Below are 94,048 nucleotides of genomic sequence, written 5' to 3' on the forward strand. Positions count from 1 at the left end.
AAAGGATGAAATTCTGCTCTCAGTAGATATTAAAGCACGAAAAATCATGGTCAAACTTCCTGAAGGACTACTTGACGTGTATCTGGAGGAAGATTCTGATACTCCAGAAAACTAACACTTAGGGCTCAGCGCTCTCTCTGATTACCTTTGTGTTCTTTGTGGTTAAAAACTGCTCACGAAAAAATGCGAATTGACATCATCACTTGTCTGCCTGACCTTTTTGAAGGCCCCCTGACCCAGAGCATTGTAAAGCGCTCAATGGATAAAGGTCTCGTAGAGCTTGAAATTCACAATCTTCGAGATTACTCGACCAATAAGCACCAAAATGTAGATGATTACGCTTTTGGTGGTGGTGCTGGCATGGTATTGATGATTGAACCAATAGATAAATGCATCACAGGACTTAAAGAAAAAAGAGATTACGACGAGGTGATCTACCTCACTCCGGATGGAGAAACCTACAATCAATCCATCGCCAATCAACTCTCATTGAAAGAAAACTTCATCTTTCTCTGTGGTCATTACAAAGGAGTTGACCAACGGGTGAGAGATCATTTAGTGACCAAAGAAATCAGCATAGGTGATTACGTGCTTTCCGGTGGGGAGCTGGCTGCCATGGTGCTTGCAGACTCACTGATACGCTTGGTTCCCGGTGTTTTGAATGACGAAACCTCCGCCCTCTCCGATTCCTTTCAGGATAACCTCCTGGCTCCCCCAGTTTACACCCGTCCTGCAGAATACAAAGGATGGAAAATTCCTGAAATACTTACTTCAGGCCATGAGGCGAAAATAGAAGCCTGGCGTAATGAACAAGCACTGAAAAGGACAGAAGAACGCAGACCAGACCTGTTAGGTTAACTCCACTATAAATACTAAATACCCCCACCGGGGTATTTTTTTTGTCCTAAACTAAGAGGAATTTTAACTCTTAGAAGAATATTGAGCAAATATCTCGGAACCAGACAGTTGCTGGGTATTTTTAGTTAAATCAATTACTAACCTAAATTCTAATATTATGAAAACCTTGAAATTATTAATTGCTCTAGCAATATTGACGGGATGTAACGGAGATGGATATGATTTATCACATCATTATGAACCTCATGTTACTATCAGACATTCTGAAGATAATGCCGAAAAACACTATTACAGTGTAATGCTTGTAGTAAAAAAGGATTGTATGGTATACGCTAAAAAAACCGAAAATGACGGAAAAACAACTATGAAATACTATTTTACAGAAGCTACAGGCAAACTGCAAATTGCGTCTAAAACTTACAATCTAGAAGCCGGTTATGAACTTAGGCTTTATGAGTATCCTGTAAGCCTTGATTCCAAAAAAGATGTAGAAAATGTAGTATTTATTGCCGAGGTAGCTGATCCTCCAGTAGAACATTCTCATGAGCATCCAAAATTTTTACATAACGGAACTATTCATACACCAGGAGATGGTAGTTAAAGCGTGAAGAGTACACTTAGCTACATCTTATTCTTTTTTTCTGTCGGATTGCTGAATGTGAGTGGTCAGGACTTTTCAGGGAAATATTTGAGAGCAAAAGAGCTGATCGATAGCCTGCGATATGACCAGGCTATCGGTCTTCTACATGAACTTTTAAAGGATGCAAAGAGTGTGAATAATGACACTATGATTATCAAAATTCAGATAAAATTAGGCTCAGCACACTTAGGTATAGATAAAAATGAAATCGGCATAGAATATTACCAAAACGCATTAGAGATGGCAAAAACATTGAATGATTTAAAGGAGGTGGCAAATGCGAACTATGGTTTAGGTGCTGCATACCAAAGAATGGAGTTATATGATTCTTCTGAAATCAGATACAGAAAAGCTATCTCCTATTTTTTGAAATCCAAAGATGAAATTACTCTAAGCCATCTTTACAGCAACCTTAGTCTACTCCATTACAAAGAGAATGAACTAGATTCAATGAGGTATTATTCAAATAAAGCTTTAACCATTCAATTAAAAATCAAAGACAGGTATGGTGCTGGAGCTAGCTACTCAAACCTGGGGCTTATAGCAAAGGACCAGGGTAGATTCAAGGATGCAATCAAGTTTTATAAAGCAAGTTTGAATGAATATGACGAGGCTGAATATATCTACGGTTACTCAGAAGCACTCAGAAGGTTAGGAGTTACCTATTATTTAATGAATGAATCAGACAGTTCATCATACTACTTTTTTGTCTACGATTCTATAGGACATGATGTGTTTCACCAAGACTACCAAGACAAAATCCTAGAACTAGAAACCAAATTTAAAACCGCCGAAATCGAACGGGATAACGCCCTCAAACAGGCTGAAATCGAAGAAAATCGCCGACAACTTATGATTCTATATGCGTTCTCTTTTCTGCTTATCATTGCTTCAGTAGCTACATACATGTTCTTTAATCAAAGAAGAAAGCGTCTCAAAGCAGCCTCAGACAAGCAAATACAGGACCTACTACAAAACCAGGAAATGAAAGCCACTTATGCGTTGCTCGAAGGTCAGGATAGAGAGCGGAAAAGAATTGCTGCAGATCTCCATGATAACCTGGGAAGCATTCTGGTTACGCTCAATATGTATGCCGACACTTTGCAAAGCAAAAAACCGGAAGAAGTCCCTGCTCTTGCCAGCAAGATTGCGGAGGTAGCTCACCTGGCTAATGAAGAAACAAGGAAAATATCCCACAGTCTAGATTCCGGAGTGTTGAAACATTTCGGACTTGAAGCAGCAATCAAACAGCTTACAGAAGCTGTTTCATCGGCCAGAAAAATCACCTTCGACCTTTCGATACAAACAGAGAAAATTTCATCTGAGGCAGGGCTTGAGATCTATCGAATCATCCAGGAACTGGTAAACAACACATTGAAGCACTCCCAGTGTACCAAAGTCCATCTTGAACTTACACAAGTTGACCAATCGCTTAACATCATTTATGAGGATAATGGCGTTGGTTTTAATAAACAGGAAGTTTCTTCCGGAATGGGATTACGGAATATTGAAAATCGTGTGCAAAAACTGGATGGAGAACTGACCATCGATTCTGCCCCAGGAAAAGGGAGTGCATTCATCATTGAAATTTCGCACATATGAGTAAGGTTAGAATCATTATCGCCGATGATCATCAGATTGTCCTTGACGGACTAAAACTTGTTTTGAGTTCTAGGGATGACTTTGAAGTAGTCGCTCAAGCAGGAAATGGGGTTGAGGTGTTGAATCTGCTTGAGAAAAATATCGTGGATATTGTTGTGCTTGATATTAATATGCCTGAGATGGATGGCATTAAGTGTGCTAAGAAAATAAAATCGCTTTACCCACAGGTTAAGGTGATCATTCTGACCATGTATGCGCAAAAATCCTTTGTGGAGGAGATTGTGAAAATCGGCATTGATGGATGCTTGCTAAAAAATAATACAGGCAAAGAATTATCTGACGCTATTGCCCGCGTTCACAGCGGAAAATCATATTACGATCAAATTCAGAATTTTAGTAAAGACGATTCCGAAGAAAAAGAATATCCCTTAAGCGAACGTGAAATTGAAATCATCAGAAAATTGGGTGATGGCCTTACCAGTTCACAAATTGCTGATACACTTTTCATCTCTGAACACACCGTAAAAACACATAGAAAGAACATTTTAAAGAAGTTAGATTTGCATAGCAGCTCGGAGCTTATTCAGTATGCACTAAACAATGGAATTATTTAATTCAATCTCTTTTTTTCCGATAGTTATTTCTATATTTGCACTCCTTTTTCAAAACACTCAGCAAAGAGTATAGAAATGAGCACAGAATTATTGAACGTAGTAGCGGAAGAGTACAAAGACATTAAAGCGAAGTATCCTTCATTCAGCCCTGGTGATACAGTAAACGTACACTATAAAATTAAAGAAGGTAACAAAGAGCGTGTGCAGCAGTTTCAAGGTACTGTGATGCAGATCAGGAACCAGAATTCTAACGGTGAGACATTCACAGTAAGAAAAGTTTCTGGCGATATCGCTGTAGAAAGAATCTTCCCTATCCTTACTCCAAACATCGAAAAAATCGAAGTGCTGAGAAAAGGAAAAGTAAGAAGAGCAAAACTTTACTACCTAAGAGGACGAAAAGGAAAAGCAGCTCGAATCAAAGAGAAGCTTAGAAAATAAAAAAGCTTTAACAAGAAATCGAATCCCCTGCCACACGGTTGGGGATTTTTTTTGAAAGTCTCTTCCATATCCCCTTGCGAAGCGACGTAGGAGCTAGACTTGGGGATCTCAAAACAAAAACTTCACTCAAAGATTCCCATGATTCGGATTCCCTTCTATCATCCTCTCAAGGGAATACGGCATTTCTTTCATGGCTGTTGATGTTCGATAATCATAGACGTTTTTGTACTTAACCACAACTTAGAAAGTAGTGAGATACTCCCTGTGGTAAAACCCAATAGTCAAAATCACCCTTTTCTTTGCGGTTAACCTCTTATTCTCCGTGGTTACCCCCTTTCTGCAACAACCTTTGTGCACTTTGTGTCTCCTCCGTGCTCTCTGCGGTTACTCTCCTTTTCTTTGTGGTTCAAAAAAAACTCTGTGTACTCTGTGGTTACTCTCATTTTTCTCTGCGGTTAAGTCACGCTGTTTTCTCTGCCGTTAAATCAAACTAAATTCGCTTTATGAAGCTAAACTTCACAAAATATCAAGGGACAGGCAATGATTTCATACTGGTTGACGACAGAGAACAGTCTTTTCCACAAGACATATCCATAATCAAAAATCTATGCGATAGACGATTTGGTATTGGGGCAGATGGATTAATCCTCATTCAGGATCATCCAGAACTGGATTATCGCATGATCTACTTCAATTCCGACGGCTCCCAAAGTCTGTGTGGCAATGGATCAAGATGCGGCTTTGCTTTCGCACAATCCCTCAACATCACTCGAGAACATGCTACTTTCGAAACCACAGATGGCATTCATAAAATAAAGAGTGAAAATGGAATAATACACTTTCAGCTTTTTGATGTTTCAGAAGTGAATCAACTCAACGATCAGGAATGGTTTGTCAACACAGGCTCGCCGCATCACATCGTTCTAAACGAAGACGTAGCAGCATTAGACATTGTCTCAAATGGAAGGCAAATCCGGAATCTACCTGAATATTCCGGCCAAAATGGCACGAATGTCAACTTCGCACAACTTTTGCAGAATGGTGTGAAATTGAGAACCTATGAAAGAGGTGTCGAAGATGAAACACTAAGCTGTGGGACTGGTGCAACTGCTGTAGGTATTGTTGCTGGAAAATTGGGGTACAAAAGCCCGGTTTCCATTCAAACCAAGGGCGGTGAACTTAGCGTTTCTTTTAAATATGAAAACGAAAAATTCATAGAAATTTGGCTTGCAGGTCCCGCTGAAAAAGTGTTTGAAGGAAGTGTGACAATCTGACCTCTCTTAAGGTAAACAATTATAACTTTAAGGCCTTTAAAAGGCTAATTTTGGAAACAGATGACTTACTGAAAGTCTACAAATAATAATTTTCAATGCTACACTCGATTACGAAGGGATTCGCCAAAATATTTGGGACGAAAACGGAAAAAGACTTAAAGGAACTAACCCCTTATGTTGGTCTTATTAATACAGAATTTGAAAAGCTTCGAAACATTTCAGATGATGAGCTTAGAGGGAAAACTGCCGAACTGAAAGGCATCATTAACGACCGCCTGAAAGATATTGACAACCAAATCGCAGAGCTTCATTCAAAGGTGGACGAGGATAAATCACTTGATGTTCATCAAAAGGAGGAAATATTCGCTCAGATTGACAAACTAGAAAGCGATCGAGATGAAGAGCTGGAAAAAGTGCTAATGGAGATTCTTCCATTGGGCTTTGCTGTAGTAAAAGAAACAGCCAGACGATTTGCGGAAAATGAAAAAATCGTGGTAACCGCCACTCAGCATGATAAAGAGATTGCGGCTAAAAAAGATAATGTAGAGATCAGCGGAGAGACTGCTACCTGGAAAAATAGGTGGAACGCTGCTGGAAATGAGGTAGTATGGAACATGGTTCACTACGATGTTCAGCTAATCGGTGGAGTTGTTTTGCACCAAGGTAAAATTGCAGAGATGCAAACGGGTGAAGGTAAAACTCTGGTTGCTACGCTACCGGCATACCTCAATGCCCTTGCTGAAAGAGGCGTTCACATCGTAACCGTAAACGACTACCTGGCCCGACGGGATGCTGAGTGGAATGCCCCAATTTTTGAGTTTCACGGCTTAAAAATCGACTGCATCGACAATCACCAGCCAAACTCCCCTGAAAGAAGAAATGCCTACCTGGCAGACATCACTTATGGTACCAACAATGAGTTTGGTTTTGACTACCTGCGTGATAATATGTCCAGAAGCCCGGAAGAATTAGTTCAAAAGAAGCACCATTATGCGATGGTGGATGAGGTCGATTCTGTTTTGATTGATGATGCTCGTACACCATTGATTATCTCCGGCCCTATTCCAAAAGGTGACGAGCACGAGTTTTATGATTTGAAACCAAGAATTCAACGACTGGTAGATGCTCAGCGAAAAATGGTGGGTGATTACCTGAATGAGGCTAAGAGACTGATCAAAGAAGGTAAAGAAGGAGAAGCCGGACTTCCACTCTTTCGTGCATTCAGAGGATTGCCTAAAAACAAGCCACTCATCAAATTCATGAGTGAAACGGGTATTAAGCAAATCCTTCAAAAGACGGAAAATATCTACCTGGCAGACAATCAAAAGCGCATGCCAGAAGCAGATGAGCCGCTTTACTTCACGATAGATGAAAAAATCAACAGCATTGACCTAACTGAAAAAGGAATTGACCTGATCACAGGTGAAGGAGAAGATGCTAACTTCTTCATTCTGCCAGATATTGGAGACGAAATCGCCAAGTTGGAAAAAGATGAAGAAACATCCGAGACAGAAAAGCTTCAAAAGAAAGAAGAGATCATCCGCGACTATAATATCAAAGGTCAACGCATTCACTCTGTAAACCAGCTGCTTAAAGCATACTGCATGTATGAAAAGGATACGGAGTATGTGGTAATGGATAGCAAAGTGAAAATCGTAGATGAGCAGACTGGTCGTATCATGGAAGGCCGTCGCTATTCTGATGGACTTCACCAGGCTATTGAGGCAAAAGAAAATGTAAAGGTCGAAGATGCAACGCAAACCTACGCGACCATTACTTTGCAGAACTACTTCCGAATGTATCACAAGCTTGCCGGTATGACTGGTACAGCTGAAACAGAGGCTGGCGAATTTTGGGATATCTACAAACTAGATGTAGTAGTGATTCCTACGAACCGACCAATTGCGAGAGCAGACGAAAACGATAAGGTGTACAAAACCATACGTGAAAAATTCAACGCTGTAGCAGAAGAAGTAGTGGAACTAACACAGGCAGGAAGGCCAGTTCTTGTTGGTACCACTTCCGTGGAAATTTCTGAACTTTTGAGTAGAATGCTCAAGATGAGAAACATCAACCACCAGGTCTTGAATGCGAAACAACACGCCAAAGAGGCAGATGTGGTAGCAGAAGCTGGTAAGCCAGGAGCTGTAACGATCGCAACCAACATGGCTGGTAGAGGAACGGACATTAAGCTCTCTGCGGAGGTGAAAGAAGCAGGAGGTCTTGCCATTATCGGAACGGAAAGACACGAATCCCGACGGGTAGACAGGCAGCTAAGAGGACGATCTGGTCGTCAGGGAGATCCGGGATCATCCCAATTCTATGTTTCACTCGAGGATAACCTGATGCGACTTTTCATGTCGGATCGAGTTGCTAAAATTATGGACCGTCTCGGACTTCAGGAAGGGGAAGTGATCCAACACTCAATGATTACCAAATCGATCGAACGAGCGCAGCGTAAAGTAGAAGAAAACAACTTTGCGATCAGAAAGAACCTCCTCGAGTATGATGATGTGATGAACAGTCAGCGAGAGGTGATCTACAAGCGAAGAAGAAACGCATTATATGGAGAACGCCTTGAGCTTGATATCTTGAATATGTTGCTTGAGACGTGTGAGGACATAATTTTCAATGCAAAAGGAACGAATGATCTTGATAGTCTCAAGCTAAATGCCATTTCCATTCTTGGGCTTGATTTCCACATCACTCAGGAAGAGCTTGAAAAAGGAGATGAGAACACGCTTGTTGAAAAACTCTATGATGAAGCACTAAAAAGCTATCAACAGAAAAACCAAATCATCAAGGACAAAGCACTTCCAATTTTAAAGCAACTAAATCTGACCAGAGGAGCAACTTTGGAGAACGTTTTAGTACCATTTACTGATGGTAAAAAACAGATTGGAACATCGGTTAATCTAAAGGCTGCTGTAGAAAGTGAAGGTCAGGAAGTAATCCTTGAAATGGAAAAAATGATTGCCTTGGCCACTATCGACCTGCTCTGGAAGGAGCACCTTCGCGAGATGGATGACCTACGGCAAAGTGTAAGAAATGCACAGTATGAGCAGAAAGATCCATTATTGATCTATAAGTTTGAAGGCTTTGAGATGTTTAAGCGGTTTGTGGGTAAGGTGAATGAAGAAACCATTTCATTCTTGATGAAAGCTGAAATTCCTGTAGAGCAGGCCGACGATGTGCAAGCTGCTAAAGCCCAGCGAACTGCAAGAAATTACAAAGAGCAGAAAGAAGAAAGCAGATCAGCTCTGGCTGGTCCGGAAGGTGGAAACCGACCCCCGGTTCAGTCGCATAGCCAGCCGGTGCAATCGCAGAAAGTGGCTGGAAGAAATGAACGTGTAAATGTGCAATATGCAGATGGCTCAGTGAAAAAAGATGTTAAATTCAAAACAGTGGAAGACGATATCAAGAACAATAAATGCGTACTGATAGACTAATCATATTATTACTCATTCTGGCTGCTTGTAAGGCTTCCAAACCTACTTCAACAAGTAAGTACTCGGAGGATTTAAGCATTCATCGCCCCGATATGGAAGTAGCGGTAGATAGTTCCGGTACTACTCAGAAAGCAAAAACTGAGGCCTACACCCCTCTTACAGGACACATCAAACAAGAGCTGGACAGTATCGGCAGGGTGGCTTATTTAGAAAATAAAGAAGGAAAATATGTAGATGGTTTTGTATTGCTGGTATACTCAGGGAATAGCAGAGAAGAAGCCAACCAGGCACGCTCAAAGATGTACGAATTTTTTCCTGAGCTGGAACCAAAAGTTTCGTATCACCAACCAACCTTCCGCGTAAAGGCCGGTCGATTTACAAACCGATTAAAAGCGAATCGAATTCATCGGGAGGTTAAAGAAGAATTTCCGCGAGCACTATTAATCCCGGAAAGATTCCTACAAACATATGAGTGATCTCATCCAAAAAATAAAGTCACTCTCAGATGCCTATTTTGAAGAAATCCTTGAAATAAGAAGGCACATTCACAGCAATCCTGAATTGTCTTTTCAGGAGCACAACACTGCAAGTTTTATAGAAGAAAAGCTCAAAAGTTTTGGCCTCAAAGACGCACATCGAATTGCTGAAACAGGTGTAACCTTTTGCCTTGAAGGAAAAAAGCCTGGAAAGACCATCGCATTACGAGCAGACATTGATGCCCTTCCAATTACAGAAGCAAATGATGTTCCTTACAAATCAAAAAATGAAGGAGTGATGCACGCATGCGGACATGACGTTCACACCTCAAACCTGCTGGGGGTTGCGAAAATTCTTTCCCAGCTGACAGATAAGTTTGAAGGAACCATTAAGTTCATCTTTCAGCCCGCAGAAGAAAAATCTCCTGGAGGTGCTTCAATCCTTATCAAAGAAGGAATACTTGAGAACCCAACCCCGGAAACCATTTTGGGACAGCATGTAATGCCACTCATACCTGAAGGAAAAGTTGGTTTTCGCTCCGGAAAATACATGGCTAGCGCTGATGAAGTCTATTTGACTGTCAAGGGCAAAGGCGGTCATGCTGCCATGCCAGAGACTTTTGTAGACCCGATCGCGATTGCCAGTCAGATTATCGTATCTCTTCAGCAAATCGTTAGTAGAATCGCAAATCCGAAAATTCCATCCGTGCTTTCGTTCGGTAAAATAGCCGGAGGAAACGTCAACAATGTAATTCCCGACGAGGTGAAAATTGATGGGACTTTCCGCACATTTGATGAGGACTGGAGAAAGGTAGCTCTTCAGAAAATCAAAGATATCTCCACCTCAATTGCCAGCTCAATGGGAGGATCTTGTGAGGTTCATATCGCCTCCGGTTATCCTTTTCTAGTAAACGATGAAGCCTACACCAAAAGAAACGTAGAAGCAGCAAAAGCCTACATGGGAGAAGAAAATGTCGTAGAACTTGATCTCTGGATGGCGGCAGAAGATTTTGCGTTCTATACCCATCAAGTGCCCGGCTGCTTTTACCGACTAGGCACCAGAAATGAAGCAAAAGGCATCACTTCCGGTGTTCACACCCCTACTTTCAATATTGACGAAAACGCCCTGAAAACAGGAATGGGATTGATGGCTTACCTGGCCATTAATGAGCTAAATAATTAATTAGAGTGCGATCTCTGTTTGGAATCTGAAGATTAAATATTCTGTGGTCTGACCAGGGAATGTTTGATAGCTAATGTCACTCTGAAATTTCAAATCATGGCCTGAAATATACCGTGAAACTCCCAGTGTGAATTCTCTTTGATCAGCAAATACTGTCTGATTGCTATCTGCATCAATATCGGTAAATCTGCCTGCGATTTCCCAGTTTGAAGGAAATAAATAACCAGCCTGGAAGACGAAACCTCCTCCGGTACCGAACAACCCTTCCTCATTATCTGCTGAACGAAGTGCGAATTCTGACATGGCTGATATACCATTATACTTAAACATCATGTCAGCTATAAATGATGTTAGGTCCTCTGATATGTAGTCACCTTCTGCATTCTCTACAAAGCCGCCAAGATTGCCTCTGGATCTCACAGCGTTTGTGTTCAAGTCACCCGTTAGGCCAATTGAGAGTTTTGGGGTTGCCTCTCTTTGAATATCAGAACCCACATAATCACCTTTTCCTTTGAATCCACCCATTGGTAAAAACTCTAGTCGACCAGTGATTTGATACCCGTAATCCGGGTTTCTGGCAATTACATTTCTCCCTTGCCCAAGTGAAACAGCTAAAATTTGTCTGAATTTATCATCGCCGCTTTTATGTCGTAACTGGACTCCAACATCACGGTCCAAATTATATCTTGAGTTAACCAAACTACGATCAACAAATTGGAGGTTTTGAGATGAAATTACTCGCTCTCTGTTTCCGGGGAGTTTGGTTTGACCCCACCACACATGCCAGTTCTTAGCAAAATTCCATTTAACAACAGCGTCTAAAACAATATTGGCAGTATTCCCGGACTCAGCATTGTGGCCACTGCGTTGATCTCTGTTCGAAACAGCTAGCTCAAGCTTATATACAACACTGGGATCGATTGCCCACCCATCAAACTTTAGCCGGGATCTTCTCACCATCATTGCATCCTCATATACATCGGTATTCAGATTCAATCGGCCATCGTACAGCGTTTGAAATCTAAAACCGAATTTGAGAGAGAAAGTAGAATCCTCTGCTATGAATCTAAGTCGTTTGCCCCATGAACTGGATACGGTATCCTGTGCATTACTTGCCTGAATCAGAATCAACAAAAGCAATGAGAAAAATGACTGTTTCGAAAAATTCATAATTTTTTAATGATTAATTCAATTAAGCCGCAATAATAGTGACTATTTGTTACCTCAATATTTTCTTAATGTTAAACACATAACATTACGATAACCTACAATATGCGGTAAAAGTGAGATTTACCCCTTGTTGGAGGGGTATAAATCAACACTCAGATTACACAATTTCTTAACATACACGAAACATTTCTCCAATAACTTTGCGGTTACTAAAAATGTAAATCATGCAGTACGGACTATTAGAGTTTTTAAACTTAATCGGAGCACTAGGATTCTTCATCTATGGGATGAAAGTAATGAGTGAAGGCATACAAAAAGTAGCCGGAGCGAAAATGCGGAACATCCTAAGCTCGATGACATCCAATCGATTCAAAGGCGTTTTCACCGGTTTTACGATTACAAGTCTTGTTCAGTCTTCATCGGCAACAACCGTGTTGGTGGTGAGCTTTGTTAATGCAGGATTATTATCATTAACAGAATCTATTGGTGTAATCATGGGGGCCAATATCGGTACTACCATAACTGCATGGTTAATCTCAATTGTAGGGTTTAAAGTAAAAATTGCTTCCTATGCACTACCTATTATAGCGATAGGCTTTCCATTGATGTTCTTTAACCGGGAACGTCTTAAGTTTTGGGGTGAAGTCCTTGTAGGATTTGCATTGCTATTTATGGGGCTTGCATTACTCAAGGATTCAGTCCCTGACCTGAAAGCAAATCCGGAAATACTCGAATTCTTGAGCAGGTACACGGACCTGGGATATTTATCTATACTACTCTTTGTACTTATTGGAACTGGACTAACAGTTGTCGTACAATCATCAAGTGCAGCTATGGCACTGACATTGGTTATGGCTAATAATGGATGGATTCCATTTGAGCTCGCAGCTGCGATGGTACTAGGAGAAAACATTGGTACTACCATCACTGCTAACCTGGCCGCATTGGTTGGTAATGTCCATGCTAAAAGAGCGGCACTTTCCCATTTAATCTTTAACCTATTTGGGGTGTTGTGGATTCTAATCTTAATAAGGCCAGCGTTAAGCCTTGTTGACTGGTATCTTGTATCTAGTGGCTCTGAATCACCGTTTGTGACTGCAACAAGCATTCCTATTGCGCTTTCCATTTTCCACTCAACTTTCAATATTTTAAATACCCTCTTTCTAATCTGGTTTGTAAACTTTATTGCTAATACAGTGATAAAAGCCATCAAATCAACTGGTGAAGATGAATTCTCACTGGAATACATTAGCACGGGAATGATGAACACAGCAGAGCTTTCCATTGAAGAAGCAAGGAAAGAGACCGTTCGGCTAGGAGAAATGACACAGAAGATGTCTAAGCAATTTCAAAATTTGATTGTAGAGGATAAGCCTAAAAAGCAAAAGAAATTACTCAAAAAAATCAGGGACTATGAGATAATGACTGACCGAATGGAGCAGGAGATTACAGAATATCTCATGAAAGTAACTTCGTCTGGAACGTTGAGTGATACCAGCTCAATTAAAGTAACCAGCCTTTTAAGTGCTGTCAATGATCTGGAGCGTATCGGTGACATCTTCTTCCAAATGTCACGTGATGTGGAGCGTATCCTGAAAAGCGAGAAAAAATTTAAAGGTAAGCAGGTAACTAGTCTGCAGGAAATGATGGATTTAATTGATCAGGCGCTCACAATCATGGTTGAACATTTGGACTCAACAAGTAAAACAAGCTCGTTAGAGCCTGCCATGATCGTTGAAAATAAAATTGACAGTCTTAGAAATGCTTTGAGAAAAGACCTGACTAAGGACATCAAAAAAGACAAGTTTGATCCACAAAGGGACGGATGGTACAAGGATCTTTTCCACCTATGTGAGAAAGTTGGTGACCATGCAATTAACGTCTCTGAAGCCATGACTGGAGAGAAGGAACGAGTACTAAAGGAAGAATTGGAAGTTGAATGATAAGAAATCTTTTCTTGTCTGCTGAAATGAATAACAGTAGTTATCAATCTATAATCTCCAGGACCCTAATCATTGCATTGTCGATATTACTATTTCTAATGTCGATTGAGCTAATGGGGGTGTCCATTGGTGCGATTACCGGTGGTTTTGCAGAAAGCATTTCTGCAGTTACCGCTAATCCATTCATTGGGCTTTTCATTGGGTTACTTTCTACTGCATTACTTCAAAGTAGCTCAACTACGACATCCATTGCCGTTGCTGCAGTAGCCTCTGGTGCAATTAGTCTTCAAAATGCGATCCCTATTGTGATGGGTGCCAATGTTGGCACAACCATCACCAGCACCATTATTTCTATGAGCTACATTTCTAAACAAAAGGAGTTTAGAAAAGCTGTAGCAGCAGGAACTTCGCATGATTTTTTCAATATACTAACGGTGCTTTTTCTCTTCCCGCTGGAAGTCAACTACCGTTTTTTAGAACGAATAAGTGCTTTCATTTCGTCGAATATCCATGTTTCTGGACGATCGGGTGTTGGTCAGGGTGCCTATGGGTTTTCTTCCATTTTTGATACGTGCACGACCTGGCTGGTCACGAACCTTGGCCCGATCATTACACTTGTTTTAGGTATTATCCTTTTGTTTGCATGCATCAAATTTATCTCGAAATGGTTGTACAAAATCCTCATTGGAAAGACCAAGGATCGATTTGAAAATGTAGTCTTTAAAAATAGATACCGGGCTTTCGGATGGGGATTAGTCATTACCTCTATTGCTCAGTCCAGTTCGTTGACTACCTCACTGATTGTGCCTCTGGTGGCTACCGGTAAGGTGAAAATCAAAAAAGCTTTCCAGTTTATTCTTGGGGCTAATATTGGTACTACCATCACTGCTTTACTAGCAGCAATATTTCAATCTGAAGCTGCTATCAGTTTAGCCTTAGTACACCTGCTATTCAATCTCATTGGAGTCATGGTTTTCTTCCTCATTCCTGTTTTAACTAAAGTTCCGGTGTACCTGGCTAAAAAGATGGGATTGGTAACCATGCGGATTAGGCTGGTTGGTTTTGCCTATATACTTGTTGCCTTCTTCCTGCTTCCTTTCACGCTGATTTATTTTTCACAGGTTATGGAAAAATCCGGAGATCCTGTTGAAATAAGATCAGAAGATTAGCTTTGTGATCAAATACTGATTATATGGCTTCCTCTGCAAAAAAGGTGATTGATAACATTGTTGAGTTCATTGAAATAAAAACGGAGCAAATAAAGCTTCGAATTATTGCGCGAGTGGCTCGCATGCTTTCCGGCGTAATCGCTGTTTCCATGATTGGCCTGTTTGCCATGTTCTTCATATTCTTTTTGAGCTTTGCTTTTGCTGAGATGATCAATCATGGATTAGATAGTACCTATTTAGGTTATTTAATTATTGCAGGAGCCTATCTGCTTATCATTATATTAGTCCTATTATTAGTGAAATCACGAAAACTACAACGCTGGATAGAGGTAGCGATTGTTAAAATGGAAGAAGCCCGATATGAGCAAGAAAGAAACAATTGAGGACAGAGTAAAATCACTTTCTGAAAAAGAAGAGAAGCTTAAGCTACAACTCAGCAACGACTCTGATGAAGTAAAAGGCAAGGTGCTCAGAGTTGGTAAAATTGCCTTAATAGCAGGAGGTGTTGCCCTTCTGGGCTATTGGGTTTTCAATACGATATTTGGTGAAGAGGAAGATGAGGATGTGAAACCCAAAAAGAAGAAGAAAAAAAGGAAAAACTCTGACACGGGCACTTCCAGGTTGACCGCTTTATTTCTTCCATACCTAAGCAAGTATTTAGAGACTATTTTAGGTGATGAACCCGGGAAGGAAAATAAGAAGGAAAACGATTCGATTGAAAAAGAGGAAAACTAAACATTCATCAACGACTCCCTGCGGCGCATCTTACCTGCAGGAATCCCAAACATCATTTTAAATCGCCGACAGAAATAAGCTGTGTCTTTGTAGCCCACCTCTTTGCCAATATCCCGAATGCTTTTTTTACTGGTCCTTAGCAGATTTACAGCTGCTTCCATACGCTGGTACTCGATATAATCCTGCGGGTTAATACCAGTCAGCATTTTAAAATATTGTCCTACGTAATCTTCCGACACATTCGCCACATTGGCTAATACTTTATTAGAAAGATCATCACTTAAGTTTTCTTTGATGAAAGTGAAAATATCTATAAGGCGGGGATCCTTAAAGTAAGTGCTATTGGTTGCAAGCTTTTCTACAAAAAGGCTGTTATTCAATATGTACCTGATCAGCTCTATCGTCATGTTCTCTGTCAGCACCTTCACAATACGATCTCTTCCGGGCATGCTCGCTTTTACCTCATCATTGATCTGCTTTATCAGGCCGGCAAGTTTATAGTTTTCTTCAATCTTGAATGGAGGGATATCCAGTGAAGAAAAGAAGTTTACCGAATCAAATGCCTTTGCATCAAATGCAACGTAGCTATAATGCTCGGTACTAAGTGAATGTTCACCAAAGGATTTAAGAAATTGGTCTTTATTTGTCAGAAAGTCGTCTTTTGAGAGAATTGTGGCCGAGCCAGATCCATAAGTCATTGAAATAGGCCTGCCTCCTGGCACGAAAATTACATCCCCTTCGGTTGCAGTCTCTTTCTCCTTGCCAAATTTGATTTCTCCTCCTGTTACCAGGATTAAGTAGTTCTCTACTTCATAATTATTGTCGATCGTAACCGGCTTTAAAATATTAATATTTCTAGCCTTGACAAATCGAATTTCAAGGGACTCTATGATTTTGTTGTAATCCTCCATTTATGAATAAAGCTGGTTAATCTATTAATAAATAGTAAAATAATAGGACGAATCTAATAATATTCATCCTCAAAACCTAATAAACGGAGATTGGAGCAGATTTAGTCTATTGAACTATTTCAATAAACTCCTTGAAATTACAATTCGTTGGATTTCGGAAGTACCCTCATAAATCTGGGTAATCTTGGCGTCACGCATGAGCCTTTCTACATGGTATTCCTTCACATAACCATATCCACCATGGATTTGAATAGCCTCTACAGTTTGCTTCATTGCCACTTCTGAGGCGAATAATTTGGCCATCGCTCCTTCTCTTGAGAAGTCTTCACCGGCATCTTTCTTTTGAGCAGCATTCAGGCAAAGCAGTCGGGCAGCTTCAATTTCAGTAGCCATATCTGCAAGTTTGAATTGAATAGCCTGATGTTTGGCGATCTCAACCCCAAAAGCTTTTCTTTCCTGGGCATACTTTAGTGCCAGCTCCATTGCTCCGGATGCAATTCCTAATGCCTGAGAGGCGATACCAATACGTCCACCATTGAGTGTATTCATTGCAAAGGTGAAACCAAATCCATCATCCCCTATCCGATTTGCCTTTGGCACTTTCACGTCCTGAAACATGAGCGAATGAGTGTCGCTACCTCTGATTCCCAGCTTATCTTCTTTCTTACCTACAGTGAACCCTTCCATATCCTTCTCTACGATCAGTGCGTTTATTCCTTTGTGCTTCTTCTCAGGATCAGTTTGCGCCATGACTATGTAGTAAGAAGCCGAATTACCATTGGTGATCCAGTTTTTTGTGCCGTTTAGAAGATAATAGTCGCCCTTATCTTCTGCAGTGGTACGTTGTGAGGTGGCATCTGAACCTGCCTCTGGCTCAGAGAGACAAAAAGCACCTATTTTCTGACCACTAGCAAGTGGCTTTAGGTATTTCTCCTTCTGCTCTTCATTGCCATATTTTTCAAGTCCCCAGCAAACAAGGGAGTTATTTACCGACATGCATACAGAAACCGATGCATCAATTTTTGAGATCTCTTCCATTGCCAAAACGTATGACACAGAATCCATTCCACTGCCACCATACTTTGGATCTACCATCATTCCCATAAATCCCAACTCACCCAGCATCTTAATCTGCTCTGCCGGAAACTGCTGCTTTTCATCACGCTCAATTACTCCGGGTAATAATTCTTTCTGAGCAAAATCTCTTGCTGCATCCCTTACTGCTAATTGTTCCTCTGTAAAATTGAAATTCATTGGATTGTCGGATTATGATTATAAGAATTCGGCCGCAAATATATTCATTCGATCGTATTGACTTTGCAAACAATTCCGATATGATATTGTTTTATGCAATATCAAGCTATCAATTCTGATTAGTTCTTAATAAATGAAGCGTTTCATTTACTCAAGCAGAGTAAAAAAATAGTTGTCAAATCACATAACTTTTGAACAAAAAGAAAGTTAGAAGAATGATACTATTAATTTTTTATTAAACTAAACGGGAGACAATCGTGTCTTAGGTTAGTATTGTTTTCTTTTGTAATTACTAAAATCAAATTTAATCTTATGCAAAAATTGAAGAAAAATCTATTATCCATACTTGGACTATCCCTTCTTGTGCTTTTTACCACAAGTTGTGGAGGGGATGATGAGCCTGTGGCAGCAGCTCCTAGTGTAACTGTTTCCGCTTCTGTAAATGGTGAGGCAATCGCATCAGGAGATGAAGTGATCGTTGGCTCATCTGTCACTTTTGATGTTACAGTTAATGCTGAAGGTGGAGTGAATGGCCTGGACGTTAATGGAACATCTTATACCCGATCTCAGCTGAATGCTGAAGCTGGAGATACGCAAGGAACCATCTCAATTACTTCATCTGCAATCACTGAAGCTCAGATAGGCTCTACGCTTGTTTTTGAATTTCAGGCAGTTGATGATCTGGATCAGACGTCTGCAGTTGTAACTTTTGAAGTAAGTGCTATTGCAGCTCCTTCGCCGGACGCAAGGTCTTACTCAGCGGTATTATTACCAGTCCCTACAGGAGATTTCATGAACGAAAACTTCTTCAGTGTAAGTTCTGGAACTAAGTATTCAAGTGATGATGTAACTTCTACAAGTGAGTCTATTTCTCCAACCATTGATTTTGGTTATTACTACGGAAGTTCAGAAGAAGCTTCTATTGCATCTCCAAAAGGATTTGAGTCTACTGTTTTCTCAGCACAGGTTGATGGGTGGTCTGTTAAGAATGCTACAGTATTGAAAACAACTTCAATGACTGCTGCTCAATTTAATGAAACTGCAACATGGGCAGATATTGATGCTGCATTTGACGCAGGAACAACAGATGATAATGGCATAATAACCAATCTTGCTGTTGGCTCTGTACTGGCATTTGAAACTGTTGATGGAGTTCGAGGACTTATTCACATTTCGGCTATTGATCCAGGGTTTGAATCCAATGACTCTATTACTCTAGATATTCTAGCTCAATTAGATGCAACAGCATCTAATTAATAGATTTCTATTTTAAGAAAATAAAAAAGGGACTCCAGAAATTGGAGTCCCTTTTTTTATAATTGTCTTTATGCTAATCCCTATTTCCCAGAAATATCATCACGTAATAAAGAAGGGTCGCAAGCGCACCTAAAGCAGCAACCAGGTATCTTATTGCGCAAGTGTTTTTCACTTGTGCATCCATGACTGATTACTAATGCCAAAAAAAAGTCCAAGTCTAAAAGACTTGAACTATAAAAAAGTCTTTAATCTTTCAGAGAATTAGGACAATTTTTTTATCCATGCAACTTACCTAATCCCTATTTCCCAGAAATATCATCACATAGTAAAGGAGAGTTGCAAGAGCTCCTAAAGCAGCAACCAGGTAAGTAGAAGCAGCAGCATTCAAAGCATCTTTCGCCATCTTATGCTCTCTGTCATCCACTATGTTTCGATCTTTAATCCACGCTAATGCACGATTACTTGCATCATACTCTACTGGCAAAGTAACAAAAGCAAACAGGGTGAAAACACTATAACAGCCAATGATTACCAGCAATGCCGTTTGCATCGGAATGACTTGAGGTAAAAAGAAAAAACCAAAAAACATCATCATAAATACGGCATTGATCACTTTGGCACTAACATTTTGAACAGGAACCATTGCTGATCTAAACTCCAGCCAGCTGTATGCTTTAGCATGCTGTACTGCGTGCCCGCATTCGTGAGCTGCAACCGCTGCTGCTGCAGCAGACCTTCCGTTATAAACATCGGCACTTAGATTTACCGTTTTGGTTGCCGGGTTATAGTGGTCTGTCAGTTTCCCTTGCACAGAGGTGACAGTGACATCATGAATACCATTATCCCTAAGCATAAGCTCTGCAATTTCCCGGCCCGACAAACCTGACCCGAGGGTCACCTGCGAATACTTTTTAAACTTGTTCTTCAATCGAGAGCTAACTGCCCAGCTAGCAATCATGAACACTACTATTATTACAATCAGCATATTCTTTCTTAGTTAAAATCTATTAATTTTTATAATCGTCTTACGACAATCAATCTGTGGAAGTTACCACCATTTTCAGGCCAATCTAAAAATCTGTCAATTTGTCGTTTTTCGTCCAGAAGAACGTCTAATCATGAATGATATTACCAGTGCAATCCCTCCGAATAAAGCAATCGCTACAATCTGAGAGGTGTGTAGTAAGGTTGCTAAAAAAATGCCGGTAGTCTGATCTACAGAATATAGTAGTAGCATCCCTGCAATCATTCCATGATATGTTCCAAAACCACTTTGAACCGGAAGTGAAAGTGCTATTCCTCCGGTTATTAAAAGCATAAACCCTGCCCCCAACCCTAGGTGGGCTGTTTCAGGCAGAGAAAAAACAATGATGTAAGACATTAAGTAATAAACTACCCAAAGCACGATAGTTGAAGCAATAAAAGCATATGGTTTTTTAATCTGTCTGAGTGATAAAAGTCCGGCCATAAAGCCTTTCAGCAAATCTGCAAATCTACCTTTCAGCCGCTCTTGATTTTTGATAAATAATGCCAAAAGCAACACACCTAAAACCCCGACAGAAATAATAGCAATAACCATATAATTAGGGATGCTTAAATCCTGATAGGCCTGGCTTAAAAAAGTAAACAGTCGGTCTGACTCAACAATCAAACTAATTAAAATCAGTATGATTAGCGTGAGTACATCAATGATCCTCTCAGACACCACGCTTCCAAGCGCAGAGGGAATAGCTACTTTATCATTGCGATTTAACACACCGCAGCGGGTGATTTCACCCAGTCGCGGTAAAAGTAGGTTTGCCAAATAGCCAATTAGTACTGCAAGTGTAGTTCTTGATGTTTTAAGCTTATAACCAAGAGGCTCAAGGAGGATATTCCACCGATAAGCTCTTGCAACATAAGCAACAATAGATAAGATTATTGAAGCTACAACCCATCTATAATCAACACTCTCTGCCCGCTCCCAAAAGTCTGCCCAGTCAACTTTTTTAAATACAAAGTAGAGCAATAGACCTGCTAAGCCTACACTTAATAAGATTTTAAGAAGTGAAAATAGTTGCTTTGACATTTAGGATTTTAAGAACTCAGTCGGTTCTTTTCGTCTGGAAATATGACCACCGGCTCATGATTTTTCACTTTCTCATGCTCAATAGAACAGTAAGAGATAATGATAATGATGTCTCCGACCTGAGCTTTGCGAGCGGCAGGTCCGTTTAGGCATATTTGACCTGAGCCCCTCACTCCTTTTATGACATAAGTTTCAAGTCGCTCACCATTGTTTATGTTAACAATTTGTACCTTCTCGTTTTCGACCAGGTTTGCAGCATCCATTAAGTCTTCATCAATGGTAATAGAACCCACATAATGCAGTTCTGCTTCAGTGATTTTAACCCTATGAATCTTTGATTTGAGTACCTCTATGAACATTCCCTTCTATTTGAGCCGCAAATATAAATTATCAATTAGTCTTACGCCTTCTACATAACCTGCAACACATACTGCAAGTTCATTAAGTTCATCATAATCATCTATTGGCTTTAAGTTTTCAGCATTTACCGCCTCTATATACTCCAGTTCAAATTCTTTTTTCTCGTTATAAAGAGCTTCAGCTTCAACCAATAGGGATTTCAGCGGAATTCCCTTTTTAACTCCATTTTTAATCAGTTGCAGGCCGCTAAAAATGACCGTTGCACTATTCAGCCCATGTGATGAGAGTCTTCTATTTCGAGAAGATAAAGCCAACCCAGACTCTTCTCTCACGGTTTCTACGCCTATAATCTCCGTTGGGAAATTTAAGTCTACACACATGGTACGGATCAATATAAACTGCTGTAGATCTTTTAACCCAAAATATGCCCTGTCAGGTTGTACTATATGCAAAAGTTTTGAAACAATCACCCCCACCCCCTCAAAGTGACCTGATCTATACTTGCCCTCCAGCGATTGTGCCAAGTATCCAAAATCGACAGAAATAATCGGCTGGGTAGGGAATAACTCTGATTCGTTCGGACAAAAAAGAATATCTACCTTCTGATCATTCAATAGTAAGACATCCTCCTCCAGAACACGAGGGTATTTCTTCAGATCCTCGGCATTATTGAATTGTAGTGGGTTGACAAAAATGCTTACAACCGTAACCTCATTTTCTTCCACCGACCGCTGAATAAGTGACTGATGTCCTCTATGCAGAGCGCCCATTGTGGGGACAAATCCAATGGATTTACCAGCTATGATATAGGACTTTAAACTAGCTGAGAGCTCACTTGCGGCGCTGATTTTGCGCATAGCGTTGATTAATTTAATTCGCTAACTTATTGAATACGTTGATAATAAATCAAAAAAATGGTAAATTTGTGCTCATTTTTAGGTCCCATCAAGAAATTAATCAAAAGCACTTATGGAAAATATTAGAATCCTCTATGTGGCAAGCGAGATAAATCCATTTCTCAAAACCACAGAAGTAGCGGAGTTTGTGAGAAGGCTACCCCAGGCTATGCAGGAAAGGGGAATGGAAATTAGGATTTTAGTTCCAAGATTTGGTCTCATTAATGAGAGAAAAAACAGATTGCACGAAGTTGTCAGATTGTCAGGCATCAACATTGCCGTTGGTGATGAAGAGAAACCATTGGTTATCAAAGTAGCATCCATCCCTAATGCTAAACTTCAGGTTTATTTCATTGATAACGAAGATTATTTCTATAGAAAGTCCGTATTTTTTGATAAAGAAGACAACTTTTTTGAGGATAATGATGAGCGAGCGATATTCTTTTGTAAGGGTGTGCTTGAGACGGTGAAAAAACTTGGATGGTCTCCGGATATCATTCACTGCAATGACTGGATGACAAGTTTAATTCCTTTGTATACCAAGACAACATACAAGAATGACCCTATTTATAAGGACTCAAAGACCGTTTTCACAATTTATAACAATCGTTTTACGCATAAATTCGGTGATGATCTGTTAGAGAAGGTAAAAATGATCGATATTGACGATCAAATGTTGGATCCATTAAAAACAGCAGACTATGATGGCTTTGTAAAGCTTGGCATGCAATATGCGGACGCTGTGATTAATGCCAATGAAGAAAATACAGAAAGCTTCAAAAAGCTTATTGCAGATCTTGGAGACAAGAAAACGGACACGATTGAAAAGAATGATGATTTTGAAGAGTCTTATTACAACTTATACAATGAACTTATTGGCTAAGAAACGCTTAGTTAAAAACATATTAAAACCGGGATTGATAATTTTGATCCCGGTTTTTTTCGGCTGTGAGACACAAAATGATATCGGGATCAAATATGACCTTGGGTCTGATGCCAATGTGAAATTTATTGAGTTTACACTCCCTGCATCAAACATTTATATTGATAGCTTGAGAACAGATGGAGAGAACAGAATTCTGGTAGGTAGCCAAAACGATCCTTTAACCGGCTCAGTTGCTGCTGAGGGATATTTTGGCTTCTCCTACGAAAGTGGGCCAATGCCTCGTCCTAAAGCAAGCACCGAGGTTCCAAATCCACAGGACACACTGAAGATGGATTCTTTGCTGGTTTTTTTTGAAACCGAATCAACTATACCGCTGAGAGGTAATACATTTCAGGAGTTTGGCTTATATGAACTCCAGGATAGCCTTGAAAATTCTGCTATTTACTTAGCATCATTAGAACAAGTGAAGGGAACACAAATAGGAAGTTTCTCTAAGTCTATCAATGTAGCTACCGATACGCTATACCGACTGAAGCTTGATCAAATGTATGCTGAATCATTTTTTGATTATTTAAGTGAGATCGCTGGAGACACCAATCGATCAATAGGATCTACTGTGTTTAAGTCACTTGCGGTTGTGCCAGGGTCTTCATCAGAAAGTATTGCATCCCTAAGTCTTTCAAGCGACACCACAAAGATGTTTTTATATACATCTCCTGTTGACCCGGACGCAAAGGATACTACATATATTACTTCTTTTCGCTTTACTGGAAAACACTACACTTACCTGGATAGAAACAGATCAGGATCAAGCTTTGATGGAATTGAAGAAAAACAAAATTTCGACCTTCCGGATGGAGAAACGATTATTGATCCTATTACGGGTATAAGCACAGCGTTTTCATTAAATCAATTAGACGATTTTTTTAATGAGAACAGAAGTATATTAATCAATAATGCTTCGGTTACGTTTGAAATTGAATCAGAAAACAATAGAGATACCCTTATTTCAGTGCTGAATTTCTTCAGAAAACCAGATGAAGGAATTTTTGGCCCTGCAAAGGCAAGTAACCCTTTCGGTAATATTGTGATGGCGGATGAAGGTTATTTTAGCCTACAATCAAGTCCGGCAAGAGGTTCTCTAAACAGTGACAAAAGTAAGATTTTAATGACCTCTACACTTTTTTATCAAAGCCTTTACAGACAATATCTGGAAGGGGATAGTCTTGCATTCAGGAACCCGTCCTCCAACAGTATTGTTGATATCGACGATTTGGTGATGGTTAGTGATGTTGATGTGACGCTTCAACGAACTATTATAAAACCTGAAGGAATTAAACTAAGATTATACTACACCGAAGTAGAATAATAAAACCTCTTTTATAATGTGTGGAATAGTAGGATACCTAGGAAAGAAAGAAGCTTATCCAATTTTAATAAATGGTCTTAGGCGACTTGAGTATCGAGGTTATGATAGTGCCGGTGTTGCACTTATGGAGGGTGATGACTTGGTAGTTCGTAAAAAAGAAGGGAAAGTCAAAGAGCTTGAAGGAATGAGTTCCGAAGAAACCTTTAAAAGTATCATCGGTATTGGCCATACCCGATGGGCAACTCATGGAGCACCAAATGATGCAAACGCTCACCCCCATCTTTCAAATAGCGGAAATCTGGCATTGATCCATAATGGGATTATTGAAAATTATGGAGCACTAAAGGAAGACCTTAAACACAGAGGATATTCATTCAAAAGTGATACAGATACAGAGGTTTTTGTCAACTTCATTGAAGATATAAAGACAAGCGAAAATCTATCTCTTGAAGATGCCTTAAGAGTTGCTCTCTCTAAAGTTGTAGGAGCATACGCAATTGCGATTATCTCCAAAGAAAATCCAAACAAATTAGTTGCTGCTCGCAAAGGCAGCCCGCTCGTTATTGGCTTAGGCAAAGATGAGTTTTTCGTTGCTTCGGATGCAACACCAATTATTGAACACACCAATGAAGTCATCTACTTAAAAGATGAGGAGATTGCCGTAATGGAAAATGGAGAATACTCCATAAAAGATGCAAAAGATATACCTCAGACTCCTTATATCCAGACGCTTGAGATGGAGTTGGAGGCAATCGAAAAAAGTGGGCATGATCACTTTATGCATAAGGAGATATTCGAACAACCAATATCGATAGCCGATTGCATGCGAGGAAGACTCAATGCTGAAAAAGGGGAATTAACTCTGGGTGGGATACGAAACTATGCGAAAGCCCTTGAAAATGCCGAGCGAATAATAATCATTGCTTGCGGGACATCATGGCATGCTGGTCTAGTGGCCGAGTACGTGTTTGAAGACCTGTGTCGAATCCCGGTAGAGGTTGAGTACGCTTCAGAATTCAGGTATAGAAATCCGGTAATAAAAGAAGGTGATATTGTTATCGCGATCTCACAATCTGGTGAAACAGCTGACACCTTAGCTGCCATTGAACTTGCTAAAAGTAAGGGTGCAATTGTACTCGGTGTAGTGAATACTGTGGGATCATCCATTTCAAGAGTGTCACATGAAGGCGCATATCTTCATGCAGGACCTGAAATTGGTGTTGCGTCCACAAAGGCATTTACTGCACAACTGACGGTTCTGTATATGATTGCGTTGAAAGCTGCTTTCAATAAAGGAACCATTGCGGAAAATAGATTTAGAGAGCATTTAAGAGAACTAAGCTTAATTCCAGCAAAGGTTGAAAAAGCACTTAAGACTAATGATAAAATCGAAGAAATATCCGATCTCTTTAAAAATGCAAGCAACTTCCTTTATTTAGGACGTGGATATAATTTCCCTGTTGCGTTGGAAGGCGCTCTAAAACTCAAAGAAATCTCATACATCCATGCTGAAGGCTATCCTGCTGCTGAAATGAAGCATGGACCTATTGCGCTTATTGATGAAAATATGCCTGTGGTAGTGATTGCAACCAGAGATAGTAGCTATGACAAGGTCGTATCAAACATTCAAGAGGTAAAAGCCAGAAAAGGAGTTGTAATTGCGATTGTAACTGAGGGAGACTCACTTATCCCAGGAATGGCAGACTTCACAATCGAAGTGCCAGCCACTCATGAGTCATTAATGCCTCTTGTTTCCGTTATTCCATTGCAACTATTGAGCTATCACATAGCTGTAATGCGTGGAGCCAACGTTGATCAACCCAGGAATTTGGCAAAATCCGTCACTGTAGAATAACTTTCAGGTATGAAGGAGATTATCAACTCACCAAAGGCACCAGCGCCTATCGGACCATATTCCCAAGCAATTAAATCTGGAAATACACTTTATGTTTCAGGTCAAATTCCAATTGATGAATCAAATGGATCATTGGTTGAAGGATCAATAGAAGAGGAGACTGAGCAGGTTATGAAGAACCTTGGGTATATTCTTGAAGAAGCCGGACTTACCTTTGAACATGTACTCAAATGCTCCATTTTCGTCTCTAGTATGGATAATTTTGGACGGATCAACGAAGTATACGGAAAATACTTCCAGAACAACCCTCCTGCCAGAGAGACGGTAGAAGTGAGCAAACTACCTAAGGGAGTGAACGTAGAGATCTCCTGCATTGCAACATTTTAAGGAATAAAAGCCCAAACCTTAACTTTCCATTTTCTGATTCTTATTTTTGCGCTCCAATCAGAACGCATATATGGATAACGTAAGAGTCAGGTTTGCACCAAGTCCCACAGGTGGGTTACATATCGGGGGAGTAAGAACTGCCCTTTTCAACTATCTCTTTGCCAAAAAACACAATGGTACTTTTATTTTAAGAATAGAGGATACAGATCAGACTCGATCTGTTGAAGGAGCGGAAGAGTACATAAAAAATACACTCGATTGGTGTGGGATCAATCCCGAAGAAGGGCCTGATCAAGGAGGGGAATATGGCCCCTATCGACAGTCTGATAGAAAAAACATTTATAAACAATATGCAGAGAAGCTGATTGCGGACGGGAACGCCTACTATGCATTTGACACCCCGGAGGAATTAGAAGCGATGCGTGAGCGACTGAAGGAATCTCGCGTAGTAAACCCACAATACGACACAGTCACCCGAACCACCATGAAAAACTCGCTTACGCTTTCGGAAGAAGAAGTGAAGCGTAGAATTGACAATGGTGATCCTTATGTCATTAGAATCAAAATTCCTAAAAAGGAAGAAGTTCGCCTAAATGATATGGTGAGAGGATGGGTGATGGTCCATACGGAAGTTTTGGATGATAAAGTGCTGATGAAGTCTGATGGGATGCCAACCTATCACCTTGCTAACATTGTGGATGATCACTTGATGAAAATCACACATGTGATCCGTGGGGAGGAATGGCTACCGTCTGCACCTCTTCATGTTCTTTTGTATCAGTTTTTGGGCTGGGAGGATGAAATGCCACAGTTTGCCCACCTTCCACTCATACTCAAACCGGATGGGAATGGTAAGCTTAGCAAGAGAGCAGCAGATAAAGCCGGGTTCCCAATTTTCCCATTGAACTGGAAAGACCCGGGAAGCAATGAAGTTTCAGTTGGCTTCAAAGAGACTGGTTTTTTGCCGGAAGCCATGGTTAACTTTCTGGCTTTTCTTGGATGGAACCCTGGTACTGAACAAGAAATTTTCTCTTTAGAGGAGCTGGTTAAAGAATTCTCAGATCAGCGAATCAATAAAGCCGGAACCAAGTTTGACTTTGACAAAGCTAAGTGGTTCAACCAGCAGTACATTAAGGCAAGACCATCAGAGGATTTTGTTAGTGGACTTATCGAAGATTTAAAAACGAAACACGATATATCATGTGATGCTGATACAGCTATTAAAATTATTGACCTTTTAAAAGAGCGAGTTACTTTTCAAAGTGAATTTGCTGCAAATGGGTTAGTTATATTCCAGGCACCATCATCATTTGATGAAAAAGTCCTAAAGAAGAAATGGAAAGAAGATACTCCCGAAGCTCTCAGACTTTTTGCTGAAAAGCTTCAGCATCAAGATGAAGTTGATGCAGAAGCAGCTAAATCGTTATTCTGGGAAACATTAGAAGCTTCAGATTACAAACCCGGTCAATTCATGCAACCCTTAAGGCTTACGCTTACCGGAGAAGGTTCGGGTCCTGATCTTATGGCTATCATTGAAATACTTGGAGGAGAAAAGGCAGCTGAGCGAATTTTATCATCAATATCTTTGTTAGAGAATCAAAGCTGAAGCTATGAGTAAAAAAGAAAAAGCACGTGTACACAAAGATTTAGATGGTTTGGAGCTAAATGTAGACTCATTTGGTGAAATATCGTCAAACATGCCTATTGATCAACTCAATAAGTTTCTTAATAAGAATGTAGAAGACAAGAAGCTAAAAGATAGGGATGATTTGGATAAACTGAAGAAAGACTAAATCCCCTTTTTTTACCTCAGTGCTGATTGACTATTTTCGCACTCATTTCAAGATGTGCATATGAAAAAGATCGGTATCATTAAAGAGGGCAAAGTTCCTATCGACAGAAGAGTTCCCCTTACTCCTCAGCAAGCCAAGCAATTAAAAGAAAATTTTGATGTAGAAGTAGTAGTCCAGAGCAGTGATATTCGCTGTTTTTCCGATGACGACTATAGAAATGCTGGCTTATCAATTGTTGAGTCGGTAGAAGATTGCGACATTATCCTTGGTGTCAAAGAAGTACCAATGGATAAACTGGTACCAAACAAAACGCACTTCTTCTTTTCTCATACCATCAAGAAGCAGGATTACAATAGAGATCTACTCAGAACTATACTTGATAAAAACATCCAACTTATTGACTGGGAAACCCTCACCAATGAAAATGGAAACAGAATCATTGCATTTGGTCGGTGGGCTGGGATTGTTGGAGCCTACAACGGACTCTGGACGTATGGAAAAAGATACAACCTGTTCAACTTAAGAAGAGCACATGAATGTTTTGATTACGAGGATTTAAAAACTGAGTATACAAAAATCAAGCTCCCCAATATCAAAATTGCACTCACCGGTGGTGGGCGAGTTACAAAAGGAGCGATGGAAGTACTGCTTGGTGCCGGAATAAGCCAGGTGACTCCTCACGAATTTTTAACAGAACGTTTTGAGGAGCCGGTATTTACTCAACTAAATTCGAGAGATTATAACAGGCGAAAAGATGGAGCGGAATTCCATCGTAATGAGTTTTATAAAAATCCAGAACTATACGAGGGGGACTTTTTAAAATATGCAAAGGTGACAGATGTATTGATTGCCTGTGCTTTTTGGGATCCGGCTGCCCCAGTACTTTTTCATCGAGAAGATATCATCAAAGATGATTTTGATATCCGGATAATTGCTGACATCACATGTGACATTGAAGGCTCAATTCCTTCAACAAAAAAACCTAGCACCATTGATGATCCCATCTATGATTATAACCCAAGTGATGACGAAGTAGAACAAGCACTCACAGATGAAGGGAATATTACTGTAATGGCAGTGGATAATTTACCTTGTGAATTGCCAAGAGATGCCTCTGAGAGCTTTGGAAATGAGTTAATTAATAACGTAATCCCTCCCCTTTTAGGAGATGATGAGAAGGGTATAATCAGTCGAGCCACCATCACTAAAGCTGGGGCATTGACAGAAAAATATGATTACCTTCAAGACTATGTTGATGGAAAATAAAAAACCACCCAGATAAAAATACCTGGGTGGTTTTGAAAGAAAGCTTCTAAAGCTTAATCTTCAAATTCCTCGAATGTTTCTTCAATTTCCTGTAACACCGGCTCTAGAATATCCTCAAGATTTTCTTTCGTTCCATCTGAATATTCTACGTAAGCCACATAGTCTTCAAACCCAGGTTCAATTTCTTCTAGTTCAAAGACAATATCACCAACTTTAGTGTCGCCGGAGAATAGTGCAAGATTTATAAAGTCATTCGGATCAGCATCTTCTGGAAGATCTCTCACATCTACATCGCCACCTATTTTCAAATCTCTGTAAGTAACAGATCCTTCGAAATAAACAGGTTCTTCTTTTTCTGCGGATTCAAACTCTACACTTAAATCAATCGCAACGATCAACTCATCGCTGATAGAAATAGAGCTCAGGATTGAGGACTTTTGAGCAAAAGTGTCATCAAAGCTTAGCTCAAAATTGAATGGTGAAACAAAAAGCGAGACCTCCGCTTTTTCTGGAGCACCAACACTAGACCAATTTACTTCAAAGTCTAATTCAATAACTGTAGTTTCGTCTACTTTAACGTATCCTACTATAATAGATGGTAAGTAATACTCATCTACATACTCACCGTGATCTTCCGTGATTTTAACGAACTCAAGCGCTGAGATTTTCAATTCAGCGTTATTTGTTTCAGAACCTTCTGTTGGGAATTTCACAATGAAAAACTCAGACTCTGCTTTATCAAAATCACCAATTTCAGGATTCCATTCATACAAACCCTGGATGTCCTCCAAAGAAGTCACATCGTCATTGCTTGTCCTTGCAGCTGGTCCATTGACAAAGTATTGAATGATGAGATTCAATCTCCCTTTTGTCCATTCTTTTTCGCTTACCCTTCCTCCAATCACTGCAGAGCCTTCCAATAAGTTCGCGAAATCAATCACCGCCTGCGCTCCATCAGATTCAACTAATGAAACCACATCGTCTCCAAGCTTGTCAGCCGAGTTATTGACTAAAGCCTTTGCATCATCTGCTGTTAAATCAACATTTTTTTCATCATCATTATTACATCCGGAAAGGATGAATAAGCCGAGTAGTAATACTCCAAGTAGTTTTTTCATAGTGATAGAATTTTACCTATTTATAGATTTAGTGTAATTATTTGATGAGGCATAAAAAAAAAGCCAGACCCCCAAGTCTGGCTTTAGAATTACTTTTTCTTCGACGAACTAGCCATTCATACTGACCAAGAACTCATCATTATTGGCAGTTCCTTTCATTTTGCTGAGCAAGAATTCCATCGCTTCATTACTATTCATATCTGACATGAACTTACGAAGTATCCACACTCGCTTAAGTTCTTCAGGATCCATCAATAGATCTTCACGTCGAGTACCTGATGCCGGAACATCGATTGCAGGATATACTCGCTTATTAGAAAGTTTTCTATCAAGCTGAAGCTCCATGTTTCCAGTTCCTTTGAATTCCTCGAAGATTACCTCATCCATTTTCGAACCCGTCTCAATCAGTGCAGTAGCTATGATGGTCAATGATCCTCCATTCTCTACATTTCGGGCAGCTCCGAAGAATCTTTTAGGCTTGTGAAGCGCATTTGCATCCACACCACCAGAAAGAATCTTTCCTGAGGAAGGGACAACAGTATTGTGCGCCCTTGCTAACCTAGTGATTGAATCAAGTAGGATAACTACGTCGTGACCACACTCAACCATTCGCTTCGCTTTCTCAAGCACCATGTTTGATACCTTGACGTGCTTATCAGCCTGCTCATCAAAGGTAGAAGCAACCACCTCTCCTTTTACTGAACGTGCCATGTCTGTTACTTCCTCAGGTCGCTCATCTATAAGCAATACCATCAGGTAGCACTCAGGATGGTTCTCCGCAATCGCGTTCGCAACATTCTTTAGTAGTACTGTCTTACCAGTCTTAGGTTGAGCTACGATCATCCCTCTCTGTCCTTTTCCTATTGGAGAGAAAAGATCTAAAATTCTTGTGGAGTAATTGTCCGCTTTAGTGCTAAGGCTCAATTTCTCCTGTGGAAAAAGAGGAGTCAGGTATTCAAACGCAACTCTGTCTCTTACTTCTTCAGTAGTCTTACCGTTTACGGTTTCTACTTTCAGTAGAGCGAAATATTTCTCTCCATCTTTCGGAGGCCTGATTTGACCTTTTACAGTATCCCCTGTTTTCAGCCCAAACAACTTAATTTGAGAAGGAGAGACATATATATCATCCGGACTAGCCAGATAATGGTAATCGCTTGAACGAAGGAAGCCATAGCCATCCTGCATAATCTCGAGCACGCCTTCATTCTCAATTACACCATCAAACTCTTTGATTTCTTCGTTGTAAGCCTCTTTCTTTCTGCGCTTTTCCTGTCGCTCAGCTTCACGCTCAGCTCGTTGGCTATCTCGCTCTTGCTTTTCCTTGTTGTCGCCATCACGTTTGTCACCATCACGTTTGTCGTCTTTTTTATTGTCCTGACGAGGTGGTTTGCCCTCTTTCTTTTCAGGCTTATCGTCCTTCTTATCAGCCTCTGGTTTATCCTTTTTAGGAGCCTCTTTCTTTGGGCGCGGCTTTTTATCAGATTTCTCCTTTGGAGCTTCTGCAGGAGTTCCTCCTAAAGAATCATTTTTAATTTTTTTGATTTCGCCTTCCGGCATGCTTGCTTGCTGATCCAGGATAGCGTAGATAAGATCCTGTTTTGCTAGCTTCTTAAAGTTCTTAATTCCTAGTTTCTCTGCTATCTCCTTTAGTTCGGATAGCAGCATTACACTAAGATCATCTAGTGTGTACATAACTGTGTATAAAAGTGGGTTTCAAAATTTAACTTGTAATAAAAGTTCCGAAGTTTTCGGGGTAATCGTCTGTTTGCTTTTGTTAAGCAGAAAAACCCGGCTGAGTTTTTCACGGATTGCTTCGCAATAATAGACTATCCCATACTATTTCACAAACAACACGAAAAAATTTAGCTTTTATCAATTCCTACACTATTTCAACTGAAAATCATTTTTCTTTGCGGACTGATTAAAAAGAGACATTCCAATGCTGCAGGTTGCAACAATAAAAAACAATCTTGACAAATATGTAAACGGTCTTCAAAAGAGAGGGTTCAAAGGAGCTGAAGAGCTTTTGAACGATGTGCTCACTCTGGACGAAAACCGAAAACGAATTCAAGGTGAACTGGATGAAGTCCTTCATGAGTCAAACAAGATTGCAAAAGAAATTGGGCAATTGTTTAAGCAAGGAAAAAAGGATGAAGCTGAAAAGGCCAAAACTAGAACCTCAGAGCTGAAGCAAAAGAGCAAAACGCTAACAGAGGAATTGAATGGCATAGAAACCTCATTGACTAAACACCTCTATAATATCCCCAACATTCCACATGAATCAGTGCCCGTTGGAAATACTGATGAGGATAATGAATTAGTTAAGTTAAAAGACAAAAACATTCCGAATTTAGGTGACCACAAAAAGCCTCACTGGGATCTTATTGAAGAGTATGATATTGTAGACTTTGAGCTTGGCAATAAAGTAAGTGGCGCAGGATTCCCCTTTTATAAAAAGCAGGGTGCCCGAATGGTGCGTGGCATGATTAATTACTTTCTGGACAAGGCAGCTGAAGCAGGATATGAAGAAGTTCAACCTCCGGTAGTCATCAATGAAGCTTCCGGTCTGGGCACTGGTCAGCTCCCTGATAAAGAAGGTCAGATGTATCATATGGAGGCAAATGACCTGTATTTAATTCCCACTGCTGAAGTTCCCATCACTAATATGTATCGTGATGTCATCTTAAAGCAAGATGAACTTCCTGTAAAGCATACAGGTCATACGCCTTGCTTTAGAAGAGAAGCAGGGTCATGGGGCTCACATGTTCGTGGACTAAATCGTCTGCATCAGTTTGATAAAGTTGAGATCGTTCAGGTAGTGGAGCCTGAAAAATCATACGAAGTTCTTGATGAAATGGTATCACACGTTGAGAACCTGATTAAATCCCTTGGCCTTCCTTATCGGATATTAAGACTGTGCGCTGGCGACTTAGGCTTCACCGCTGCGATCACCTATGATTTTGAAGTGTACTCTGCCGCGCAGGAAAAATGGCTGGAGGTTAGCTCTGTATCTAATTTTGAAACCTATCAGGCCAATAGACTTAAACTCAGAATCAAAAACAAAGAGGGTAAAAAAGAGCTGGCGCACACCTTAAATGGTAGTGCCTTGGCACTACCTCGTATTATGGCAGCTATTCTTGAGAATAACCAAACTGGTGATAGCATCAAAATGCCTGAAGTATTGCACCCTTATTTAGGTTTCAAGGAGATTACTAGGAGATAAAGCGTTGAGTTTAAAATTGAGGTTTCGTACTTTAGAGATATGATTAAAGTCAGAAAAGGACGAAAAGAAGATTTACCGAAAATACTTGAATTAATTAAAGAGCTGGCGCTCTATGAAAAAGCGCTGGAACAGGTAAAAAATTCAGTTACGCAGATGGAAGTCGATGGGTTTGGTGACAATCCGGTGTTTGGGTTTATTGTGGCAGAAGAAAGCGATACCATTATTGGCACCTCTATATACTATTACCGATACTCCACATGGAAAGGGAAGAGACTTTACCTTGAGGATCTGGTTGTTACCGAATCAAGAAGAGGAGACGGTGCAGGTAAATTACTTTTTGATGCCACATTAGAAATAGGACGCAAAACTAACTGCACTGGGATGATGTGGCAGGTACTTGACTGGAATGAACCAGCGATCAATTTTTACAAAAAGTACAATACCCAATTTGAAGACAACTGGGTCAACTGTAACATAGACTTCTAAACTTCCTCCAGAACTGTCCTGAAAGCTGCCATCTTTGTGCCGTATCGGATGATAGACTTTTTTTGAATTTTGGGAGCGACTGTATCCAAATAGGTTTCCAGATGTCCCAGCGTTTCAGCCATGTATTGAATGGCGTAGGTGGTTCCTGTATCGTCCTCCCCTTGAGATAACATTTTCATCATTCGATAATCCGTAAAAAAGCCCGTATCCATGACCTCAGGGATATGAGTTTCTTTCATCCAGTCGATCCAGTCCTTTTCTACATCTGCATCTATATTGACGGTAACATTGTATAATATCATGAGGGCTTTTATTAGGTTTGGCAAAGTAAGAAAACGGATTACTTACTACCTCAGTTTTAAAACATTTTTATTTAATACCGGTTATTGTGGGCATGAGCGTTTATTCTATTAAAGACCTTGAACACCTGTCAGGAATAAAAGCACATACAATACGTATTTGGGAGCAACGCTATAAGCTTTTCTCTCCACAGCGAACTGCTACGAATATTCGCTATTACAATGACAATGATCTTAAGTTAATCTTAAACATTGCCCTCTTAAAAAATCACGGCTTCAAAATCAGCAAAATTGTGGCAATGCCACAAGAAGTGATTCAGGATGAAGTACGAAAAGTCGGCTTAGCCAATCAATCGTTCGATGAAAAGATCAGCACGCTTACGCTAGCGATGGTTGAATTGGACGAAAACTTATTTACAAAATCAATTGATACTTGTATAGCTAAATTTGGCTTTGAAGATGCCATGCTTCGAATTGTATATCCATTTATGAGAAAGATTGGAATCTTATGGCTTTCCAATTCGATCAACCCTGCGCAGGAACACTTCATCTCTCACCTTGTACGTCAAAAGCTAATTGCCAAGACAGATGAAATAGACATGAATACAAAAGGCCCACTCATACTTCTATTTCTCCCTGAAGGAGAATTACATGAGCTGGGATTGCTCTTTGCAAATCTTCAACTTCGTCAAAATGGAATAAAGACAATCTTTTTTGGACAGACTGTACCACTGGAAGCACTCGAAGAAGTGTATAATCAATTGAATCCCGAGTACATGTTAACAGCAATGACTACAGCACCTAAGCCCTCCGAAATTCAGAAATACGTAAACACGCTCAGTTCAAAGTTCGAAGATTGCTCAATCTACATTACAGGAGGTAGAATTATTGATCAGGACATTGCACTCCCCTCTAATGTCTCTATTCTGAATCAGCTTGAGGATTTAATTCAAATTACACAAGACGTCACCAACAGCAAGTCTTAATTAGTAGATCTTTCAATGCTAGCCAAAACCTTCTCCTTGTGAGCTGCAAGCGCTTGAAAGCTTAATTGCAAGATATTTACGTATGTACTTACGTGGAATAATAAATGCAGAAATTGAAAGTATTTCTGCAAAAATCGTAGCTGCGTGTTTCTCTTCTTTGAGTGAGAAAATTAAACAAGTGGTTTTTGTGAATCATACTTTGAAAAAGAAAGACTTTTCAAGCTATTCACATTTTGTTTAATTTTTAAATTTTTTCATTAAACAAATTTTATTTATATTTGTTTAACTTTTATAATTTAACATTAAACATTATGACAGCTTTAGAATTCGGTTACCAGATTGATAACTTAACAAGTTCACTGAAGCCGTACGCATTGAAACTCACCAAAGACGGTGAAAAAGCTAATGACTTGCTTCAGGATACCGTATTTAAAGCATACAGCAATAGAGATAAATTTCAGGTAGGCACCAACCTAAAAGCGTGGATGTATACCATCATGCGAAATACCTTTATCACCAATTACCAAAGGATGGTAAGGAGAAATACATTCATTGACACTACTGAAAACAACCATTTCATAAATTCATCCAGTGTTACCATTGAAAATCAAGCCAAAGGAAATTTTGTCATGAATGACATAAACATGGCCTTGGATGGATTAAAGGATATGTACAAAATACCTTTTAACATGTATTTTAGGGGATTCAAATATCATGAGATCGCAGACAAGCTCGAGATTCCGATTGGTACTGTGAAAAACAGAATACATATCGCCCGTAAGGAGCTTAAAAAAGGTTTACAAGTATATGCCAACTAAAAGTTTTCATAGTAGAGTAGTAGTGATAGGGGCCGGTTTTTCCGGCCTTTCTTGTTCCTGCCACTTAGCAAAAATGGGTTATCATGTGACCCTACTAGAGAAAAACAATCAGGCGGGAGGAAGGGCAAGGAGCTACTCTGACAATGGATTTACATGGGATATGGGTCCTTCCTGGTACTGGATGCCAGATGTGTTTGAGCAGTTTTTTAATTCATTTGATAAAGAGGTATCCGACTATTACCAACTAGATCGCCTTAATCCTTCGTATCGGATAAAGTTTAAAGATGATACCATCGATATACCTGCTTCAATGGCTGAACTGGAAGAACTCTTTGAGCGCATTGAAAAGGGAAGCAGTAAAAAGCTGCGGTCTTTCTTAAAGCAAGCCAAATACAAATATGATGTCGGAGTAAAAAAACTGGTTTACAAGCCAAGCAGATCACTCCTGGAGTTCGTAGATATTAAACTGCTACTTGGTTTACTTAAGATGGATGTTTTCACCTCCATTGCTAAACATGTAAGGAAGCATTTTAAAGATGAACGACTAATTCAACTAATGGAATTCCCAATTCTATTCTTAGGAGCAACAGCAGAAAACACACCCGCGCTTTATAGTCTCATGAACTATGCAGATCTTTCATTGGGTACGTGGTACCCCAAAGGAGGAATGAATTCGGTGGTTAAAGGGATGGTAACGCTTGCTGAGGAGCTTGGAGTTGAAATAAAACTCAATGCAGAAGTAACAAACTTCACGTTCAGTGGCAATAGCATTTCGGGTGTAAGCACTGCAAATGAGACGTATCAGTGTGATACTGTAGTAGCTGGAGCAGATTATCACTTCATTGATCAGCATATTTTACCAGAATCATTTCAAAACTACAGTAAGAAATACTGGGACTCCAGGGTGCTGGCTCCTTCTTCCCTCCTTTTTTACATTGGTGTAGATAAGGAGTTGCCCAACCTTCAACATCACACCCTTTTCTTTGACGAAGACTTCAAACAACACGCGAGCGAAATCTACGATCAACCTCAATGGCCAAGTAAACCTCTTTTATATGTTTCCGCCACTTCCAAAACGGATGATTCAGTAGCACCTGAAGGAAAAGAGAATTTAGTGGTACTTATTCCTGTTGCTCCGGATATTAAAGACACAGATGAAACCAGGGATCATTATTTTCAATTGATCATGAATAAGTTGGAAGCATTTACAGGTGAAAATATCAGGGATCACATCATTGCTAAGCGTAGCTACGCTCATAAGGAATTCATTGAAGACTATCATTCTTTTAAAGGCAATGCATATGGCTTGGCCAATACGTTGAAACAAACAGCCATACTAAAGCCCTCTTTAAAAAATAGAAAGTTGAAAAACCTGTATTATACCGGTCAACTCACAGTGCCAGGTCCCGGCGTACCACCCTCATTGATCTCAGGTGAGGTTGTCGCAAATGAAGTAGCAAAAGATTTTCCTATTTTTAAATCTTAAGCGAGCAAATGGAGAACCTGTATACCCAAACCGCATTTGATTGTAGTAAGCTGATTACCAAAGCATACAGCACTTCGTTTTCTCTGGGAATTCGTACACTCAATAAGAAATATCATTCTCCCATTTACGCTATCTATGGATTTGTAAGATATGCGGATGAAATCGTGGATACTTTTCATGAGCACGATAAAAATGAATTACTAAAGCAGTTCAGGTTAGACACCTACAAGTCAATTGAGGAGAAGATCAGCTTAAATCCCGTCCTTCACTCTTTTCAAAACGTGGTAAACAAATATCAGATTGATCATGATCTCATAGAAGCATTTTTAATAAGCATGGAAATGGATCTCAGTAAAAAAGATTATGATGATCCGGAATATAAAAAATACATATATGGAAGTGCAGAAGTCGTTGGGTTGATGTGCTTAAAGGTGTTTCTGGATGGAAATGACAGGAAATATCAGGAGTTGCTAGAACCTGCTAAACACCTTGGAGCTGCTTTTCAAAAAGTCAATTTTCTTAGAGATATCAAAAGTGATTTTGATGAGAGAGGTCGAGTTTACTTCCCGGGAATCGATTTCAATCAATTCACAAGAGACGAGAAAAGAAGAATAGAAAAGGATATTCAAAATGACTTCCAGGAAGCCCTTAAAGGAATAAAAAAATTACCCAACGGAGTTCGGGCTGGAGTGTATCTGGCTTACATCTACTACACAGTGCTATTCAAAAAGATTACTCGCCTGTCACCCGAAAGGATTAAAAGTGAACGGATAAGAATTCCTAATGGGAAGAAGTTTCTGCTACTTGTAAAATGCTACTTTCTTCACAAGTTCAATTTTATTGTCAAGTGAACAAGATTAACTTTGATTGAGTTATTAGTTTGTAAATCAAATTAATGAATGACAATAATTAATATTTTAATTGTTATAGGGACTTTCCTGTTTATGGAAGGAGTGGCATGGTTTACGCATAAGTATATCATGCATGGACTTTTATGGAGTTGGCACAGGTCCCATCACAAAGTTCATGACCATGCATTTGAAATGAATGATCTGTTTGCAATTGTATTCAGCATACCGTCAATTTTAACTATCTATATTGGGTATAACAATTATCAAGAATTTTGGTGGCTATTATTTGTCGGCATAGGCATCTTTTGCTACGGAGTTTTCTATTTTATTTTTCATGACATTATAGTTCATCGAAGAATAAAAATTCCGTTTAAAGCGAAAAACAAGTACATGAAGCGAATTATGCACGCACATTATATACACCACGAAAAACATTCCAAAGAAGGGGCCGAGGCGTTTGGATTTCTATACGCTCCTAAAAAGTACCAGAAATAACGTTTTTATATTATCATTTGATAATAATGTGACGAATCGTTACATTTGATTATCATTAAGAAATCGGCTTCTTTTTAATAAACCAAAAAAAGCGAATTAAATGGCAGATCAAAAAAAAGAAGAAGAGTGGGGACCAATAGAAGGGTTCTCGAATTACGAAATTTCAAATCGTGGTAAGATCCGAAGCAAGAGCAGAAAAGTATGGCACAAGGGCAGCAAAACTCACATGAAGCTACGTGGCAAACTTATGCGTCAGCGATGGAATAAAATTTGTAAATGTTATTTCCTTGATTTGATAGACGACAATGGTAAGCGAAGAACCGTTTATCCACACAAGGAAACAGCAAAGGTATTTGTGAAAAATGGTAGTCCGGAGAAGACCATGATCATCCACAAAGACAACAACCCTAGAAACAACTACTTTGAAAATCTGGAGTGGAGAACCAAGTCAGAGCATATGAAGTGGCAGTTTGAAGTTGGAAACAAGAACAACTACAAAGTTTGGAAAACCAGGAAGAAGAGGTATAAGAATGGCTTTAAGCCAGACACAGTGCTTCCAGGCAGGCCAAAGAAAAATAAAGAAAAAGCCTAGAGAGGACAAACGAGTAAGGGGTTCCAAGTGGAACCCCTTTTTAATACTCTAACTAACCTAACCTAAAATCGCTTAACGCAATATTCTACCTGCACCAAAAATATTGGTGTAATCAAATAAATATTATTCCGGTATCAATTATTGAGCAGATGGCTCAATACTAACGTAAGATCTGTCTTTCTTGCCTTTGTGGAATTTCACAACACCATCTGCCAAAGCAAATAGTGTGTGATCCTTGCCAAGACCTACGTTATTTCCAGGATGGTGTTTTGTACCTCTCTGGCGAACAAGGATGTTACCAGCAATAGCTTGCTGACCGCCGAAGATTTTTACACCAAGTCGTTTACTTTCAGACTCTCTTCCGTTTTTCGAACTACCTACACCTTTCTTGTGTGCCATGAGATTTTATCCTTTAATGTCTTCGATCAAAATTTTAGAAAACTGCTGACGGTGACCATTTCTCACTCGGTAGCCTTTTCTTCTTTTCTTTTTGAACACGATCACCTTGTCGTCTTTCACATGCTCAAGAATCTTTGCAGAAACTTTGGCTCCTTTTACAGTAGGTGCTCCTACTTTCACCTTGCCATCGTTATCTACAAGTAGCACTTTATCAAAGTCTACTTTTGCACCCTCCTTACCTTCCATTAGTGGAGCGTAAAGGAATTTGTCTTTCTCTGCTTTATACTGCTTCCCAGCAATGTCTACTATCGCGTACATTTTATCTTCTTTTGAAAAAAGGATTGCAAAGATACTATTTCAATATGAATATCCAAACATGGGGTGTAGATAAAATCATGTTAAAATATTTTTAATTTTTTTTTCACTTTTTTTTACCCCTATTTATGCGTGTTTTCCTCAAAGTAGCAATTACAAATTTGCCTCCTAAATCACTAAAATACAATTCGTTATCATAAATTTTTAATATCCAAATTACACCTTACTCACCCGTAATAACTGCTTGGATTTTCGCATCATTTTGAACACATTTGTAAACAAGCCGCGAGAAAAAATAAACCACTCTTAGGGCTGTATCCCAAGACTTAAAAAAAGTTTGAAATAAGCACACTTTATTCGTGAGCTTAGGGGTGTTTTATTGTTTAGGAAATAGACTAAAAAACTATTCAGAAAACAGAGATTTATGAGCGACACAACAGCACATGCAGACGAACCTATCCTTAAAGAGAATAAAGACCGCTTTGTTCTCTTTCCAATTCAACACAGTGACATCTGGGAATACTATAAAAAAGCAGAAGCTAGTTTTTGGACCGCAGAGGAGATTGATCTAAGTCAGGACCTTAAGGACTGGAACAACACCATGAACGATGATGAAAAGCATTTCATCAAACATGTATTGGCATTCTTTGCTGCTAGTGATGGTATCGTTAATGAAAACCTGGCTGAAAACTTCGTTGCTGAAGTGCAGTATACAGAGGCTAAATTTTTCTACGGCTTCCAGATTGCAGTGGAAAACATCCACTCTGAAACCTACTCCTTATTAATAGATACGTATGTAAAGGATCCTAAGGAGAAAGACTACCTCTTCAATGCCATTGAAACAATGGATTGTGTGAAGAAAAAAGCTGACTGGGCATTGAGGTGGATTGATGATGGATCGTTCGCTGAAAGATTGGTGGCATTTGCTGCAGTAGAAGGCATATTTTTCTCAGGTAGCTTTTGTAGTATCTTCTGGTTGAAGAAAAGAGGCTTGATGCCTGGCCTGTCATTCTCAAATGAATTGATATCAAGAGATGAAGGACTTCACTGTGATTTTGCATGCTTACTATATACAGATCATGTGAAGAATCAGCTTCCAAAAGAGACCGTTCAGAAAATCATTCAGGATGCAGTAACGATCGAAAAAGAATTTGTAACTGATGCACTCCCTGTAAAACTAATCGGTATGAACTCTGACCTGATGTGTCAGTACATCGAGTTTGTAGCGGATAGATTGTTAAATGAACTGGGATGCGAAAAAGTATATAACTCAACCAACCCGTTTGACTTCATGGAGATGATTTCCCTTCAGGGGAAAACAAACTTCTTTGAGAAAAGAGTTGGAGAGTACCAGAAAGCCGGAGTAATGGATGGCGATAATAGCGGAAAATCCAAGTTCTCTCTAGATGAAGACTTTTAAAGAATTTATGTGTAATCACCTTATCACAATAGCCCTATGTTAGTAGTAAAAAGAGACGGAAGACGAGAGTCCGTAAAATTTGACAAAATCACAGCTCGGATTGAAAAGCTGTGTTATGGTTTAAACGCTGACTATGTAAAGCCAGTAGAAATTGCCAAGAAGGTAATTGATGGGTTGTATGATGGTGTGTCTACCATCGAATTGGACAACCTTGCAGCTGAGACAGCTGCAACAATGACGACACGCCACCCTGATTTCGCGAAGCTGGCAGCTAGAATTTCAATATCAAACCTGCATAAGGTTACGGAGACCTCATTCTCAAACACTATGAAGAGAATGTATGAGTTCATTAATCCGAAAACCGGAGGAAATGCAGCATTACTTTCTAAGGAGGTTTACGGAATCATTCGAAAAAATGCAAAGAGACTGGATGATGCGGTTGATTACGATAGAGATTACAACTACGACTACTTCGGCTATAAGACATTAGAGCGTTCATACTTAATGAAACTTGATGGCAAAATTGTGGAGCGTCCACAACATATGCTTATGAGAGTTTCTGTGGGTATACACGGTGAAGACATTGATTCGGCTATTCAGACGTATAACCTAATGTCAGAAAAGTGGTTTACACATGCCACTCCTACCCTTTTCAATGCCGGAACACCAAAACCTCAGCTTTCATCTTGTTTCTTACTTACCATGCAGGATGATAGTATCGATGGCATCTACGATACATTAAAGCAATGTGCGAAGATTTCACAATCTGCCGGTGGTATTGGTTTAAGCATTCATAATGTAAGAGCAACGGGTGCGTATATCAAAGGAACCAATGGTACTTCCAATGGAATTGTGCCAATGCTTCGAAACTTTGACATGACTGCCCGGTACGTTGATCAGGGTGGTGGAAAGAGAAAAGGAAGCTTTGCGATCTACCTGGAGCCATGGCATGCTGACATTTTCGATTTCCTTGATCTTAGAAAGAATCACGGTAAAGAAGAGATGCGAGCAAGAGACTTGTTCTATGCACTTTGGATTCCGGACCTTTTCATGAAGCGAGTAGAAGAAAACGGTGATTGGACTATCATGTCTCCAGATGAATGCCCCGGACTCTACGAGGCGTATGGTGATGAGTTCGAAGCGCTCTATGAAAAGTACGAGCGAGAAGGCAAAGGAAGAAAAACTATAAAGGCACAAGACTTGTGGTTTGAAATTCTTGAAGCACAAATTGAGACAGGTACTCCTTATATGTTATATAAGGACGCAGCTAACAAAAAATCGAACCAGAAAAACCTGGGAACCATCCGATCCAGTAACTTATGTACCGAGATCATGGAGTACACTTCTAAAGATGAAGTGGCTGTTTGTAATCTGGCTTCCATTGCTCTTTCAAGGTTTGTTATAGATGGCAAGTTCGATCATCAGAAACTTTATGAAATCACTAAAGTGGTGACTCGCAACCTGAATAAGGTAATTGATGTGAACTACTATCCTGTCCCAGAAGCAAGAAATTCCAACATGAAGCACCGTCCTATTGGTATTGGTGTTCAGGGTCTTGCTGATACATTCTTACTTTTGAAAATGGCTTTCGAGTCTGAAGAAGCAAAGAAACTGAACAAAGAAATCTTTGAAACCATCTACTATGCGGCTATGGAAACATCCATGGAAATAGCACAGGTAGAAGGTGCGTACGAAACATTTAAAGGATCCCCTGTATCTAAAGGAGTGTTCCAGTTTGATATGTGGGGTGTAACTCCGGATTCTGGAAGATGGGACTGGACAGACCTGAAGCAAAAAGTGAAGAAAAATGGGGTGAGAAACTCATTACTTCTCGCACCAATGCCAACTGCCTCTACTTCTCAGATTCTTGGAAACAATGAGTGCTTTGAGCCATATACTTCAAACCTCTACCTAAGAAGAGTACTGTCTGGAGAGTTCATTGTCGCTAACAAGCACTTAATGAGTGAACTGATAGATCTAGGCCTTTGGGATGATCGAATGATGAATCGAATCAAAGCTGAGAATGGTTCAATTCAGAACATTGCCGAGATTCCGGACGAAATCAAAGAAAGATATAAGACCGTATGGGAAATCTCACAGAAGGCAATCATTGATATGTCTGCTGACAGAGGAGCGTATATCTGTCAAAGCCAGAGCTTGAATATCCACCTGCAGGATGCCAATTTTGGTAAGATGACTTCTATGCACTTCTACGCCTGGAAAAAAGGATTGAAGACAGGCATGTACTACTTGAGAACGAAAGCGGCTACTGACGCAATCAAGTTTACCGTATCAAAAGAAAAACAGGAACAGCCAAAGGAAGTTACAGCCGTTCAGACGGCATCAGCGACTCAGACACAAGCACAGATTGATCAGCAAGCTGCCATGCAGTGTTCACTTGACAATCCGGATGATTGTGAGATGTGCGGTTCTTAACATAAATAAGTGTAATTCTAGCTTTAGAAAAGCCCTGATTTCATTTGAAGTCAGGGCTTTGTTTTTAAGTGCTCTTGCAGCCATGTAACAACCTCATTCTCTTGAATGTTTCCTGCTGCTAATTCTGTGATAAAGATCACGACTTCTTTCTCATCAATTTCAATATCTACCTGATTGATCAACAGAAAAGTTATAGCAGAGATGAAACCAGTCCGCTTATTTCCATCCTGAAAGGGGTGGTTTCTAATAATACCGAAGGCATATGCCGCTGCACACTCAATTAAAGAAGCGCTTTCATATGCATGAAGGTTTATTGGTCTCGCTAATGCTGAATCCAATAGTCCTTCATCCCTGATTCCAACAAGTCCTCCATGTTCAGAAATTTGCTCATTATGAATACTGTAAATCAGCTTTTTCGTTAACCATTTAATTTCCATTACTTAGCCAACTCCCTCAAAGCATTTCGATATTTCTTCATCACTTTTTTAGCAGCATTCATTTGCTCCTCAAATTCCACATCATAGGCTGTCAGCTCGATTCCATTAGGAGTATCCACAAAAAAAATTGTGTCTCCCTTCTCTACTTTTAATTTTTCCATAATCTCTTTTGGAAGTACCACTCCCACTGAAGATCCAATCGTTGTTACTTTAGCCTTTCTCATAACACAAAATTATAACAATTATTATAACGATGATTACCCTGTTAAAGTTATATTTCATCTACGTATAATTATGTAAATTGCTTATCACTAAAAATCACATTATGAAAAAGCTACTAACAATCACTCTTTCAGTTTTTACACTTTCATTGTTTGGCCAGTGTAATGATGCGTTCTTTCCATTTGAGGAAGGCGTGAATTTTGAACAGACTTCTTATGACAAAAAAGGAAAGACTCAGGGTAGGACTATAAGTACAGTACTCAATGTAGATGGGTCATCTGCCACCGTCAAAAATGTTTTCTTCGATAAAAAAGATGAAGAAGTGGCCGATGGTAAATACACCATCATCTGTGAGGGAGATGTCATTAAAATGGACTTTAATAATTTCATCCCGGAGGAGATGTTGAGTCAGTACGGAGATGCAGAGGTAAAAGTAGAAGGAGATTTTATCACCATCCCGGATGATTTACAGGAAGGTCAAACACTGCAAGATGGATCCGGAACTGTAACCATCATTATGGCTAGTCAGGCTGCTATGAATATAAAAATGGACATGGAGATCGTAGACAGGAAAGTGGAAAAAGCTGAAACATTAGATACACCTGCCGGCTCTTTTGATACTTACAAAATCTCACAAAAAACCATTGTCACTATGAATATGATGGGCATGAAAAAAACGACAGAAACTTCATCCGCTTCATGGTTTTCTAAAGGTGTTGGTATGGTGAAAAATGAAAGCTATGATAAAAAAGGCAACCTTGCCGGCTACTCTTTACTCACAGCTTTCAATAAAAATTAATGAGCTCCTTTAATAATTTCTTCCACCACCTCAGGGTTTAGTAATGTCGAGGTATCTCCCATGTTATCAGTATCCTTACTGGCAATCTTTCGAAGGATCCTTCGCATGATTTTTCCTGAGCGAGTTTTCGGTAACCCGGATACTAACTGAATATGATCGGGCTTAGCAATAGGTCCGATCATTTTTTTGACCGTTTGCCGTATCTCCTCCTCTATTCCATCGGTCTCAGCTATTACAAAGGCATAGATACCTTGTCCTTTGATATCATGCGGAAATCCAACCACTGCTGATTCCACCACCTTAGGATGCTCATCAATAGCGTTCTCCACCTCTGCAGTTCCCATTCTATGTCCGGAGACATTTATTACATCATCTACCCGACCCAGTATTCTTAAATAGCCATCGTGATCTCTCTTCGCACCATCACCGGTGAAATACATGTTCTTGTAAGTAGAAAAATAAGTCTGTCTGCATCTCTCATGATCACCGTAGGTGGTTCTTAAAATGGAGGGCCATGGGTGTTTAATGCATAGGTTGCCTTCTACATTATTTCCCTCGAGTTCATTACCATCAGCATCGACAATGATGGGTTGAATGCCCGGCAATGGAAGAGATGCATGCGCAGGTTTATTTGGTGTAATGCCAGCTAGCGCTGAGATCATAATTCCGCCGGTTTCGGTTTGCCACCAGGTGTCTACCAATGGACATTTTCCTTTTCCAATATGCTCATGATACCAATGCCATGCCTCCTCGTTAATTGGCTCGCCTACAGAACCAATGACGGTGATGGTATCTAGTTTATGTTTTTGAACAGGCTCCAAACCATGCGCCTGTAAAGCCCGAATAGCAGTTGGAGCTGTGTAGAATTGATTGACTTTATGCTTATCGCACACCTCCCAAAATCGTCCCGCATCAGGATAAGTAGGAACTCCCTCAAACATGATAGTAGTAGCTCCTGCCAGCAATGGCCCATATACGATGTATGAGTGACCGGTAATCCATCCAACATCAGCAGTACACCAATAGATGTCTCGTGGTTTATATTGAAAGACATTAAGGAACGAATAATAGGTAAAGATCATATACCCTCCACACGTATGCACCACTCCTTTAGGCTTCCCCGTAGACCCTGAGGTGTAAAGAATGAAAAGCAAGTCTTCTGAGTCCATTTCCTCAGCATCATGTTGATCAGACATATTCATGATTGCATCATGCCACCAAATATCCCTTCCTTCCTTCATCTTGACATCTGTTTTCGTTCGTTGATACACGATAACTTTTTCTACAGATGTCGTTTTTTCTAATGCCTCATCCACCAATCCCTTCACATCTATTGTTTTCGCGCCTCTAAAATTTCCATCAGCCGTAAGCACCATCTTCGCCTCACAGTCATTGATTCGATCAGCCAGCGCACTTGAAGAAAAACCAGCAAACACGACTGAATGAACTGCACCAATTCTTGCGCAAGCCATCATTGCAACAGCAGCTTCCGGAACCATTGGCATATAAATAATTACCCGATCACCTTTACCGACCCCATTGGCAATCATGGTATTTGAAAACTGACAGACCTTAGCATGGAGCTCTTTGTACGTAATTGATTGACCCTTTTCATTCGGATCATTTGGCTCCCATAAAATGGCTACCTGATCTCCACGGTCTTCCAAGTGCCGATCCAATAAATTTTCTGTGATGTTTAACTTCCCGTCAACGAACCATTTGACATTCGGGTCTTTAAAATTCCACTCAAGTGTCTTACTCCACTTTTTCCTCCAAGTAAACGAATCGGCGATTTCAGACCAGAATTTTTCCGGATCCTTAATGCTGCGATCATAAGTTTGCGTGTATTCAAGTAAAGATGATATCCTATGTGCTTCAGTAAAATCGTTCATATTTTTAAAGCTAATAAATGTGCACCTTTGCTCCATGAGATAGGAGTACCATTCTGAATGAATGGACAATGTAAATTTCTCTTTGTTAAAAGCTTTTACATTTCAAAAGAAAAATCCTATCTTTGCCGTCCTAAAATTTTGGAATACAGAAAAGCGTTATGGCAAACCATAAATCAGCACTTAAGAGAATTAGAAGCAACGAAGCGAAGAGACTGAGAAACAGATATCAGCATAAAACGACTCGTACGTTCATTAAAAGACTAAAAGAAACAACTGATAAGAAAGCTGGTGAAGAGCTTTTGACTCAAGTTATTTCTATGGTGGATAAACTTGCTAAGAAGAATATCATCCACAATAACAAAGCAGGTCACTTGAAGTCTCAATTGACCAAGCACGTAGCTGGACTTTAAGTTTTAGCTAAAAGACATTTTTTTTACCCTGCGCAAGCAATTGTGCAGGGTTTTTTTGTTTCAAAACCAAAGTGGTTTATCCCGAAGGTTTTATTTTGCATCTTGCTATGGAAGATAACCGTTTGACCATAAAACGATGGGCAGAAGAGGATAGACCTAGAGAAAAACTACTCCTCAAAGGGAAGTCAGCACTTTCTGAAGCCGAGCTCATTGCGATACTTATTGGTTCTGGTAATACAGAACAAACTGCGGTAGAGTTATCACAACATATCCTAAAGCAATGTGGTAATAGTATTGCATCCCTTGCAAGGCTCTCTGTAAAAGATCTTCAAAAATTTAAAGGCATAGGTGAAGCAAAGGCCATATCCATTGTGGCTGCATTGGAAATCGGAAGGCGAAGGAAAGAGGCGGAACCTATGAAACGAATCAAAATAACTTCATCGAATGATGGATTTGAACTTCTACGAGGTGACTTCATGGATCTCAATCATGAAGAATTTTGGTTGATATTACTAAAGCGAAACAATGAAGTGATAAAAAAAGAGATGCTGAGTCGGGGTGGAGTTTCGGGCACGGTGGTCGATGCAAAAATCATTTTCAAACGGGCCCTGGAAGAAACTGCTAGTGGTCTTATTTTAGCTCATAATCATCCAAGTGGGAACATGAAGCCAAGTCATGAAGATATTAATTTGACAAAGCGCCTAAAAGAGGCCGGGAGGTCACTTGACATTTCTGTACTTGACCACCTTATCATTACAGATAATGATTATTTCAGCTTCGCTGATGAAGGTCTTTTGTAAGTCTCTTGGCTAAATTTACTCCCATGAAAAAAGCATGGCTCATTCTTATCCCGGTTGTGTTGGTGATTTTCTTCATGGTTCGATCAGGAGGAAACGATGAAAACTACATTCAGGAGATCCATCAATTTTGGGAAGAACGTCATGACTTCTTTAGGTCATCTCAGGCCAGTCCCTTCGTTCAAAAAGGAGTAGATTATCAGGAAGTAGAATACTATGAACCGAATCCTGAATTCAAAGTCAATGGGAAATTAGATCGATTCACAAAACGAGAAACACTGACACTGGGTAATAGTGACGGCACCACAACCACGTACTTAAAATTTGCAAATGCTACTTTTAAAATGAAAGGCAAAGAATGCTCATTACTGATTCTAAAAGCACTTGGCTTTGGCAATCAATACTTGTTAGCTTTTGGGGATGCCACCAGTGGAGAAACAACCTATGGAGGTGGTCGGTACCTGGATGTAATGATTGGTAAGTCAGGTCAAATTTCGCTTGACTTTAATAAAGCATACAATCCATATTGCGCCTACTTTGCTGACTTCACCTGTCCCCTTCCTCCATCAGAAAATCTTCTGGAAGTAGCAATTGAGGCTGGCGAGAAGAACTACGATTAACACTCATAAGAATTTTTAGAGTGAAAAATATTTCAGTAACCCTTTTGATTTTTCTGGTAAGTTGTTCAAGCTCCAAAATAATTTCTTTTACGAGCTTTCCTAGAATCCAAAAAGGAACAAACGTAATGGTGATGTCCATCTATGGAGTAGATGAATTGCATGGACTCCACCTGTTTGATCTTGCAAAGAAAAAGCTATCTGAAACCAATGCTTTGCTTTATATGCCTGAGCAAGAATATTCTCTTTTAGAAAAAGGGGTTCCAAAAGAAACCATCTATTCAAATCAAATTTCAGACTCATTAAAAACAATAATTGCACTAAGAAGTAAGTCACGATATATTTTAAAAGTTGAAGTTTTAGATTCCTCCGGGGGTAGCTTATTTGGATCTTACACGGCCAATGAGTTAAATAGATACAACTCTCCTTTTAATCAGGCAAACGAAAGAAATACGGCAGTCATAGCATTTACCGTTTACGATACCGATCGAAACATAACAGAAAACAAATTTCATGTTAAAACTCAGATCAATCCTCTTACGATTGACGAGGATGGAGGTGAGTCAAGAATCAATTTTACCTCAGAAAACACAGCCATTTCAAAAGCCTTTATGAAAGGAATTAAGCAATTAAAAAAAGGTGTGATTAACAATTAAACCAAAGCGGCTTAACACCTTATCAGATTCCTTATTTTTGCTCACTTAATTCAGAGACAAGCGAAAGAATGAAGATATCATACAATTGGCTGAAGGAATACATTGATTTCTCGGAATCACCTGAAAAGTTAGGAGACATCCTAACCCAGACAGGACTTGAGGTGGAAGGAATTGAAAAAGCAGAGAAGATTCCCGGAGGGCTAAAGGGAATCGTGGTTGGGGAAGTGATGTCATGTGAACAGCATCCCAATGCAGACAAGCTTAAAGTAACCAAGGTAGATATCGGAGCGAGTGAATTGTCAGATATTGTTTGTGGAGCACCTAATGTAGCCACAGGACAGAAAGTCCTGGTTGCAACTGTAAACTCCACCATTCATCCCACTAACGGAGAACCATTTAAAATCAAGAAAGCCAAGATCAGAGGAGAAGTTTCGGAAGGTATGATATGTGCCGAGGACGAATTAGGTCTTGGTACCAGCCACGAAGGCATCATGGTTTTGGACACAGACAAGCCCAATGGAACACCTGCTATCGAGCTTTTTGAAACCGGAGAAGATCATATTTTCGAAATTGGATTAACTCCAAACAGAGGAGATGCTACCTCCCACATGGGATCTGCAAGAGATTTAAAGGCTTATTTTCGGAAGGAACTAAATATTCCTCAGCCAAAAAGCTTTGACATAAAGGAAGATCAGCCGATTTCTGTACGCATAGAAGATCACGACAGATGTCCTAGATTCTCCGGCATCACCATCAGAGGATTGAAAGTACAAAGCTCACCTGACTGGCTGCAATGGAAACTCCGGTCCATCGGGTTAGAGCCTATCAATAATGTAGTAGATGTAACCAACTATGTACTGCACTCCCTTGGACAGCCCATGCATGCCTATGATGCTGCTCTTGTTAAGGGAGATAAGATCATTGTCAAGACACTCGAAGACAAAACTTCTTTCACCACTTTAGAAGGAAAGGAAAGAAAGCTAAGCAAAGAGGACTTAATGGTCTGCAATGGAGCGGAAGAAGGGATGTGCATGGCGGGTGTTCTTGGTGGCCTGAAATCAGGTGTAACCGAAGAAACAACGGCCATCTTCCTCGAGAGTGCCTATTGGAATGCTGACGGCATCCGATCTACTGCTCAGAGACATACAATTTCAACGGATGCATCTTTCCGTTACGAAAGAGGTGCTGATCCTGAAATAACCGTTGCTGCGGTGAAGCTGGGAACTTCTTTGATACTTGAACTTGCAGGTGGTTATGCTGCTTCCGAGATTGTGGACATTTACCCTGAGCCAATCAAAGAAAAAGAAATTGAGGTCACGTTTCAACATTTCCATTGGCTGATAGGTAAAACCTTAGATCACAAACTGATTATTGAAATCCTCAATTGGCTGGATATCAAAACAGAGAATGTAACAGAGACCGGATTCAAAGCTATCGTTCCTGCCTACAGAAGTGATGTAACTCGTCCCGCTGATTTAGTGGAAGAAGTGCTTCGAATCTATGGTTTCAACGAGGTGGAGCTGGATGAAGATTTCTCGTCAGAATACCTGGCAGAATTCAACGAGCATGAACCTTATCGAGTTCAGGAAGATTTATCAAAATTTCTTGCGGGACAGGGCTATTCAGAAATATTGACCAACTCTCTGACGAATCCTAAGTATTATGAAAAGTTTCCAATTGGGGGAGAGCCGGTGGAGATGCTTAATCCTTCCAGTGAGGAATTGACGATCATGAAGACTTCACCAGTCTATACTGCTTTGGAGTCAGTGGCTTATAACATCAACAGAAGAAATCCGAATTTGAAGTTTTTTGAATTCGGCAGGTCGTACAAAAAAGAAGATCAAAAATACAAAGAGACAGAATGGCTTTCTTTTTACTTAACGGGAAACACCAAAGAAGCTAACTGGCTCGATGAGCCTCGTAAAAACTCGTTCCATGATTTGAGCACGACTGTGATGGGAATGCTGAAATATTCAGGCATTAGAAAAACTGAAATCATCCCTTCCGAAAAAGGTACGCTCTATGAATATGGCGTGGTGATCAAAAAAGAGGGTAAAATGTTGGGAATTCTTGGCAAGCTTAAAAAGGAATTGCTTTCAATTTACGGGATTAAGCAGGATGTTTTTCATGCTCAGCTAGACTGGGAGGCAATATTGAGTCTTTACAAGTCAGACATAGCTTATGAGCCTATTCCAAAATTCCCTGAAGTAAAAAGAGACCTTTCATTGGTACTGGACAAGAATGTTTCTTACGCTGACATCCAGCAACTTGCCTTTAAGCAAGAGAAGAAATTATTGAACAGAATGAACCTTTTTAGTGTCTACGAGGGCGATAAAATAGAAAAAGGAAAAAAAGCTTACGCAATTAGTTTTTTTCTTCAAGATAAATTCAAAACTTTAACAGATAAACAGATAGATAAAAGTATGAATGCGTTGATGAGTTTGTATGAAAAACAACTCGGTGCTGTCATACGAAAATAAGATGCCTAGCGAAAAATTATATCGTGAATTTCAAAACCTGGAAAGGAAGATTCAATTAGTTATAAATGAAAACAAACAACTAAAAGATGAATTGACCAGTGCCAGGAAAGAAAACGGCAACCTGAAAGAGAAGATGGAGAGCCATGAGGCCAACTTGAATACCTTTCAGAGTAAAATGAACATAAATAAATTAGCAAATAACATGGTAGTCAGTGAAGGAGATTCAGCGCAGCTGAAAGAGACGATAGAAGGCTACATCAAGGAGATAGATAAATGTATTGCCCATTTGGCAGAATAAATAATTAATACCGAATGGCTGAACTATCCATAAAAATCAGAATTGGGAACAGGGAGTATCCCATGAGAGTGAAAGCGGAGGACGAAGAAAGAATTAGAAGAGCAGGAAAACTTTTAAATGAGAAAATAAAAAATTACCAAAACCAGTTTGGTATCGATGATACACAAGATCTGGTGGCCATGGTAGCTTTTGATTGCCTGGTAGAGAAATTAAAACGTGAAGAATCATCTGAAGCGTCTGATGATTTTGCACTTGGTGAAATTTCTAAACTAAACCAGCTCATCACAAACTCAATCTGATATATCACCTTGATTTAGGAATACCTGACTGTCCTGTTATTTGATTACATCAAATACATACACATGGACACCACAATCATAATAGTTATTGCCGCTCTTGCAGGGGCCGTTGTAGGCCTTCTCATTGGTCGGGCTATGCTTGGGAAGAATGCGAGCAAGAAAGTCAAAGAGGCAGAAGAGCAAAGCAAACTCATCCTTAAAGAAGCAGAGGTAACTGCCGAAGGTCTCAAAAAAGACAAGTTGCTTGAAGCAAAAGAAAATATCTTCAAGATGCGCAGCGACTTTGAAGAAGAAGCGTCACGAAAGAAAAACATCATCATTACCAACGAGCAAAAGCTCAAGCAAAAGGAATCAAACCTAAATAAACAGTTTGAACAGGTAAAGCGAAAAGAGGATGAGCTAAATGATTTAAAAGAAACGCTCTCCAATCAAATGGAGATTGCTCGTCAACGAAAAGATGAGTTTGAGAAGATGCAAAAGCAGCAAGTGGCCATTCTTGAAAAAGCAGCTAATCTTCCTGCGGAAGAAGCAAAAGCTCAACTGATGGAAGCACTGAAAGATGAAGCCAGAACCAGCGCTTCTGCCCACATCAAAGAAATTGTGGAAGAAGCCAAAATGACCGCCACTAAAGACGCGAAAAAAATAGTGGTAGAAGCCATTCAACGAACAGCTACCGAACACGCTATCGAAAACACGGTCTCTGTTTTCAACATTGAAAGTGATGACATCAAAGGAAAAATCATCGGCCGTGAAGGCCGAAACATTAGAGCTCTAGAAGCTGCTACTGGCGTTGAGATTATCGTAGATGATACTCCTGAGGCAATTATAATCTCTGGTTTCGATCCTGTAAGAAGAGAAATAGCACGGCTTTCACTTCACAGACTTGTACAGGATGGCAGAATACACCCGGCCAGAATTGAAGAGATTGTAAATAAGACATCAAAAAATATCGACGATGAAATCGTAGAGATCGGTGAGCGAACAGTAATTGATCTTGGCATACATGGCTTGCATCCTGAGCTGATCAAAATGGTCGGTCGGATGAGATTTAGATCATCTTACGGCCAAAACTTATTGCAACACTCCAGAGAGGTAGCTAACCTTTGTGCAACCCTGGCTTCAGAACTAGGCCTTAATCCAAAGCTTGCAAAACGAGCTGGTTTGCTACATGATATTGGGAAGGTATGGCCTGATGAACCGGAAAAGCCACATGCAATCATCGGGATGGAGTTGGCGCAGAAGTATAAGGAAAACGCAGAGGTGTGTAACGCCATTGGTGCCCACCACGACGAAATCGAGATGACTTCAATGATCTCTCCAATCGTACAGGCTTGTGATGCCATCTCAGGCTCCAGACCGGGTGCACGTCGAGAGATCATGGAGCAATACCTGAAGCGACTGAAAGACCTGGAAGGCATTGCCCTGAATTTTGATGGAGTGAATAAATGCTACGCTATCCAGGCCGGTCGTGAGCTAAGAGTACTTGTTGATGCTGAAAATGTAGATGATAAGCAGGCAGGAGATTTGTCATTCAATATTTCGCAGAAAATTGAAAAAGACATGCAGTATCCTGGTCAAATCAAAGTGACGGTGATCAGGGAAACCCGGGCGGTGGCATTTGCGAAGTAAAGAATTATTTTATTCATAACTATTTTACATTTAGGAATCAAGTAGTATCTTTTGATCTTTAAATCAAAAGAAAATTTAAATCATTATGAAAAAAACCATTAAAGTACTTTCAATCGCCATAGTTATGGGACTTTGTCTATCCTCATGCTACACTTACACAACCGTTGTTGGTAATGGTGCGCAAGGCAATCAGCAAATTTCATCATGGAATCACTATGTTATTTATGGGTTGGCTCCCGTTGGCGTGTCAGATCCACAAAATCTTGCTGGAGACGCTAAAGATTATGACGTTACAACAAAAATCTCTTTTGTAAATGGTTTAGTTGCAGCGTTAACATTTAGTATTTACACTCCTACAACCACTATTGTAACCAAATAATCTGAGATTTTGAAAAGGCTACTATTTTACATCTTTATTGTTCTGTCATTCATCTTAACTATTCAGGTTGTGAATATAGTAGCCTTTGATTTTGATCGGTTAACTCAATATGGTTTTGGTTTTCTTGTGGGAAAGTTGGTTCTACTTTTTTTTTCATGTGCACTGGCATACCTTCTATTTCGCAAACTTTCATCACAGGATCAATCTGATTGAAATCAAAAACATTAGCTAGATCCCACTAGATATAATTTAATTATAACATGAGAGGTGGTGTTATTGCATGTCACTTTGACGCACCTATTGTCCCAGAGAATCGTCAATTGGTTCAGTAAAAGGTACTTACGAGAATTAAAAAGAGCTTATTTTTGCCATCATGAAATTGAGCTGGACAGATAAAAAGAAAAAATCCGATAAGAAATCTAAACGATTTCTATAGGTCCGGCTATTGATTGAATTTTAATACATTAGAATATTATCAAACCGGAGCATGAAGCTTCGGTTTTTTTGTTTAAACCCTTTTTGAAATTTAAAATGGAAAATGCAAGTCTAATTCGAGCGGTTGAAAACCAAGGCTCCCCCCTTTATGTCTATGATGCCAATCAGATGAAAGAAAACTATAAACAATTTACCAAGGCATTTAAAGTAGATCAACTAAAGGTACACTACGCTTGCAAGGCACTAAATAATCAGGCAATCCTCAAGCTATTCAGATCACTTGGTGCTGGGCTTGACTGTGTCTCCATTGAAGAGGTACACCTTGGGTTGCATGCCGGTTTTCCTGCTGATGACATCCTGTTTACTCCCAATAACATCTCAACAGAAGAGTATGAACAAGCGATTGAGCTTGGAGTGAAAATCAACGTAGACAACCTCTATACGCTTGAGTATTTTGGAATGAACCATCCGGACATTCCTATTTATATCCGGATCAACCCGCACTTAATGGCTGGAGGCAATCAGAATATATCTGTCGGTCATATTGACTCCAAGTTCGGGATCTCCATTCATCAGGTGCCAAACGTGGAGCGAATTGTCAACAAACTCGGAATTAATGTGATGGGGATTCACGTGCACACGGGTTCTGATATTCTGGATGCTGACATTTTTATTAAAGCCGCAGAGTTGGTGTTCAGTGTAGTTGAAAAGTTTGATACTGTTACGCATATTGACTTTGGTAGTGGATTTAAAGTCGCCTACAAGCCGGATGACCTTCATACAGACATAGGAAGATTTGGAAAGAAATTCAGTAAATCATTTAATGAATTCTGTGAGAAGCAAGGGAAACAATATACGTTGGAGTTCGAACCCGGTAAATACATGGTAAGCAATGCCGGCTATTTTGTAGCAAAAGCTAACCTTATCAAACAAACAACCTCATGTACGTTTGTTGGACTAGATACCGGCTTCAATCACTTGATTCGTCCAATGTTTTATAATGCGTATCATCACATTGAGAACCTGTCGAATCCTCAAGGAGAAAAGAAGGTCTACAATGTGGTTGGGTATGTATGCGAAACAGATTCTTTCGCTTCAGATCGAATCATTCCAGAGGTACGGAAGAATGACCTGCTGGTCTTCAAAAATGCGGGCGCATATTGTGCCACCATGGCCTCCAATTATAACTCAAGGCCAAGGCCTGCTGAAGTAATGATGTTGGATGGAAAAGACCATCTCATAAAAAGGAGAGAAACGATTGAGGATTTGTTGAGTACGCAAATTGATGCGGAGATTGAATTTTAAAATAAGAATGTCATCCTTCACTGCGCCTGGCAGGCGCAATGAAGGATCTCTTTTTATTTTAGAGATGCTTCCTTCGTCAGCATGACATCCTTTAAAATGTTGTACCTATTGATTCTCAAACTCATGCTTCAGCAACCATTGCTTTCGATGGACGCCTCCCCCATAGCCTACAATGCTGCCATCTGATCCGATGATACGGTGGCATGGGATGATGATGGAGATTCGATTCTCTCCATTGGCCCGTGCAACCGCTCTCACAGCTTTTACATCCCCTACTACATCTGCTTGTTGTTTGTATGAGCGTGTAACGCCATAGGGTATTTTATTCAACGCATCCCAAACTCGTTGCTGAAACTCGGTTCCCGGAACAACCAATGGCACATCAAACGATTTCCTTTTACCCTCGAAATACTCCTCCAGCTGTTTCGAAACTTCATCAATCATCGGGTGCTTGCCGGTAAGCATTTCAGAGTTCATCCGCTTTTTGAGTACCTCGATTTGCGTTTCCAGCATTCGTCTATCTGTAAACTCCAGCAGGCACAAGCCCTCATCGGTTACACCGATCATCATTGGGCCCAGAGGTGTTGAAATTCGATTTATAGTAATAATTTGGCCCTGCGTTCCCGGTGTAAATCCTGTCATGTTTTTGAATGTTTCCGAAAAGCCGCTCAACGAATCATATCCTTGCTCAAAAGCGGATTGGGTGACTGTTTGTCCTTCTCTTATTTTTAAAAATGCTCCATTTATTCTGCTCATTCGCAAATAAGCCTGAAAAGTAATTCCGTGCGTTTTTTTAAAGTATCGTCGTACTCTTGTTGGGCTGAATCCCATTTGAGTCAATTCGAAATCACGCCATTTTTTATCCGATTGAGATTCCACCTCCTTCAACAGTGGCACCAACCATTCAGGAGCAGATTGGTACTCTTTCATGGGTCTGCACACTTTACACGCACGATAACCATTCGTCAGTGCCTCCCTTGTGCTTTCAAAAAATTCTACATTTTCATATTTAGGTTTTCTTGCCGAGCAGGTAGGCCTGCAAAAGATACCCGTGGTTTTTACACCCACTATAAAAACACCTTCATATTGTGAGTTTTTGTCCAATAAGGCCTGGTACATTTCGTCAGAAGATGGTAGTACTGCTGTCATAAATCAAAAGTAGAGCAACCAACAATTAAGGTACAACCGAAAATTGAACAAGCATTTTTAAATAGCATATCATTAATTACCTGAGTTCGACATAAGAATTTATTTTTTTTATTCAAAATGACACTAAAAAGTCTCCTCTAGAGAGGAGGAAGAGGTGGGTCAGTATAAAACAGTCATTTTTGAATAAAAAAGCAAAAAGGAAAACGATTTCTTACCAACCCACCCCCTACCCCTCCAAGGAGGGGATTTAAGGCGTTTTCCTTTTATTCTTACATCGAACTCAGGTTAATTCTAAATTCAACAACCAATGGCATACAATGAATACCTCGCTGATAAGCTTAGACAATCACTCAAAGAACGAAAAGTGTCCTTTATTGAAAAGAACATGATGGGAGGCCTCTGCATCATGGTCGATGATAAAATGTGCATAGGTGTAATAAAAGATGACTTAATGGCCAGAATTGGTCCTCATGTTTATGATGAGTTTCTTAAAAAACCAGGTGCCCGAATCATGGATTTCACAAAAAGGCCCATGAAGGGGTATGTATATGTTAGCGCCGAAGCATGGGAAGATAATGGAGGGTTGAATGAATGGGTAGACCAATGCCTGGTGTTCAATAAGGAGGCAAAATCATCTAAAAAGAAGAGGTAGCCACTAAGTGATGGGCGGGATTTTCGTAAAAACTTTTTAACTTTTATATGACAATCCATCATTGACCCAAACCAACCTATTATGAAATACACATGTGAAGTCATCATTGATAAGCCTCGGGATGAGGTGATCAAAGCATTTGACAACCCGGACAATATGAAGTATTGGCAAAAAGGGTTTGTAAGTTTCGAGCATGTTTCCGGAGAGCCGGGTAAGCCTGGTGCGGAATCCATCATTAAATATGACTTTGGAAAAAGGAAAATGGAGTTGATTGAGACAATCACTTTTAGAAATCTTCCTGATGAATTCCATGGAAATTATCAGACAAAGGGGGTTGTCAACATTCAAAAAAACTACTTTAAAGAAGAAAACGGAAAGACCCGATGGACGTCTGAGGCTGAATTTAAGTTTTCCGGCTTTATGAAGATAATGGTATTTTTTATGGGGAAGAAGCCCTTTAAAAAACAAACACAGTCATTCATGGATGACTTTAAAGCTTTTGCTGAAGGAAATCCTAAGTATGGTACAGAGTAGGCGTTATTACTATTTGCTACTAAAACCTTTATAATTAGTAGGTTTTTTATAAAAATCTACTAATTTAGTATTAATTAGTAGGTAATAGTAATGAAGAAACCAGAGCGACCACCTTATCCATTCAGCCCAAAAACTGTTCATTTAATGAATAATGAACAGTTAATACACTCATTACATCAAATAGACCAGGAATACCCTTACTGGGAAAGTTTTAAGCATAAAATCACCTCTTATGAGAATTTAAAGTCCTATAAACCTGCTGAGCTATGGGAAACGATGACTCTTTTCAGAAAATATCAATTCATTGGAGGTATAAAATTCACAAGTTTAAAATATTCGCTAACCAATAAAATCTCTCACCAACTCCACAAATTTGACCTTGATCTGGGTGGAAGTATCCAATCAGATGTAATCATTCCTGATGAGCACAAGGAACGCTATTTCATCAGCTCTATTATGGAAGAAGCCATTGCTTCCAGCCAATTAGAAGGAGCAGTTACTACAAGGCGTTTAGCTAAAGAAATGCTTCGAACAAATCGCAAGCCTAAAAATCATTCAGAGAAAATGATATTGAACAATTACCTCACAATCAAAAAGGTAGTTGATCAGAAGAATCAGAAACTAACGCCAGAATTCATCAAGGAAATTCAAGCAATAGTTACAAAAGGAACACTGGAAAAACCAGAGAATGAAGGCGAGTTTAGAGAAAGTAATGATGTAAAAGTAGTAGATGGTATAACAGGGGAGGTATTCTATGATCCACCGGCTTTTGATGAAGTCGAGAAGCTTATCAAAGACCTTTGTGACTTCATAAACAAAAAGGAAGATGACCCATTTATTCATCCAATTATTAAAGGAATCATCCTTCACTTTATGATCGGCTATATTCATCCATTCGTCGATGGAAACGGAAGGACAGCTCGTGCACTTTACTACTGGTACTTAGTAAGAAAAGGATATTGGATTGTGGAATATTTGTCCATTTCAAGAATCATTTTAAAGTCTCCTGCTCAATATTCGAGAGCCTATCTCTACACCGAGTATGATGAGAATGATCTCACCTACTTTATAGATTATAATCTTAAATGCATGAGTCAGGCATTGGAAGAGTTTAAGAAATATGTCAAACGAAAGATAAAAGAAAAGAAAGAGGCGTTTGAGCTGATGAAGTCTGAAGATGTGAATGAACGGCAGGCTCAAATACTTAACATTTTCCACAACGAGCCAGATAAGGTGTTAACAATTAAAGAGGTAGAAAATTTATTTAGTGTGGTGTATCAAACGGCAAGAACTGACCTGATGGATTTAGAGACAAAAAAATATTTGAAGTCGAAAACCTCAGGTAAAAAACTAATTTTCTATAAAGCCTGATTAGTTCGCAGAAAAGAAAAACTCCAGCATATCATCTGTAGTAGCTCTCCACAATCCCCAGCTGTGTCCCTCAGGGAGTTCCTTCCATATAACATCATATCCAGTTTCAATTAAATAATCTTTAACCTTTCTCATATTGGGAGGCAGAGAGCTCCCTTCATAAGTGCCCCAAATGGTGGCAACTTTGATCGCTTTCATCTCACCATCCATGACAATCCCATTCGTGTGAAAGTTATTGGGCTGAAATGCGCCTGAATGAATGCCGCAATTTCCAAAGACATCAGGGTTGTTAAAAGCTATAATAGCTGAAATGTTTCCACCATAAGAATCACCGATCACCGCGCGACTTTCAGCGGCTACCATGGTGCTGTAATTAGCATCAATGTATGGCACCAACTCATCCACAAAGAAATCGGTGTATTTGAAACGATCGTCAAAGGCATACTCGATGTTTCGATCGTTTGGAACTACAAAAACTCCGATTGTCGGAACAATTTTCTCATCCGCAATCAGATTATCTAACACATTCTTTGAGCTGGCCAGATTGAGATAGTCCGAACCATCCTGAAAGTATGCCACCGGGTATTCATTGGATTCATCATAAGATGCAGGTAGGTAAACATGCACGTCATACGTTTTCCCTGTAGCTGTACTGGAAATTTGAATTTCAGTTACAGTTCCTTTGTCAATCCCATCTCGGGCTTCAATTTCTTCGGGATGCACGTATTCAGGCATGGCTAACTCTGAATTAGGGCCAAATCCACCACCAACCTTATTCGGGTTTTTAGGATCTAAGATCCAATTGGATCCATTAATCACCAGCTTGTAATCCAGGCGAGCATTTTTCTCAAACGTCTCTTTCCTGTACCAAAGATCTGTATCCCTTAGTCTCGTAAAATTCCTACCGGATGGGTTCCACCCATTAAAATCTCCCGCCACCTGCACGCTTGTCGCATCACCAACATAGAAAAAGTAAACATTGGTATCCTCCTCGATAAATGGCGCATCCAGTGAGTCCAAAAATTTATCGACAAATGCATATTGATCCGCAGAATCAGATAAGGTTACTGCTTCGATCAGTTGGGAGAAGCTGTCGGCTTTTACTATTTCCTCATTTTCAAGAACAGCTCGATCCTGCTTGCATTGAAATGCAAGCAGGATCGTCAAACAAATCAAAATTTTACTCAGGTGTTTTCTCATTCGGCCATTCCAGCTTGAAATCTTTCCAGTAATCTCCGACTGTTTGCTTCATCTCACGATGCATGATCAGAATGCCAATCAAGTTAGGAATAGTCATCAATGCAATGGTGATGTTCGCTAAAGTCCAAATGATTGTTGTATCTGCAAACGAGGCAACAAAGAACCCTGCTACGTAGATAATTTTGTACACTATGATATACTTGGTTCCAAATAAGTAAGTCGTGGCTCTTCCGCCATAATAAGACCAGCTAATTGCAGTACTAAAAGCAAAGAGTATTAAGCCTATGGATACAATATACTTGCCGTAATCTCCAAAGTAGCCTTCATTAAAAGCAACCGTGGTAAGCGGGGCACTATGCAAAAGAGACTTACCGATGATGGTCACATCGGAATCACCGGCAATGCTACCATTCAGCACATTGATAGTACCGGAGTATAATTTATCTCCTCTCCTGATTTTCACATTTTCAGCAAAAGACTCTGCTGCAATTATTGTCACACCATTTTGAACGATTCCCTCTTCGACATTCAGATTGCCTGAAAATAAAGGAACAGACTCCTTTTGAATCATATGATTTCTAACCGTTCGCTTGTCGTCCTCATCAGCTTCATCATAGACATCCGCAAGGACGACTATATCCGAATATTGGATTTCGTTTTCATATTTCTTTGCCCAGGCACCAGAAGATAAAAGTACAAGTCCCGTGATTGTACAGATGATGATGGTATCAATGAATGGCTCAAGAATAGCTACCATTCCTTCCGAAACAGGCTCATGAGCCCTGGCGGCAGAGTGAGCAATCGGTGCTGACCCCTGACCAGCTTCATTAGAGAATAGACCTCTATTTACACCTCTATTGAATGCAAATGCAAGGTTAGCTCCAAGAAAACCACCCATTGCAGCACTACCGGTGAAAACGTCACCAAATATTGCGAGGATTGATGGAAATATGTTTTCAGCATTATAGAATATAACAGACAGTGCACCCAATAGGTAAACAACTGCCATGAACGGAACAATCTTTTCAGTCACCTTCACGATTCGCTTAATTCCACCTAGAATTACAGCTGCCAGCAATACTGCTAATACTGCTCCTGTGATCCACTGCTCTACACCAAAAGTTGTAAATACTGAATTTGCAATATTATTGATCTGAGGCAGGTTACCTGTTCCAAACGAAGACATGATGGTAGCAATAGCAAATAAGCCTCCCATGAAATATCCGGTCTTAATCACCTTACCTGACTTGGTAGTGATGTTCAGTCGTTTTTTCATGTAATACATCGGGCCACCTGAGATTCCATCTCCAACTTTCTCCCTGTACTTATGTGAAAGGGTTACTTCCACGAATTTTGTTGTCATACCTAACATGGCAGTAACCAACATCCAGAAAAGTGCTGCCGGCCCTCCCAGGTGAACTGCCAGAGCTACTCCACCTATATTGCCTGTTCCTACGGTTCCGGATAGAGCGGTTGCTAACGCCTGAAAATGTGAAGCATCGCCTTCATCATCGGCCTTATCAAACTTTCCTTTAACCACTCGAAGAGCAAATCTGAAATACCGAATCTGAGGAAATTTCAGATAAATGGTGAAAAACAGCCCAGTTCCAAGTAGCAGATATACAAACCAGGAAGACCCTCCAATGGCTCCATCTATTTGATTTAAAATTTCATTTAATTCTCGCATGAATTAGGTTTTTCTTTTTTTCGCAATTCGACAAAAATAGCTTTTTTAATGAATCGCCGGCCATCCGGAACAATTCATTCACTCATGTGTTACATGGAAGGGACAGTTAAGCCCAGATACGACCATTTTTAGTATCTTTCTTAGAAACATTTTCAAGTTTTCAAAACCTAACAATAAATGGAAGAAGTAACATCAGAAGCATCAAAATATACTCAAATGGCTATCGATCTGGCCATGTCGTGGGGGCCAAAAGTCATTGCAGCTATTGTGACCTTACTTGTTGGACTTTGGATCATCGGGATGATCACCCGAGGTGTTGGTAAAACGATGCAAAAGCGGGATGTCGATCCCTCGTTGCGCCCGTTTTTAAAATCGCTTATTTCAGCCGTTTTAAAAGTAATGCTATTCATCTCAGTCATCGGGATGGTTGGTATTGAAGCCACAAGTTTTGTAGCAGTACTTGGTGCTGCTGGTTTAGCCATTGGACTTGCACTTCAAGGAACACTTCAAAATTTTGCCGGTGGTGTAATAATACTTTTGATAAAACCTTTTAAAGTGGGTGACTGGATAGATACCCCTAGTCATTCCGGTACCGTTCATGCCATCCAGATTTTTCATACCATTCTGAAAACACCGGATATGAAAACAATCATTATTCCGAATGGCCCGTTGGCCAATTCATCTCTAACCAACTATTCAACAGAACCACGTAGAAGACTTGATTTGACGGTAGGAGTAGGTTACGGTGATAGCACTCAAAAAACTCGTGAAACGTTAATGGAGCTTATCAATGCCGATGAGCGTATCCTGAAAGACCCGGAACCATTTATTGCCGTTGCAGAACTTGCGGATAGCTCAGTAAACTTCACGGTTAGATTGTGGGTGGAAGCCTCTAATTACTGGCCGTTGAAATTTGACATGAATGAGCGGATATATAATAAGTTTAATGAAGTTGGATTGAATATTCCATTCCCTCAAATGGATGTGCATATGCACAAAGACAACTAATCAATCAGGGATAATAAAAGATCAAAAGTCCGGTTTTCGAACCGGACTTTCTTATTTTTATAGTAATGAGACAAAACATTTCATCTGGAGCCCCCTGGGAAAATCAAGTCGGATATTGCAGAGCTGTAAGAATAGGAAATACGATCGAAGTGTCAGGAACTGCACCTGTGAGAGATGGCAAAACCGTAGGTGACAATGCTTATGAGCAAACGAAAGTGTGCCTCGAAATAGTTAAGGAAGCCATCGAAAAGGCAGGAGGGAGAATTGAGGATGTAATTAGAACAAGGATGTTTGTAACGGACATCTCCCAATGGGTTGCGATCGGGAAAGCTCATGGTGAAGTCTTTGGGGATATAAAACCTGCCACCAGTATGGTGGAGGTTAGGTCTTTGATTGAGCCGGACATGATGATTGAAATTGAAGCTACTGCAGTGATTTCTAGCTGATCAATTCAATCATTCTTTTCAAATGACCTTTATCCGGTAGTCTTCCCAAACCTGCACCCATATTATCAATCATATGTTTTTCCTTGGATGTGCCCGGTATGACACAAGTGACTGCCTCGTTTGACAGTAAGTACTTCAGGAAAAATTGTCCCCAGCTTTTGCAGTCAAACTCACTTGCCCATTCAGGTAAATGTTGACCTCTTAATTTCCTAAATAAGGAACCACCTGAATAGGGTCGATTGGTTAAAACCGCAACACCTTTGTCTTTTGCGGATGGCAATAAAGACTTCTCTGCTTTTCGATCATTGATGGAATAGTTGACTTGTACAAAATCTATATTTTCAGATTTAATGATTCGCTCTAAATCATCATGAGCGCTATCAACATAGTGTGTAATTCCGATGTATCGAATAAGCCCTCTGTCCTTCCAATCGTAAAGTGTTTTAATATGCGTTTTCCAATCCTGAAGGTTGTGGATTTGCATCAAATCCATCGGATTAGCTTTCATTTTTCGCATCGAAGCATTCATTTGGTCAATGCCGGACTGTTTGCCTGACGTCCACACTTTTGTAGCACAGAAAAGTTCCTTTTCTAGTCCTAATTCTGTTGACAGATCACCAACAACTTTTTCAGAGGAACCATACATTGGAGATGAGTCAATTACATTTCCACCTCCGTCTACCAAAGCTTTCAGTACTTCTTTCAGCGGTTCTTGAGCAGATGAGGAATTACCAACATCAAATGTTTGCCAGGTACCAAGACCCACAACACCAATTTTTTCTCCCGTTGAAGGAATGGCTCTTTTCATGATTTGATCGTTTTGTGAAAACAACACCTTAGGCATTCCTATGGCTATACACCCAACAGTTATATGCTTAAGCGCTTTTCTTCGTGATAACATCTTGTAATTCATTATTATCTAAGTTAAATGTCATTGAATTAAAAAGCCTGCCACTTCTTAATCCGGAAAGTGCCCAGACTACTGTCAGAGGGATGGCTAGAAATGAAATTGCCTGCAATGATGCCAGTGCTGAAAGTCCGGCAAACAGCCAGCCACTAAGTGCATCACCTCCTCTGTATAAAGCAGTGTCAATAAAATTCTTGGTGTTGTACTTTTCTCGTACACTTACTTTGGTAAACAGCACTTCGCGCGATGGTCGTTGAATAGAGAAATTGAGGGAGCGGTACAAAACCTGCACAATTAATAGCACAATTACAGACTGGCTAATTCCTAAGGATAGAAACCCAAATGAGGCGACTACAGGCACCAATATCAGACAGAAGATGATCCCGGCTTTTCTTAAAAAACGCTCGGTGATAAAAAATTGAAGGAATAGGGTACTGGAATTGACCAGCAAATCCCGAAATCCAAAATAAGATGTACGATCCTCGGAAACTGCAAATGCTTCCGATATGATGTGTGCTTGCTCAAAATAGAGGAACGTGGAAATGCAAGTGTACAACAGCACAAACAGTCCGATTTGCTTTAAATATGGAGATCGAATCATCAATTTGAGACCCTCCCAAATACTTCCTTTGATTGGTGTCACCAGCTTTCTTTCTCCCCGAGCATTCGAATGCTTTATCAATCGCTTTAGGAAATAAGTGGCTAACCCTAATAGCAGGGCTGAAATTAAAAGCAAATTGGTCACCCCAATTTGTCCAGCCAGAGACGAAGCGATAACAGGGCCGAAAATAGCACCCGAACTACCTCCGGCTGCAATAGGACCATATAGTCGCTTGGCCTGATCTGAACTAAAAATGTCAGCATTGAAGCTCCAGAAAATGGAGATGACAAAAAGATTAAACACGCTCAGCCATATGAAGAAGATAATGGAGACAAAGGGCACAGTGAAAAAAGTAAACAGCACATAAAAAACCAGAATATTGAAACAAAAGAAAATGTAGATACCGGGGATGAGCTTTTGTCTTTGGTATCGCTTCATGAGGTAGCCAAAAACAGGAACGATTAAAAGCATGGTGATGAATGTGCCTGTAAACAGCCATTGCATGTTTTCTACTCCGGCTTGTATTCCCATTTCGTCCCTAACCGGCCTGAGGATAAAATAGCTGCTCATCAAAAAGAAGAAGTAAAAGAATGAAGCCATTACTGGCTTCAGTTCTCCACTGGAAATATTAAATATTCTCTTCACTAAATCCATTTGCTCCGAATTCATGGACTTAGTTACGTTATCCATTCTATGATGCCTTCCGTATTAATTAATCTGTTAGGTTTATTAATTAATTAGCGCTTTCATCGTAAATGGATTACAATTCATTATTACTGATATTTTGCAGTGCAGGAGTTATTCAAAGTCTGTTTCTGTCCATTTACATCTTTTCTTCAAAAAATATTCAGCCCGGTGAAAGAGTCTTGCTTGGTTCGCTCCTTTTGGCAATTACCCTGCGGTTAGTAAAGTCAATTGGGTGGTACTTCTTTGATATCACTGATGATGTATTCCTAAATATCGGTTTTTCTGCACATGGATTCATCGGTGCACTTCTTGTGATCTATTTCGCTCACAAGTCAGCTCGTTTGAGAAATATATTTAGTCGATTGCTGATTTTGTTACCGGGAGTGCTACTTCTTATTACCACTCCTTTCCTGACCCTTTCAAATTTTTGGTACGCCGGTGGATATCAGGCGTTACTCTATTATACGATTGTTACTCTTCTCTTTAGTGCTTACTTTCTTTGGATTATTTACACCGAGCGGAAAATCTATTTTCCCTGGTACCGCAACCTGTTTCTAGGCGTTTCGGTTTTCTGCATTTCATACTTTACCAATTACATATTTGGACTAAACCCCTACATCACAGGGCCGGTTGTTTATTCGATTGTTATCTACATCATAAGTTTCATCCTTTTTTCGAATCAGGAAATCTTCACCCCGCTGGGGGATAAGAAAAAGTATAAAAACATTAACCTGACTCCAGATCAAATTGCTCATCATAGAGAACGAATAGAAAGTGTGATGGTAGATCAGAAACCATACCTTAATAGTGATTTTAGCCTGACCACACTATCAGAGTTCACGTCTATCCCTAAACATTTACTGTCCAGATTTTTCAGTGAGAGCTTGAGTCAAAGTTTCTCAGATTTTACCAATCAGTACAGAATTGATCGGGCAAAAGAACTCCTGCTTGATCCTAAATTCAACAATCATAAAATTGCAGTGATTGCGTATGAATGCGGGTTTAATTCACTTTCATCATTTAATGCGGCTTTCAAGAAACTGGCCAACACATCCCCTTCTGAATTTAGAAAGACATCCACTGACTCTTTAGTTAAATAGTCTGACCGGTTAATTAATTCATAAGTAAATACCGAATCAAGGTAATAGTCTTACGATCAAAAAACACTCATGAAAAAGCTATTGATCTTAATATTATTTTGTGCACCGTTGCTAGTTGTATCACAAAAACCAACTCCAACCGTCCAGGATTTAGATTTTTTTACCGGAAAATGGGAAGTAACACTTGAAATTTACGATACACATAAACCTAACGCAGATCCAATTTTTGTAGAAAAAGGGTATCAGGTGAATGAATATGAACTCAACTACAAAGGTATTCCGATGTTTTTGACATCTCGGGGCTACCTGGAAATTGTAGAAACAGACGAAAAACGGAAACACCTGATGGGACGTACAAGGGAATTTCAAGAGTCGATTCGTTATGGAAACTTTGAAAGTTCATTTGAACGGATTGGCTTATACAGTAATTGGCCTGCAACAGGAATCGAAACAATGACTTACGATTCAATATCCAGAATGTTCATTATCCGCGGGAACCTCAATGTTCAAAACAATATGCTGGAAAGATATGTGGATACATATAAGTTCAATGAAGACTATACCTACTTTGAAAGAACGAATATTGCCAACTTCTCTGATATGCCTATCACAGAATATAACCTGACATTAAAAGGAACCGGCAGAAAGGTTATGGATTAGTTTTTCGATTTACAACATCATAAACAAAGCTGGCTGCCAGCTTAGCAGTACGACCATCATCGTATTCAGGGCTCATCTCCGCCACATCAAAGCTTACAACTTTTCCTGATTGCAGGATTTTTTTTATAAGAGGCTTTATGTGATGAGGCAAAGCACCGTAGGGGTTGGCCGCACTAACTCCAGGTGCTACTCCTGCTGAGAAAACATCCAAATCAAGTGTAACACATACTTTATCCATTTGGTCAATGAAATAATCAATGCGAGCCAAAAGATCCTCTTCTGATTCTCCAAGCAGTTCTTCCATGGAGATAAACGACTGATTTTTCTTTCGCATAAATTCAAACATTGAAGCAATGTTTACAGCTTCATTGATGCCTATTGGTAGGTAATGGAAGTTTTCATATTCATCAAAAAGTTGACGTGCCCAACTACCAGAATGTGCTCCCTGAGGATATGCTCTCAGATCAAAGTGAGGATCAAAATTGATCATCCCTACTTTCTCATTCGGGAAAGTATCTAGCACTCCCTTTCCATGTGCATAACTGATCTCATGACCTCCTCCCATTAAGATTGAAAAAGTATCATTTTTAATCATTGACGTGGTATAGCGAGCAAGTTCTTTTTGTGCATTCTCCAATTGATCTCCACTTACTACCACATCTCCGACATCCGTCAACTTTGTATTTTCGTCAAAGTGAATGGCCAGATTCACCATTGCTTTTCGGATCGCATCAGGACCATCCACTGCTCCAGCTCTACCTAAGTTTCGTTTCACACCCACATCAGAGCAAAATCCCAGAAAACAAAAACCATCCGGAATCTGTGCATTCAAATCGGCGGTCTGAACCACCTGATGCCATACATCTCGGGTTGATCCCGGGTCTTGCCTACCCTTCCAAATAGATTGATTTCCTGGTCTGTACATACTAAATCTGTTTACCGTTTTTCCAGATCATATCCGGCTTGATCTTTCCCTGATTGTATAGAATCTCTCTATAATCATCAACAGGAAAGGCAATCATGTCTGCTTTCTTTCCTACAGCTATTCTACCTCTATCATCTAAACCAAGAGCCTTTGCGGCTCTGAATGTAATTCCTGAGAATATTTCAGCAGAACTCAGCTTTTCATAAATCCCCAGAATGGCAGCCTGTACTAACAGATCTCCCATTGGACCGGAACCCGGATTCCAGTCTGTCGATATTGCTAATGATGCTCCTGCATCCAATAGTTTTCTTGCCGGGGTAAACTGCATTCCTAATCCTATGCTTGCTCCCGGCAGAGCTACTGCCACCGTATCAGATTTGGCTAGAAGCTCCACCTCCTTATCGGTGCTAGCTTCCAAATGGTCTGCACTTCGGGCTCCCAACTCTACAGCAATTTGACTGCCGCCTGTATGGAATTGATCTGCATGGATTGTCAGATCAAAGCCCAACTTTCTCGCAGCAGCCATGTAGTCTTTAGCTATTTCTACTGGGAATGCAGAGGGCTCTACAAAAATGTCAATGCGATTAGTAAGTCCTTTCACAAGCAATTGTGGAAGCAATTCGTTCTCCAGATAAGTCAGGAATTCTTTCTTATCGCTAAACTCCTTTGGACAAACATGAGCGGCCAAACAAGTTGGGATTAAGTCTGCCTTGATATCAGCTTTGGCATTTTTTACCACTTCAAGGACTTTTAGTTCATTCCCTACATCAAGCCCGTATCCGCTTTTCACCTCAATGGTGGTGACACCATCATTTAGATGTCTGTTAGCTCTTTTCACAAGACCCTCTTTAAGCACTTCAGAAGAAGCACCTCTTGTTTTCTCCACCGAATCAAAAATACCCCCACCCTGCTCTAGGATTTTTTCATAGGATTCTCCTGACATACGTAGTGTGTAATCCCTTGCGCGTGTCCCTCCCCATACCAAATGAGTGTGACAATCAACCAAACCAGGCATGAGGACATGAGCACTTTCAACCTCTTCAATTTGATCTGCTTCTTTGGATAAGCTTTCAAAAGATCCGGTTTTTAAAATTTTTTCATCCTCTACTAAAACACCTCCATTTTCTATTATTAGAAGGCTTGAGTCAGCTAAAACCCCTTTTTCTGGTGTCTTTGCTAGTGTGATTACTTCTTTAAATGGACCAATCAGTTTAGACATGGTATGAAAATTGAAATGATTACAAAAGTTACGATTTTTGCTAAAGTATCACGAACCACACCCATCATGAAAAAACTCATCACATCATTATCAATTATTTTGATTTCATTTTCTTCCTACACTCAAATGGGAAGTCTTTCATTGACCTTCGGGCTGCCTCAAAATGAATTCAGAGAAAACACAGACGCCACTGGTTTTGGTGGTGATCTTTCGCTCGCTTTTCCATTCCAAAAAGGAGTGCCTATCTATTTGGGTGGTGATATCAATTATATGGTTTATGGGTTAAATTCTCAGGATCATGATTTAACGGCTGAAATTGTGGCAAACGGGCAGGTTATTGATGAGTTAATAATCCCACTTACGGTAACAAACACCAATAGCATTTTCGGCACTCACCTTTTTATGCGCGCCGTTGCTCCTTTCGAACTGATTCAACCGTATGCAGAAGGACTGATAGGTTTTAGATACATCTCCACTAATACCAAAATCATTGACCGCTCGGATGATCGTCGATGGGCAGACGATGATGATAGTGATGTAATTTCCAGAAAAACAGTTTTGGATGATTGGATCTTTAGCTATGGATATGGAGGCGGTTTCCTCATCAAAGTTGGGCCAAGCGTATTTGTTGATCTGAGAGCCGATTTCTTTAAAGGTCAGCGAGCACAATACTATGATGGTGATGATACTGAGTCGTGGACGGTAGAATTTAACGGAGATCCAAATAATTATGATAGAGATACCGTGACAGGAGATGATCTGTCCTACGAAAACCAACCAAGAGAGTCAACAACAGATTTGTTGGTGTTGAAGTTTGGAGTAGCGTTTAAGATTTAGTATCCGTATTTCTCTTTCCACCTTGTCCGGAGGAATTTTCTCAGCTCCTCCTCTCTTGCATTCTTTCCCGGGTCATAAAGTTTCATTCCTTCAATTTCTTTGGGTAAGAATTCCATCTCTGCAAAGTTCATGGGATGATCATGAGCATATTTATAACCCTTCCCATACCCTTGATCTTTCATGAGCTTGGTGGGTGAATTTCGGATGGCCATCGGAACGGATAGATCTCCCGTTTTCTGGACAAGAGATTGTGCTTGATTAATCGCCATGTAGCTGGCATTACTTTTAGGAGAAGAAGCCAGATAAGTCACACATTGTGAAAGAATGATTCTGGACTCAGGATAACCAATCATATTCACTGCTTGAAAAGCATTTGTAGCCATGACCAGGGCTGTTGGGTTTGCATTTCCAATATCCTCGGATGCCAGGATCACTAACCTCCTCGCAATAAACTTTACATCTTCACCACCTTCAATCATGCGTGCTAAATAATAGACAGCTGCATTGGGGTCACTTCCGCGGATGGACTTGATAAATGCGGAGATGACATCATAGTGCATCGCACCTTTCTTGTCATAAAGAACCGTTTTTCGCTGGGCAGCCTCAATCACCTTTTCATCTGTAATGATTTTCTGCTTTCCTTCATCACTTTTTATGACGAGTTCCAATAAATTTAAAAGCTTACGCCCGTCACCACCAGAAAGATTAAAAAGAGCTTCAGTTTCCTTCAGAACCACCTCATCCTTTTTCAATTCTTCATCCTGCTGCAGCGCTTTTTCAACAAGTAATGTCAGATGCTCTTTTGTAAGTGCATTGAGCGTATAGACCTGCGATCTGGAAATCAAAGCAGAGTTCACTTCAAAACTTGGGTTCTCTGTGGTTGCTCCAATTAAGGTAATTGTGCCTTTTTCAACAGCTCCTAACAAAGCATCTTGCTGTGCTTTATTGAAGCGATGAATCTCATCAATGAAAAGAATGGCTTTGTTTCCTCTGCTGGCGAGCTGTATTATCTCCCTTACCTCCTTCACTCCGGCACTGATGGCACTCAAAGTATGAAATGGTCGCTTTACTTCATTTGCTATGATGTTCGCGATGGTCGTTTTGCCGGTCCCGGGAGGCCCCCACAAAATCATCGATGGGACCTGACCTGAGCTAATGGCTCGCCGCAGTACGCCATTCTCTCCAACCAGGTGTTCCTGACCAACCAAATCTGATAACTTGGAGGGACGCATACGTTCAGCTAAAGGGGAAGTGTCTTGAAACATGGGTTAAAATTACCAAGTATATAAAGATGAAATTCCTTAATCCATTTGATTACTTTATTTCTTTCAAATTTCAGATTATAGTGAGTTACCTCAGCATACATTTGCGACGTGAATTGGTCATCCATTAAAACGTATCTGGCGCTCACGCTTGTCAGCCTTTTTTACGGCATCAACTACAGTGTTTTAAAAATTGTGGTTCCGGAGTTTATGGGTCCCTATGGGTTCATCGTGCTCAGGGTCGTTACTGCTTCTATCATCTTCTGGATCATCCACTTTTTTAATCGGGAAAAAATTAACTGGAAGTCAGATGGTTGGGTATTGGTTCTTTGCGCTTTTACCGGCGTTGCGGTAAATCAGCTTCTGTTTTATAAAGGATTGAGTCTTACATCAGCAGTAAACGGCTCAATTATCATGACACTAACTCCGGTTTTAGTCTTGATCTGGGCGGCACTACTCATTGGGGAGCGGATTACAAGAACGAAAGTCATTGGAGTTTTACTTGGGCTAATAGGTGCTGTGGTCATTCTCTACCAGCCAGATGAAATGCTCACCTCAGGAGATTGGCGTGGAGATATCTTGGTTTTTATCAATGGAGCCAGCTACGCCTGCTACCTGGTGTTAGTAAAACCCCTCATGAAAAAATACCAGCCGATGACAGTGGTGACATGGGTATTTACAATCGCCATCCTGTTTGTGGTACCAGTAGGATATAACCAGATCAGCATCGTGGATTTCACAACTCTTCCATCATACGCTTGGTGGAGTATGACGTATACCATCATCATCGTAACAGTAGTAGTGTACTTCTTAAATGCGTGGACCCTTGTTAGGGTTAATTCATCTGTTGTAGGAGCGTTTATTTACTTACAACCTGTGTTCGCTAGTCTTACAGCCATCCTTTTCTTCGACGAAATCTTTCTTCTCAAACACTTGCTGGCTGCTGCATTCGTCTTTGTAGGGGTATACCTTGTAACCAAAAAGGGAGCAAATCAAAAATCGTAGTGTAGTTGGGTTTCCCAACCTTCTAAATTAAGATACAGCTGATCTTCGACTCTAAGCGGAGTTATATCAATGGAGTATTCTTTGGTAACTATCGCATCGCAGAGCTCGGTATTTTCTAAAGCAATTTTTGCAAAGCGCTGAACAGGATAAGATTCGGCAATGGCTCCTGAGTCTACCAGCTTTACCGCCCATTCACTCCCGTCACAGCCTGAAGATTGGAGTGTTACTTTCAAAGAATCCCCAACGATTACAGCTTCTTCAATCGTATAATTGTCAGTCTTGGTTTGGTTGTATAGTGACTCGCTAATGACTACTGTGGTATGACTCGCAAGTTTCTTGGGTTCATCCGAAGAACAGGAGATCAATAAAAAAGTCATCAAACAAAAAGACAATACAGAATTCATAGGATCACTTTTGTTAAATAACGATTGTTATGCAACAATCGTGCTGATTGTGGACGAAAAACGGTCCAGATTGTAGTCATTGAAATCAAGGTGCGTAACAAATCGCACTAATCCTTTGCCAAAACCAACGGCTAAAATTCCGTTCTTTTCAAGTTCTCCTAACAGCCATTTTTCTGACTTGCCATCTATTAGCTTGCCAATCACAATATTGGTATCTACAGGCATCACGTCTTCAATAAATGATAACTCAGTAAGAATTTCCCCAATCTTTTGTGCTCTGGAATGGTCTTCAGCTAGCCTGTCAACATGATGTTCAAGTGCATGGATACAAGCAGCTGCCAGGTACCCGGCTTGTCTCATACCTCCTCCAAATACTTTTCTCACACGCTTGGCCTCTTTGATTTGATCCTTTGTTCCTAGTAGCACAGAACCTACAGGAGCTCCCAATCCTTTGGAAAAACAAATGGATATGGTATCGAATAATTTACCATAGGATTTCGGGTCTTCTCCTGTTTTTACCAAAGCATTAAAAAACCGTGCTCCATCGAGATGAAGTTTCAAATTATAATCATTACAAACCCGTCGGATTTTTCTGATCTCCTCTATATCATAAACAGATCCTCCACCTTTATTCATGGTGTTTTCCAATACCACTAATTTGGAATTAGGGAAGTGAATATCATCCGGATTGATACTCTCCACAACCTGATCGGCGGTAATTCTACCTCGATCTCCCTCTAATAGTTTTGGTGATAGCATCGAATTATACATCATTCCCCCGCCTTCATACATATAAACGTGAGAGTGTTTATGACAAATCACTTCATCCTGCGGGCGGGTATGGATGCGCATCGCAATCTGGTTAGTCATCGTACCGGATGGACAATACAATGCATCCTCCATTCCGAACAAACTAGCGATCTTTTTCTGAAGTTTGTTTACTGTTGGATCATCACCAAACACATCATCACCCACTTCTGCAGACGTCATTGCCTGTAGCATTGCAGGTGTAGGCTTTGTTATCGTATCGCTTCTTAAATCAATCATTTTCTTCATGTATCAATATCCAGTCTGAATGTCTAAATGGCTCCCATGAAACTTTTGCAAGATCTACATTTTCATCGATCAGCGGCTTGGATGGGTGTCCATTAAGGGAAACCTTCGCATTAGCAAAAACAGCTACATTTTGTCCCTTTTCGGCGTATTCGTCTTTTAGTCTCTGCGCAAATTGCCAAATCATATCAGGTTGTACCATCAATGATGATTGCTGATCTCTCGTTAAGTAATTACTAAGTCTTACACGTTCCCTCTTTCCAGCGGCGATATCCTCAACATACATTCTGATGGATCCGGATTTCACCCTTAGCATCATTCGCCAGGAAAGGCGATGACCTTCTTCTGTAAAAGCAACATCCCCTTTAATTAAATGATGCCTAAGCGGAAGTAGAATCTGCAATATGAAATAAGCGCTCAGCACATATGTCCATCCCTTGGAAAGTTGCTTTCGCACAGGATAAACTTTTGGTTTCTTTTTAAAGAATGTAGACTGGATGGTTTCCGGAGGAAAAAAGAAAACGGTTAGTCCAATCATGAGGTATGGGAAAATGCCGATCTGAAAAACAAAGGAATTGAACAGGTTAAAAATGATGGAGAGAATAAATCCAATTTTTCTGGTTTTTGGATGAAGTAGTAAAAAAACGATTACACCATCATATACAACTCCACCCCATGCAATAACCAGCTGAAACCATTTTTCCTGAAGCAATGGACCGATGAGCCAATAATTGGCTTTGTGACTAAACCATATACCTATAGGTCTGGCTTCCAGCCAATCCCAATGCATCTTATGAATGCTTGCATACAAATAGACAATCACAATCTGGATGATGAAGAACCAATGACAGATTCTTGCACATGTATTTTGAGGTATTGTAAGTCCCAACTTTGCATCCAAGGATCGGCTTTTGTGTGCCGGGAGAATAATCATTGCTGCACTCAGTAATACCAACAGGTAGTAATGATTATTGTAGTGTGTCTTTTGCATGAGGTAGACCATTGTCCACATGCTGAAGAATACGAACGTGGATGCGCGATAAAAGAAACCAAGCATGATGAAAAGAGCCGCGGTTCCCATGATCAGGAAATAATAGATCATGCCATTACCTTCCAAAGGCTGCAACCACTCAAAGCCGATCATGGTAAATGTGAATTTTGGATCTATAAATGCCTTTTGCACCCAACCGGTCAGAATTGCTCCATAGCTTTCTGCTGCGGCAAGGAATCCAAAGATTATTCGAAACAATATCAGCGGGCTATTGTCTACGTGAGTTCCTAAAAATGAGCGGGCAGTTGTAAGCATCAACTTAGGTTATAGGTGTGAAAATAGAAAAGGAGCCCGAAAGCTCCTTATTCTAAACCTAAGTAAATATGAAGAGGATTAATTACTTACACTGTCAAACGATCTCATCTTGTTGAGGTTTAGGTATTTAACGATCTTTAACTATTAGATAAGCCGTCTCGTCGAAAGTTTAATAACCTCAACCATGAAATCAGTTGGAATTAATCGCGAAAAGTGTGCCAAAAACTCTCTAATTCAAAAGAAAATTTTATTACATATTGTATGAAAGACCAATTAACAGGATTTTATGAGCGGCAATTTGCTTAAGTAATTGGTAGACAGATTTAATCGTATATTTTTGCGGAAAATCTAAAAGAAATGAGTGTTCTTGTAAATAAAGATTCTAAAATCATCGTACAGGGTTTCACAGGCTCTGAAGGTACTTTTCACGCCGGTCAAATGATCGAATACGGCTCAAACGTTGTGGGTGGAGTTACTCCTGGCAAAGGAGGACAGACACACCTTGACAAGCCGGTATTCAATACCGTTAAAGAAGCTGTTGACAAAACAGGTGCTGATGTAACTATCATTTTTGTTCCCCCTGCTTTTGCAGCAGACGCAATCATGGAAGCGGCTGATGCAGGCATCAAAGTAATTGTAACTATCACAGAAGGAATACCTGTGAAGGATATGATGAATGCAAAACCGTATGCAAAATCAAGAGGTGCAGTACTTGTAGGACCGAACTGTCCGGGTGTGATCACTCCTGAAGAAGCAAAAGTTGGCATCATGCCCGGCTTTGTTTTCAAAAAAGGAAAGGTAGGAATTGTTTCAAAATCAGGAACGCTGACCTATGAAGCCGCTGACCAGGTAGTAAAAGCAGGAATGGGAATTTCTACTGCTATTGGCATTGGAGGTGATCCAATCATTGGAACCTCAACCAAGGAAGCAGTGCAAATGCTAATGGAAGATCCTGAAACAGAGGGAATCGTGATGATTGGTGAGATTGGAGGATCATACGAAGCAGATGCTGCAAAGTGGATCAAAGAAAATGGAAATAAGAAGCCAGTAGTTGGTTTCATCGCAGGGCAAACAGCGCCTCCGGGAAGAAGAATGGGTCATGCTGGAGCAATAATCGGAGGAAAAGATGATACCGCTGAAGCTAAAATGCGAATCATGGGTGAGTGCGGTCTGCATGTGGTGGACTCTCCTGCCGATATTGGTGCAGTAATGAAGAAAGCGTTGAGCTAATTTCAAAAGAAAAGAAAAAATTTAACCCTGATGATGCATTTCATCAGGGTTTTTTTATGCCTTAACCACATCAACTAAAATTTTAGTTTGAAAAAATTTGCATCTTTAAACTAAAAGATTAGTTTTGAAACTAAGTTATTAGTTAAAAGACGAAATCAATGAAGCCACTTACTCAGGCAGAAGAAGAAATTATGCAAATTCTTTGGCAGTTGGAGAAAGCATTTGTCAAAGAAATTGTGGAAGAATACGATGACCCTAAACCCGCATATAATACCATTTCTACTTTGATTAGAATCATGGAAAAGAAGGGGTTTGTTGGGTATGAAGCTTTCGGCAAGTCCCACAGATACTACCCGCTCATTGATAAAGAGGCCTATAGCAAAAAACACCTCAATCGTTTTGTAGACAAGTATTTCAGTGGCTCATACAAAGACCTGGTTTCCTTCTTTACCAAGGAGAAGGAAATGAGCGTTCATGACCTTGAGAAATTATTGGATGAACTTAAAAAAGACCAGTCATGATTACTTATTTAATCGAATTTGCCCTTTTGCACTTACTGTTTTATTTGGTTTATAAACTTATGCTCTCACAGGAGACACAACTTAAGTTTCTCAGGTTCTTTCTTTTAGGATCAACCGTTTTGGCATTGATAGTTCCTATACTTGAGATACCAGCTCCATCTGAGGCTGTTTTTGTTAACCTAGCTACTAGTGTTTACCCAACCTTTGAAATCAATCCAACAGGATCGAACTTTTCTTCCTGGTCCTGGATCGAAATAACAATGCTGGCACTTTCCTGTCTTTTTGCACTCAAGTTTGTTTCGGGAATTATTCAAATAGCAGCTTATTACAACAAAAGCGTAGAAAAGCATATTAATGGTATCACGGTGAGGGAAATCCCAAAGCTGGAGACCAGTTTCACTTTCTTTCAATGGATATTTATCGACAGCAGTCATTTCGAGAATCCGGAAGATATCATTCAGCATGAGCTAGGACATGCCAAAAAACTTCACACACTTGATATGGTCTTTTTTCACCTACTAACCATTCCCTTTTGGTGGCTTCCATCCATCTGGTTGATGATCAAAGAATTGAAAAAAGTACATGAGTTTGAAGCGGATGAATTCGCCTTGAAAGTAAATGACAAAACATATGCAAAGACCTTGGTGCAGTGCACCTTGAGAGCTCATGGGATGAACCTGGCCAGTTCATTCGATGACGCTCCTATTTTTAACCGTTTAAACTTTATGAAAAAGATGAAAAAGAAAATCAGTATTTGGAAGGTAGCGAGTGTTACCGCATTAGTGGCCATTTCCGGAGCTATGTTCGCTTGCGAAGACGAGCTGGAATCAGAAATTAAGCGAATTGCAGATGAGAGTAATCAGCAAATCGATTACTCAGCAGATGTGAAAGCTGCATTGGATGAACTGAAACAACAAAACCCCAACACTGAATATGTGGTAGTAGAAACAAGCCTGGACAATGAAGCCAGCATTGAAAAGCTAAACTCATATGATCCGGGGCAAATCGCTAAGATTTTTGTAACCAAAGAAGGCGATCATAAGAGGGTAGTTATGATTGTAAGTCAGGACTCGGAACTTTTCAACAAAACTGTAGAAGTGCAAGAGTCTGATCCTACAAATGAGGTCTTTACCATCGTCGAAAAGGCAGCTTCATTCCCTGGTGGGATAGATGCATTTAATGAGTATATATCTCAAAATCTAAGTTATCCAGAACAAGCTCAACAACTTGGAGTTGAAGGCAGGGTATTTATCAAGTTTATCGTCGAAAAAGATGGAAGCCTGTCTAACCTTGAGGTTGTAAGGGGAATTGGGGCCGGATGTGATCAAGCTGCTTTAGATATGATGAAGAACTCACCAAAATGGAATCCTGGTGAACAGCGAGGGCATAAGATCAGACAAAAGTTAATTCAGAATATTCTATTCAAACTACCTAGCTAATCTTCTCATAAGCAGTTAGTCAAACCCTGATCGATGATCAGGGTTTTGTTTTTATTCAAAATGATATAGAAATATCATTGTCGCTGTAAATGCTGGCTTTTTCTCACCCTTGATTTCAAGAAGCGCCTCTACCTCTGCCTTAGAAATACCCCTCAAATTAGCGAGTGATTTTAAGGTAGCTGTCAATTTTATCTCACTGTTTACTTTCACTGCCTGACCAAACTTCAGCTTATCGATACCGTAATTCACCAACATTTTCACATTGTTGAACTGAGCGATCTGTTCCCATAAATAGGGCATCACTGAGAGTGTCAAGTATCCGTGAGCGATGGTTGTGCCAAAAGGTCCATCCTTTGCTTTTTCCGGATCAGTATGAATCCACTGATGATCAAGTGTTGCATCCGCAAATTTGTTGATTTGCTCCTGAGTGATCTGATGGTACTCAGACTCTCCCATCACCTTCCCAAGGTGTGCTTCAAACTCTTCGTGATTATTGATGACTAGTTTGCCCATAAATCTTGATTTTAAGGGCGTGAAGTTAGCGCATCATCCTTTTCAAGCCAACTCATTCTTATCCCCTCTTTTTATCTGTCATCATATTTTATCCTTTGCAGCTAACATGAAAACTATTCATGTAGTAGTTTCACTGCTGCGAATAGAGTAATAATGAAAAAAAGACATTCATATGATTATGGCCTGATTGGTAACTGTGCCTTTACAGCACATGTAGGTCTAGATACCAATATTGCATGGATGTGCTGGCCAAGATTTGATAGTAGTTTCATTTTTGGACAACTGCTCGACAATAAGAAAGGTGGGGCCTATACAGTCCTACCGAGTCATGAAAGATGGTCTTCCAAACAGTATTACGTAGAAAACACTAATGTTTTGTGTACTGAAATTACGGGAGAGTCCGGTACTTACAGGGTAACAGACTTTGCTCCTCGCTTTCGTCAAATGGATCGATACTATAAACCATTGATGCTCATTCGAAAAATAGAGCGTATCAGCGGAAATCCAAAAATCACTGTACAATGTAATCCGGTTGGAGATTATGGTGAAGTAACTCCCGAGCATAGTTTAGGAAGTAATCATATCCGGTTTTTGGGCCTGAAATCGAACGTAAGACTTACAACCAACATTTCGTTAAGCTATGTGCTAAATCAGGAGTCTTTTGTTCTCAATGAGACGAAATACCTCGCCCTGACATGGGGGCCGCCACTGGAGGCTGCTCTGAAAGAAACTTGTGATAATTTTTTAACCAAAACAGTTAACTATTGGCAAGGCTGGATCAAAACAGCCAACATTACAAACTTTTATCAAAAGGAAGCCATCCGATCCGCTCTGGCATTAAAGATTCATCAGTATGAAGATACAGGTGCCATTGTAGCGGCTACTACCACTAGTTTACCGGAAAGTCCCGGAAGCACCCGAAATTGGGATTATCGCTATTGCTGGATGCGGGATACCTACTACACGCTGAATGCATTCAACAACATTGGTCACTTTGAGGAACTAGAACGCTATTTTCATTACATCCTAAACACTACCATTGAGGAAGATGACCGCTATCAACCCTTATATGGAATTACCGGAGAAAAGAAATTGGTGGAAAAGACACTAGACTTAAATGGCTATCAAAACAATGCACCCGTCAGGGTAGGCAATGATGCGTATACACACATTCAAAATGATGTGTACGGTCAGGTTCTCATCTCTCTTTTACCTCTATTCAGTGATGGACGAATCGTTTTTGAGGAAAGATTTAATACTTCAGAGTTGATTTTCAAAACCTTGAAAATGATGGAAAAAGCCTTCTCCGAAAAGGATGCAGGATTATGGGAATTTAGAAACCTGGCACAACATCATTGCTATACCTACCTATTCAACTGGGCCGGCAGTAATGCTGCCATTAAAATTGCTCGTAAACTTGGAGATGACAAGATAGGTGAGCTAGCTACAAAGCTAAAAACCAAGTCAGCGAAAATGATAGAAAAGTGCATGGTGCCTGCTAAGAAAGGCTATGCTCAGGCAGTTGGAACGGATCGTATGGATGCAAGTACCCTCCAACTGATCATGATGAATTATCTGGATCCCAATTCAAAAGAGGCAAAGAATCATCTGAAAGCACTTGAAAAAGAACTCCATGCCGGAGATGGGCTTTTTTACAGATACAAGCATATCGATGATTTCGGGGAGCCGGAGACGACATTTTTAATCTGCGCATATTGGTACATTGAAGCACTGGCCTGTGTCGGTAGGCTTGATGAGGCAATTGCACATTTTGAAAAATTAAATGGCTATGCAAATCATGTAGGCCTATTAAGTGAAGACGTTAAGGCTGCTGATGGTAGCATGTGGGGAAACTTCCCTCAGGCGTATAGTCATGTTGGTTTGTTGAATGCTGCAAGTAGAATATCAAGGAAATTAGATTTGCCTGATTTTCTTAGCTAGTAAGGTCAATGAGAATTTTTCGAATGTCTTCATAACTCTCTACTCTGAAATTTGCTGAGGACGAAGAGTACCCTACTTTCACCGTAAACGCTTCCTCAGGCATCACTTTAAAAGTATCTTCATCGGTCCAGTCATCACCACAAGCCATGTGAAAATCATATGACTGATCTTTTAGCCATTCGGCCGCCGCATGCCCTTTATTTACATGCGAATTTTTTACCTCAATAACCTTATGACCTTCCATGATCTGAATGTCTTTCTCTGAGGAGATATATTTCAAATGACTTGTGAGTTCACGCGTACGCATTTCACCAAGCCCAGTTTCCACTTTACGGTAATGCCAGACAAGTGAGTAATCTTTTTCTTCCACGAAAGAGCCGGGTGTTCGATCTACATACATTTCAAGCACTTCTAAAAAATCGTCCTTCCAGGTATTATCAACTTGAACAAGCTGAGCCCATTCCTCCTTACATTTTTTATACCAAACCCCGTGCTCTGCAATAACATCTACAGGATATTTTTCCATCCAGCCACCCAATGTTTGTCGATCACGACCACTGATAACCACGACCTTATTTTTAGGGTCTTTAGTAAGTTTTTCAAGAATTTCTTTGAGCTCAGTATCTGGCTTTGAATCATTGGGGTCTTTAAAAAACCCAACAAGTGTACCGTCATAATCAAGAAAAATTATTCTCTTTTTTGCACCCTTATACTTCTCCTTTAATAGCTCTAGAATGTTTTTATCAAGTGGTTTTGTCTGAAGATTCTCCTGCTCCTTTTTAATGAAAGCTAGCCGTTTCATAAACAAATTAACCCATGCATGGATGTTATATCGTTTTAGTGATTCCTGCATGATGTGCATCCTTCGCTGTTGCTCATCTTCCGGCATAGTCAAAGCCTCTTTAATTGCCGCAACCAGCTGTCTGATATCATTGGGGTTGATAAGAATAGCATCAGATAACTCTTTCGAAGCACCGGCCATTTCGCTCAGGATCAACACTCCTTTTTTATCCAATTTGCTTGCAATAAACTCTTTACAAACAAGATTCATCCCATCCCTCATTGGTGTCACCAGTGCTACATGAGCCATTCGGTAAAAGGCACTCAACGCATTCAATGGGAAGCTGCGATAAAAATAATGAATAGGCATCCAATTCATTTTACCAAATCGGCCATTTATCCTTCCAACCAGCAAGTCAATTTCTTCCTTGAGCTGAGCATATTTTGGAACCTTATCTCTTGACGGAACGACCACCATCAGAAGAGATACCTTTCCCTGGAAATCTTCATTTTCTTCTAAAAATTGCTCAAATGCTAATAGTCGCTGAGGTATGCCCTTTGAGTAATCCAGTCTGTCAATTGTTAGAATAAGTTTTACATCTCCCAAAGAAGTCCGATATCGAACCTCCCGATCGAGCGTGTCTGGCAAAGCAGCCGCACTCGCATACTTGTCATAGTCAATACCCATTGGTAATGCATCTGCAAGCACAGGGCGGTTACCCACGTTTATCTGTCCATTGGAGTTGCCAATTCCGGCCAGTCGATTGACGCTGGACAGAAAGTGACGCATGTCATCGTAAGTGTGGAACCCTAGGAAATCAGCTCCCATCATGCCATTCAGAAGCTCCCTTCGCCAGGGGAGCAGTCGAAATGATTCAAAGCTCGGGAAAGGAATGTGAAGAAAAAAGCCAATGCTTGTTTGTGCATTAATATCACGGACCATCTGGGGCAATAAGAGTAGTTGGTAATCATGAATCCATAACGTATCACCTTCCTCCAAAACCTCCTCAATTGCCTTCGCAAACTTTCTGTTTACCTTTTTATAAGCTAGCCAAAGGTGTTCTTCGTAAACAGCATATTGATTAAAATAATGAAAATTTGGCCATAGGGTTTCGTTACTAAACCCTTCATAAAAATCTTCTATTTCAGACGTGTTGAGAAAAACAGGCTTCATGTTTTCCTCTGTTAGCCTTTCCACAATTTCTTCCTTCTCCTTCGTTTTTTGTATGGCCAAACCCGGCCAACCAATCCAAATATTATCGCCTTCTTTATAAATGGACCCCAAGCCGGTAGCAAGGCCTCCTTCGCTGGGCTTGTAACTCAACTTATCTTCTTCACGCTGTATTTTAATAGGCAGTCTGTTAGAAACTATGATGGTTTTTGGCATTTGGCAGCAAGGTTTAGATCAGAAAATATTGATACATAATATACTCAATTCATCATTGCGATATCAACAAATAGACATATTTCACTCATTTTCAATTAGTTAAAATTTTTAAGTGATTTTATTTTCTAATTTTTTGGAGAATATAAAATTCCTGATCTACGTTTGCATCATCAAATCGATAAGGTATCGATTTATAAAGAAGCGCCGAGAGACAGGCTCTATGACGCGCTAGCAACCCCTCCTAAAATAGGAAACGGTGCTAATTCCTGTCCCGATTATCGGGAAATATAAATTGATTATTATGAACACAACAAGATTTTCATTCCGCTACAGGAACTCGACATTGAGTCAAGCTTACGCCTCATCGATTTCACACTCATGTATGTGCTGTTGTTGTATCTGTCTGTGATACACTCGTAAGTCCCAAACATTAAATCATTTGGCAGGTGTACCCAATACATGGATTTTTCTATCCATGTATTAACCAATCAGTTTTACGCAAATTACAACAACATGGAAACGGCATTATCTAAGGTTAATTTTCTTGGTTTTAAGGTTGAGGAACCTTTGGTCCTGGAGAGTGGAGACACTCTTCGGGATCTTAGGATCCGATATACAACTATTGGAGAATTAAATGAAACCAAATCAAATGTTGTTTGGGTTTTTCATGCCCTCACAGCAAATAGTGATCCATCCGAATGGTGGAAAGATCAAATAGGAATTAACAGGTTTATCAATCCTGAGCAGGATTTTATTGTGTGTGCAAATATGCCTGGCTCTTGTTATGGAAGCACTAAACCAGAAAGTTTCGATTTTCCAACCTTAACAATTGGTGATCTTGTACGATCATTTCAGCAGCTGAAGGCACACCTGGGAATTGATAAAATTAAGCTTGGAATTGGCGGATCAATGGGAGGACAGGTGCTGCTTCAGTGGGCAGTGGATGAACCTGATCTATTTGAAACCATCGTTCCAATTGCAACAAATGCAAGACATTCTGCATGGGGCATTGCTTTCAATGAAGCTCAGCGAATGGCATTAATCCAGCCCGACCTTGAAAATGGCCTGAAAGCTGCGCGTGCTATTGCACTACTTTCTTATCGCCATTATGATACGTTTGACAAAACGCAATCTGATGATGATGGAAGGGTGGAACAATTTTCTGCGGCTTCATATCAACGATATCAAGGCGAAAAACTAGTGAAACGCTTCTCTCCGTATAGCTACTACACCCTTTCCAAGGCTATGGATAGCCACAACATAGGAAGGTACTATGATGGTGATTTGAAAAAGGCTTTGAGTCGCATTAAATCCAATGCAATTATCATCGGAGTGGACTCTGACATACTGTTTCCACCTCAGGAACAAGCCTTTATTGCAGCCCAAATTCAAAACAGCTCATTTCATACAATTGAAAGCTTATATGGACACGATGGATTTTTACTAGAGACTGAGCAGATCGACAACATTTTAACTAAAGAACTATCATGAAAACACCCGAGAAAATAGGATTATTTGGGTTTGGAACCGTCGGCAAAGGATTCTATGAGAATTTAAAAAAGCAGCCAAACTTGCCAGCAATCATCTCCAAGGTGTGTGTCAAAAGATTGGATTTACCACGTATTGGTCACGAATTGTATTTCACTAATGATCCGGAAGAGTTGCTTTCAGATCCAGAACTGGATATCATCATTGAATTGATTGATGACCCGGAGGCAGCTAAAATATATGTGGAAAAGGCACTTGCAAGCGGGAAGCATGTGATCAGTGCAAATAAGAAAATGATTGGAGATTCACTGGATGAAGTAGACCGATGGCACCAACGATTCACCGGTAATTTTCTCTATGAAGCTGCTGTGGGAGGGGGTATCCCTATTGTTCATGCAATAGATGGATTTTATAGAGATCAGGAAATCCTCAAAATCAGAGGAATACTCAACGGATCTTCAAATTACATTTTGACACAAATGCAACTCCAAAACTGGACTTATGAAAAAGCCCTAAAAGATGCCCAACTCAAAGGGTTTGCAGAGCGGTATCCATCTCTGGATGTGAGTGGAATGGATGCTTCTTACAAACTTTCCATTCTTGCCTATCATGCCTTTGGGAAAGTCCCTTCTATGAAAAGTTTTGAAGTACATAGCATTGAAGAAGTGTCTAAAGAAGACATCAAAAAAGCCAAGATGAAAAATAGAAAAATAAAGCCTATCGCTACACTAACCTTGCAGGATAGCGAAATCAATTGTATCATCAAACCTGAGGCTGTCGGCCCAAATGATGAATTCTATTCCGTGGATTATGAAAATAATGCGGTGAGTGTGGAGACATTGATAAGCGGAAAACATGTGGCCGTGGGCAAAGGAGCCGGCTCACTTCCAACAGGCTCATCGGTGATTGAAGATCTGAAGCGTCTCCTCCAGGGTTACAATTATCAGGTAGGTAAAAGGGTTAAGACTGTTGTATAACAATGCTAAACTGTCATAGACTAGAACAATTAGTTGCTTTTACCGTCATCAAGAAGTTTGAACAAATATAAAAGAAGTAATTTCTCCTTGCGTTTAGTCTGATTAAACTCCTCTAATAACTCATCGTTCATCTGAAGTAATTCTGTCATATAATCAACGGTAAGTTCTTTTATGGAGCCATTTAAGTCAAGTATATATTGAGTCTCACTGGCGGTAGATGTTGCTGCAAATTGAGTACTCCCCGAAACCATGTTCATTGAAGGACCATATCCGGTTGTTTCAATGTATTGGTTAAAAACATAAACGCTATCATTAACTCTTTCAATGGGGCTGAAAAGTGAGCTCTTACGAGAAGGATCCACAAGTTTGGAGGTCATATACATTTTTCGCCCATCGCAAAACCCAATGATGCTTCCTAGTTCCCTTGCCTCTTTTTTCTTTATTGAGATCCTATAAAAGAGAGCTTCTCCGTTTACATATCCCGCTCCTCCAGAATTTGCCTGACCTAAAGTTTTGTATTTAGATATAAGGTTATATTCCCATGGGCTTGAAGGGGTATTTTGTTTTACTTCATTAAGACTTTTATAAACACCTTTCTTGAACTCAGATTGAGAAAAAGTCAAAAAATAAGAACATAAAAAAATCAGGCTTAAATAGCGTTTCATCATAATTAAAATTCTCCGTCTTGAATCTGCTATTATACAAAAGAATTTTTGTAGCTAACTAATTAATAATCGATAAAAAAGGGGTGCATGGTTTCCCAATACACCCCGACATCACCACTAATTGTGTCTTAATATTCTGTCACCATAAATTCTGTACGCCTATTCGCCTGGTGCATATCCGTTTCACATGCCACACCATTTGTACATTGATTTACGGGTTTAGTTTCGCCATATCCTTTGGCAACTATCCTGCTGCTTTCAATGCCTTGTTCCACGATATAATTGACCGCTGATTCAGCTCTTCGCTGAGATAAATCATGATTATAAGAGTCACTGCCTCTTGAATCTGTATGTGAACCCAATTCGATCTTTATTGTCGGGTTTTCAATCAGAACTTTTACCAACTTATCCAATTCTTCTTTCGCTTCAGCTCTTAGAATAGCTTTGTCAAGATCGTAATAGATGTTTTCTATTTTAATTTCTTTGTCTAACACAATACGATCTAAAGGAACCTCCCAGTCTATTTCACCTTTTTGATTGGTCGTACTTTCATTTATATGACCAGTAAAATACTCACGCTTAGCACCCATTATTTCGTAAGTAGAATTTTTATCCAGAGGGAAAAGTGTTGCTTCTTTTTCTATCAGAAGTGGTTCGATCACTTCACCAGTAGTTAAGTTCTTGAGTTTGATCAATGGTTCCGAGAGTGTTACCCTCGTCTCTTTATCTACCGCAATAACTTTTGCAAACAGACCTGCTGGTTTAAGCTTAAGAACAACAGTCTCATTGAAAGAACGATTGATATACTTGTTTTCACTTTTAACAAGCTCAAAGTCCAATTTACTTGCCTCAAATAAATAATTTGAATTTAACGGTAATTTAACAGAGAAGCGTCCCTGATCATCTGTAACAAGCTGGATTGAATCGTTAATATCTACCATGGCTATTGGGATTGGAGTGCCATCAGAATCATTCTCAACCAATCCATTAACAGTCATCAATGTTGGCCTATTATCAACAAAATGATAAATATTATCATTCCCATCTCTATTGGAAGAAAAGTAACCCTCTCTCCCACGGATAATGAATCCAAAATCATCTAGCGACGAGTTAATGGGAGCCCCAAGATTGATAATCTCTTCAGGGTTTCTGAAATCAATAGCAAAGACATCAAGCCCGCCTAAACCTCCATGCCCTGATGATGCAAAATAGAGTACACTATCCTTGTAAAAAGGAAATAGCTCATCTCCTTTGGTGTTTATGACATCACCAAGGTTTTCCGGTTTTGTCCAGCTCCCGGTTTCATATCTGGTTATATAAAGGTCACTTTTTCCTTCACCTCCGGGCATATCTGATACAAAAACCATCGTAAACCCATCTCCACTCAGAGTAGCATGTCCCAATGAATATTCATCATTGTTATATTCGAAGGGGGTAATGTGATTCCACCCATTTTCGCCTCGTTCTGCAAAATAGAGTTGGAGGTGGTTAGTATCCTCAGAACTTCTGTTTTGTCTGCCTTTTATGATATTGTTTCTGGTAAATACTGCCTTTGAACCATTTAAATAGAATGAAATAGGTCCGTCATGCAGCTTAGAGTTGATTTTAGAGTCAAAGCTCTTCACCTCCCCGAATTCATGATGTGAAATGGCTTCTGTATAATAAAGGTCAAGAAAAACAGAATTATCCCAGGCATACTCGTTTTGAAGCAGCGCTTTTCTTCTGGCCGACACAAACACTACACCATCCTTATAATATGTGGGTGCAAAATCAGCAGCTTCGATATTGAAAGAAACACTGCTAACATCATAAAAACTGGCATCTGAAATCAATACATGCTGATTTTCAATCGCATCAATTTTCTTTTGAATCCGATGGTCATCGACATCATGATCATACTCCTCAAACCAGCGCTTTGCTTCGGAATATTTACCGTTTGATTTCAATGCCTCAGCGTAATAAAATTTAGCTGTCGGTATTACATTTTCTTCATGAACTATTTTAGCGTACCATTCCTCTGCTTTTTTCGAGTTATTAAGCAGTCGATAGCATTCGGCAATCTTCCACTCTAATTCGTGAGAGGCCGTATCATTTTTATATGCGCGTCTGTAATAACCTAATGCATCGGCGAAAGCATAGCTTTCAAATTGTTTGTCTCCATTTAAAGCGTTACTTGCCAGCAGTCTCGCTAACTGTCCTTGTGAAGGTATTGCCGACAGCAGCAATAGCCCAGTTAATATTTTTAGTGATGTTTTCATTGTTCCTGGTGGTTTAGAAATATCGTGGTGTGATGGTCTTCTTATTCTTAAAGGCAAATACATAGTTCAACATGATTTCATGTGTACCCCGATTTGCTCGTTTCAGATCTGAGGTAGTAAAATCATGCGCATAGCCAAGTTTTAACTGACTATTGATCTGAAGCTCGAGTAGGGCATCAATACTATCAAAAGACCGATAGCTCACACCCACCCAGATGATTTGTTCAATTAATAGATTGGCATTCAAATCAAACTCTACAGGGGCTCCCTCTACACCTTTAACTAAAATATTCGGCTTTAGCATCAGGGAACTGCTTAATGGAATAACATACCCCGCCATCATGAAGTAGTGTTTTCGCTGATCTTTCCCACTGTCTCCATCGTCAAAGAAATTATGATTAACAAGCATTGGGACCGAAAAACCCAGGTACAAACGGTCGGTATAGAAGTATGCTCCTGATCCGAAATTTGGCTTCAAACCACTGTTGTAGTTTTCTGTCAAAGACATATCAGGGTTGTTAGGATTGAGTTCATTTTGATTCGACTTGTAGTTGGAAAAACCAGCCTGAAGACCTAATGAAAGCGTACCAGAGCCAAAATTGACACGATAAGCATAAGCACCAAAAAGTGAATTCTGACGAGTTATTCCTATTTGATCATTAACGAATAATAGACCTAAGCCAACTCTATCATTCAATAGCGGGCTGTGTACCGAAAGTGTTTGTGTACTCGGTGCACCCTCTATTCCTACCCATTGCTCCCTAAGTAAAGCAGTCACACTTAAACTCTTGTGTGTACCAACCACACCAGGGTTAATGGCTACAGCATTAAACATATATTGAGTAAACATCGCTTGTTGTTGTGCAAACACCCCGCTTGCCAACAATCCAGAAAGGACAATTAACGATAATTTTAAATTTTTCATGATTTACTATTAGTGGTTTTGAGCGGTTAACCTATTGCTAACTATTCATTACAAAGAATCATATAATTGCTTGATTATTTTCTTGGTAAGACCAACCAAAAGCTGCTGGTATTTTTACCTAAAACAAACTACGTAGTTATACAAAACGCTTTCTTAGATTAAAAAAAGAGGCATTTTTAATAATGTAATCGGTATCTAATTGATAATTGGATGCGTTATATGACATATAACCCTCTTCACTTAGAAGAGGGCCATGAGTATTTATCTATTGACGATTACAAATCCTGATAATGGCTTTCGTCCCTCTTCAAGTTGAATCAAGTAGAAGTAAGTACCATCTGGCACCCGATCACTACCTACCTGCAGGCGGCCGTTTGACTGACTTTCCCACACGTTTGTTGTGTTATTGTATTGGCGAATTGTGATAATTTCATTGCCCCAACGGTTGAATATTTTTACGACATTGTCAGGAAACTCTTCAATGTTTGGAATTATCCAACCATCATTAACCCCATCATTATTAGGAGTAAATGCATCAGGCACTTCTATCACCGGGATAATATTGATTGTCACCATTGCTACATTGGAAGTAACTCCCTCATTGTCATTGATAGTATAAGTAAAACTATCGTTCGTGGTTTTGCTGCCGTCATGATTGTAGCTAATCGTTCCGTCTCCATTAACAACCAATGTTCCATTTACAGGATTGGAATCAACTCTGATCGAATTTAAATCTAAGGTTCCGTCAGAATCCGAATCATTAATTGAAACATTAATTATTACACTTGTTCCCTCATCCAATTCTGCAAAATCATTTTCTGCAAGTGGTGATTCATTTGACATTGTATTGTTTGGGTTGACGGTGATTGTAACGGTAGCAACATTCGAAGTAGCTCCTTCATCGTCATCAATTGTATATGTGAAACTATCACTGATTGTTTCGCTATTGTCATGTTGATAAGTAATTGAGCCATCCACATTGTCCATTAGTGTACCATTCGATGGGGATGAAACAATTACTATTGAACCTAAATCTAATGTGCCGTCTGAATCTAAATCATTTGCTACAACATTTATGACTACACTTAAGCCCTGGTCTATCTCAGCAGAATCATCATTGGCTACTGGCGCCTCGTTCGCTGTATCGTCAACCGGGTTAACAGTGATTGTTACTGTCGCTACATTCGAAGTAGCTCCTTCATTGTCATCAATTGTATATGTGAAGCTATCACTAGTCGTCTCACTATCATCATGCGTGTAGCTGATCGTGCCATCGCCATTGTCTACCAATGACCCATTCGATGAGGATGAAACAATCGTGATTGTTCCAAGATTCAGGCTGCCATCGGCATCACTGTCATTCGCTACAACGTCTATTGAAACTGTTGCTCCTTCGTCTACAGTCGCTGCATCATCCATCGCTACTGGTGTCTCGTTCGCTGTATCATCAACCGGGTTAATAGTAATGGTTACCGTTGCAACATTCGAGGTAGCTCCTTCATTATCGTTAATTGTATATGTGAAGCTATCATTAGTCGTCTCACTATCATCATGCGTGTAGCTGATCGTGCCATCGCCATTGTCTACCAATGACCCATTCGATAGAGATGAAACAATCGTGATTGTTCCAAGATTCAGGCTGCCATCGACATCACTGTCATTCGCTACAACGTCTATTGAAACTGTTGCTCCTTCGTCTACAGTCGCTGCATCATCCATTGCTACAGGTACTTCATTTACAGTATCATCTACCGGATTAACAGTGATTGTTACGGTCGCTACGTTCGAAGTAGCTCCTTCATTATCGTTAATTGTATATGTGAAGCTATCACTAGTCGTCTCACTATCATCATGCGTGTAGCTGATCGTGCCATCGCCATTGTCTACCAATGTGCCCTTTGATGGGGATGAAACAATCGTGATTGTTCCAAGATTCAGGCTGCCATCGGCATCACTGTCATTCGCTACAACGTCTATTGAAACTGTTGCTCCTTCGTCTACAGTCGCTGCATCATCCATCGCTACTGGTGTCTCGTTCGCTGTATCATCAACCGGGTTAATAGTAATTGTTACCGTTGCAACATTCGAGGTAGCTCCTTCATTATCGTTAATTGTATATGTGAAGCTATCATTAGTCGTCTCACTATCATCATGCGTGTAGCTGATCGTGCCATCGCCATTGTCTACCAATGACCCATTCGATGGGGATGAAACAATCGTGATTGTTCCAAGATTCAGGCTGCCATCGGCATCACTGTCATTCGCTACAACGTCTATTGAAACTGTTGCTCCTTCATCTACAGTCGCTGCATCATCTGCTGCAACTGGTATATCATTCTGAGGAGTGATGTTTAAGGTTACTGTTACAGTGTTACCATCTACTGTTCCGTCATTCACCTTGTAAGTGAAGCTATCAACAGTCGTCTCTGAGCCATCATGCTCATAATCGAAGCTACCATCTGCATTCAGTGTCAATGTA

The 94,048-nt window shown here is 40.0% G+C and carries 90 protein-coding genes and 1 riboswitch (1 of these 91 cut by a window edge); of the genes, 58 read left to right on the plus strand and 32 right to left on the minus strand.

The window, feature by feature from the left end; all coding sequences use genetic code 11:
- The 10 genes from rimM to CHB71_RS13610 form a co-directional block, all read left to right on the plus strand.
- A protein-coding gene (gene rimM / locus CHB71_RS13565) for a ribosome maturation factor RimM (RefSeq protein ID WP_089357457.1) crosses the window boundary here: on the plus strand, window positions 1–115 show its end. 431 nt of this gene lie to the left of the window's left edge; only the last 115 of its 546 coding nucleotides appear in the window; its start codon lies beyond the left edge, outside the window; its stop codon occupies window positions 113–115.
- Between the two features lie 68 nt (window positions 116–183).
- Window positions 184–858 carry a tRNA (guanosine(37)-N1)-methyltransferase TrmD gene (gene trmD / locus CHB71_RS13570; protein WP_089357458.1) on the plus strand — a complete coding sequence of 225 codons (675 nt, stop codon included), beginning with the start codon at window positions 184–186 and terminating at the stop codon, window positions 856–858.
- Window positions 859–1,015: 157 nt separating this feature from the next.
- A complete protein-coding gene (locus tag CHB71_RS13575; RefSeq protein WP_089357459.1) occupies window positions 1,016–1,459 on the plus strand; it encodes a hypothetical protein in 444 nt (147 codons plus the stop codon).
- A gap of 3 nt (window positions 1,460–1,462) precedes the next feature.
- Window positions 1,463–3,100 (plus strand): tetratricopeptide repeat-containing sensor histidine kinase, encoded by a 1,638-nt coding sequence (locus tag CHB71_RS13580; RefSeq protein ID WP_144017427.1) that lies wholly within the window; start codon window positions 1,463–1,465, stop codon window positions 3,098–3,100.
- Window positions 3,097–3,714, plus strand: coding sequence for a response regulator transcription factor (locus CHB71_RS13585; protein ID WP_089357461.1), 618 nt, complete (start codon window positions 3,097–3,099; stop codon window positions 3,712–3,714). Before CHB71_RS13580 ends, CHB71_RS13585 begins: the two co-directional genes overlap by 4 nt.
- A 75-nt stretch (window positions 3,715–3,789) precedes the next feature.
- Entirely contained in the window at window positions 3,790–4,152 is a 363-nt protein-coding gene (rplS, locus tag CHB71_RS13590) for a 50S ribosomal protein L19 (RefSeq protein ID WP_089357462.1), read from the plus strand.
- A 503-nt stretch (window positions 4,153–4,655) separates the two neighbouring features.
- Window positions 4,656–5,426: a diaminopimelate epimerase gene (gene dapF / locus CHB71_RS13595; protein WP_089357463.1), complete on the plus strand. Its 771-nt coding sequence runs from the start codon at window positions 4,656–4,658 to the stop codon at window positions 5,424–5,426.
- A gap of 95 nt (window positions 5,427–5,521) precedes the next feature.
- Window positions 5,522–8,875: a preprotein translocase subunit SecA gene (gene secA, locus CHB71_RS13600; RefSeq protein WP_089357464.1), complete on the plus strand. Its 3,354-nt coding sequence runs from the start codon at window positions 5,522–5,524 to the stop codon at window positions 8,873–8,875.
- A complete protein-coding gene (locus CHB71_RS13605; RefSeq protein ID WP_144017428.1) occupies window positions 8,857–9,351 on the plus strand; it encodes an SPOR domain-containing protein in 495 nt (164 codons plus the stop codon). The genes secA and CHB71_RS13605 overlap by 19 nt, the downstream gene beginning before the upstream one ends.
- Window positions 9,344–10,534, plus strand: a complete 1,191-nt coding sequence (locus CHB71_RS13610; protein ID WP_089357466.1) for a M20 metallopeptidase family protein — start codon at window positions 9,344–9,346, stop codon at window positions 10,532–10,534. The genes CHB71_RS13605 and CHB71_RS13610 overlap by 8 nt, the downstream gene beginning before the upstream one ends.
- On the opposite strand, the gene CHB71_RS13615 is transcribed toward CHB71_RS13610, so the two are convergent.
- A complete protein-coding gene (locus CHB71_RS13615; RefSeq protein ID WP_089357467.1) occupies window positions 10,535–11,704 on the minus strand; it encodes a porin in 1,170 nt (389 codons plus the stop codon).
- A 224-nt stretch (window positions 11,705–11,928) separates the two neighbouring features.
- On the opposite strand from CHB71_RS13615, the gene CHB71_RS13620 reads away from it, so the two are divergent.
- From CHB71_RS13620 to CHB71_RS13635, 4 genes are read left to right on the plus strand one after another with little or no spacing between them, the layout of a single operon-like run.
- On the plus strand, window positions 11,929–13,647 hold the full coding sequence (locus CHB71_RS13620) for a Na/Pi cotransporter family protein (protein WP_089357468.1): 1,719 nt from the start codon (window positions 11,929–11,931) through the stop codon (window positions 13,645–13,647).
- The gene (locus tag CHB71_RS13625; protein ID WP_245811289.1) at window positions 13,644–14,816 is read left to right on the plus strand and encodes a Na/Pi symporter; all 1,173 of its coding nucleotides are present in this window, start codon (window positions 13,644–13,646) and stop codon (window positions 14,814–14,816) included. The genes CHB71_RS13620 and CHB71_RS13625 overlap by 4 nt, the downstream gene beginning before the upstream one ends.
- A 23-nt stretch (window positions 14,817–14,839) precedes the next feature.
- Window positions 14,840–15,199: a phage holin family protein gene (locus tag CHB71_RS13630; protein ID WP_089357469.1), complete on the plus strand. Its 360-nt coding sequence runs from the start codon at window positions 14,840–14,842 to the stop codon at window positions 15,197–15,199.
- On the plus strand, window positions 15,177–15,551 hold the full coding sequence (locus tag CHB71_RS13635; RefSeq protein ID WP_089357470.1) for a hypothetical protein: 375 nt from the start codon (window positions 15,177–15,179) through the stop codon (window positions 15,549–15,551). The genes CHB71_RS13630 and CHB71_RS13635 overlap by 23 nt, the downstream gene beginning before the upstream one ends.
- Here the strand turns inward: CHB71_RS13635 and CHB71_RS13640 are convergent.
- Together CHB71_RS13640 and CHB71_RS13645 are read right to left on the minus strand one after the other, a co-directional pair.
- On the minus strand, window positions 15,548–16,462 hold the full coding sequence (locus CHB71_RS13640) for an AraC family transcriptional regulator (RefSeq protein WP_089357471.1): 915 nt from the start codon (window positions 16,460–16,462) through the stop codon (window positions 15,548–15,550). The genes CHB71_RS13635 and CHB71_RS13640 overlap by 4 nt on opposite strands.
- Before the next feature lie 114 nt (window positions 16,463–16,576).
- Window positions 16,577–17,716 carry an acyl-CoA dehydrogenase gene (locus CHB71_RS13645; RefSeq protein ID WP_089357472.1) on the minus strand — a complete coding sequence of 380 codons (1,140 nt, stop codon included), beginning with the start codon at window positions 17,714–17,716 and terminating at the stop codon, window positions 16,577–16,579.
- Between the two features lie 312 nt (window positions 17,717–18,028).
- Between CHB71_RS13645 and CHB71_RS13650 the strand changes: the two genes are divergently transcribed.
- Window positions 18,029–18,973, plus strand: coding sequence for a hypothetical protein (locus tag CHB71_RS13650; protein ID WP_089357473.1), 945 nt, complete (start codon window positions 18,029–18,031; stop codon window positions 18,971–18,973).
- Window positions 18,974–19,265: 292 nt separating this feature from the next.
- Here the strand turns inward: CHB71_RS13650 and CHB71_RS13655 are convergent, their stop codons facing one another.
- The 4 genes from CHB71_RS13655 to panC form a co-directional block, all read right to left on the minus strand.
- Window positions 19,266–19,958, minus strand: coding sequence for a zinc metallopeptidase (locus CHB71_RS13655; protein ID WP_089357474.1), 693 nt, complete (start codon window positions 19,956–19,958; stop codon window positions 19,266–19,268).
- A gap of 96 nt (window positions 19,959–20,054) precedes the next feature.
- The gene (locus tag CHB71_RS13660) at window positions 20,055–21,041 is read right to left on the minus strand and encodes a lysylphosphatidylglycerol synthase transmembrane domain-containing protein (RefSeq protein ID WP_089357475.1); all 987 of its coding nucleotides are present in this window, start codon (window positions 21,039–21,041) and stop codon (window positions 20,055–20,057) included.
- 8 nt (window positions 21,042–21,049) lie between these two features.
- Entirely contained in the window at window positions 21,050–21,400 is a 351-nt protein-coding gene (panD, locus tag CHB71_RS13665; RefSeq protein WP_089357476.1) for an aspartate 1-decarboxylase, read from the minus strand.
- A gap of 6 nt (window positions 21,401–21,406) precedes the next feature.
- The gene (gene panC / locus CHB71_RS13670; RefSeq protein ID WP_089357477.1) at window positions 21,407–22,258 is read right to left on the minus strand and encodes a pantoate--beta-alanine ligase; all 852 of its coding nucleotides are present in this window, start codon (window positions 22,256–22,258) and stop codon (window positions 21,407–21,409) included.
- 112 nt (window positions 22,259–22,370) lie between these two features.
- Here panC and CHB71_RS13675 point away from each other — a divergent pair, with 112 nt between their 5' ends.
- From CHB71_RS13675 to CHB71_RS13705, 7 genes are all read left to right on the plus strand, one after another.
- On the plus strand, window positions 22,371–23,180 hold the full coding sequence (locus CHB71_RS13675; protein WP_089357478.1) for a glycogen/starch synthase: 810 nt from the start codon (window positions 22,371–22,373) through the stop codon (window positions 23,178–23,180).
- A complete protein-coding gene (locus CHB71_RS13680) occupies window positions 23,164–24,552 on the plus strand; it encodes a DUF4270 family protein (RefSeq protein WP_089357479.1) in 1,389 nt (462 codons plus the stop codon). Before CHB71_RS13675 ends, CHB71_RS13680 begins: the two co-directional genes overlap by 17 nt.
- A gap of 16 nt (window positions 24,553–24,568) precedes the next feature.
- Window positions 24,569–26,407: a glutamine--fructose-6-phosphate transaminase (isomerizing) gene (glmS, locus tag CHB71_RS13685; protein WP_089357480.1), complete on the plus strand. Its 1,839-nt coding sequence runs from the start codon at window positions 24,569–24,571 to the stop codon at window positions 26,405–26,407.
- A 9-nt stretch (window positions 26,408–26,416) separates the two neighbouring features.
- Window positions 26,417–26,794: a RidA family protein gene (locus tag CHB71_RS13690; protein ID WP_089357481.1), complete on the plus strand. Its 378-nt coding sequence runs from the start codon at window positions 26,417–26,419 to the stop codon at window positions 26,792–26,794.
- 70 nt (window positions 26,795–26,864) lie between these two features.
- Entirely contained in the window at window positions 26,865–28,400 is a 1,536-nt protein-coding gene (gene gltX, locus CHB71_RS13695) for a glutamate--tRNA ligase (RefSeq protein WP_089357482.1), read from the plus strand.
- Window positions 28,401–28,404: 4 nt separating this feature from the next.
- Window positions 28,405–28,587, plus strand: a complete 183-nt coding sequence (locus CHB71_RS13700) for a hypothetical protein (RefSeq protein ID WP_089357483.1) — start codon at window positions 28,405–28,407, stop codon at window positions 28,585–28,587.
- Window positions 28,588–28,647: 60 nt separating this feature from the next.
- Window positions 28,648–29,853 carry an NAD(P)-dependent oxidoreductase gene (locus tag CHB71_RS13705; RefSeq protein WP_089357484.1) on the plus strand — a complete coding sequence of 402 codons (1,206 nt, stop codon included), beginning with the start codon at window positions 28,648–28,650 and terminating at the stop codon, window positions 29,851–29,853.
- Window positions 29,854–29,906: 53 nt separating this feature from the next.
- On the opposite strand, the gene CHB71_RS13710 is transcribed toward CHB71_RS13705, so the two are convergent.
- Both CHB71_RS13710 and rho read right to left on the minus strand, forming a co-directional pair.
- Window positions 29,907–30,971, minus strand: a complete 1,065-nt coding sequence (locus CHB71_RS13710) for a hypothetical protein (RefSeq protein ID WP_089357485.1) — start codon at window positions 30,969–30,971, stop codon at window positions 29,907–29,909.
- Between the two features lie 108 nt (window positions 30,972–31,079).
- Complete coding sequence (gene rho / locus CHB71_RS13715; protein WP_089357486.1) at window positions 31,080–32,663, minus strand: transcription termination factor Rho; 1,584 nt, start codon at window positions 32,661–32,663, stop codon at window positions 31,080–31,082.
- A gap of 247 nt (window positions 32,664–32,910) precedes the next feature.
- On the opposite strand from rho, the gene serS reads away from it, so the two are divergent.
- A complete protein-coding gene (gene serS, locus CHB71_RS13720; RefSeq protein ID WP_089357487.1) occupies window positions 32,911–34,194 on the plus strand; it encodes a serine--tRNA ligase in 1,284 nt (427 codons plus the stop codon).
- A gap of 39 nt (window positions 34,195–34,233) precedes the next feature.
- Window positions 34,234–34,680, plus strand: a complete 447-nt coding sequence (locus CHB71_RS13725; protein WP_089357488.1) for a GNAT family N-acetyltransferase — start codon at window positions 34,234–34,236, stop codon at window positions 34,678–34,680.
- Here CHB71_RS13725 and CHB71_RS13730 read toward each other — a convergent pair.
- Window positions 34,677–34,982, minus strand: coding sequence for a DUF4286 family protein (locus CHB71_RS13730; protein WP_089357489.1), 306 nt, complete (start codon window positions 34,980–34,982; stop codon window positions 34,677–34,679). The two genes, CHB71_RS13725 and CHB71_RS13730, sit on opposite strands and share 4 nt — an antisense overlap.
- Window positions 34,983–35,074: 92 nt before the next feature.
- Here CHB71_RS13730 and CHB71_RS13735 point away from each other — a divergent pair, with 92 nt between their 5' ends.
- The 6 genes from CHB71_RS13735 to CHB71_RS13760 all read left to right on the plus strand — a co-directional run bounded on the left by CHB71_RS13735 (window position 35,075) and on the right by CHB71_RS13760 (window position 40,207).
- A complete protein-coding gene (locus tag CHB71_RS13735) occupies window positions 35,075–35,965 on the plus strand; it encodes a MerR family transcriptional regulator (RefSeq protein ID WP_089357490.1) in 891 nt (296 codons plus the stop codon).
- 311 nt (window positions 35,966–36,276) lie between these two features.
- Window positions 36,277–36,783: an RNA polymerase sigma factor gene (locus CHB71_RS13740; protein ID WP_089357491.1), complete on the plus strand. Its 507-nt coding sequence runs from the start codon at window positions 36,277–36,279 to the stop codon at window positions 36,781–36,783.
- Complete coding sequence (locus CHB71_RS13745) at window positions 36,773–38,269, plus strand: phytoene desaturase family protein (protein ID WP_089357492.1); 1,497 nt, start codon at window positions 36,773–36,775, stop codon at window positions 38,267–38,269. Before CHB71_RS13740 ends, CHB71_RS13745 begins: the two co-directional genes overlap by 11 nt.
- 8 nt (window positions 38,270–38,277) lie before the next feature.
- Window positions 38,278–39,120, plus strand: coding sequence for a phytoene/squalene synthase family protein (locus CHB71_RS13750; RefSeq protein WP_089357493.1), 843 nt, complete (start codon window positions 38,278–38,280; stop codon window positions 39,118–39,120).
- A 48-nt stretch (window positions 39,121–39,168) separates the two neighbouring features.
- Window positions 39,169–39,615, plus strand: a complete 447-nt coding sequence (locus CHB71_RS13755; protein WP_089357494.1) for a sterol desaturase family protein — start codon at window positions 39,169–39,171, stop codon at window positions 39,613–39,615.
- Between the two features lie 100 nt (window positions 39,616–39,715).
- The gene (locus tag CHB71_RS13760; RefSeq protein ID WP_089357495.1) at window positions 39,716–40,207 is read left to right on the plus strand and encodes an NUMOD4 domain-containing protein; all 492 of its coding nucleotides are present in this window, start codon (window positions 39,716–39,718) and stop codon (window positions 40,205–40,207) included.
- A gap of 138 nt (window positions 40,208–40,345) precedes the next feature.
- Here the strand turns inward: CHB71_RS13760 and rpmA are convergent, their stop codons facing one another.
- Together rpmA and rplU are read right to left on the minus strand one after the other, a co-directional pair.
- The gene (rpmA, locus tag CHB71_RS13765; RefSeq protein WP_089357496.1) at window positions 40,346–40,606 is read right to left on the minus strand and encodes a 50S ribosomal protein L27; all 261 of its coding nucleotides are present in this window, start codon (window positions 40,604–40,606) and stop codon (window positions 40,346–40,348) included.
- A gap of 6 nt (window positions 40,607–40,612) precedes the next feature.
- Window positions 40,613–40,924, minus strand: coding sequence for a 50S ribosomal protein L21 (rplU, locus tag CHB71_RS13770; protein ID WP_089357497.1), 312 nt, complete (start codon window positions 40,922–40,924; stop codon window positions 40,613–40,615).
- A 421-nt stretch (window positions 40,925–41,345) separates the two neighbouring features.
- Here rplU and CHB71_RS13775 point away from each other — a divergent pair, with 421 nt between their 5' ends.
- Window positions 41,346–42,341: a ribonucleoside-diphosphate reductase small subunit gene (locus CHB71_RS13775; RefSeq protein ID WP_089357498.1), complete on the plus strand. Its 996-nt coding sequence runs from the start codon at window positions 41,346–41,348 to the stop codon at window positions 42,339–42,341.
- A 36-nt stretch (window positions 42,342–42,377) separates the two neighbouring features.
- Window positions 42,378–44,777: a ribonucleoside-diphosphate reductase subunit alpha gene (locus CHB71_RS13780; RefSeq protein ID WP_089357499.1), complete on the plus strand. Its 2,400-nt coding sequence runs from the start codon at window positions 42,378–42,380 to the stop codon at window positions 44,775–44,777.
- A gap of 50 nt (window positions 44,778–44,827) precedes the next feature.
- Here the strand turns inward: CHB71_RS13780 and CHB71_RS13785 are convergent, their stop codons facing one another.
- Window positions 44,828–45,214, minus strand: a complete 387-nt coding sequence (locus tag CHB71_RS13785; RefSeq protein WP_089357500.1) for a type II toxin-antitoxin system death-on-curing family toxin — start codon at window positions 45,212–45,214, stop codon at window positions 44,828–44,830.
- The gene (locus CHB71_RS13790) at window positions 45,214–45,438 is read right to left on the minus strand and encodes an AbrB/MazE/SpoVT family DNA-binding domain-containing protein (protein WP_089357501.1); all 225 of its coding nucleotides are present in this window, start codon (window positions 45,436–45,438) and stop codon (window positions 45,214–45,216) included. The genes CHB71_RS13785 and CHB71_RS13790 overlap by 1 nt, the downstream gene beginning before the upstream one ends.
- A 101-nt stretch (window positions 45,439–45,539) precedes the next feature.
- Here CHB71_RS13790 and CHB71_RS13795 point away from each other — a divergent pair, with 101 nt between their 5' ends.
- Window positions 45,540–46,235 (plus strand): TapB family protein, encoded by a 696-nt coding sequence (locus tag CHB71_RS13795; protein WP_089357502.1) that lies wholly within the window; start codon window positions 45,540–45,542, stop codon window positions 46,233–46,235.
- On the opposite strand, the gene acs is transcribed toward CHB71_RS13795, so the two are convergent.
- Window positions 46,232–48,127, minus strand: a complete 1,896-nt coding sequence (gene acs, locus CHB71_RS13800; protein WP_089357571.1) for an acetate--CoA ligase — start codon at window positions 48,125–48,127, stop codon at window positions 46,232–46,234. The genes CHB71_RS13795 and acs overlap by 4 nt on opposite strands.
- Before the next feature lie 158 nt (window positions 48,128–48,285).
- Here acs and rpsT point away from each other — a divergent pair, with 158 nt between their 5' ends.
- The 10 genes from rpsT (at window position 48,286) to lysA (ending at window position 57,432) form a co-directional block, all read left to right on the plus strand.
- The gene (gene rpsT / locus CHB71_RS13805; protein ID WP_089357503.1) at window positions 48,286–48,537 is read left to right on the plus strand and encodes a 30S ribosomal protein S20; all 252 of its coding nucleotides are present in this window, start codon (window positions 48,286–48,288) and stop codon (window positions 48,535–48,537) included.
- A 107-nt stretch (window positions 48,538–48,644) separates the two neighbouring features.
- Entirely contained in the window at window positions 48,645–49,337 is a 693-nt protein-coding gene (radC, locus tag CHB71_RS13810; RefSeq protein ID WP_089357504.1) for a RadC family protein, read from the plus strand.
- A 23-nt stretch (window positions 49,338–49,360) separates the two neighbouring features.
- The gene (locus CHB71_RS13815; RefSeq protein ID WP_089357505.1) at window positions 49,361–49,954 is read left to right on the plus strand and encodes a DUF1684 domain-containing protein; all 594 of its coding nucleotides are present in this window, start codon (window positions 49,361–49,363) and stop codon (window positions 49,952–49,954) included.
- Between the two features lie 20 nt (window positions 49,955–49,974).
- Entirely contained in the window at window positions 49,975–50,607 is a 633-nt protein-coding gene (locus CHB71_RS13820; protein ID WP_089357506.1) for a hypothetical protein, read from the plus strand.
- Window positions 50,608–50,675: 68 nt separating this feature from the next.
- Window positions 50,676–53,087, plus strand: coding sequence for a phenylalanine--tRNA ligase subunit beta (gene pheT / locus CHB71_RS13825; RefSeq protein WP_089357507.1), 2,412 nt, complete (start codon window positions 50,676–50,678; stop codon window positions 53,085–53,087).
- Between the two features lies 1 nt (window position 53,088).
- A complete protein-coding gene (locus CHB71_RS13830) occupies window positions 53,089–53,385 on the plus strand; it encodes a hypothetical protein (protein ID WP_144017431.1) in 297 nt (98 codons plus the stop codon).
- 14 nt (window positions 53,386–53,399) lie between these two features.
- Window positions 53,400–53,684: a cell division protein ZapA gene (locus tag CHB71_RS13835; protein ID WP_089357509.1), complete on the plus strand. Its 285-nt coding sequence runs from the start codon at window positions 53,400–53,402 to the stop codon at window positions 53,682–53,684.
- A 63-nt stretch (window positions 53,685–53,747) separates the two neighbouring features.
- Window positions 53,748–55,313: a ribonuclease Y gene (rny, locus tag CHB71_RS13840; RefSeq protein WP_089357510.1), complete on the plus strand. Its 1,566-nt coding sequence runs from the start codon at window positions 53,748–53,750 to the stop codon at window positions 55,311–55,313.
- A gap of 85 nt (window positions 55,314–55,398) precedes the next feature.
- Window positions 55,399–55,692 (plus strand): Bor family protein, encoded by a 294-nt coding sequence (locus tag CHB71_RS13845; RefSeq protein ID WP_089357511.1) that lies wholly within the window; start codon window positions 55,399–55,401, stop codon window positions 55,690–55,692.
- 531 nt (window positions 55,693–56,223) lie between these two features.
- Window positions 56,224–57,432, plus strand: coding sequence for a diaminopimelate decarboxylase (lysA, locus tag CHB71_RS13850; RefSeq protein WP_089357512.1), 1,209 nt, complete (start codon window positions 56,224–56,226; stop codon window positions 57,430–57,432).
- Between the two features lie 105 nt (window positions 57,433–57,537).
- On the opposite strand, the gene CHB71_RS13855 is transcribed toward lysA, so the two are convergent.
- Window positions 57,538–58,581 (minus strand): bifunctional transcriptional activator/DNA repair enzyme AdaA, encoded by a 1,044-nt coding sequence (locus CHB71_RS13855; protein ID WP_089357513.1) that lies wholly within the window; start codon window positions 58,579–58,581, stop codon window positions 57,538–57,540.
- Between the two features lie 307 nt (window positions 58,582–58,888).
- Here CHB71_RS13855 and CHB71_RS13860 point away from each other — a divergent pair, with 307 nt between their 5' ends.
- From CHB71_RS13860 to CHB71_RS13870, 3 genes are all read left to right on the plus strand, one after another.
- A complete protein-coding gene (locus tag CHB71_RS13860) occupies window positions 58,889–59,233 on the plus strand; it encodes a TfoX/Sxy family protein (RefSeq protein WP_089357514.1) in 345 nt (114 codons plus the stop codon).
- An 81-nt stretch (window positions 59,234–59,314) separates the two neighbouring features.
- Entirely contained in the window at window positions 59,315–59,767 is a 453-nt protein-coding gene (locus CHB71_RS13865) for an SRPBCC family protein (protein WP_089357515.1), read from the plus strand.
- Window positions 59,768–59,911: 144 nt separating this feature from the next.
- Window positions 59,912–61,138 (plus strand): Fic family protein, encoded by a 1,227-nt coding sequence (locus CHB71_RS13870; protein WP_221406730.1) that lies wholly within the window; start codon window positions 59,912–59,914, stop codon window positions 61,136–61,138.
- On the opposite strand, the gene CHB71_RS13875 is transcribed toward CHB71_RS13870, so the two are convergent.
- Together CHB71_RS13875 and CHB71_RS13880 are read right to left on the minus strand one after the other, a co-directional pair.
- On the minus strand, window positions 61,139–62,338 hold the full coding sequence (locus tag CHB71_RS13875; protein WP_089357517.1) for an alpha/beta hydrolase-fold protein: 1,200 nt from the start codon (window positions 62,336–62,338) through the stop codon (window positions 61,139–61,141).
- On the minus strand, window positions 62,319–64,025 hold the full coding sequence (locus CHB71_RS13880; protein ID WP_089357518.1) for an alanine/glycine:cation symporter family protein: 1,707 nt from the start codon (window positions 64,023–64,025) through the stop codon (window positions 62,319–62,321). The genes CHB71_RS13875 and CHB71_RS13880 overlap by 20 nt, the downstream gene beginning before the upstream one ends.
- A gap of 177 nt (window positions 64,026–64,202) precedes the next feature.
- Between CHB71_RS13880 and CHB71_RS13885 the strand changes: the two genes are divergently transcribed.
- Window positions 64,203–65,033, plus strand: a complete 831-nt coding sequence (locus CHB71_RS13885) for a mechanosensitive ion channel family protein (RefSeq protein WP_089357519.1) — start codon at window positions 64,203–64,205, stop codon at window positions 65,031–65,033.
- 65 nt (window positions 65,034–65,098) lie between these two features.
- The gene (locus CHB71_RS13890) at window positions 65,099–65,479 is read left to right on the plus strand and encodes a RidA family protein (RefSeq protein ID WP_179213423.1); all 381 of its coding nucleotides are present in this window, start codon (window positions 65,099–65,101) and stop codon (window positions 65,477–65,479) included.
- On the opposite strand, the gene CHB71_RS13895 is transcribed toward CHB71_RS13890, so the two are convergent.
- Together CHB71_RS13895 and CHB71_RS13900 are read right to left on the minus strand one after the other, a co-directional pair.
- A complete protein-coding gene (locus CHB71_RS13895; RefSeq protein ID WP_089357521.1) occupies window positions 65,472–66,392 on the minus strand; it encodes an aldo/keto reductase in 921 nt (306 codons plus the stop codon). The genes CHB71_RS13890 and CHB71_RS13895 overlap by 8 nt on opposite strands.
- On the minus strand, window positions 66,355–67,632 hold the full coding sequence (locus tag CHB71_RS13900) for an NTP/NDP exchange transporter (protein ID WP_179213424.1): 1,278 nt from the start codon (window positions 67,630–67,632) through the stop codon (window positions 66,355–66,357). Before CHB71_RS13900 ends, CHB71_RS13895 begins: the two co-directional genes overlap by 38 nt.
- Before the next feature lie 110 nt (window positions 67,633–67,742).
- Here CHB71_RS13900 and CHB71_RS13905 point away from each other — a divergent pair, with 110 nt between their 5' ends.
- Window positions 67,743–68,774, plus strand: a complete 1,032-nt coding sequence (locus tag CHB71_RS13905; protein WP_089357523.1) for a helix-turn-helix transcriptional regulator — start codon at window positions 67,743–67,745, stop codon at window positions 68,772–68,774.
- Window positions 68,775–68,843: 69 nt separating this feature from the next.
- A complete protein-coding gene (locus tag CHB71_RS13910; protein ID WP_089357524.1) occupies window positions 68,844–69,434 on the plus strand; it encodes a hypothetical protein in 591 nt (196 codons plus the stop codon).
- On the opposite strand, the gene hutG is transcribed toward CHB71_RS13910, so the two are convergent.
- Together hutG and hutI are read right to left on the minus strand one after the other, a co-directional pair.
- Window positions 69,424–70,359 carry a formimidoylglutamase gene (hutG, locus tag CHB71_RS13915; protein WP_089357525.1) on the minus strand — a complete coding sequence of 312 codons (936 nt, stop codon included), beginning with the start codon at window positions 70,357–70,359 and terminating at the stop codon, window positions 69,424–69,426. The two genes, CHB71_RS13910 and hutG, sit on opposite strands and share 11 nt — an antisense overlap.
- A gap of 1 nt (window position 70,360) precedes the next feature.
- Window positions 70,361–71,578, minus strand: a complete 1,218-nt coding sequence (gene hutI / locus CHB71_RS13920) for an imidazolonepropionase (protein ID WP_089357526.1) — start codon at window positions 71,576–71,578, stop codon at window positions 70,361–70,363.
- 66 nt (window positions 71,579–71,644) lie between these two features.
- On the opposite strand from hutI, the gene CHB71_RS13925 reads away from it, so the two are divergent.
- Window positions 71,645–72,415 carry a hypothetical protein gene (locus CHB71_RS13925; protein ID WP_144017432.1) on the plus strand — a complete coding sequence of 257 codons (771 nt, stop codon included), beginning with the start codon at window positions 71,645–71,647 and terminating at the stop codon, window positions 72,413–72,415.
- On the opposite strand, the gene CHB71_RS13930 is transcribed toward CHB71_RS13925, so the two are convergent.
- A complete protein-coding gene (locus tag CHB71_RS13930) occupies window positions 72,412–73,680 on the minus strand; it encodes a replication-associated recombination protein A (protein ID WP_089357528.1) in 1,269 nt (422 codons plus the stop codon). The two genes, CHB71_RS13925 and CHB71_RS13930, sit on opposite strands and share 4 nt — an antisense overlap.
- Before the next feature lie 108 nt (window positions 73,681–73,788).
- On the opposite strand from CHB71_RS13930, the gene CHB71_RS13935 reads away from it, so the two are divergent.
- Entirely contained in the window at window positions 73,789–74,682 is an 894-nt protein-coding gene (locus CHB71_RS13935) for a DMT family transporter (protein ID WP_089357529.1), read from the plus strand.
- Here CHB71_RS13935 and CHB71_RS13940 read toward each other — a convergent pair.
- The 3 genes from CHB71_RS13940 to CHB71_RS13950 are packed head-to-tail and all read right to left on the minus strand — an operon-like array spanning window position 74,670 to window position 77,445.
- Entirely contained in the window at window positions 74,670–75,086 is a 417-nt protein-coding gene (locus CHB71_RS13940) for a hypothetical protein (RefSeq protein ID WP_144017433.1), read from the minus strand. The genes CHB71_RS13935 and CHB71_RS13940 overlap by 13 nt on opposite strands.
- A 27-nt stretch (window positions 75,087–75,113) precedes the next feature.
- Window positions 75,114–76,133 carry a threonine aldolase family protein gene (locus tag CHB71_RS13945; protein ID WP_089357572.1) on the minus strand — a complete coding sequence of 340 codons (1,020 nt, stop codon included), beginning with the start codon at window positions 76,131–76,133 and terminating at the stop codon, window positions 75,114–75,116.
- Complete coding sequence (locus CHB71_RS13950; protein ID WP_089357531.1) at window positions 76,126–77,445, minus strand: HTTM domain-containing protein; 1,320 nt, start codon at window positions 77,443–77,445, stop codon at window positions 76,126–76,128. The genes CHB71_RS13945 and CHB71_RS13950 overlap by 8 nt, the downstream gene beginning before the upstream one ends.
- Window positions 77,446–77,802: 357 nt before the next feature.
- Here CHB71_RS13950 and sucD point away from each other — a divergent pair, with 357 nt between their 5' ends.
- The 3 genes from sucD to CHB71_RS13965 all read left to right on the plus strand — a co-directional run bounded on the left by sucD (window position 77,803) and on the right by CHB71_RS13965 (window position 80,635).
- The gene (sucD, locus tag CHB71_RS13955; RefSeq protein WP_089357532.1) at window positions 77,803–78,675 is read left to right on the plus strand and encodes a succinate--CoA ligase subunit alpha; all 873 of its coding nucleotides are present in this window, start codon (window positions 77,803–77,805) and stop codon (window positions 78,673–78,675) included.
- 158 nt (window positions 78,676–78,833) lie between these two features.
- Window positions 78,834–79,196, plus strand: a complete 363-nt coding sequence (locus CHB71_RS13960) for a BlaI/MecI/CopY family transcriptional regulator (protein ID WP_089357533.1) — start codon at window positions 78,834–78,836, stop codon at window positions 79,194–79,196.
- Window positions 79,193–80,635, plus strand: a complete 1,443-nt coding sequence (locus CHB71_RS13965) for a TonB family protein (RefSeq protein WP_089357534.1) — start codon at window positions 79,193–79,195, stop codon at window positions 80,633–80,635. Before CHB71_RS13960 ends, CHB71_RS13965 begins: the two co-directional genes overlap by 4 nt.
- Before the next feature lie 51 nt (window positions 80,636–80,686).
- Here the strand turns inward: CHB71_RS13965 and CHB71_RS13970 are convergent, their stop codons facing one another.
- Window positions 80,687–81,148: a MaoC family dehydratase gene (locus CHB71_RS13970; RefSeq protein ID WP_089357535.1), complete on the minus strand. Its 462-nt coding sequence runs from the start codon at window positions 81,146–81,148 to the stop codon at window positions 80,687–80,689.
- Window positions 81,149–81,301: 153 nt separating this feature from the next.
- On the opposite strand from CHB71_RS13970, the gene CHB71_RS13975 reads away from it, so the two are divergent.
- Window positions 81,302–83,089, plus strand: coding sequence for a glycoside hydrolase family 15 protein (locus tag CHB71_RS13975; protein WP_089357536.1), 1,788 nt, complete (start codon window positions 81,302–81,304; stop codon window positions 83,087–83,089).
- On the opposite strand, the gene CHB71_RS13980 is transcribed toward CHB71_RS13975, so the two are convergent.
- Entirely contained in the window at window positions 83,082–85,256 is a 2,175-nt protein-coding gene (locus tag CHB71_RS13980; RefSeq protein WP_089357537.1) for a bifunctional alpha,alpha-trehalose-phosphate synthase (UDP-forming)/trehalose-phosphatase, read from the minus strand. The two genes, CHB71_RS13975 and CHB71_RS13980, sit on opposite strands and share 8 nt — an antisense overlap.
- Before the next feature lie 188 nt (window positions 85,257–85,444).
- A riboswitch (SAM riboswitch) is annotated at window positions 85,445–85,550 on the plus strand.
- A gap of 165 nt (window positions 85,551–85,715) precedes the next feature.
- Here CHB71_RS13980 and CHB71_RS13985 point away from each other — a divergent pair.
- Together CHB71_RS13985 and CHB71_RS13990 are read left to right on the plus strand one after the other, a co-directional pair.
- On the plus strand, window positions 85,716–86,747 hold the full coding sequence (locus CHB71_RS13985; RefSeq protein WP_245811304.1) for a homoserine O-acetyltransferase family protein: 1,032 nt from the start codon (window positions 85,716–85,718) through the stop codon (window positions 86,745–86,747).
- A complete protein-coding gene (locus CHB71_RS13990) occupies window positions 86,744–87,721 on the plus strand; it encodes a homoserine dehydrogenase (protein WP_089357538.1) in 978 nt (325 codons plus the stop codon). Before CHB71_RS13985 ends, CHB71_RS13990 begins: the two co-directional genes overlap by 4 nt.
- Before the next feature lie 29 nt (window positions 87,722–87,750).
- On the opposite strand, the gene CHB71_RS13995 is transcribed toward CHB71_RS13990, so the two are convergent.
- From CHB71_RS13995 to CHB71_RS14010, 4 genes are all read right to left on the minus strand, one after another.
- Window positions 87,751–88,389 (minus strand): hypothetical protein, encoded by a 639-nt coding sequence (locus CHB71_RS13995; RefSeq protein WP_089357539.1) that lies wholly within the window; start codon window positions 88,387–88,389, stop codon window positions 87,751–87,753.
- A gap of 125 nt (window positions 88,390–88,514) precedes the next feature.
- Complete coding sequence (locus CHB71_RS14000; protein ID WP_179213425.1) at window positions 88,515–90,644, minus strand: OmpA family protein; 2,130 nt, start codon at window positions 90,642–90,644, stop codon at window positions 88,515–88,517.
- A 13-nt stretch (window positions 90,645–90,657) separates the two neighbouring features.
- Window positions 90,658–91,569, minus strand: coding sequence for a PorP/SprF family type IX secretion system membrane protein (locus CHB71_RS14005; protein WP_089357541.1), 912 nt, complete (start codon window positions 91,567–91,569; stop codon window positions 90,658–90,660).
- 261 nt (window positions 91,570–91,830) lie between these two features.
- The coding region (locus CHB71_RS14010) for an Ig-like domain-containing protein (RefSeq protein WP_144017434.1) at window positions 91,831–94,048 on the minus strand (2,218 nt) is incomplete at its 5' end.

The organism is Ekhidna lutea (assembly GCF_900188325.1).
GTDB classification, from domain to species: domain Bacteria; phylum Bacteroidota; class Bacteroidia; order Cytophagales; family Cyclobacteriaceae; genus Ekhidna; species Ekhidna lutea.

Excerpts from the sequence above, each read along its gene's own strand:
- hutI (WP_089357526.1), bottom strand. The coding sequence starts at position 71,578 with ATGTCTAAACTGATTGGTCCATTTAAAGAAGTAATCACACTAGCAAAG.
- radC (WP_089357504.1), top strand. The coding sequence starts at position 48,645 with ATGGAAGATAACCGTTTGACCATAAAACGATGGGCAGAAGAGGATAGA.
- CHB71_RS13945 (WP_089357572.1), bottom strand. The coding sequence starts at position 76,133 with ATGATTGATTTAAGAAGCGATACGATAACAAAGCCTACACCTGCAATG.
- lysA (WP_089357512.1), top strand. The coding sequence starts at position 56,224 with ATGGAAAATGCAAGTCTAATTCGAGCGGTTGAAAACCAAGGCTCCCCC.
- CHB71_RS13870 (WP_221406730.1), top strand. The coding sequence starts at position 59,912 with ATGAATAATGAACAGTTAATACACTCATTACATCAAATAGACCAGGAA.
- CHB71_RS13775 (WP_089357498.1), top strand. The coding sequence starts at position 41,346 with ATGAGCGACACAACAGCACATGCAGACGAACCTATCCTTAAAGAGAAT.
- CHB71_RS14005 (WP_089357541.1), bottom strand. The coding sequence starts at position 91,569 with ATGAAAAATTTAAAATTATCGTTAATTGTCCTTTCTGGATTGTTGGCA.
- rho (WP_089357486.1), bottom strand. The coding sequence starts at position 32,663 with ATGTACACACTAGATGATCTTAGTGTAATGCTGCTATCCGAACTAAAG.
- sucD (WP_089357532.1), top strand. The coding sequence starts at position 77,803 with ATGAGTGTTCTTGTAAATAAAGATTCTAAAATCATCGTACAGGGTTTC.
- CHB71_RS13980 (WP_089357537.1), bottom strand. The coding sequence starts at position 85,256 with ATGCCAAAAACCATCATAGTTTCTAACAGACTGCCTATTAAAATACAG.
- CHB71_RS13740 (WP_089357491.1), top strand. The coding sequence starts at position 36,277 with ATGACAGCTTTAGAATTCGGTTACCAGATTGATAACTTAACAAGTTCA.
- CHB71_RS13885 (WP_089357519.1), top strand. The coding sequence starts at position 64,203 with ATGGAAGAAGTAACATCAGAAGCATCAAAATATACTCAAATGGCTATC.
- CHB71_RS13830 (WP_144017431.1), top strand. The coding sequence starts at position 53,089 with ATGCCTAGCGAAAAATTATATCGTGAATTTCAAAACCTGGAAAGGAAG.
- CHB71_RS13990 (WP_089357538.1), top strand. The coding sequence starts at position 86,744 with ATGAAAACACCCGAGAAAATAGGATTATTTGGGTTTGGAACCGTCGGC.
- CHB71_RS13985 (WP_245811304.1), top strand. The coding sequence starts at position 85,716 with ATGGATTTTTCTATCCATGTATTAACCAATCAGTTTTACGCAAATTAC.
- CHB71_RS13690 (WP_089357481.1), top strand. The coding sequence starts at position 26,417 with ATGAAGGAGATTATCAACTCACCAAAGGCACCAGCGCCTATCGGACCA.
- CHB71_RS13950 (WP_089357531.1), bottom strand. The coding sequence starts at position 77,445 with ATGCTTACAACTGCCCGCTCATTTTTAGGAACTCACGTAGACAATAGC.
- rplS (WP_089357462.1), top strand. The coding sequence starts at position 3,790 with ATGAGCACAGAATTATTGAACGTAGTAGCGGAAGAGTACAAAGACATT.
- CHB71_RS13635 (WP_089357470.1), top strand. The coding sequence starts at position 15,177 with ATGAGCAAGAAAGAAACAATTGAGGACAGAGTAAAATCACTTTCTGAA.
- gltX (WP_089357482.1), top strand. The coding sequence starts at position 26,865 with ATGGATAACGTAAGAGTCAGGTTTGCACCAAGTCCCACAGGTGGGTTA.
- CHB71_RS13625 (WP_245811289.1), top strand. The coding sequence starts at position 13,644 with ATGATAAGAAATCTTTTCTTGTCTGCTGAAATGAATAACAGTAGTTAT.
- CHB71_RS13880 (WP_089357518.1), bottom strand. The coding sequence starts at position 64,025 with ATGCGAGAATTAAATGAAATTTTAAATCAAATAGATGGAGCCATTGGA.
- CHB71_RS13710 (WP_089357485.1), bottom strand. The coding sequence starts at position 30,971 with ATGAAAAAACTACTTGGAGTATTACTACTCGGCTTATTCATCCTTTCC.
- CHB71_RS13750 (WP_089357493.1), top strand. The coding sequence starts at position 38,278 with ATGGAGAACCTGTATACCCAAACCGCATTTGATTGTAGTAAGCTGATT.
- CHB71_RS13735 (WP_089357490.1), top strand. The coding sequence starts at position 35,075 with ATGAGCGTTTATTCTATTAAAGACCTTGAACACCTGTCAGGAATAAAA.
- CHB71_RS14000 (WP_179213425.1), bottom strand. The coding sequence starts at position 90,644 with ATGAAAACATCACTAAAAATATTAACTGGGCTATTGCTGCTGTCGGCA.
- CHB71_RS13860 (WP_089357514.1), top strand. The coding sequence starts at position 58,889 with ATGGCATACAATGAATACCTCGCTGATAAGCTTAGACAATCACTCAAA.
- CHB71_RS13795 (WP_089357502.1), top strand. The coding sequence starts at position 45,540 with ATGAAAAAGCTACTAACAATCACTCTTTCAGTTTTTACACTTTCATTG.
- CHB71_RS13835 (WP_089357509.1), top strand. The coding sequence starts at position 53,400 with ATGGCTGAACTATCCATAAAAATCAGAATTGGGAACAGGGAGTATCCC.
- CHB71_RS13645 (WP_089357472.1), bottom strand. The coding sequence starts at position 17,716 with ATGAATTTCAATTTTACAGAGGAACAATTAGCAGTAAGGGATGCAGCA.
- CHB71_RS13660 (WP_089357475.1), bottom strand. The coding sequence starts at position 21,041 with ATGTCAAAGCAACTATTTTCACTTCTTAAAATCTTATTAAGTGTAGGC.
- CHB71_RS13705 (WP_089357484.1), top strand. The coding sequence starts at position 28,648 with ATGAAAAAGATCGGTATCATTAAAGAGGGCAAAGTTCCTATCGACAGA.
- CHB71_RS13745 (WP_089357492.1), top strand. The coding sequence starts at position 36,773 with ATGCCAACTAAAAGTTTTCATAGTAGAGTAGTAGTGATAGGGGCCGGT.
- CHB71_RS13940 (WP_144017433.1), bottom strand. The coding sequence starts at position 75,086 with ATGAATTCTGTATTGTCTTTTTGTTTGATGACTTTTTTATTGATCTCC.
- dapF (WP_089357463.1), top strand. The coding sequence starts at position 4,656 with ATGAAGCTAAACTTCACAAAATATCAAGGGACAGGCAATGATTTCATA.
- CHB71_RS13575 (WP_089357459.1), top strand. The coding sequence starts at position 1,016 with ATGAAAACCTTGAAATTATTAATTGCTCTAGCAATATTGACGGGATGT.
- CHB71_RS13930 (WP_089357528.1), bottom strand. The coding sequence starts at position 73,680 with ATGTTTCAAGACACTTCCCCTTTAGCTGAACGTATGCGTCCCTCCAAG.
- CHB71_RS13700 (WP_089357483.1), top strand. The coding sequence starts at position 28,405 with ATGAGTAAAAAAGAAAAAGCACGTGTACACAAAGATTTAGATGGTTTG.
- CHB71_RS13675 (WP_089357478.1), top strand. The coding sequence starts at position 22,371 with ATGGAAAATATTAGAATCCTCTATGTGGCAAGCGAGATAAATCCATTT.
- rny (WP_089357510.1), top strand. The coding sequence starts at position 53,748 with ATGGACACCACAATCATAATAGTTATTGCCGCTCTTGCAGGGGCCGTT.
- CHB71_RS13965 (WP_089357534.1), top strand. The coding sequence starts at position 79,193 with ATGATTACTTATTTAATCGAATTTGCCCTTTTGCACTTACTGTTTTAT.
- CHB71_RS13855 (WP_089357513.1), bottom strand. The coding sequence starts at position 58,581 with ATGACAGCAGTACTACCATCTTCTGACGAAATGTACCAGGCCTTATTG.
- CHB71_RS13970 (WP_089357535.1), bottom strand. The coding sequence starts at position 81,148 with ATGGGCAAACTAGTCATCAATAATCACGAAGAGTTTGAAGCACACCTT.
- rpmA (WP_089357496.1), bottom strand. The coding sequence starts at position 40,606 with ATGGCACACAAGAAAGGTGTAGGTAGTTCGAAAAACGGAAGAGAGTCT.
- CHB71_RS13995 (WP_089357539.1), bottom strand. The coding sequence starts at position 88,389 with ATGATGAAACGCTATTTAAGCCTGATTTTTTTATGTTCTTATTTTTTG.
- CHB71_RS13895 (WP_089357521.1), bottom strand. The coding sequence starts at position 66,392 with ATGAATTACAAGATGTTATCACGAAGAAAAGCGCTTAAGCATATAACT.
- panC (WP_089357477.1), bottom strand. The coding sequence starts at position 22,258 with ATGCGCAAAATCAGCGCCGCAAGTGAGCTCTCAGCTAGTTTAAAGTCC.
- CHB71_RS13845 (WP_089357511.1), top strand. The coding sequence starts at position 55,399 with ATGAAAAAAACCATTAAAGTACTTTCAATCGCCATAGTTATGGGACTT.
- panD (WP_089357476.1), bottom strand. The coding sequence starts at position 21,400 with ATGTTCATAGAGGTACTCAAATCAAAGATTCATAGGGTTAAAATCACT.
- CHB71_RS13960 (WP_089357533.1), top strand. The coding sequence starts at position 78,834 with ATGAAGCCACTTACTCAGGCAGAAGAAGAAATTATGCAAATTCTTTGG.
- CHB71_RS13650 (WP_089357473.1), top strand. The coding sequence starts at position 18,029 with ATGCAAAAATTGAAGAAAAATCTATTATCCATACTTGGACTATCCCTT.
- secA (WP_089357464.1), top strand. The coding sequence starts at position 5,522 with ATGCTACACTCGATTACGAAGGGATTCGCCAAAATATTTGGGACGAAA.
- CHB71_RS13890 (WP_179213423.1), top strand. The coding sequence starts at position 65,099 with ATGAGACAAAACATTTCATCTGGAGCCCCCTGGGAAAATCAAGTCGGA.
- acs (WP_089357571.1), bottom strand. The coding sequence starts at position 48,127 with ATGAACGATTTTACTGAAGCACATAGGATATCATCTTTACTTGAATAC.
- CHB71_RS13910 (WP_089357524.1), top strand. The coding sequence starts at position 68,844 with ATGAAAAAGCTATTGATCTTAATATTATTTTGTGCACCGTTGCTAGTT.
- CHB71_RS13905 (WP_089357523.1), top strand. The coding sequence starts at position 67,743 with ATGGATTACAATTCATTATTACTGATATTTTGCAGTGCAGGAGTTATT.
- rplU (WP_089357497.1), bottom strand. The coding sequence starts at position 40,924 with ATGTACGCGATAGTAGACATTGCTGGGAAGCAGTATAAAGCAGAGAAA.
- CHB71_RS13640 (WP_089357471.1), bottom strand. The coding sequence starts at position 16,462 with ATGGAGGATTACAACAAAATCATAGAGTCCCTTGAAATTCGATTTGTC.
- hutG (WP_089357525.1), bottom strand. The coding sequence starts at position 70,359 with ATGTACAGACCAGGAAATCAATCTATTTGGAAGGGTAGGCAAGACCCG.
- CHB71_RS13655 (WP_089357474.1), bottom strand. The coding sequence starts at position 19,958 with ATGCTGATTGTAATAATAGTAGTGTTCATGATTGCTAGCTGGGCAGTT.
- rpsT (WP_089357503.1), top strand. The coding sequence starts at position 48,286 with ATGGCAAACCATAAATCAGCACTTAAGAGAATTAGAAGCAACGAAGCG.
- CHB71_RS13925 (WP_144017432.1), top strand. The coding sequence starts at position 71,645 with ATGAAAAAACTCATCACATCATTATCAATTATTTTGATTTCATTTTCT.
- CHB71_RS13865 (WP_089357515.1), top strand. The coding sequence starts at position 59,315 with ATGAAATACACATGTGAAGTCATCATTGATAAGCCTCGGGATGAGGTG.
- CHB71_RS13780 (WP_089357499.1), top strand. The coding sequence starts at position 42,378 with ATGTTAGTAGTAAAAAGAGACGGAAGACGAGAGTCCGTAAAATTTGAC.
- CHB71_RS13730 (WP_089357489.1), bottom strand. The coding sequence starts at position 34,982 with ATGATATTATACAATGTTACCGTCAATATAGATGCAGATGTAGAAAAG.
- CHB71_RS13785 (WP_089357500.1), bottom strand. The coding sequence starts at position 45,214 with ATGGAAATTAAATGGTTAACGAAAAAGCTGATTTACAGTATTCATAAT.
- serS (WP_089357487.1), top strand. The coding sequence starts at position 32,911 with ATGCTGCAGGTTGCAACAATAAAAAACAATCTTGACAAATATGTAAAC.
- CHB71_RS13875 (WP_089357517.1), bottom strand. The coding sequence starts at position 62,338 with ATGAGAAAACACCTGAGTAAAATTTTGATTTGTTTGACGATCCTGCTT.
- glmS (WP_089357480.1), top strand. The coding sequence starts at position 24,569 with ATGTGTGGAATAGTAGGATACCTAGGAAAGAAAGAAGCTTATCCAATT.
- trmD (WP_089357458.1), top strand. The coding sequence starts at position 184 with ATGCGAATTGACATCATCACTTGTCTGCCTGACCTTTTTGAAGGCCCC.
- CHB71_RS13790 (WP_089357501.1), bottom strand. The coding sequence starts at position 45,438 with ATGAGAAAGGCTAAAGTAACAACGATTGGATCTTCAGTGGGAGTGGTA.
- CHB71_RS13605 (WP_144017428.1), top strand. The coding sequence starts at position 8,857 with ATGCGTACTGATAGACTAATCATATTATTACTCATTCTGGCTGCTTGT.
- pheT (WP_089357507.1), top strand. The coding sequence starts at position 50,676 with ATGAAGATATCATACAATTGGCTGAAGGAATACATTGATTTCTCGGAA.
- CHB71_RS13725 (WP_089357488.1), top strand. The coding sequence starts at position 34,234 with ATGATTAAAGTCAGAAAAGGACGAAAAGAAGATTTACCGAAAATACTT.
- CHB71_RS13760 (WP_089357495.1), top strand. The coding sequence starts at position 39,716 with ATGGCAGATCAAAAAAAAGAAGAAGAGTGGGGACCAATAGAAGGGTTC.
- CHB71_RS13620 (WP_089357468.1), top strand. The coding sequence starts at position 11,929 with ATGCAGTACGGACTATTAGAGTTTTTAAACTTAATCGGAGCACTAGGA.
- CHB71_RS13815 (WP_089357505.1), top strand. The coding sequence starts at position 49,361 with ATGAAAAAAGCATGGCTCATTCTTATCCCGGTTGTGTTGGTGATTTTC.
- CHB71_RS13975 (WP_089357536.1), top strand. The coding sequence starts at position 81,302 with ATGAAAAAAAGACATTCATATGATTATGGCCTGATTGGTAACTGTGCC.
- CHB71_RS13615 (WP_089357467.1), bottom strand. The coding sequence starts at position 11,704 with ATGAATTTTTCGAAACAGTCATTTTTCTCATTGCTTTTGTTGATTCTG.
- CHB71_RS13755 (WP_089357494.1), top strand. The coding sequence starts at position 39,169 with ATGACAATAATTAATATTTTAATTGTTATAGGGACTTTCCTGTTTATG.
- CHB71_RS13610 (WP_089357466.1), top strand. The coding sequence starts at position 9,344 with ATGAGTGATCTCATCCAAAAAATAAAGTCACTCTCAGATGCCTATTTT.
- CHB71_RS13585 (WP_089357461.1), top strand. The coding sequence starts at position 3,097 with ATGAGTAAGGTTAGAATCATTATCGCCGATGATCATCAGATTGTCCTT.
- CHB71_RS13680 (WP_089357479.1), top strand. The coding sequence starts at position 23,164 with ATGAACTTATTGGCTAAGAAACGCTTAGTTAAAAACATATTAAAACCG.
- CHB71_RS13630 (WP_089357469.1), top strand. The coding sequence starts at position 14,840 with ATGGCTTCCTCTGCAAAAAAGGTGATTGATAACATTGTTGAGTTCATT.